The sequence below is a fragment of the Bacillus sp. AG4(2022) genome (genome assembly GCF_031844465.1).
Classification (GTDB): domain Bacteria; phylum Bacillota; class Bacilli; order Bacillales; family Cytobacillaceae; genus Bacillus_AB; species Bacillus_AB infantis.
On the sequence record NZ_JAUZVH010000009.1, the window covers coordinates 115,100 to 209,408 of the forward strand.

Genomic DNA, 94,309 nt, shown 5'->3' on the forward strand with positions numbered 1-94,309 from the left:
CAGCATGGAATCTGCAGCATTGGAAATTCCTTGTTTTTCATGGTGGGGAGGCACAGCAGCGCCTGCTGCCGATCGCTTACAACCAGCAGCAAATCGTGGAGGCCTCAGCTGTTTTTGCCGTGCTGGGGGATTTGGAGGCCAATAAAAACGCTGAACCGGTCTTCAGCCAGGATGTTTCTGACGGCCTTATGACGGAAGAAATCAAGCAGATTCTCATCAAGCAGGTTGAGGGAGCTTATAAAGATAAAAGTAAAGCCAGAGATGCAGCATTCAGCAATGCTTCACTGGCGGCCATGCAGCTGATGCTGGCAGCAAAAGCAAAGGGCCTGGATACGTGCCCAATCGGCGGCTTTAATGTGCCGGCATTTATTGAGGAGTTCAGTGTGTCAGACCGTTATGTCCCGATCATGCTGATCACTGTCGGAAAAGCAGCAAAGCCGGGACGGCCAACCAACCGTCTTGCCGTAGAACAAATATCAGAGTGGATTTAAGGGCCGCATGCAGAAGGACGACGCTTTTTGAGCATCGTCCTTTTTATGTATCGGCGTCTGTCGAGGAGATTCCTGTGGAGGCGGTGGCTGCACCGATAATTTTGCCTTCACCGTTCAGTAAAGGGCGGGCAAAAACGACATAGGTCAATTCTCCATCTGAGAGGGGAAATGTAATCTCCTCACGAAAACTCTTTCCGGTCTCAATCACTTTCTGCTTAAGCTGCATAAGCGCCCGGGTCCCGCTGTTGTCGGCCAGCTCATCATCGCGCATCCCAATCGACTCTTCTGAAGAAAAGTCAGCATGAGGATTGAATAGCCAGGTATATCTTAAATCAAGATCGCAGTGGGCAATGACCATGGGGGCCTGCTCCATAGCAAAACGGAAGGGACTCTCGTCTGCAAGAATGAAAGTGGAAGGGTGAAAGTCAAGGATGCCGGCTATTTTCTGTCTGATTTCTTCACTGGGATTTCTGTCGCCATTCTCAATCTGTGCATAGTACGCCCTGTCAATGAAGGATTTAGAAGCAATCTCCTCCTGTGTCATTTTTTTTCTTTTTCTCAGTGTAGTCAGCCATGTCCGGGCCTTTGATTTCTGCTTTTTCATAAGTTAACACACCATTTCCTAGGTTAGCAGTAATGTTGAGAGGAGGGCCTCACTGAGGTCCTCCTCTAATTTTTCCTTATAGTCCTTTTCTTATAGCTTTATGAAGACTATTGATATATTTGGCTTCAAGCCCAGGGAAATTATTGTGGATGATTTTTGCCTGCTCAGGGCTGATGCCTATCAGGACGGATTCTGCACCCAGCAGACTGAATTGGGAAAGGAGCTGCTGGAAAAGGATCAGTCCGTCACGCGAGATGCTGCCGACACCGTTGAAGTCAATTAAAATACGATTCACATTTGAATCATGCAGCATGTCAAGCAGCCGATCTTTATTCTGGTTGATCAGCTGTTCCGAGAGCTCTCCAAAGAGCGGGATGAGCACAAGTTCGTCTGATATATGGATGAAAGGGCTGGAAAGCTCAAGCACCTTTCTGTATGATCTTTCAGCGCTTTCCTTGCTCTCAAGCAGGTCCAGGTTAGTTTCAGCAAGCCGCTGCCTGTGCTTCTCCACTTGGCCGGCAAGAATATTTATCTTATCATCTTCCTCAATCAGCAGAAGGTGGGCAGTATCCCCGTTCCAGCTGATATGCACTGTAACTAAAGCAAAAGGGGAAGAGTGGGTTTTCATATTCAGCTCTGTCCGCTTCTTCTTTTTATTCAGGAGGACATTCTTCGCTTTTTCTGCACTTTCATCATCAATCAGCTCCAGCAGATTTCCGGCAGGCAGAAACAAGCTGGCTGTCTCAGCAGAGCTTTCGAGTATATCAAGTTTTTCATTTATTTTAAAATAGGGCAGGGGCAATAGCTTATTATCTTGCATTCAATTCCTCTCCAAAAGGTAAAGTTGGAATCCACTGCTCAATGTCTATGAGCTCTTTCAACAGCGTTGTTTTGCTGGAGCAATGGCTGGTAAAATCGTAATATTTGAGCAGCCGGCCCCCGACAAATACCGCAGGCGAGTGCGTAAGGCTTTCAAGTTCTTTTACATAAAAGGAAAGCTTCTCGGCATGGTTGATCATGGTGAAGGACAGTCCTATTACATCAGGCTGCCACTCTTCTGCCGACTCTTTTCCTTTCTCTAAAGGAACGTTCGGGCCCAGCAGCTTTGTTTCCCATCCTTTTTCCTCAAAGATGATGGCTGCCATCTTCAAGCCGAGAAAGTGCTGTTCATTTTCAAGGCAGAAAAACATCGCTTTCCTTCCTTTTTTCGGATGGACTTCCCTGGAAACCTGATGCCTGTACCGCGAAAGCACAAAATCACATGTTGTGGTGGCTAAATGTTCATCGGCAACGGAGATTTCGTCATTCTGCCAAAGCTCGCCGACACGCTGCATGGATTTGGTAATCAGCTTTTCAAAAATTTCAAGTGTATTGGCTGAATGTTTGTGCTGGCCATATATAATCTCCCATGCTTCATCCTGGTCTCCTGACAGCAGGGCATCAGTAAGCTGTTTTGCGTATTGTTCCATTATGACCACCTTCTTCGATAAATATTGGTCGCGTGGCAAGGAAGTTCTGTCGGCTGTTCCTTCGCTGGTGCTCCTGTGCCAAATCTGTGGAAGGTGGGAGTTCAGCGTTGAAAATGTGTTAATATAATTATATTTTAAGGGCTTTATAAAGGAAACAAATAAAAGTATTGAAAGTCTGGGTTCTTAATGTTAATCAGTGTAACATATTTCTGTTCTTAATGCGGGATGCAGGATTTTACAGCAATACATTTATTTTATCTAATTGGCGAAGCTGGAAACAACTCTGATACATTCTCCAGGTGTGGCTCTCCTGCACCATAATGGAAGGCGAAAGATTCCACACGGGCTGAGGAATTGGATATGGAGAATTTTTTGGTTTAATATGAGTATAAAAGCCCGGAAGTACAGGGAGGATGTCCAGCATTGAAAGCATCCTGATTTCTATCGTTTTATCAGAGATTCGGCTGCAGTCTGTACTGATGTGCTGCAGAGTCTCATTATATTAACGGGCGGTTGTCCGGGGATGGTGTTTGAAGATGAAAATATTGGTAGTTGAAGATAATGAAAGTGTCTGCTCGATGCTTGAAATGTTTTTTATGAAAGAAGGCTATACAGGCAGGTTTGTCCACAGCGGCCAGGAGGGCTTTGATGCATTCAATAAAGAATCATGGGATCTTGTCATCGTCGATTGGATGCTGCCTGTCATGGATGGTGTTACACTCTGCCGGAAAATCAGGGAATTGAGCACAGTCCCCATTATCATGCTGACAGCGAAAGACAGTGAATCAGACCAGGTGCTCGGCCTTGAGATGGGAGCGGATGACTATGTGACAAAGCCATTCAGTCCGCTTGCCCTTATGGCCAGGATCAAGGCTGTTACAAGAAGATATCAGGCTGATTCCTCCAAGCAGGAAGAAGCAAACTATATCTCAAGCCAGTTTTTCAAAATCAGCAAGGATACGAGAGAAGTGCTCTACAAAGGCCAGCCTTTGAATAATCTTACGCCAAAGGAATTTGACCTGCTTTATTATTTTGTCAAAAACCCGCGGCAGGTTTTTTCCAGGGAGCAGCTCCTCGACCGGGTATGGGGATATCAATTTTATGGGGATGAAAGGACAGTCGATGTGCATATCAAGCGCCTGCGCAAAAAAATCGGCACCACATCCCAGCCGTTCATCCATACGGTATGGGGAATAGGCTATAAATTTGATGAATCGGAGGCCGCAGGTGAAAATTAAATATTTCTATCAGCTTCTGATCAGCCATATCAGCATCCTGATCATGGCTTTCCTGTTATTGAGCCTGCTTTTTACCCAGTTCGTCCAAAATTATGTTTTTCAAAACAAGACGGAGGAGCTGAATGCATATGGCGAACAGGTGCTGAAGGAGCTTTCTGTCAGGCCGGTGGGCAATGAGCGGTTTCTGGAAGAGTACAGTCAGCTGCTGAGGGCGCGCAATATCAATTATTATCTATTTGATGCAAATTACGGTGTCATCTATCCCCAGACGAGGGGGCTCAGTTTATTATTCACAGAAGAGGAGCGGCAAAGGCTTGCCGGCGGTCATTCAATCTCAATCAAGCATGATATCAAACGCTTTGAGCAGGAAGTGACCCTTGTAGCTATACCATATATGCATGACGGCAGAATGACAGGGGGGATTCTCCTCATGTCGCCGATTAGCGGTGCACTCCAGATGGCCAGCCAGCTGAATAAATTCCTGCTGTATACCATTGTCATCAGTCTGACCGCGACAATCCTCCTCAGCTGGGTGCTGTCCAAAAATCTCCTCAAACGCATTAAAGAATTGAGGAACGCGACCTCGATGATTTCCAAGGGGGACTATAATGTTAATATCAAAAACACCCAGTTTGATGAAATAGGGGAGCTTGCAGAAGATTTCAACCATATGGCCGCAAAGCTCAGATCATCCAATGAAGAAATCGAACGGCTTGAAAACAGGCGGAGAACGTTCATTGCAGATGTATCACATGAAATGCGGACGCCTCTCACGACCATCAGCGGCATGGCAGAAGGCCTGAAGAACAATCTCATACCTGAGCAGGAAAAGCAAAAGGGCATGGATTTGATTGACCGTGAAGCGAGAAGGCTGATCAGGCTTGTGAATGAGAATCTTGATTATGAGAAGATCCGCTCCAACCAGATCAAGCTGGACATCGGCAATATCCAGGTACTGGATCTGTTTGAAGTAGTCAAGGAGCAGCTTGATATCCAGGCTGAAGAAAAAGGGATTGAAATCGTGCTTGATGCAGATGAGGAGCTATATGTAAAAGCAGATTATGATCGCATCATCCAAATCATCATCAACATTGTCAAGAACAGCATCCAATTCACCGATGGGGGAACTGTATGGCTGAGAGGGCGGAAAGGGAATGAAGAAACTGTCATTGAGATAGAAGACACTGGGATCGGCATCGATCCAGGGGAAATTGAATCGATCTGGCACCGCTTCTATAAAGCCGATCTGTCAAGGACAAGCAGCACCTTCGGAGAATTCGGGATCGGCCTTTCCATCGTCAAACAGCTCGTCCAGCTTCATAATGGGGAGATTGAGGTAGAAAGCGAAAGAAATCAAGGGACACTCTTTAGGATCAGTTTTCGAAATGAAGTGGTGTGACGTTGACTCCGCGAAGGGTGATAGTGGGCATATTTTGCTGCGGCTTGCATCCGGGAGTCCGGCTGGGGAACAGGAACAGTCGAAGGGAAGCTAAGTCATGCATCCGAGAGACCAGCTGGGATACATGACAAGTTGAAAAAAAGCCCAGTCATGTGCGAGAGCCCGTCTGGGATACATGAGTGGTCGAAAAAAAGCCCAGTCATGTATGCGAAAGTCCAGCTGGGATACATGACCAGCCGGAAAAAAGCCCAGTTATGTATGCGGGAGCCCGTCTGTGGTACATGACAAGTTGAAAAAAAGCCCAGTCATGTATGCGAGAGTCCAGCTGGGATACATGATCAGCCGGAAAAGAGCCCAGTTATGTATGCGGGAGCCCGTCTGTGGTACATGACAAGTTGAAAAAAAGCCCAGTCATGTATGCGAGAGCCCGTCTGGGGTACATGACAAGTTTAAAAAAAGCCCAGTCATGTATGTGAGAGTCCAGCTGGGATACATGATCAGCCATAAAAACCCCAGTCATGTATGTGAAAGACCAGCTGGGATACATGAACAGCCGAAAAAAAGCCTGGGTCATGATCGAGAGACCGGTGGGATACATACCCAGGCAAAAGAAAAGCCAGCTGTGCTCACGTGACCAGCCTTTTTCACAATTTCCCAATAAACCAAACAAAAAACCTTTCCCGCATTGGGAAAGGTTTTTTTCTAGGAAAGGACCTCCGACTTAGCCAGCATAATCTGCTCAGTCTGCTGTTCGACCGGCTCAGCCTGTTCCTGGAGTTTCTTTACTTCGATATACTTGATATGATGTTCTTCCATTTCAAGGATGGTGAAGTCATAGGAGTCAAAATGGATCGTATCGCCCTGCTTCGCTTCATAGTTCTCTGTCAGGATCCATCCGCCCATTGTGTCCACATCTTCATCATTAATTTCTAGTCCAAGGAGATCGTTCACTTCACTCACAAGAACTTTGGAATCAAAGATGAAATGCCCTTCATCCATTTTCCGGACCATGGGGACCTCATCATTGTCAAATTCATCGCGGATGTCGCCGACGATTTCTTCTATTATATCTTCGACGGTCACGAGGCCTGAAGTCCCGCCGTATTCATCCATCAGTATGGCCATATGGATCCGGTCTTTCTGCATTTTCACCAGAAGGTCATGAATCGGAATCGTATCGATGACCCGGATAATCGGCCGTGTATATGCTTCAAGCGTCTTGGAGGTTATTTCCCGGTCTTTGATGAAGTCAGTGATGATTTCCTTTATGTTGACCATCCCGATAATATGGTCTTTATCTCCATCGATAATCGGATACCTTGTGAACTTTTCGTCATGGACGAGCTGCAGGAAGGTTTCGAGCGTATCATCCTTGGCAAGCGAAACGATTTCCGTCCGCGGGACCATGATTTCCTTGGCAATCCTGTTATCAAACTCGAATATCTTGTTTACATACTTAAACTCAGACTGGTTGATTTCACCACTTTTATAGCTTTCGGATAAAATGATGCGCAGCTCCTCTTCAGAATGTGCCAGGTCATGCTCGGAAGCCGGCTTTAATCCAAAGAAGCCAGTGATTAAGCGTGCAGAGCCATTCAGCGCCCAGATGAAAGGGTACATGATTCTGTAGAAACCGATCAGCGGACGGGAAAATGCAAGCGTAATCCATTCAGCTTTTTGAATAGCGAGAGTCTTTGGCGCAAGTTCCCCGATCACAACGTGGAGGAACGTGATGAAGCCAAAAGCAATAGAAAAAGAAAGTATATGTGATACAGATTCCGGGATGCTGAGGTTCGTCAGCACCGGCCTTAAAATATGCTCGACTGTTGGTTCCCCGAGCCACCCAATTCCCAGCGCGGTCACGGTAATGCCAAGCTGGCAGGCGGACAGATAGCCATCCAGGTTTGTAATCACTTTCTTTGCAGCAAGTGCAGAACTGCTGCCTTCTTCTATAAGCTGGTCAATCCTTGAGCTTCTCACCCTGATGATCGCAAATTCCGAAGCGACAAAAAATGCCGTAAAAGCAATTAAAATGGCTATAATAACCAAGTTTAATATGTCCAATAAGTTTCCTTATCCCGCGTGAACGAGTAAGGAGTCACCTCCTGATAATACAAAAATATTTTAGCTTGTTAAGGTTTTAAGAGACTGGATCAAAGCCAACCCTTCCGTACTCAGCTTTTTGGAGATGTTGTTTTTTTCTTCCCCGTCCAGCTTTTGAATGAGCGGAAGGAGGGAGGAAATCTCTGTATGAAGGTGCCTTATCTGCTGTGCAACATCAAGAATCTGCTTCTCGACGGTCCCTGATGCCGCTTTCCCATCTTTCTTCAATTCCAGCTTTCTCTTAATCTCTTCAAGCGGGATGTGCAGTTTTTTGCATTCTTCAATGAATGTAAGGTCAAGGAGCACATCTTCAGAATAAAGCCTGTAATTCGATTTCGATCTTTCAGCCTTTATCAGGCCCAATGCAGTATAATAGTCAATCGTTCTTTTTGATACATTTGCAATCGCTGCTAGTTCACCAATGCGATAGAATGCCCCATCTTATCACCTCGGTATCAGATTTAAATTCTTCATTATGATGGTTTGGCTGTTCAAAAAACAAGATGTATATTTTCATAAAATTAACCATAATTATACGGTAACTTAAACCGTACAGTCAAACGTTGCGGTTGAAATGGAGTGATTACTCTTATTTTATGAGAATATATACAGCTTATGAACAATTATGAATCAATTTATCGGAAAATACAAAAAATTACACCGTAAATTCTCCGGTTTTTTTGTTCCAAAGGCTCGTTAGTCTTCTGTGCTGATTCGGGCCCATTCAGCGGCAGTTCTTAAAAAGAAGGACATCCTGGGAAGCCGCTTGTCTTGTATCAAAGTGAGTATATTCCTAATAAAATCCCGGCTTTATGGCAAAGCCTTTTGCAGAGGGATAAACCATGTGGAAGAGCTTGAAATTTCCAATGAAAAAACAGGCTGCGGATGTTTCCGGCAGCCTGTCCTCCATGATCTATTTTTGCTGGCGCTGAATGACCGGCTGCAGCTGGATCCTCAAGTCTGCCAGCAGGTCGTTCACTGTCAGCTCAGCCTCGCTTTGGCCTTTATCAAAGGCATGCTTAAGCACATCGGCAAAGCCGGGTAATTCTTCCTGTATCATCCGGATATTTTTATCATTCATTATTTTCATGCACCTTTTCTATGGATTTCTCTTTTATTTCCCGCCTGCAGCAAAGGTTAAACTGCTATTCCCTGCAGAAAATTAGACATCGTCCCATTTAAAGTATAAATTTATAGTATAGGAAATGGCAGAAACCAGGATAGTAAGAAATAATCTCTGACTATTCTTGATATGTATTAAAGATAAGGGGTAGAGCAATGAAGTTAAATGAACTGCCGGACAGCAAACCTTCTATTAATGTACATGGCCTCGATTTCCAGTGGGATTTCAATAATGGCCAGTTCATCTTTGAAGGGGAAGACGCCGTATTATTTTGGATCAATTCAGCGATGAAGACTTTCTTTGACACCATTGAGGAAATTTCCGGTGAAGAAGCAGCCAGCGTGGTGCTGGAGACAACAGGCTACCGGATGGGACAGGTGGTCGGAGAGTATTTCGAAAAACTTAAAACTGTATCTGTTGAAGATGCAACAAAGCTGATTCCCAACACCTACGCGTCTGCTGGCTGGGGAAAAACCGTTGTAACAGAGCTTGATGAAGAGGCAAAAACAGTTACGGTGCAATTGCAGGATACGTGGGAACATAAAATCAATCTTGCCCAAAATAAAAAAACGGGCGGAACCTTCCTGCCTGCCCATTATGCCGGGATTTTTACCGGGCTGTTTGGGGAGAATATCTGGTATGAAGTAGCAGCCAGCCAGATAGAAGGCCATGACTATACCGAAGTCAAGTATTTTCCTTCTGATGTAACGGTGTCCCACAACATCCATGAGCTTTCCAGAAGGAAAGAGTCCGAGCAAATACGGAGTCTTGAGGAACTTGTCGCAGAACAGACGATGGAGCTGCATGACCTGGTCAGGCAGCTGTCTTCCCCAATCATTCCGGTTTTGGAAGGCATTGTGGTTGTACCGCTGATCGGAAAATATGATGAGAGCCGTTCAGAAGATCTGCTGACAAAGACCTTGAACAACTTGCCTAAATACCAGGCTAAATATCTTGTCCTCGATCTGACCGGACTTGATAATGATATCAGCAATTTTACAGGTGATTTCATTCATAAGCTTGGATCTGCCGCATCACTCATCGGCACAGATACCATCCTTGTCGGCATATCAGCTGAACTGGGAGTGGCCATCACTCAGTCCGGCATCAAGCTTTCGAAATATGATTGCTTCCAGACCCTTCAGCACGGCATCTATTTTGCGCTGTCCCAGATAGGCCGGAGGATTATTTGATAATGGAAAAAGCCAGCATTGCTGGCTTTTTGTTTTGCCGATTAATATTTCCATTCTTCCGCTAGAAGCCCGTAAACCACCAGATCGTGGTAATGCCCATTAAGGAACTCTCCCTGCCTGATGATTCCCTCCTGTGTGAACCCCAGCCGCTCAGGGACAGCCCTGCTCTTATGGTTCCTGATCCCGCATCTGATCTCAATCCGGTTCAAACGCAGGTCATTAAAAGCATAATTGATCATTGCCTGGACTGTCCTTGTCATGATTCCTTTTCCCTGAAATCCTTCGGCCAGATAATAGCCTATGCTCATTTGCCTGCTTGCCCAGTCAATTTGGTGGATGCCGGCGGCTCCTGCCAGTATCCCCTTATACCTTATACCAGTGTTGAAGCCATTGTTTTCGGCAAATTGCTTCAGCCACAAAGGGATGATGCTGTGATATTGCATGGGAGAGGTCATGCTGTCTACCCAGGGAAGCCATTCCCTTAGATGGTTCCTGCTGCCGTCCACCAAACCATAAAGCTCGTCGGCATGATGCAGCTGAAACAGCTGAAGCCGGATTTCATTATCAACTTCTAGTGTAAACAAATCTTCGCCCCCTCTTTTTCTAAAGTTTGAATTATCCGGTAGCATTGCCTGACAATCCAATCATACACAGGAAAGCGGAGCAGCGTAAATTTTCTTTCATTTATTCGCAGCCGGAATCTGCTGCTCTTTCGCCGGTATGCAGAGGCAGAGTCATGCTGAAAATGGTTTTATCATAGTCTGATTCACAGGAAAGGAAGCCTTTATGCTTTTCAATGATTTCCCGGCAGACAAAAAGTCCCAGCCCGGTTCCCAGTTTTTTGGTCGTAACAAAAGGTTCAAAAATGGAACTTAGCAGATGCTCAGGTATTTGCGGGCCATTATTTCTGATTTCGAGCCGTACATAAGAGTCTGAAGTCATGAATGAGATAATTTCAATGAGCGGATCTTCCCTATAGGGGTTCAAGACATCGATGGCATTAAAGATGATATTGATAAGCACCTGGCGGATTTCATCTTCATAGCCGCAAAGATGGGTGCTCTCATCGACTTCCTTTATAATACGGACTTTGGCATCCAATATGCTTGGATACAGGAAAATCAGTACCTCTTCAACCAAACTGTTCAGGTTGAAGGTAGTTTTTTCCTTTCCGATAAGCTCCTTCTTGGATAATAGCAGGAATTGCGAGATACGGAAATTGAGCTGTTCAAGCTCATTTGAAATGATATCTAAATAATTCATGGGAGGGTTTTCAGCTTTAAGCAATTGAACAAAACCCTGAATGGAAGTCAGCGGATTCCTGAATTCATGTATAAAGCTGGATGTCATTTGTCCCAGAAGAGTAAGGCGGTCTTTATGGGTTGAATTGATGAATTCCGTTTTTTCATCAATGATCTTATTCTTGGCATCTGTATAATGGCTGACAGCATAATAAAGAAATTTGTCAAAACATACATTGATCCTGTCAATCCATTTCTGCAGATCATCCCAGTGGACGTCAACCCGGTTGAGATTTTTATAGATGATGGAACGGCCCATATTTACATTGTAGACAAATTCGCCAATGTTGATATTGGCCTTTACACGCTGAGAGGCAATTTTGATGGCGAGCTGCTGAAGATAGACATCCAGATCCTGTTCTGACTTGGACAAACTGGTCAAGATCAGGCTGAACATGGCTTCACCGTTTTCTCTTATATAATCTTTGAAAGGATCTGTCTCTGTTAAGACAATCTCTTTATTCCATTGCTCCAGAAGAATATGCTTCTCTCTTTCAAGAAAGTCAAGCAGCTTTTGATTTGATAGTGATAACATTTTACCCTCCGCCTATCTTTTTGACTATTAACCTTGCTGTATTAACATTCGCCTATAATGGGATAAATCCTCCGGAATTTTCTTGGGAATTTACAGAAATTTATCGAAAGATCGGGGATTGGATGACAAAGTGTAAAATTATGATAGTTTATGTAAAATACTGGATGGCTGGTGTGTCCTATTAAAAAAGCCTCAGTTTAATCTGAATGGTGAAGGGCATAAAAAAGTACAGGCATTTATCAAATTCATAAATATAAAAGTTATACCTGCTTTTATAATGTGTTAGAATTGGTGTAATATTACACTTGAAAAGGGTGGCGCGAATATTGACACGAGAAGAGATTATCATGAAGGTTTCAGAAAAGCTCCGCCTTATTCGTACAGAGGCAGGATATACCCAGGATAAGATGGCGGAAATTATCGGGATCTCCAAAAAAACACTTGTTCAGATTGAAAAGGGCAGAGCTTATGCGGGCTGGTCCACAGTAGTGGCTGTCTGTGCCCTGTTCCGTGAAACCGAAACCGTGCAATTTCTATTTGGAAACGAACCGCTTGAAGTGCTTGAAACCATTGCAAGGGAAGGTATTGATTATCGTAAAGAAAAAACCCTTGGAGGCAAAATATGGTGGAGAGAGGTCGAAAAAAGAGGCAGATTTATGCTTCAGCAGAATATCATCAGCCAGCATTTCCGGATTATAGATGAAGACCTGTACAGAGTCTACAGCAGTTTTGATGAAGAAGAGTCAAAAGAGCGTTTTTTCGAGATTGCAAGAGGGGCAGATGCGGACAAGTAACCCTGACTGTGCCTGTGAATGGAGAGAGAAAGAAACGCTAAGATACTGGGTATCTTAGCGTTTTTTGTATGAGCCGGAAATGATTATTTCGCAATCAGCACAGGGCACGGAGCCTGTTTGGCGATGTTGCTGCTGACGCTTCCCAGGAACATCCGCTTCAGCCCGCCTTTGCCGGAGTTTCCGACAATGATCAGATCGGCTCCTTCTGCCGAAGCGTAATCACAGATGCTTTCTGCAGGGCTGCCGTCAAGAGAATCATATTTTGCCTGGATATTATGGGGTTCAAGCTCCTGTTTGGCTTTATAGAATGCGTCATCCACGCTGTTTGAGATAATGGCGTGTGTTGGCGGGTTGGGATCATCATGCCTGATCGACATAGGCGGAATCTGGATCCCTTCCAGCATATATCCGTTTGTTCTTACCGGCTCCACTCTCTTTTCATTATCAGTCATTACGTTTTCTACCTTTTCATCATAGACATTTGCAACCAGTACATGTGCCTCCGGGTTTCCTTTTGCCATCTGAACGGCAAGCTGCAGTGCCTTATTGCTGCCTTCGGTATCATCATAGCCGACTACAATCCGATTGAATTGGTTCATTGTCATCATCCTTTCTTAATAGGAGAGTTGTGATTATTTTCTATTTACCCATATTTCCGATAAAAGAATCCTGCCTGTTTGAGCGGCATCAAAATTTTGTACCCCTATAAAAGGGGGAACACTTTCGGATTATATAAAAGTGCCCAAACTGCTAATAAGGATAATTATGGTTTATATCCCATAATTTTTGAGTAAAAGTCTTTAAGAAAATTGTTTACAGTATGATAAGAAGTCACCAAGACAGTTTCAATAAAGGTTGTGATTAAATGAGCAATACAAGAGAAGGCAGAAACAAACAAAATCGAATCTATAGACTAAAACGGATTTTACAAATCGTCCTTTTATTTTCTTCTACATCGATCCTCGGCTTCCTTAGTTTCTTTTACTTTCAAGGCAAGGACGCGGATATCAGCAATCTGGAGGACGGGATGTCACAGCCCACGGTCATTTACGATTACAGCGGGGAAGAGGCAAGCAAAATTTCAGCAAGCAAAAATGAAGGCCTCCGTGCCGACCAGATCCCTGACAGCCTGAAAAATGCCGTGGTCGCAATAGAAGATAAAAGATTTTATGAACATAGCGGCATTGACTACAAAGGCATTATGAGAGCGCTGTTCACTAATATCAAAGCTGGCGGTGTGGTCGAAGGCGGGAGCACCATTACACAGCAGCTGACGAAGAATGCGCTGCTCACCCATGAAAAAACATACAAGCGGAAGATGGAAGAGTTTTTCCTGGCAAGGGAAATAGATAAGAAATATTCAAAGGAAGAAATCCTTCAGATGTATTTGAATCAGATTTATTTCGGGGAAGGGGCATGGGGGGTCAAAAATGCTGCCCTTAAATACTTTGGCAAAGATGCCGAAGATCTGACCATAAGCGAGTCGGCTATTCTGGCGGGAATCATCAAGGCCCCCTCTGCCCTGAATCCAATCGGCCATCCTGAAGAGGCGGTAGAACGGCGGGATACGGTCCTGCTTCAAATGAAGGAGCAGAACTATATTTCTGCCAGTGAATTTGAACAAGCCAAAGCAGAGCCGCTTGCTCTCAATGACAGGGGCGGCGATCCACTGAAAGGAAAGTTCCCTTATTATGTTGATCATGTTCTGGATGAAGCAATCGAATTATATGGACTGACACAGGATGAATTATTGACAGAGGGATACAGGATCTATACTGAACTTGATCCGGAAATGCAGGCAGCCGCAGAAGAAATCTACCAAAGAGATGATCTTTTCCCGCAAGGAAAAGAAGATCAGATCGTCCAGAGCGGAGCTGTGCTGGTGGATCCTGAATCAGGCGGTGTCCGTGCTTTGGTCGGCGGACGCGGCGAGCATGTCTTCAGGGGCTTCAACCGGGCCACCCAGCTGAAGCGCCAGCCCGGCTCAGCTATGAAGCCTTTGGCTGCTTATGCGCCGGCTCTGGAAGAGGGATGGAAGGCAACAGACCAGGTAAAAGATGAGAAAATGAGCTTCGGCGGCTATGAACCAGGCAATTATAATGGACAGTACCGCGGGCAGGTGCCAATGTACGAGGCCGTCAAAGATTCGCTTAATCTTCCGGCGGTATGGATACTTAATGAAATCGGCATTGAAGCGGGGATTGAAGCATCCAAGCGGTTTGGAATCCCTCTGGAGGAGAGCGACAGAGATCTTGGGATTGCTCTTGGGGGATTGTCATCAGGTGTGTCTCCGCTGGAGATGGCCGGTGCTTATGCGGCATTTGCCAATGACGGTGTAAGGGAAGAGGCCCATGCAATCATAAAGATCGAAGATGCCCAAGGAAATGTAATAGCCGAACGGGAAGAAAAGTCTGTGCAGGCAGTTTCTAAAGAAGCAGCAGAACAAATGACAACCATGCTTCTGGGGGTAGTGGAGCAGGGAACCGGGAAGGCAGCAGGCATTCCTGGAAGGGAGACGGCCGGGAAGACAGGCTCGACCCAGGTGCCGATAGAGGGGATAGATGGCGTAAAGGACCAATGGTTCACCGGCTATACACCTCAGCTTGCCGGTGCTGTATGGGTCGGTTATGACCATACAGATGAAAACCACTATTTAACAACGACAAGCAGTGAAGGCGCGGCCCCGATCTTCCGGGAGCTGATGGCGGCTGCTCTTGAAGGGCAGGATGCTGAATCCTTCAATGTTCCGCATATCTCTTATTATATTGAACAAAAAGAGAAAGAAGAAAGATGGAAGAGGGCCAGAGAATGGGAGGAGAATTTAAGGAAGGAAGCCGAGAAGTGGCAGGAAAAGCTGCGTGAAGAAAAAGGGAAATGGGAAGACCGCTTAAAGGGCAGGGATAAGGAAAAAGAGAAAGAGAAAGAGAAAGAGAAAGAGAAAAAGCATGAAGATTAAAATAAAAAAGAGCCGGTCGGCTCTTTTTTTTGCTGTCGTTAGAACAGCCAGCTTACAAGTGCGCCAATCACAACGATGGCGCCGATTATCATAAGAATCGTCCGGATCATTATAGGTTCACTGCCTTTCTGGGAATTAAACGGTTTCCGTCATTAATGGCTGGTCAGCCTTTTTGAATGCAGATACACGGTTTGCGCAAGTTTCCTTGATTTTAGCGAGATGCTTCCTTGCCTGCACCCCTTCGACAATCACTTTAATGGATGTATTCGCCTTTTGGGTCAGCAGGAAGGAAACCAGCTTTGGCATATTGGAAGCATCAACAGACTTCTGATTGCAATAGATGATTGTGTTGCCTTTATATTGCTTAGCGGCCTGATAGATTTCAAGCATATCTTTCATTGTAAAATGTCTATCCAGGTTAATGTTTGTAGAGATGATTTCTTTCATAATGGTTCAGTTCTCCTTTATAGTATATTTATAGTTTTTGTTTGTTTTTTTATCGTTTATTGTTACTTGAGATTTACCCCGGCTCCCGAAGTCTAAACATGTCAAAATGATGACAGGGCTTCTCTATTTTTCCAGTAGAAGCTGCTGGATAAGGCATAAGATTTGCCGGCTGGTGAAGTCAGGTTTAAGATAAATGCATAATCATTCTGAATAATGAGGCATTTATCACAGAGGGGGACAATAGGTTGCTGACTCTCATCAGAAACGGGAATGTATATGCACCTGATCATATAGGAAAGAAAGATATACTGCTTACAGGGAATAAGATTGGCTATATAAAGGATCATATCGATCTGCCTGAAGGCTTTGCAGATATCAGGATAATAGAGGCAGAGGGAAAGCTGGTAGTACCCGGCTTCATTGATGCCCACGTCCATATCATAGGTGGTGGCGGCGAGGGCGGCTACCGGACAAGGACTCCTGAGCTGCAGCTGACCGATGCCACTCTGGCAGGCATTACCACCATTGTGGGCGTAATCGGAACAGATGGTACCACCAGGACGATGCCCAGCCTGATTGCCAAAGCAAGGGCGCTGGAGGAAGAAGGAATCACCTGCTATGCCCAGACAGGATCCTATCAGGTGCCGGTAAAGACACTCACTGGGAAAATTGAAGATGATATCATCCTGATTGATAAAATAATCGGGGCAGGAGAAATTGCCATCAGCGATCACCGTTCTTCCCAGCCTACCGTAGAGGAGCTCGCCAAAATAGCATCTGCAGCCCGGATCGGGGGAATGCTTTCAGGCAAAGCCGGAATCGTCAACATCCATGTTGGCGACAGCTATGATCATTTGAAGCTGATTGAAGATGTGGTGGAACAGACTGATATTCCGCTTCGCCAATTTTACCCGACACATATCAACCGCAATCCCCACCTCTTTGAAGAGGGCATCCGATATGCCAAAAGGGGGGGCTATGTTGATTTTACAACCAGCTCCATTCCTAAGTTCCAGGAGGAAGGGGAGGTTAAATGCAGCAGGGGATTGAAAAGGATGCTTGCCGCAGGGGTCGGAATATCACAGATTACTTTTACCTCTGACGCCCAGGGCAGCCTGCCGGATTTTAACGAGGCAGGAGAACTGATCGGCATGAAGGTCGGAAAGATATCCTCTTTATATAGTGAAGTCCGTGACAGCATCCTTCTTGAAGATATCCCGCTTGACCAGGCAATCAGGGTCATAACCAAAAATCCGGCAGACATTTTAAAGCTGCCTCATAAAGGGGCGATTGAAGCAGGCAGGGATGCAGACCTGGTCATGCTGGATCCGGACGATTATCAGATTGATACCGTCATAGCCCTTGGCAGGACCATGGTAGAAGGCGGACAGGCTATTGTCAAAGGAACTTTTGAATAAACCTGTAAAGAGCAGACTGAAGATTTTCATTCAGTCTGCTTTTTCTGCTGCAAGCTGTAAGAATAACTGGCCTTTTTTGAGAAACAATAGGTTTGTCACAATGGTGTGCGACAAAGTTAGTTTTCTTCTTCGTTGAACCCTGCCTCCCTGTCATTTACCATAGATAAGTAAATACTATAAATAGAAGGGAAGAGTGCAAATGGCTCAGCCTAATATAAAAATAGCTGTACAAAAATTCGGTAACTTCCTGAGCTCCATGGTCATGCCGAATATCGGTGCGTTTATCGCCTGGGGCCTGATAACTGCACTATTCATACCATCCGGGTTCTGGCCAAATGAAAGCCTTGCCAAAATGGTTGACCCAATGATTACTTATCTTCTTCCGCTGCTGATTGGTTATACAGGCGGAAAATTGATCCATGACCAGCGCGGAGCTGTAGTCGGTGCCATAGCTACTATGGGTGTCATCGTCGGCTCTGATATTCCGATGTTCCTCGGAGCCATGATTGTCGGCCCGATCGCCGGTTATGCAATCAAGCTTTTTGACCGCGCCATTGAAGGTAAGGTCAAGGCAGGCTTTGAAATGCTTGTCAATAACTTCTCTGCCGGAATCATTGGCGGTGTACTCGCGATATTGGCATTTGCGGGTATCGGACCTGCAGTCGATGTATTCACAGGCTGGCTGGTCAGCGGGGTGGAATGGCTTGTAGAAACAAACCTGCTGCCATTAACAAGCATCCTGATTGAACCTGCAAAAATTCTATTCCTTAACAATGCAATCAACCACGGGGTCCTGACTCCGATTGGGACGGAACAGATCAAACAGACAGGCCAGTCCATCCTGCTGCTGCTGGAAGCAAACCCTGGACCTGGTATCGGTGTGCTTCTTGCGTACATCTTCTTCGGAAAAGGAAACGCAAAGCAATCTGCACCCGGAGCTGCACTTATCCATTTCTTTGGGGGAATCCATGAAATTTACTTCCCTTACATCCTGATGCGTCCGCTATTATTCATCGCGGTCATCCTTGGCGGAATGAGCGGTGTGTTCACACTTGTCCTGCTTGGCGGCGGTCTATTCGCACCGGCATCACCGGGAAGCATTCTCGCCATCACGGCAGTGACGCCTCACCATGCGAGTGCCTATATTGCCAACTTTGCTGCTGTCCTTGTAGCCGGTGCTGTTTCGTTCATTGCTTCTGCCTTTATTTTAAAAACAGGCAAGCAGTCAGATGAAAATATTGAAGCCGCAGCACAAAAGATGCAGGAAATGAAAGGGAAGAAAAGCTCAGTTGCTTCTGCATTCACAGCAACAGAAGGCAAGCTTCCTGAAAATGTGAGCAAAATTGTCTTTGCCTGTGATGCCGGAATGGGCTCAAGCGCCATGGGGGCTTCACTTCTCCGCAAAAAAGTGAAGGCTGCCGGCCTTAATGATGTGAATGTAACCAATACGGCAATCAGCAATATTCCTGCTGACGCACAGGTAGTCATTACACAGGAAGAACTGACGCCAAGGGCAAAAAATAAGATCCCTGAAGCCTATCATGTGTCAGTGGATAATTTCCTTTCAAGCCCTGAATACGATAATCTGATCAGCAAGCTGAAAGGAACTGCAGAAGAAGAACTGATTGACATCGCTGAAGATGCGGAAGCTGAAGCGATGGGGGAATCGCCTGCAGAAGAACGCAAGGAATCGCCTGCAGCGGAAGCACAGGAAAACAATGATCTGCTGCTGGAAAAATACGTATTCCTGAACCAGAAATTCAATCATAAAGATGAAGCCATCCGTTTTGCCGGAAGAGCGCTTGTCGATGGCGGATATGTCCGTGAAAATTATATTGAAGCCATGATTGAGCGGGATGAAATGACTTCAACTTATATGGGCAATGATGTTGCCATCCCTCACGGCACAGAAGCAGCTAAGCAGGAAGTCATCAAATCCGGGTTCACTGTCATCCAGGTTCCGGAGGGAGTAGACTTTAACGGTGAAAAAGTACGATTGATCTTCGGTATTGCCGGTAAAGATGGCACCCATCTTGAAATATTGTCTTCCATTGCCGTCACTTGCTCGGAGATGGAAAACATCGAAAAAATGGTCCAGGCGAAAACAGCCAAAGAGTTAATGGATATCCTTAACGGGTAAGGACCGGTAAGACATGCAGAAAGGCACAGCTTGTGCCTTTTTGCGCTTTTGTTTTTTGGCGGAAAAGAATCTGTCTGCAGATAGGGCTGATAAAGATGTTTATTACCTCAAGGGAGAAAAGCATCATAGAACTGATCATAAAGACGGCCGGCAAGCATACGGCCCTGACCCTTGCTTCTTACTTAAACGTGAGTGCCAGGACTGTCCACCGGGACCTTGCATCTGTTGCAAAGGTTCTTCGGCAATTCGGGCTTGAGCTTGGGCGGACGCCTGATGAAGGCCTCGTGATTTCCGGGCGGAATGAGGATGTTTTCCGGCTTGTTCAGACAATGGCGGAAACCATTCCGACAGACCAGACTCCCCAGGAAAGGAAGCTGCTGATTCTGTTGGAGCTCCTTAAGGGGGAACCCTTTAAACTTCAGCCGGCAGCAAAGGAAGTCGGCATCAGTGTGACGACCTATACTGCATACCTCGATGAATTGGCTGGCTGGCTTGAAAGCTACCGGCTCTCCGTCAGAAGGAAAAGAGGGGTAGGGGTAGAGCTGTCCGGCAAAGAATCTGATATAAGGAAGGCGCTGGCCGACTATTATTTAATCTATTTTAATGAAGAGCTCATAGAAAGCCTGTTCCTCCTTGATGCAGGAAGCTGGAACAAGCCCAGGGTGCTCTACTATTTTCGGTCAAAGTTCCTTTACGCAGCCGACCGCCTTGCCGGCAGAAGAATCAATAAGGGGCAGTCAAGATTGGCTGACAGCGACTATATCGGCATCCTGGTCCATTTATGCATCTCGCTACAAAGAACAGAAGGCGGCTTTTGCATTGAGGATGACCTCATCGAACCTCCGGACATCAAGGAAGAGGCAAATCTGATTGCCAGCCTGGGCAATGAGCTCGCGGATGAATTTTCCGTCAGCCTTGCTGAACAGGATATCCGTTTTCTTGCTATCGTACTGAAAGGATCCAAATTGCAGGCACCTGATTCCGTCCACTATGACAGTGTGATGATCGGGCAGTCTGTCAAAAATATCATCCAGCATGTGTCTGCCCAGCTGAATGCAGATTTAACAGGAGACTTCTCCCTATTTCAGGGCCTGCTCGCCCATATGGAAACATCTATATTCAGGATCAGGCAGAATATGGGGATGCATAATCCACTGACAGAAGACATCAAGAAGAAATATCCAGCCCTTTTTCTCGCCGTTAAAAACAGCCTTGAACAGGAGTTCCGTGATATATCTTTTCCCGATGATGAGGCAGCATTCATTGCCCTCCACTTCGGATCTGTCCTGCTGCTCAGGGAAGAACAGCTTTCAGTCCATGCACTCATCATCTGCCCGACAGGGATTGGAACCTCCAAAATGCTGGCCAGCAGGATCAAAAAAGAATTGCCGGAAATCCGGTCCGTCGAAATTTCCTCTATCAAGGAAATACAGCAAACAGATCTGAACAGCTACGATATCATTTTTTCAACAGTCAGATTGCCTTACACAGATTTGGAGTACATCCTCGTCAATCCGCTTCTGGAAGAGGAGGATATACTGGCAGCAAAGGGCTTTCTGCAAAAACACATAGGTGAGCTGGCAGCCAGCCGCACCTTTTCGCCCGAAAGCAGTTATCCCAAGCAAAAAGAACGGAGCATCGGTCTAGGGCAAATGCTGTCTGACCTTGGTGATGTTCAAAACAGTATCAAAGAAATCCTCCGCAATTTCAGGTTTTACTTTTTTCCTGAAGCAGCTGACCATGAGGAAGTGGTTTCCCAAATGGTACATAGTGCAAAAGAACAGGGAAGCCTTTCCGAAAGCAGTAAGGTCATCACCCGTTTAAGGGAACGGGAGAAATTGGGCGGACTGGGCATACCGAAAACAGGGCTGGCTCTTTTCCATTGCCGCCATGAAGCAGTAAAAGAGCTGATTTTCCAAGTGTCACGGCTCGGCCGCGCAGTCCAGCTGAAAGGGATGGATGGCAGGATGATGGAGGCGGATAATCTGCTCCTTATGCTTGCGCCTGAAAGCTTAAGCCCAAGACAGCAGGAAATCGTCAGCCTGATCAGCACCAGCCTGATTGAAAATGATGAAGCGATGCTGATATTTTCTTCAGGCAGTGAGGAAGCTATAAAGAAGAGACTGGAAGAAATTTTTCTCGACTATATCCAAAACCAATTGATAAAGGGATGATAACTATGAAAAAAGCAGTACATTTTGGTGCAGGGAATATCGGCCGCGGCTTTATTGGCGCGCTGTTCTCTAAATCAGGGTATCATGTAACTTTTGTTGATATTGCAGAAGAAATCATCAATCTATTGAATGAACAAGGCGAATATAAAGTCAATCTGGCTGCCGAGAACGGTTCATCAGAGAAGATCAGCTCTGTTTCAGGACTTAATAATATGACACAGGAAAGCCAGGTCATTGAAGCCATCGGTGAGGCTGAGTATCTTACAACAGCGATCGGTCCGAATATCCTGCCGCGCATTGCCCCGCTCATTGCCAAGGGCATTGCTGAAAGAGTTAAAAAAACTGATGACAAGCTGTATATCATTGCCTGTGAAAACCAGATTTCAGCTACCGACCTCTTGAAAGGCTATATTCTTGAAAACCTTGATGAGGAAACGGCAGGAAAGCTGGAAGGCCGGGTATTCTTCTTTAATTCAGCTGTAGACCGGATTGTTCCGATCCAGAATAACCAAGGGTCCCTTGATGTGCTGGTTGAGCCTTACTATGAGTGGGTTGTCGAAGCACCAACAGATATACCTGCTGTAGAAGGAATGAAAATCGTTCCTGATCTTGCTCCTTTTATTGAAAGAAAATTATTTACCGTCAATACGGGCCATGCTGTCATCGCCTATCTAGGGTACCTTGCAGGCAAGGAAACCATTGATGAAGCCCTGAAGGATGAAGCTGTCTACAAACAGGCTGAAGCGACGCTGAAGGAAACTGGCGCATATCTTGTAAAGGAATATGGGCTTGATGCTGAAGAGCATGCACAGTATATCAAGAAAATTATCGGCCGTTTCCAGAACGGTTTCCTGAACGACGGTGTAACAAGGGTAGGACGTTCACCGATAAGGAAGCTCGGGCCGAATGACAGGCTTGTCCGTCCTGCAGAACAGGCAATGAAGGCAGGTTTGCCGTTCGAAAATCTTGCCAAGGCCATTGCTGCGGCACTGCATTTCGACTTCCAGGGAGATGAGGAAGCCGTTAAAATCCAGGAGATGCTGAAAGAGCACGGGCCATTATATGTGCTCAATGAAGTCAGCGGCCTGGAGGAAGACAATCTTATTGCCAAAGAAGCTGCCCGCCAGTATGAGCAGATGAAAAAATAATAGTGCTAGAACACTCATGCGCCGTTCCTTGAAGGAACGGCGTTTTTATTTGGCTTAGGGCTCCTCCGCCTCGAGGAGGAGCAAGAAACCATCAGAAGGCGCTTATCCCTTTCCTGAAAACGCATTATGATTAAAGCAATTAACCGGAATCGAGGGAGCTTAAATGAAAAAATTCAAAGAAATCTTCCAGAATAAGAATTATGCCAGATTATTTTTTGCCAACTTTACCTCACAAATGGGAAGCACAATAGGCTTGACTGCTTTCATGTTCTACTTGCTGGATCGTTTTTCAGACCAGCCGGTATATGCCTCGATTACAGAGCTAATGTACAGCCTCCCGACGCTCGCGGTATTTTTCCTTGTCGGGGTTTTTGCAGACAGGATGGACCGGCAGAAGATTGCCTATTATTGTGACTGGATCACTGCTGCACTGTCAGTGGCATTGATCGGGACAATCCTGATAGGCTGGATGCCTTTGATTTTCTTTGTACTGTTCCTCAGGAGCGCTGTGCAGAAGTTCTTTTTCCCTGCCGAGCATGCGATGGTCCAGGGGATATTGAAAGAAGATGACTATACGGCTGCAGCCGGCTTGAACCAGCTGATCATGAGTCTTTTCATGCTGTTCGGGAACGGCCTTGGCATTTTGGCCTACTGGACAGTGGGCGTTTACGGCGCCATCCTGGTAGATGCTGTCACATTCGGGCTCAGTGCCCTTTTGATCAGATCATGCCGCATTGCAGAAGAGGTCCGCCTTCCTAATGGAAAGCACACATTGAAGGACCTCAACCTTAAGCTTGTATTCAGGGATTTCAAAGTGGGGATGCAGTATATTTTGAACAATAAGCTGCTGTCGGCCCTGCTAGCCGGTTTCATCGTTTTCGGTGTTGTGAACGGCGGCTTCAGCGTTATGCCGGTTTTTATGCTGAAATACAGGCTTGCGCCAGAAACATATGAGGAATTATCGGTTGTCATCGGGATGGTTTTCGGAGCAGGCATTCTGCTCGGCAGCTTCATCGCCACCTTGCTTTCCCAGAAAATAAAGCTTTATCAGATGATCATTGCCGGAATCACCATCACAGGGGGCTTTGTGATTGCCGCTTCCTTTGCAGAATCTATTATCCTGTTTATGGTATTGATTTTCCTGACATCCCTCGGCCTGCCTCTTGTAAATATCGCAATCGGCGGATGGATGCCCAGCATCATCGACCCAAAAATGATGGGAAGGGTCCAGGGATGGATCAGCCCGCTGATGATGCTTTCACAGTCAGTCACCCTCGGTTTCATCGCCTACAGCTTCCCGGCGATCCTGAAAGTAGAAATGCTTTATTGGCTTGTAGGAGGATGCCTGATACTGGTCGGCCTGTTTTACACAGCTGTCCTGCCTAAATACAGCCGGACCGAAGAAGAATTGGAAAAGGCGGCAGCTGAAACGGCTATATAATTAATTAGGCTCTTTTCGTAAAGATTGCTGCTTTTAATTATAACAAGAATAATTTACATTTTATGGTGTTGGATAATGAGGGGCTTAATCCTTATTCGGGTGACCAGCAAGCCTTAAAATAAGCGGAGATTCTGCGGTTAGGCTCCTGAAAATAGCAGGGGTGGGTACAAATAAGCGGAGAATTTCCGGTTAAGAGGAGCGAAGTTGCCCATTTTCCTGTTTTTTGAGTTGATAGACGGAATTTCTCCGTCTATTTGAGCTGATTTTAGTGTTTTTTTGAAATTAGGGGGAATTCCTACGCTTATTTTTCAGCCTGTCACGGCTTCCGTCATTCAGGTCCGGGAAGTTCCGCTTTTTATGGCTGGGCGGGAAATTACTCTTAATAAGGATAGCAAAATAGCAAAAGTCAACGGGAAAAGAGCCCTTAATTAAGAAGCGGACACTGCCCAGAGTTCTCTTCTTTTATGAGTCTGCCGCCAATTAACAAGGGGTTTGGAAGGATTATAAGCTCTTCATCTAGAAGCATAAGAAATGGGATTCTTTTGCATATGATCGATGCTGCAAAACACTATTTAAAAAAAGGGAGAGTATAATGAATTATTCACCAATCAATTTTCAAGAGAAGTTTTCAAAATTTGCGGATCATTGGTCCCCTAAAGTTATTGCTGAAATGAATGATTATCAATTTAAGCTTGTTAAAGTCCAAGGGGACTTTGTATGGCATAAGCATAATGACACGGACGAAGTCTTTATCGTTCTGGAAGGCAGGCTGACCATTGAGTTCCGTGATGGAAAAGTGGAGCTGGGAGAAGGGGAGCTGTTTGTCATCCCTAAAAATACTGAACATAAACCTTTTGCCGGGAACGAATGCAAAATCATGCTTGTAGAGCCGAAGGGCGTTATAAATACCGGGCAGGAAAGAACAGAGCAGACAGCGGAGAATGATGTTTGGATATAAGTTAACAAAAACCCGCCGCCTGCTAATATAGAAGTTTCCCGGCTATGAAGATAGATAATAAAAACCAGACCAATGGGGGCTTGGATGGATAATGTATAAAACTGGTGTCATTGCCGGTATCATGACATTCCTTTTCTATATAGTATTTTTGCTTCTATACCTTTTAGAAATCATCAATGAATATGCCTTTGTCTTTATGCTGTTTCTCCTGCTGGTGATTCTGCTGAATTTATGGTTTGTTTTCCGCCAAAAACGTAAAAACAGAATACAAATCACAGTTTCAGCCTTTCTCCTCTTCCTCCTGTTCTGCTATGAACTGCCGCTGCTGCTGGTAGCGCTGAGCTCTCCCCCTTCGCATGTCGCTTATGCCTACCAGGAACCGAATGAGGCCTTAAAGGGATCGGGTATTTTTTCGGTAGGCGCAGCTGAATTTACGCTGAAAAACCAGAACAGGGAACAAGATGCCAAAAAGATTTTGGCAGCGCAGGGAGTTGACGTACTGTCCGTTGCTGAAGTGGATCATAAAGTTAGATATGACAGCAAAAACCGGCAGCTGTTAAAATGGCTTCATCTGCAGAAAGAACCTTTGCTGCAAATGGAAGAGAACGCAGCAGAATACCTGGGAAAAGAAGACGATTGGCTCAGGAGATTTATACAGCAGCCAGACATTGCCGGTAATAGTGCCGGACTCAGCCTGGCGCTTTCAGGGCTCGTTAAAGAAGGACTCCTTGAAAACAGGCTGCCTGTTGCAGTTACAGGGGCGATTAATGAGCATGGAGAAGTATCTTATGTAGGATTGATAAAGGAAAAAATCCGGATTGCTGAAAGATCTGGATTCTTATACCTGATCATTCCGAGTGAAAATGCGGAAGAAGCTGCAGCTATACAAAAAGAAAGCAGCAGAAAAATAGAAATTATTGATGTTTCACATGTGGATGAAGCAGTTGAAGCTATTGGGAGATTGAATGATGGAGGATAGCATCAGCACTTTTCATAATGAAAGAGAGGACGAGATACATGGACAGCATTATTTTTGATTTAGATGGGACCATCTGGGATTCAATTGATACAGTTCTGGTTGCCTGGAACAGTGTCATTAAAGAAGATGACCGCAAGGAAGGTAAATTGACACGGAAAGATTTTGAAGGAACAATGGGTCTGCAGATGGATGAAATAAGCCGCAGGCTTTTTCCTGATCTAACAGAAGAACAGCGGCAGCAGCTGGTGGAGGAATGCAGGAAGGCTGAAGCACACTTCCTGGGAATCCATGGTGGAGAACTTTATGAAAATGCTGAAAAAGTCCTGGAGGAACTTTCGCAAAAATATAAGCTCTTCATTGTCAGCAACTGCCAGGAAGGCTACATAGAGGTTTTCTATAAATATCATAAGCTTGAAAAATATTTTCTTGATTTCGAAAACCCTGGCCGGACCGGCCTTTCAAAGGGTGAGAATATCAAATTGATCATAGAAAGAAATCATCTTTCCAGCCCGGTATATGTAGGTGACACAGAAGGCGACAGAAAAGCCGCCAGATTCGCAGGAATCCCTTTCGTTTATGCTCAATACGGCTTCGGGGAAGTGAGTGAATATGATAAGGAGATTAAAAAATTTGAAGATCTCTTAAAGGTTTTCGGCTGAAATGATCACCTATTTGGGAACACCGCTAATGGAGACCGAAAGACTGAATCTCAGGAGGCTGAAACGTTCGGACAGCCAAGCCATCTTCGACCGATGGCTTTCAGATGAGCGCGTAGCAGAAAACAGGGTGAGTGCGGCACACAGGACGGTTTCTGAAACCAATGCGAGAGTGGCGGATATAGCAGCCAGATATGAAAGGAAAGACTTTTGCTGGTGGGGAATCGAATTGAAAGCCACGGGGGAATTAGTCGGAGAAATTGACTTGTATGATTGGGATCTGACCACCGGAAACAGCAGCGTCAGCTATTCCCTGGGCTATGCCTGGTGGAATAAAGGATATGCTACAGAAGCATTAAAGGCGGTCATGGAGTTTGGGTTCTCTGAAATGAATCTTCATAAAATTTCTGCCGCTCATAATACGGATAATCCTGCTTCCGGGAAAGTGATGAAGAAAGCGGGAATGAAGCAAGAAGGAATTGTCAGGCATATGATACGTAATGCCAAAGGACAGTATAAGGATTGCGTTCTTTACGGCATCCTGCAGGAAGATTTTCTAAAAATGAATTTTCAGAAGGATTGATTGCTTTTCAAGCCTCTCCCTCAGATTGATTGCTGAGACAGAACCTTTTTTTTGCCGAAAAAATTTTTATAACCTAAGTTTTAAACGATCATAAGGAGGCATCGTCCATTGTAAATTTCCCTTTTTATCATTAAATTCTAAGATAAAGAGGGGCAGGTTATATGAAAAGCAAATCTTTCCGGTCTCTTTGGATTGGGCAGTCACTCGCCAATTTAGGAGATGTGTTTTATATAGTGGGTTTGATATCCATTTTATATTCTGTTACTGGGTCTCCGGTGTACCTGGCACTGCTGCCGTTTTTGAATATGGCAGGCCGGGCTGTTAGCGGAGCAATTTCGCCATTAATGCTCAATAAATACAAACTTAAATCCATGCTTGTCAGCTCCCAGGTGAGCAAGACGCTGGCGCTTTTTATTCTTTCTGGCTGGCTTTGGCTGCAAAGCTCTCCGGAGATACTGTTCGTATTAGTATTGATATTTGTTATTGCTTTTTTCGACGGCTGGGCACTCCCGGCTTCAGACGCCATGCTGCCAAGGCTGGTGGAGAAAGAAGAACTGATGAAAGCCAACAGCTTTTTAGCTTTATTAAATGAATCTATCCAATTAGGCGGCTGGGCACTTGGCGGCATTTTGACTGCAGCGGCAGGAGGGCAGAATGTCATCTGGCTTACGCTGGCTTTCTATGCCGTGTCTTCCCTGATGATGCAGTTAATCAATGATAAGACTCCATTCCAGTCCAATACTGAAAAGCAAAGTACGGTGAACGTTCTGCTGGAAGGCTGGATCTCTATTTGGACGCAGCCTGTTTTGCGCAGCTTTCATGTGGTGATTCTAATAGAAGCCATTGCTAACGTAGTCTGGATAGCTGCCATTCTTTATGTATTTGTTGCGGAAGTTTTAAAGGCAGGGGAAGCCTGGTGGGGTTATATCAACACTTCTTTTTTCATGGGCTTAATATTGGGCGGGGTCATATGCAAGAAGTTCTCTTCTATTTTTGAAAAAAATATGAAACTCACCTTGATATCCGCCTCTTTCGGAGTGGCCATAGTGACATTGCTGTTTGGCGCCAATTCACTGGCCTGGGCTGCATTACTATTAGTATTTCTCAGCGGGCTTATCCATCAGATCAAAGGCATCATTCTGTACACCTATATACAAAAAGAGGTCGCGGCAGAAGAGCTGCCAAAGGTGTTCAGTGCCCAGCATACGCTGGTCTCCATGGCGTTTGCCCTTTCAACAGTATTGTTTGGGGCGATGGCGGAGAACAACAGTGCGGAGATTACTTTCGTAATTGCGGGAATACTGCTGCTGTTTAACGGAATCTACCTGCTGGCGGTCAGAAAGAGATTCTCCTGAGATTATTTAAAAGATGAATAACTGAAGGCTGCATTTTTGCAAATGCAGCCTTCAGTTTGTGCAGCCGGCACTATCTAAAATTTTTTCGAAAAAAAATGAACGATTTTCGTGGCCCAGCCGTCATATGAATGAAAAGAAAATGAACAGCAGCGGAATAGAGCAGGATAAGAGGTAACCTATCATAAAAGGGCATTGGAAGGAAAGATGTCAAAAATGGAAGACAAAGAGCTCGTCAAGGCAGCCAAAAAAGGTGACAAAAGGGCACTGGCCATGCTTTTTAAGCAAAATTACCCTTTTCTGGTCAAGTATTTGGTCAAGGCAGCCATGGATAAGGATCTGGCAGAGGAGCTTGCCCAGGAAACCATGGCAAAATCCCTCGAAAAAATCAATTTGTATAATGGCCAATCGAAGTTCTCTTCCTGGCTCATTTCCATTGCGACCAATTTATATATAGACCATCTGCGCAGGAAGAAAAGGGAGAAACACTGGCAAGGGCAGGAGCAGTCATGGAGGAAGCTGAAATGGCAGATGGAGAGCCGGAATGAAGAGTGGAATGATGCTCTTGCCGCTCTTGGCAAATTGAAAGATGATATACGTGTAGCAATCGTTTTAAAGCATTATTACGGCTATTCCTACGACGAAATAGGAAACATGATGAAAATATCCCCCGGAACAGCCAAATCAAGGATCCATAATGGACTTGCAGCTGTCAGAAAGGAGCTGGGCCTGCATGAAAAAGGAACAGAAAATCATACCGCTGGAAAGTAAATACGAAAATAAACAGGATAGATTGGCAGCTGATGAAATCGAAAAAGGGCTTGAGATCCTTGACCAGTCATTTTCTATTCATACTCCGGAGCTTGAATGGTTCGAGGAGATGGTTGCAGAAAAGCAGGAGCAGCTGCGGAAAAGCTGGATAAGGGATATTGGCCTGTTCTTTGTGATGGCAGCGGTGATATTAACGGTCCTGCTTACTACCCTGCACCAGCTTCCAGCTGTCTTCATAGCCATCCAGGCAGCAGCCGGGATATTCATTACAGGGGCAGGCACCTACTATTTTGTCAGGCAAAGGGTGAATGAAGCATGAATGAGGAAATTTCCCTGCCGCTCCTGCTGCTTGTTGCCGTTATACTAATCAGCCAAAGTGTTTTTCTCTTTCTTCATGCGAGAAAAAGGGGGCATCATTATTGGCTGTGGGGTCTGATCGGCCTTATCCAGGCGCCGATGCCCCTCTTGGTTTATTTTATTTTTGTCGAGAAGAGCTGGAGGAAAAACAAGGGAGATAAAGAATGGAGAAATTAAAGCAGCTTCTCTTATTTACGGCTCTCGGCGGGCAGCTCCTTGGGCTCGCGATGATTTTCATCAATTTAAAGGCGGCTGTCATATTTTATGCCTCCTATGCCATATTAATCATTGCTTTGCTTATCATGGTGGGCTGGGAAAGGAATAAAGAAAAAAAGGAGGAAAATGAGCATGATTATCGTCACTACTGAATTTGTTCCAGGTATGGAAGTGAAAGAATTGAAAGGATTCGTCAGGGGAAGCACAGTCCAGTCCAAGCATATCGGAAAGGATATTCTGGCAGGGTTCAAAACCATTGTCGGAGGAGAAATCAAAGAGTATACAGAAATGATGGATGAAGCAAGGCAGCTGGCAATCGGGAGGATGGTGGAAGATGCCAGGAAAAAAGGGGCGAATGCTGTGATCTGCATGCGCCTGGAGTCTTCTGCTGTTATGCAGAATGCTTCAGAAATCATTGCCTATGGAACAGCTGTTGTGGCAGAGTAATAAAGTTCAGAAAAATAACAAAAATGCCAATTGACTTTTAATAAGACAGATGATAATCTTACAAAGTGGAAAAATTTGAAAAGGGGGCGCATGATCATGATTGTACGAAATGATGCTATTTTAATAACTGAATATATGCCGGCCTGTCCTTTCCCTGACTTTTCCCAGTAATCATTCATTTTATTATTGATTCAGCACAGGCAGCTTTTTGCGCAGCCTGTGCTTTTGTCTTTTTTCGGGACATATCGCCATGACGCGGTATGTCTTTTTTTGTTTTTGTCTTTATATGATGGGAATACCAGGCATCAGCCTGTTTTCTATATAACTTTTAAAAAGGAGGAAGTTGGTTATGCTGTTTTATCAACAAGAAAGGATTGCTATTTCGCCTGGAGATCTCGAGGGAGGCTAGCAGAGCGGCTGTTAATAGAAAGGGGAGGAATGAATGTTTTCGATTTTGAAGAAATTGAGCTGGTTTTTTAAGGAACAATGGAAAAGATATACGGTTGCCATTATCCTGCTTGCGATTGTGGGGGTTCTGGATGTGATGCCGCCAAGGCTCGTCGGGCAGGCAATCGATGACATCCATCTGGGATCGCTCGACAGCGGCAAGATCCTTCAGTATTTGCTGCTGCTCGGGGTGATTACAGTAGTGTCTTATGGGATCACTTATGTGTGGATGTATCAGCTTTTCGGAGGGGCTTTTCTTGTTGAGAGAAAGCTGAGGAGCAGATTTATGAACCATCTGCTGAAGATGACCCCGTCATTTTTTGAGAAGAACAGGACCGGGGACCTGATGGCGCGGGCGACAAATGATTTAAAGGCTATATCTGTAACGGCCGGATTCGGGATTCTCACGCTTGTTGACAGCAGCATCTTCATGCTGACGATCCTTTTGACTATGGGATTCCTGGTCAGCTGGAAGCTGACAATCGCAGCAGTCCTGCCGCTGCCGCTTATGGCTTTATTAATGAAAATATACGGAAAAAGAATCCATGTCCGTTTCATGGAGGCCCAGGATGCTTTCGGGAACCTGAATGACAAAGTCCTTGAATCAGTATCCGGTGTCCGGGTCATCCGCGCATATGTGCAGGAGCGTGCAGATGAAGACCGGTTCCACGATATGACAGAGGATGTCTATGAAAAAAATATCAAGGTCGCCAGGATTGATTCCCTTTTTGATCCAACGATTAAAATCATCGTCGGCCTCAGTTATCTGATCGGGCTTGGCTATGGAGCCAACCTGGTCTTCAATCAGGCGATCACACTAGGAGATCTTGTCGCTTTCAATGTGTATCTTGGAATGCTGATCTGGCCAATGTTTGCAATCGGCGAGCTGATCAATATCATGCAAAGGGGCAATGCCTCCCTTGACCGGGTCCAGGAAACGCTCTCCTACGAGGAGGATGTAAAGGATCCCGGCAAGCCTGCCGATGCCGAGAGACCGGAGAATATTGTTTTCGATGATGTTACTTTCAGGTATCCGTCGAGCAGCACTGATAATCTGAAGAGCATCAAGGTTAGGCTGGATAGGGGCCAGACTTTAGGGATAGTCGGCAAAACGGGCAGCGGAAAGACGACCTTCATCAAGCAGCTGCTCAGGGAATATCCCGCCGGAACAGGAACCCTGGCCGTTGCTGGAATCCCGATCAGGGAACAGTCACTGCAAAATACAAGGAGCTGGATTGGCTATGTGCCTCAGGATCATGTTCTTTTTTCCCGTTCGGTTAGGGAGAATATCCTGTTCGGAAACGAAAAGGCAGATGAAAGTGATCTGCAGAAGGCCATTGACCTGTCAGCCTTCCGCAAGGATCTTGAAATGCTTCCTGAAGGTCTGGAGACCCTTGTTGGTGAAAAGGGGGTTGCCCTATCAGGAGGACAGAAGCAGAGGATCTCGATTGCCAGGGCGCTGATCAAGGATCCTGAAATACTGATACTGGATGACTCACTTTCGGCTGTTGACGCGAAAACAGAGAAAAAGATTATCGGCAATATCCGCTCAGAAAGGGAAGGAAAAACCACCATCATTACCACACACCGCATGACGGCGGTCCAGCATGCGGACCATATTATAGTCCTGGACAATGGCGTGATAGCCGAGGAAGGGACACATCGAGAGCTGATGAAAGGGTCAGGCTGGTATAAAGAGCAGTATATCAGACAGCAGGCCCAGGCAGCTGCAGAAGAGGAGGTGCTGTCATGAAAACAGGAAAACGCCTTTTTTCATATGCGCTTATTTATAAAAAGATCATTCTGGCCGCGCTTGCCATGCTTACTGTCGCCGTTGCCGCAGACCTTGCGGGTCCGTTCATTGCCAAGAGGCTGATTGACCAGCATATACTCGGGATTGAATCCGTCTGGTATCAGACAGGAGAAAACGATGATTCTGTTTCATATAAAGGCCATTATTATACAAGAGAGCAGTATATGGATGAAGGCTCTCCCATGATCGGTCAGGCCCGCATCCTCCAGGCTGGAAAAGATTTTATCTTTGTGGAGGGCGACATACAATTTGATGGAGAACGAAGCTTTCAGGATGGTCTGCTGACCATCTCAAAAGGAGAAGAAAAAGAGGTGTATGAAGGTTCGAGGCTCCAGGGGGAAGAGCTGATGGGTTTTTATAAACCTGAAATCCCGCGCATCATCAGGCTTCTCTCCTTTTACTTCGGATTGATTGTCATTGCTGCCATTTTCCAGTATGGACAAAGATACTATCTGCAAAAGTCTGCTAACCGGATCATCCAGAAAATGCGGAAGGATGTTTTCGGGCAGATTCAGAAACTGCCTGTCCAATATTTTGACAATCTCCCGGCAGGAAAGGTAGTTGCCAGGATTACGAATGATACGGAAGCGATCCGCGAGCTTTACGTGACCGTGCTTTCAACCTTCTTTACAAGCTTCATCTATATTGCCGGCATCTACACCGCGCTCTTTATATTAAATGCCAAGCTGGCAGCAATCTGCCTGATTCTTCTGCCGATCCTGTACATTTGGATGATTGTCTATAGAAAGTACGCATCCAAATATAATAAGGTCATCAGGACCAGAGTGAGCGATATCAATGGAATGGTTAACGAGTCAATACAGGGGATGAACATCATCCAGGCCTTCGGGCGCGAGGGAGACACAAGGAAAGATTTCGAAAAGCTGAACACAGAGCATTTTACCTATCAGAACAAACTGCTCAACTTAAACTCATTAACCTCCCATAATCTAGTCGGTGTACTCCGAAATATCGTCTTCGTTGCGTTTATCTGGTATTTCGGGGGTGAGTCCCTTAATGCATCTGCAGTCATTTCACTTGGAATGCTCTATGCCTTTGTTGACTATATCAACCGTCTGTTCCAGCCTGTGCAGGGAATTGTCAACCAGCTTGCCAATCTGGAGCAGGCACTGGTGGCAGGTGAGCGGGTATTTGAACTCCTCGATGAGGAAGGAATCGAAGTGGATGACAGCAAGGTTCCGCGCTATAAAGGAAATGTAGAATTCAATGGGGTCCATTTTGGCTATAAGGAAAGCGAATATGTCCTCAAGGACATTACCTTCAAAGCTTCCCACGGTGAAACCGTTGCTCTTGTCGGGCATACCGGCTCAGGCAAAAGCTCCATCATGAATCTGCTGTTCCGTTTCTACGATTGCCAGAAAGGGAGCATCACTATTGATGGAAAGGACATCACCGGCATGTCGCGGCAGAATCTCAGGAAGCATATGGGGATTGTCCTCCAGGATCCTTTCCTGTTCACCGGGACGATAGCAGAGAATGTGAGCCTCAATGACCCGGCTGTCACAAGGGAGAATGTCGAAAAAGCCTTAAGGGATGTAGGTGCTGACAAAGTACTGGAAAATCTCGAAAAAGGATTTGATGAACCGGTCATTGAAAAAGGAAGCACTCTCTCAAGCGGGCAGAGGCAGCTCATTTCATTCGCAAGGGCGCTGGCTTTTGATCCGGCCATCCTGATTCTTGACGAAGCAACATCAAGCATCGATACCGAAACAGAGACAGTGATCCAGAATGCGATGGAGGTGCTGAAAGAGGGCAGGACGACCTTTATTATTGCCCACCGCCTTTCCACCATCCGCAATGCTGACCAAATTCTTGTCCTCGACCGGGGACGAATTGCCGAAAAAGGCAACCATGAGGAGCTTATGAAGCTGAAGGGGAAATATTATCAGATGTACCAGCTTCAGCAGGGATCCATGGCCGGCTGACAGAAAAGCACCCTTAATTGGGTGCTTTTCTGGTTGGCCAGGCCTCGGCAGAGGTACCCTGAAGCCATTCCAGCCCGCGTTCACCGATTATTCACCTTTATGCCACAAAATCGTGCAGGCAGCTTTTAAGCAGCATGGCCGAAATATGATAACTTTTAAGTAGGGGATATATCTGGCCATCCGGCAGGAATGGAGGGGAAATCATGGAGGTTTTCGCGGTTACTCTCAGCATAGCAAGCATCATGGTCATCGGCTATTTTATCGGCTGTGCGCTTGTCCACAATTGAGATACGGTTAAAGCCGGTCCTCAAACAGGCCGGCTTTATGCTTTCCGGAATTCAAATTACTGGAACTGCCAAAATTTTAACATTAAAATGAAGAAATAAGGGAAAAGGCTATAAGGATGAATACAGGAGGGATAAAGTATGTCAGATTTCAGGATTGAAAAAGATACCCTTGGCGAGGTAAGAGTGCCGAGTGATAAGTATTGGGGCGCACAGACGCAGAGGAGCAAGGACAATTTCAAAATCGGCACCGAAAAAATGCCTCTTGAGATGATCTATGCCTTTGCCCATTTAAAGCAGGCGGCAGCCAAAGCGAATCATAAGCTTGGAAAACTTTCAGATGATAAGAAGGAAGCAATTGCGGCTGCGTGCACGGAAATATTGGATGGGAAGCTGGATGGGCACTTCCCTCTGGCTGTCTGGCAGACGGGGAGCGGCACCCAGTCCAATATGAATGTGAATGAAGTCGTTGCAAGAAGAGCGAATGAGATGCTCTCGGAAAAAGGCTCAGAGGAAAAGGTGCATCCAAATGATGATGTAAATATGTCCCAAAGCTCAAATGATACATTTCCGACGGCCATGCATATCGCAGCTGTCATCGAGCTGACAGAAAGGCTGCTTCCTTCACTGAACGAGCTGAAGAAGACAATTAAAATCAAGGAAGAATCCTTCAAGGGGATCGTCAAAATCGGCAGAACACATCTCCAGGACGCCACGCCATTGACACTGGGCCAGGAAATCAGCGGCTGGAGGGCCATGCTTGAGAAAAATGAAAAAATGCTGATAGATGCTATCAAATATCTGGATGATCTGGCGATCGGCGGAACAGCGGTTGGCACAGGCATCAATGCCCATCCGGACTTTGGGCCGATTACGGCAGAGTGGATATCCGAACAGACTGGCCATCCTTTCCGTTCGGCGGATAATAAATTCCACGCCCTGACAAGCCATGACGAGATCGTCCATGTGCATGGCAGTCTCAAAGCGCTCGCTGCCGATCTGATGAAGATCGCCAATGATGTACGCTGGCTTTCCAGCGGGCCGCGCAGCGGGATCGGCGAGCTTTCCATTCCTGCTAATGAACCGGGAAGCTCCATCATGCCAGGCAAAGTGAACCCGACGCAAAGTGAAGCCTTGACCATGGTCGTGACACAGGTATTCGGCAATGATGCAGCAATCGGGTTTGCTGCAAGCCAGGGGAATTTCGAGTTGAATGTCTTCAAGCCGGTCATTATTTACAACTTCCTGCAAAGCATCAGGCTTCTTGCAGACAGCATGCAGTCTTTCAATGAAAAATGCCTTGTTGGCCTTGAAGCGAATGAGGAAGTCATCAAAGGGCATGTAGATAGATCACTTATGCTTGTCACTGCCTTGAATCCTCATATCGGCTATGAAAAGGCCGCAGAGATTGCGAAGCTTGCCTTTAATGAAAATTCCACGCTGAAAGAGGCGGCGCTGAAAACCGGCCATGTAACAGAGGAAGAATATGATCAGTGGGTTGACCCGGATAAAATGATTTAATAGCAGCACAAGAGAAAGGACACCATAAGTTTGGTGTCCTTTCAGCCATTATCTATTCAATTGTTTTAGCTTAGATTAAAATTGAGATCCGCCAAGCTGCTGTTCAGCCATTTGAACAAGACGCTTAGTGATTTCTCCACCAACAGATCCGTTAGCGCGGGCAGTTGTTTCTGCACCAAGGTTTACTCCGAATTCGTTAGCGATTTCGTATTTCATTTGGTCTAGAGCTTGTGATACGCCTGGTACTAAAAGCTGGTTTGAAGAATTGTTGTTTGCCATGATGAGCACTCTCCTTCGAATAATTTTTTGGTTGGACTATTTTGGACTTGAACCAAACGGAGCACCATGCATAGTCCGCAGTGGGAAGGGAAGCTGTGCCTGCCGGCTGTTTGCTGTTTGTACTCTCTATTATGGTTGATTCCTGCCTGTTTATTCGGCAGGAAATGATGCAATTATTTCCTTTTTTGAATGGTTTCTTATGACTCTGAAAAGGCTATTCTACATACATAGCGGAAAAGGATGCAGACTAATGATATTAGACTGATGGAATAGGAAGGAGGAGCAGCTATGTCAGTATGCCCGGCATGCAACGGGCTTGAAAATATCAGCAAAAGCTGCCCGAAATGCGGTAACGGAATGGAAGACAGCGGGAAAATCATGGATTTTTATGATGATTACAGCGCCTATATGCCAGCTGACCAGTTGAAACTCGAGGATGGGTATCCTGATGATTATAAAAATAAAGAATGCCCCCATCTGCTTTCATGTCCGCACTGCGGAGACGATGAGGTGGCATTTGTGAAAGAAAAAGAAAACTCCGTCTGATTAGACGGAGTTTTTTTCTATTATTCATTCTTTGAGCGGATGCGGTCTTCTGTTTCAGCATCGAAGAAGTGGGCTTTATTCATGTCGAACGCCAGGTCAACCTGCTGTCCAGGCATGATGTCTGTCCGTGAATCAACACGGGCGACAAAATCCTGGCCATTGATGCTGGAGTAAATCATGGTTTCTGCACCAGTAAGCTCGGATACATCGATTTTGGCAGAGATTTTGGATCCCTGGGAAGCATCGATGAATACAGGCTCATCGTGGATATCCTCAGGACGGATTCCGAAAATGATGTCTTTGCCGACATATCCCTGGTCGCGGAGAACTTTCATTTTTCCTTCTGGAACGGCTACAGATGTATCACCGAGGACCAGCTTTCCATCCTGGAGCTTGCCGTTGAAGAAGTTCATGGCAGGAGATCCGATGAATCCGCCGACAAATACATTTTCAGGTTTTTCGTAAACTTCTTTTGGAGCTCCAACCTGCTGGATGACTCCGTCTTTCATGACCACAAGGCGTGTAGCCATTGTCATGGCTTCTGTCTGGTCATGTGTTACATAAATCGTTGTCGTCTGCAGGCGCTGGTGAAGCTTGGCAATTTCCGCACGCATCTGAACGCGGAGCTTGGCATCCAGGTTGGAAAGCGGCTCATCCATCAGGAAGACTTTGGCATCGCGGACGATGGCGCGGCCAAGTGCAACACGCTGGCGCTGACCGCCGGACAATGCTTTTGGCTTACGGTCCAGATAAGGCTCAAGTCCAAGGATCTTGGCAGCTTCGTTTACACGGCGGGCAATTTCATCTTTTGGAAATTTGCGGAGCTTCAGTCCAAAAGCCATATTATCATAAACCGTCATATGCGGGTAAAGGGCATAGTTCTGGAAAACCATCGCGATATCGCGGTCTTTTGGAGGCACATCATTGACGCGTTTGCCGTCAATTGAGAAATCCCCCTGTGAAATTTCTTCAAGTCCTGCAATCATTCGCAGTGTTGTCGATTTACCGCAGCCTGAAGGGCCGACAAAAACGATGAATTCCTTGTCCTGGATATGAAGATTGAAGTTATCCACTGCTGTCACTTTGTTATCATAAATTTTATATATATTATCCAGTTTTAATTCTGCCATCCTAATTCCTCCCCGGTTGTTTTCCTTCTGCTTCTAATAATAAAGGAAATTTCAGAAATCAGCATTAGGAGGTGTGCACAAAAGATGGGCAGGCTTTTTAGTCACATTGTACAGTCCGGTCTTAATGCTGCTGATCCTTTAACAGACAGGCAAGGTAAACGGTTACAGCATTATTGAAATCCTTCAGGTTTACTCCTGTTTTTTCCGAGAATTTATCCAATCTGTATTGCAGGGTATTTCTGTGGATGTACAGTTTTTTTGCCGACAGGGTTGCGTTGGATCCGTTCTCAAGAAAAGCTTTGATTGTGGCCAGCAGTTCCGAATCCTCTGCAGCCGGTCCAAGAAGCTGGGTGTCAAGGCTCTCGCGGAGGCTTGGCTTCATTTCAGCAACCAGGCAGGACGGGAATGCCTTTTCAAAGGTTAGGACTCTTTCATGGGGCATCAGCCTGAGGGCTCTGCCGAAGAAATCCTTCTCCTCTTCAAAGCCGCCCCGCAGTTGATCGCCTGCGGGAAAAAACTTGCCCAGGTATACATACATTTTTACGTAAAAATCGGTTTCGAACGCCTGGATGATGGATCGGAATTCATCTTCGCCAACATCGTTACCTTCCGGAATAACAAGATAGCAGCGGGTTTTCTTTTCCCACAGGAGAATAATATCCTCTGACAAAAAGGCCCGCAGCGCCGTTTCGGCATCTTCCTGCTCAAACTCGCTGCCGCTCAATTCGATTTGGGCGATTCTGCAGCGCGCCGGTTCAGCCACGGGCAGGGGGCCGCTGCGGAACAGCCAGTCATGCCATCCTTTTGAGTGCTGATCCAGCCTGCCGGGAAGGCGTGCAGAATGAAAAAGAGTGCGGAGGAGCCTTAATTCTTCTTCGGAAATATCTTTTGCAGGCACTCCGAACCATTGAGTTTCATCATTGTCTGTGAACCAATAAAAATCATGAAAAAAGAAAAAGTCTGGTTCTTCCTGCTGAAGCCTGGAATTCCGGTATAAAGCATGCAATTTAGTAAACATAGATCATTCTCCATACTTTCTTTTATTCGTCAAAAGAGATAATATTTTATTCAAACCTTTATTTTGGTGGCTGTGTTAAAGATTTCTGCTGATATCCAGCTGTCTTAATTATAGCAGGAATAAGGCATCAGCAGCCATCAGTCTGCCGCTGCATATGGTAATATAGCATTAATCAGTTTGTCCGCAATTAAGGGGTGAAAAATAGATGGAATATTCACAGGAAATGAAGAATCGCCTGAAGCGCCTGGAGGGACAGGTCCGCGGAGTCATCCGGATGATGGAGGAAGAGAAGCACTGCAAAGATGTGGTAACCCAGCTTTCTGCCGTAAGATCCGCCGTTGACCGGGCGATGGGGTATATTGTCGCCAAAAATCTAGAAAGCTGCATAAGAGAAGCCAATGAAGAGGGCAGAAATGCAGAAGAAGCCATCCAGGAAGCAGTCAATATGATTGTAAAAAGCAGATAATCAAAAAAACCGCAGACAAAAGGTCTGCGGTTTTTTTGCCTTATTTGGATGTGGTCCTTGCCGGCGGCTCCTCGCGTACCAGGGGACGTGCCTCTTCAATATTGGCGGAGCTTCTGCCTTCATGTACAGATCCCCCTGAGAGCCCTTCGCCTATCATGCGCTCAACATCCTGGTATGTATCCTCCCTGCCTTCAAAAAGAGCATCAGGCGCAGATTTCTTTGATTCTGGATCATTTTTTTTCATGGTACAGACCTCCATGGCTAAGTATTATTACTTTTCCATCAAGAGAGCTGATTATGCACAGGATTCTTCCTCAGCGGCTGTCATACACATGAAAGAGCATCAATTCATGGATGCCCGATTTAAGGCGGTCCTCCTCGTCTGCAGGGGGAGAGGCGCCCGTCCATTCAATGCTGCCGTCGGGGTTGTAAATGCCGTTGTACTTTTTATTTTTAAAATAAAAGGAAATACGCCAGCCGGGCATCTGGTTGTTTTCATAAAGCGGCTGATATTGAAAATGTGTTAGCATATCATTCCTCCTCTTTCTCCATTGTAATCGTTTTCTGTCCATACCCCAACGAAAAAGTAAAAGGGCACCTGCCAGGATGCCCGTTTCAATAGACCGCCTTATCAAATAGTATGTCAGCAAGCCTTCTGATCCTTTCAGCTTCAATATTCTCTTCATCAAACTTCATCGGCTTGGAATTGATTTCATAAATAACATAGCGTCCATTGCCGTCATAGCCTGCGTCCATGGAGAATTCCCCGAACCATCCCATTTCGCGGGACAGGGATTTACCAGCCAATTGGACTGCCTTCTTAATGAATTCATCATGTGCTGGTGTGCGGTAATCATTATAAGGAATCAGCCTGCCGCCATTGGGGATATGAGTCGTTATATCTTCCACTGCAGCCTGCCGTATGCCTATGCCTGTCACCTCATACTTGCCTGCCTGGCCATGGGCGAGTATCCGGAAATCATTCCGCTGCCCGTCCGCTGTGGCAGCATAAACGGCCTCTTGTGCAATAAATGCCTGTTCCTCAAAGACAGATCTCCAATCTTCCCAAAAATGTCCGAAGTCAGAATGCCGGGTCTGTCCGTTCAAGTCCTTCGCCAGGACCATTCCATCATGATCCATTCCGGCTCTTATAATCCCCTTTCCCTTAAAGCTGCTGTTTGGCTTAATATAAATATCATTATGCTTTATAAGGAATGACTCCAGCTCCCGGCCGCTGCCAATAAGGATGGTATCCGGCAAAAAGCCTGTTAATCCAGGTTCTTGTTTTAATTTTGAATAGCATTCGAATTTTTCTAGAAAACATGGATTAAAGAAAGGGATCTTCTTAGCCTGGAAAAAGGCAGCAGCTTTGCGGAAGCTCCCGGTCTGTTCACTTTTTCTGAAAGGGATGCGGTTGTAGATGATATCAGGAAGGGGGGCAGACACAAGGGACCATGCATCCTGGCCAGGCAGGTAGACGATTCCTTCGGCTGCATCACCTGATATATCTTCCGGTGCAAATACAACTGAGATGCCGCCCCGTGACAGCATCTCTCTTTGTATGTCCTTGAATAGCCGGCTGTTGCCTGCCAGTGTGCTTTCCGATTTTCTGCTGGCAAGGATCCCGGCAATGGGCCCGCCTGATTCCGGCCTCTTCAGCTGGAAGGCGGTTCTTTCTCCTCCTTCAGGGGAGCTTAGCCACCGTTTAAGTTCCTGGCTTAACGGGGCTGTCATTTAAAGATTTCCTCAGGGCGGGATATCGCCTGTTCTGTTAAAAACACGGCAAAATCAAGGGACATTTTTCTTGTTAAATAATCAAATTCCTTCAGCTCCGGATGCTTGAAGATACTCCTGCCCGGCTTGGAGTTGGCTTCAAACAGCCACACATTCCCTTTTCGGTCAATTCCGAGATCAAAGCCGATTTCGGCAATAATTCCTTCAAGCTGCGTCTCAAGCACCCTGCTGAGTCCCAGAGCAGCCTTTGACAGCTTTTCTGTAAACTCCTGCTCCATCATGCGGCTTGTGCAGACCTCAGAAAGGGTTTTAATTTCCCCGCCGTTTTTAACATGTGTCGTTACACTGCCAAGACCCGCCACTTTTGCGGCAATGGCTGTTACCTTCCACTCTCCGCTTTCATCTTTATTTGTATGGACACGGAAATCGATCGAGCGCTGCTCATGCCGAAGCAGATGGATGCCCTGCTGGACAATCATGCTGTTCAGATTGCTGCGCCGGAAAACATGGTGCATGAGCGATTCCAGGGTATGGAATTTTCTCAGCCTGTTTTCGTCTTCATTGTCGCGGTAACGGCAATAATAAAAGCCTTCCTCCCGGTCATAGATCACCTGGCGGATCCCGAGGCCAAGGCTTCCGTTTGCCGGTTTGATATAGACATGGCCATAGTCGCCCAGCATCCGTTCAATCACAGAAAAGGAAGAGAAGGCATGGGTTTCCGGCAGATAGGGAACTGCCGCTTCCTCCTGCTGAAGCCGCTCGAATACGTCAAGCTTATTGAAAAAGCCGGGGTTATACCAGGGGATCAGGTAGTCCTTTTGCAGCCGGTCTTTGATTCGCTTCAGTTCTGCCAGCCTTTCGGATTTCCTGTTGGGCAGCCGGTCATACACGACATTTGGGAAAGGAAGCTCAACAGTTGCCCATCCTTCTTTATGATAGATATGGCCTTTGATTGTGCCTGCATCCCAGTCGATATGCTGCTCGCCAAATAAGAACGGCAATGCGCCGACGGCTTTATTGACGGAAAGGAGCTTGGAAAAAAATATTGTCCTTTCTCCGATCGGCCTGAGCGGAAAGGGGGTGAACCCTGATGTGAATATGCCGACCAGCGGTCCGATGAAAAGTGTCTCTCCTTCTGAAAATAAATGCAGCGGGATGCCGAGATCAGGCAGCTTCAATTTGGCTGCGAGATCGCTGCTGATGCTTACAATATATTTATCGCCGGGAGTCGGGAGAAATTCCGCCTCCTCTGTGCAGGCGCCGAAGGCAATTTTTTCAAGGGACTGTTGTTCAATCACCTCACGCGGGCACCAGACTGTATTCTCTCTTCCTTCCTTGATTTCAATGGGATACTGTTTTCTCACTGTTTTTCCTCCTCTCAGCCTGCCCGGCAGATGTTAAAAGCTTTCCATATAAAAGCGGGGCTCTGTACAGGGCTTCTTTTTTATCTGGATCTGTTTCGAGGATGACCTTCCGGCCCGGCTTGGAATTGACATCGAGGATCCAGATGGCCCCATCCCTGGCGATTCCAATATCCAAACCAATTTCAAAAAGGGGAGGGAGAGCATGCTCAAGGATTTCAGGCAGCGCTTTGGATATCTCGCTCAATTCTGCGCGCAGAAAGCGGCTTGAACTGACGCTGCTGTTTTCCAGCCATGTCTCAAAAGAGGAGACTGCTGATCCTGCACTCAAATTGGAGATGATTCCATTTTCCCTCCCGACCCTTACACCCCTGCCCATTTCACGCCACTTTCCAGCTTCATTTTTCTGCAGAAGGATCCTGATATCAAACGGCTGATTGTCCTCGTTTGAGAGCGGCAGATAGGGCTGAAGCAGATAGCTGTTTCCGGACAGAAGCTGTCCAAGCCACACGGCAGCCTTCTTCTGATCAGCGAATAGGCGGGAAATCTGCTTTTCTGGTGTATCGGTTTTGACGAGAAGGCCATCCTTCTGCATCTCAAGATAATAAATGCCCGCTCCCTGCGAACCATTGGCAGGCTTTAAGATCATTGGGCTGACCAGGGATGATGGCTGAAGGACCTGGCCGGCGGACTGGGCATGTATGCTTTTGGGGATATATGGGGCCAGCGTCGACTGGGCAAGGATTTTGTACAGTTCCAATTTATTGGGCAGCCCGTGGCCAAGAAACAGGATATCACTGCGGTTTTTTAAGTAATGGACGATTGAACGGCATTGCCGGGAATGCGGATCATTTCCGTAAAAGCACCGGTCATACAGCACATCCGGCAGGGGAAAAGATGCTGTTTCCCAGTCTTCTTTATCAGGGTCGTATTTTTCGCCTGAAATGAGCTCTGTTCTCGGATCGATCGCTGAGGGGATAAAACGGAAGCATTCGATCCCGCAGCTCCGGGCCCTTTTGGCAATTTCGGTTGCATAAGCTTTTTCGCTTGTTGAGCGAAGGGACATGAATCCCAATGAGCGCATCTTTTTTCCTCCTCAGCTTTTGGCTGCCTGAAAGGACAGCCAAATAAAATATTCTATAAGTGCCTTGGCTGAAGGCCTGATTCTTTGGTCGGCTTCCTCGAAATTCTTGGAGGGCTTGGAATTGGCTTCAATGATCCAAAGCTTTCCTTGCCGGTCAATGCCAAGATCCATGCCAAGCTCCCCTACAATCCCTTCTGAAGCATTACTGATGATCCCTGCCGCTTCAACAGCTAATTCCTTCATTAATGCTGCCTGCTGAACGGCAGTGGCCTTGTCTGCTATAAGGGTAAGGGCTTTGACCGGATTCATTGTTTCTCCGCCCCGGGCAATATTGCTGACGAATTGCTGCTCAGCGGAAATCCTTGCAACCGCAGAAGTGGCACGCCAGCTGTTCTGCGGGCCTTTATGGCATAAAACACGAAAATCCAGCTGCCTCCCATTCAGGCTCGCCAGCTGGATCGGTTCCTGGACCAGATACATCCTCGTCCTGAGCTGGGGTTCAAACCATTTGAAGAAAGCAGCACAGTCTGGAAAGGATTTTCCTGCATCTTTCGCGCCGGCAGAAGAGAACGATGCAGATAGCTTATTCTCAGCCAGGGAGAGCCGGACAATGTTCCTGCCCTGGCTCCCGTTCACCGGCTTGATAAAAACTTCATGATAGCGGCTGAGCATTTTTTCCAGTGTCCGGGCGCCAAGCAGGCGGGTCTCGGGGAGATATGGCTTCATATGCTCCTCCCCGGCGAGGATATCATAGACCAGATCTTTTGAAAGAAAGCAGTCATTGAACATCGGGATGCCCAGCTCCTGCAATTTATATTTAAAATTCCCGAAATACTTGCCGGACTCAAGCTTCCGGGAATGGATTCGATTATAAATCACTGTGGGGAAGGGGACCTGCTCCTTCACCCAGCGGCCATCCCGCCAGCAATAGCCGGAAAGGCCGCTTTCTCGAAAGTCTTTTATATGAAACACATAAAATATGCCGCCAAATTCCTCTATTCCAGCCTGCAGTTCTCCGCAAAAGGAATGGACAGACCGGAAGCTGACTTCTTCATGGTCTTCACTGGCCTCTGTCATCAGGCCGATGATGGGGCCGGCGGCAAGCCGTCTGTCCCCTCCGGCATACTGGACAATCAGGCGGATGTCTTCTTCCGCAAGCTGAAAATAACTGAACAGCCCTGAATCCATATGAATCTCATCTTTTGGAATGGAAGCAGGCTCTATCGCAACCAGGCGTTCCTTTTTGCCTATTTTTAAAGTTAAATCCCGGTCCGCATCAAGGCTCCAGTAATGATAAAGGGAATGGCTGACTTTAATCACGTCTTTATCCTGAAACATTTTCCCAGGAACAAACGTAATAGTAAGAAAAGACAAAGACATGGAAATTCCCCATTTATAAAATTTTAAAAGCGCCGGCATCCAACATTCCCGCAGGCATCCCGCCCGCTTCGGATTTGTAAAAAACCGGGGAATTAGCCTATTATAAGGAGTAGGCCTGTTTTTGGATTTCTGATTCGGGAATGGCGGGCTGGTTTATGGTATGATGAATGTTGTTTTAGGCGGCTGCTGATAGGCTATCATATGTAAAATGGGCAGAGATGTGATTATTGCGGCCATTTTCAATACATCTTAAAACGTGAAGGAAGGCAGTTGAATACAAACTTATGCAAACTGGATTAACGATATTATTGATGGTCGTCATAGGGGCTGTGATAGGAGGACTTACCAATTCACTTGCCATCATGATGCTTTTTAGGCCCTACAAGCCGCTGTATCTTGGTAAACGCCAAATCCCCTTTACCCCTGGATTGATTCCCAAACGCAGAAGCGAACTCGCAGAGCAGATGGGCAAAATAGTTGTAAACCACTTGCTGACGCCAGAGAGCATCAAGAGGAAATTCGTTAATGGCGATTTCCAGAAAGAAGCTGAAAATCTGGCGAAGAAGGAAATTGCCCGTCTTTTGAATACAGAGAAAACGCCTGCTGAGCTCCTTGGCAAGCTCGGTTTTGAAGATGGCAAAGCGAAGGCAGAAGAGCAGCTTGATGCTTTCATTGAAAAGAAATACGAAACGCTGATGGATAAATACCGCCATAAGCCCATAAAAGAGGTATTGGCCCCTGAGCTCCTAGCCAAGGCGGAATCCCGCATCCCTGTTATCAGTGACTATATAGCACAGAAGGGTGAAGATTATTTTTCAAGCATTGAAGGAAAAATGAGAATCCAGCGTCTTGTTGATGATTTTGTCAAGGGACGGAGCGGGGTGCTTGGAAATATGCTTCAGATGGTTATGGGCAATGTCAATCTTGCTGACAAAATCCAGCCTGAAATCATTAAGTTCCTAAGAAGTGAAGGCACAAAGGATATGATTGCAGCCCTTCTTCAAAAAGAATGGATGAAGGTGCTTGACTGGGAAGCGGCAAGAATCGAAGAACAGTTCGAACGGAAAAATATCATAAAATCGATCAAGCTGTATGTGCGCAAAATCATCAAAGCAGATGATCTGATGGATACCCCGCTCAGCAAGCTGGCAGAGCCTTTCACAGAGACGCTTGTCGAGAAAGCTGTGCCGGGATTGGTAGGCATGGCCGGAGAGTGGCTTTCAAACAGGATGGACATCATTATGGAAAGGCTGCACCTTGCAGACATCATCAAGCAGCAGGTCGAAAGCTTCTCTGTGGAAAGGCTGGAGGAGATGGTGCTGTCCATCAGCCGGAGAGAGCTGAAGATGATCACTTACCTTGGGGCGCTCCTTGGCGGAATAATCGGTCTCCTGCAGGGCTTCCTGGTTTTATTCATCTGAGGACTATAAAGTGGCTTCCTCGCATTCTGATTTATAGTTTGTTATAGTGGAGTGGATTGTTCAAACCGAAAAGGAGTTGTTAGGCAAAATGGCAGTAAACTTACACGATTCAGCGTATGAACTTGAGAAAGCAATTCGTCAGAGCGATGAATATACGAATTTGAAAAAAATCTATGATGAAGTCAATTCTGATGAATCTGCAAGAACCATGTTCGAAAACTTCCGCAACATCCAAATGGAGCTTCAGCAGAAACAGATGTCCGGCCAGGAAATCTCTCAGGAAGAAGTGGAGCAGGCCCAAAAAACGGTAGCACTCGTGCAGCAGCATGAAACCATTTCTAAACTGATGGAAGCAGAACAGCGCATGAGCATGTCCATCACTGAACTTAACCAAATCATCATGAAGCCTTTGGAAGAGCTTTACGGCTCAATGGAAAACAACTAGGCTGATATTCAAAGGGGCGCCCATGGCGCTCCTTTTTCAATAGATAAGAAAGTATATCTTTTCAATTTCTGATAACTGTCTAGCAGCTGCGCCTACCCCCTCGAGGTCACAAGCCAATCCCGCCAAGAAGGCAAAAAACGCTTTTCGGCAGGATCGTCTTTAGGTCCCAGGTGGGGGTCATGCAGACGCTGCGACAGGACGTGGCGTTTGGCTGAGTCGCAAATATATTGAGAAACTCGCAAATAAAATCGGAAAGTCGCAAATAAACCGGAAAAGTCGCAAATAAGAGCAGCGGACCGGTTTTTAAAGAGTTGCTAATAAAAGCTGAAAGTTGCTAATATACTGGAAAAGTTGCTAATAAAATGAAAAAGTTGCTAATAAAAGCTGGAAGTTGCTAATAAAATGAAAAACTTGCTAATTACCCCAAAATGAAGCTGCGAATGAACACGTAAGGGCGCACATCAACCAAAAAACCCGCAAATAAACGCCCAAATTCCTTCCGCAAACACAAAAACAGGACCTCCAGCCGGGGGTCCTGTTCAATATCACATAGAAATGTTCACTTCTGATGGCATTTCTTCTTTGTCTGCTGATTTTTTCCATGAAGGATATAATAAATCCTAAGTCCGATCAGCGCCAAGGGATTCATTTTGCTCATGCTCATCATATCAATATCAGCACTTTGGAATCTGTTTTTCAACAATTAAATTTTACCGGCGAGCGGCGTTTATATCTCCCTCAGCATCGGATACATTATAAATAGAGGAAAACGATAGGAGGGATGACAAGATGAAGAAGGCTATTTTCCTGGACAGGGATGGTGTATTGAATGAGGTTCTTTCCCACCGGGTTAAGTTTGTCAACAAACCGGAGCAGCTGTATTTGCTCGAGGGGGCTGCCGAGGCGGTGGCTTTATTCAATGAAGCAGGCTATGAAGTATTCGGTGTGACCAACCAGGGCGGCGTCGGGCTGGGATTCATGAAGGAAAAAGATCTCCATAGAGTCCATGAACGGCTCCAGAAGCTTGTCAGGGAAAAGGGCGGCCATATTACAGAAGTCGCTTATTGCCCGCATAAACCAAAGGCAGGCTGTGAGTGCCGGAAGCCGAATGCGGGGATGATACTGGAGCTGGCGGAAAGATATGATATCAATCTGTCAGAAAGCTATATGGTGGGAGACCATGAGCGTGATATCGAAGCAGGGATCAAGGCCGGGTGCAAAACGGCTTTCATCGGTCCTGGCCCGACCAAAGCAGATATCCAGGCAGATACTTTATGGGAGGCAGCAAAGCCGATTCTTGAAATGCAGTAGAAAAGCCGCTTAGGGGCAAGCGGCTTTTTACATTTTATCTTCTAGTGCCGCCAAGCTGCTGTTCAGCCATCTGCACAAGACGCTTGGTGATTTCTCCGCCGACAGAGCCGTTTGCTCTTGAAGTTGTTTCTGCTCCAAGGTTTACTCCGAACTCAGACGCGATTTCCTGTTTCATTTGCTGAACAGCTGCTTCAAAACCTGGTACAAGTAATTGATTGGAATTATTGCTTCTTGCCATGTTGAGTCATCTCCTTGGTGTAATTTTATTGTTTGGAACATTTATAGTTTAAGTTCTTGCAAAGCAATTATTCATAGAGGCAACTGGTAATTAATGGCTTTAAAGGGCGGGGTGTTTCCTGCTATACTTTTCTTAACGATATTTGTGGATTTAGGGAGGCGCTGCCATTATGTCTAAAAGAGTAATCCTGGCCGGGGGAAGCGGTTTTCTTGGGGAAAGCCTGACTAATTTTCTGCTTGGGCGCGGCTATGAAGTCACCGTTCTTTCCAGGGGAAAAGAAGGCTTTAAGGATGGGGCGGAATTTATCCGCTGGGATGGGAAAAATATGGATGCACGCTGGGTGGACCGGATTGACGGAAGCTGTGCAGTTGTTAATTTTACCGGAAAGAGCGTCAACTGCATTTATACTGAAAAAAATAAACGGGAGATCATTGAGTCCAGGCTTGATTCTGTGAGAGTGCTGAAGGAAGCTGTATTGAAAGCAGAACAGCCTCCGCAGGTGTTCGTGCAGGCGGGTTCACTGGCCATTTTTGGGGATACCGAGGAAGTATGTGATGAAGAGTCGCCTCTTGCTGATGGTTTTTCGCCGGAAGTGTGCAAGCTTTGGGAAGGTGAGTTTTTCTCGGGGGACAGGCTTCCCCATACAAGGCAGGTTCTCTTGAGGATCGGGTTTGCGCTTGGCAGGGATGGAGGCGCACTGGAACCATTGGTAAAGCTTGCCCGGATGGGACTTGGAGGCACGATCGGCTCCGGGAGGCAGTATATCAGCTGGCTTCATATAGACGATTTGAACTCTATGTTTCTAAATGCGATCGAAGACCCGGAGTACAGCGGGGTGTATAATGCCACAGGGCCGCATCCAGTGAGAAATAAAGAGTTCATGCAAACTCTCCGCAAGGTTCTGAACAAAGGCTGGTCGCCCCCTGCTCCGTCTCCTTTCGTAAAGGCCGGCGCCTATCTCTTTATGCGGGCAGAGCCTGAACTCGCCCTGACCGGAAGGAATTGTGTGCCGAAACGGCTGCTGGACAATGGATTTGCCTTTCAATATACCGATCTGGAAAAAGCACTTCGAGACCTGGTTTAAGCGAGGAATCCCGCTTTGAGGGGCTGGACATTTCTTTCCCTGGCCCTGTTCTATTCCTGCTCTCCTTTTCATAAAAGTGAATAAGGACAGAATTACATCGAGAATAGGGGGCAATGGGATGATATATAAGCTTCTTGCTTTAAACATAGAGGGCACGCTGCTTCAGTCCAATGGGAAACTGCACAGATCAACAAGGGAAGCGATTGATTATGTACAGCAGAAAGGAATTTATGTCACGCTCGTTACGTCAAGAAGTTTTCCTTCTGCAAAAAAAGTGGCAAAAGCACTGAAGATCAATTCTTATCTGGTAACGCACAGGGGTGCATTCATCGGCAATACTGTCAAAATGCCGATCTTTTCAAAAAAACTGCCGGAAACGATTACGTATGAGATTGTCAGGCTGCTTGAAGGATTCCCTTGCCAGATCAGGCTGCTGCATGAGCAATTCTCACTCGCGAATAAAACAAAGCTCAACCATAATATACTTGCGAAAACCGTATTCACGGCCGGGGATCCCATCTTTTATTCACAGCAGTTTGTTGAATCGGTCAGTGATATCCTTCTTGATGATCCGGCTTCGGTTCCGAAAATCGAGGTGTTCTTTGAATCCAAGAAAGATCTTGAAGACGCTCAAAAGGCAATCTCAAATATGTATTCTGAGGCTGACACCGTCAGGCTGAGCGACCAGAGGCTCGATATCGTCCCTGCAGGGATTTCCAAGCTGAGCGGCCTGCTCCATATCGGCAACCAGCTTGGGGTGGACTTAAGCGAAATGGTCGTCATCGGCGATGGAATCGACGATGTGGACATGGTAAAGGCAGCAGGCCTCGGCGTTGCCATGGGCAATGCCCCGGCAGAATTGAAGCTTGCGGCCGACTGGCTGACCAGATCCAATAATGAAAACGGGGTCGCCTATATGGTAAAAGAACACTTCCGCAAACAGCACCCTATCGAATTCCTCAAAAAAATGAATCTGCTGAAATGAAAGAGGGTGACAGGCACCTATACCAGTGAAGGCTGCTGGTATAGGTGCCTGTCACTATTTGAACCTGTTGACCTCCCCTCCCCCTTTTTGTACACTTATGGGAGGTTTTTGTTTTTATGTTGAGATTCTTTTAGACCACAAAAAAAAGGTGATGAATGTGCGTATTTATATAGAAGGGCTGGATCATGAGAGATTTGACCGCCCGATGGGCAATATAGCAAACCTCTTTTTCGAAGAATGTGAAGTGAGCAGGAAGCCGGTTGGGGATGAGGACCTCCATATTGCGTTTAAAGTGGAAGTTGATGAAATGGTGAAAGTACGGGCCGTCCTGAGTGACCGAAGCGGAAATAGCGAAGAAGCTTCCTATGAGAAAGAGCTTGAGGGATGGAGTACGGAAAAAGAGTATTTCAGACAGCTGATCAAGGCTGTTTCCCGCGTGTATTTGATGGTGCTCCAGGATTATACCGGCATCACACAGAAGTGGGGAATTCTCACAGGTGTACGGCCCACCAAGCTCCTGCACCGCCATGTCCAGAAGGGGACACATCTGGCGGAAGCCCATCGCCAGCTGAAAGAGGAGTATCTGATCACCGATGAAAAGATCGAGCTGATGCAGAAGATCGTGGACCGCCAGCTGGCCGTCATCCCTGACTTATATGAGCTGAAGAAGGAAGTAAGCATCTATATCGGCATTCCTTTCTGCCCAACGAAATGTGCATATTGCACGTTCCCGGCATATGCGATCAATGGCCGCCAGGGCTCTGTCGATTCTTTCCTGGGCGGGCTCCATTATGAAATGCGCGAGGTCGGCAAATGGCTGAAGGAAAACGGGATCAAGATTACGACCGTATACTACGGCGGAGGAACACCAACAAGCATTACTGCCGAGGAAATGGATATGCTTTATGAGGAAATGTACGAATCCTTCCCGGATGTAAAAGATATCAGGGAAATCACGGTGGAAGCAGGCCGACCGGATACGATTACCCCTGAAAAACTTGAGGTTCTGAAAAAGTGGAACATCGACCGTATCAGCATCAATCCTCAGTCTTACATCCAGGAAACGCTTAAAGCGATCGGCCGCCATCATACCGTAGAAGAGACGATTGATAAGTTCCACCTGGCCCGCGGCATGGGCATGAACAATATCAATATGGACCTGATCATCGGCCTTCCAGGCGAAGAAGTCCCTGAGTTCCAGCACACACTGGATGAAACAGAAAAGCTGATGCCGGAGTCCTTGACGGTCCATACGCTTTCATTTAAAAGGGCGTCTGAAATGACCCGGAATAAACAGCGGTATAAAGTAGCAGACAGAGATGAAATCGTGCGGATGATGGATCTTGCAGAAGAATGGACAGAAAAGCATGACTATGCGCCGTATTATCTGTACCGTCAGAAAAACATCCTTGGCAATCTTGAAAATGTCGGCTATGCCCTGAAAAACCAGGAAAGCCTTTATAATATCATGATCATGGAAGAGCAGCAGACGATCATCGGTCTTGGCTGCGGGGCATCAAGCAAATTTGTGCACCCTGTGACAGGCACGATCTCCCAGCTCGCTAATCCAAAGGATCCAAAATCCTATAATGACAGCTTTAAGCATTATACCGAAGAGAAAATCAAGATTCTTGAAGATTTGTTCAGCAGGGAGCAAGCCTGAGCTGGACACTGAATGGCAGGTGCCCCGGCTCCTGTCATTTGTTTGTTCTCCTGGATTATATGCCTTTGAACTTGCGGCATATTTGTGAAAAAGAGAGGGAAAGCATATAATGGAAAAAGGCGATTCTCTTCTGAGAGTCGTTTTTTATTGGCTGCGCCAAGCGCCGTTCCAATTGACACAATCTATACACAAAGCAAGCCTGGGCAAGGCTTATTCTTGATTTGAATTATAGTAAAATAAGCATATGGCGCCAGATCATCGATCCGTTTGAGGAGTGAATATAATGAAGACAGCAGTGGTAATCGGCGGAGGCATCACCGGGCTTTCTGCCATGTATTATCTGCAAAAGCTGAAGCGGGAAAAGAACCTGCCGCTTAACCTGATACTCGCAGAAAAAGGCGGGGAACTGGGAGGCAAGATTGCGACTGTAAAAAGAGGCGAATATATCATGGAAACAGGGGCGGATTCGGTTGTTGCCCGAAATGAAAGCATCCTCCAGTTGCTGGACGAGCTGAAGCTGCATGAAGAAGTGGTCTACAATGCAACCGGCACATCCTATCTATATTCGAAAAACCGGCTGGTGAAAATCCCCGAAGACACTGTTTTCGGCATCCCGACAAGTGTGCAGTCATTATTCAGCAGCCCGCTGATTTCCTTTAAAGGAAAAGTGCGTGCCCTGAAGGACCTTGTCAGCAAAAATAAGGAATTCACAAAGGACAGCTCAATCGGCCTTTTCCTTGAAAGCTTTCTGGGCAGGGAGGTGGTCGAATACCAGGTTTCTCCTGTTCTGTCAGGCGTCTATTCAGGGAAGCTGAACGAGCTGACGATGGCCACGACGCTTCCTTACCTGCTTGAATATAAAAATAAATACGGTAGCATTATCCGCGGGCTGTCCGAAAATAAAAAGAAGTTTCAATCCTCCGGCAGCAAGAAGTTCATTTCCTTTAAAGGCGGACTATCTGCCCTCATCGACAGGCTGGAGGAAGCATTGACAGAAGCTGAAATTCTTAAAGGGGCGGCGGTCGAAAAAATAGAGAAACATGGCGGGCAATACACGATTGCTTTTTCCAACAGGGAAAGCATTACCGCAGACTATGTGATCCTGAGCACTCCCCATGATGCAGCCGAAAAGCTGCTTCGGGATGACCGCTTGGATCCTGCATTTGCCGAGCTGAAGAACTCTTCTCTCACAAGCATCTATCTTGGTTTCGATATCCCGGACAGCGAGCTGCCCGCAGATGGCACAGGCTTCATTGTTTCTGAAGGAAGCGATCTTAAGTGCAATGCCTGCACATGGACGAGCCGAAAGTGGAGTCACACTTCAGAGAGGCACCAGCTTCTGCTCCGGCTTTTCTACAAAAGCTCCAATCCAAATTATGCATACCTGAACGGGCTGGACAGGGACGGGTTTGTAGAAGAAGCATTGAATGATGTGAAAAAGAGCCTCGGTATTTCTGGACAGCCGGCCATGGTGGAAGTGACACGCTGGAATAATCTAATGCCGAACTATTCGCTCAAGCATGGGGAAGTTGTGGAATCGCTCACTGACAGTCTGACAGAACATTATCCTAATGTCCTAATCGCCGGCTGTTCTTATTATGGTGTAGGCATTGCTGCCTGCATCGCCAACGGCCAGAAAACCGCTGAAATGATTGCGGAAAAAATATAGTAAGAGAGAGGCGGCTTTCCATAAGGAGGCCGCCTGAATTTTAGTGTTAGATGACAGAAATTTCTGTTAAAATAAAGGAGATTCAGGAAGTATAGAGAATGTTATAGGCAGAAGGAATCATAAGCTTTAAATAATTATGTAAGCGTTTACTATGGGGAGGTAGATTATATTGATGATGCAGACGCCTTTAACGATGACGCAAATGATTAAAAGAGCAGAAAAGTATTTTCCGAAGAAAGAAGTAGTATCTAGAACAGGCTCAGGCTTTCACCGTTTCACTTACAGGCAAATCGCCGAAAGGACGAAGAAGCTGGCAGCAGCCCTTGAATCAATCGGGGTGGAAAGGGGCGATAAGGTCGGTACCCTGGCCTGGAACCACCACCGGCATCTAGAGGCCTATTTTGCTATTCCCTGCAGCGGCGCTGTGCTGCATACCATCAATATCAGACTCTCCCCACAGCATATTTCCTATATTATCAATCATGCAGAAGACAAAGTATTACTGATAGATCCTGATATTGTCCCGCTCATCGAGAAATGCCAGCAGGAGCTGTCTACGGTGAAGGCCTATATCATCATGGGGGATGAAGGCCAGCTGCCGGAAACCACGCTTTCCCCGGTTTATCATTACGAAGAGTTTCTTGAAACAGGCAGAAGCGATTATGAGTATCCTGATGACCTTGATGAGAACAGCCCGGCCGGAATGTGCTATACCTCTGCGACGACCGGTAATCCGAAAGGGGTCATCTATTCCCACAGGGGCATTGTCCTGCATAGCATGGCATTAGGGATGGCAGACAGTGCAGCAGTAAGCGAGAAGGATATTGCCATGCCTGTTGTGCCGATGTTCCATGTCAATGCATGGGGACTTCCGTTCGCGGCCGTGTGGTTCGGAACCTCGCTTGTTATGCCTGGACCATATTTTACGCCAAAGCTTTTGGCAGAACTGGTACAAAGTGAAAAAGTAACCATCACAGCCGGTGTGCCGACCATCTGGCTTGGACTGCTGAAGGAGCTTGATGAGAATGAATATGACATGTCAAGCCTCAGATCTATCCTTTGCGGAGGGTCTGCAGCGCCGAAAGGGATGATTAAAGCATTTGAGCAAAAGCATAAGATTCCGTTCATGCATGCATATGGGATGACAGAAACAAGCCCGCTAGTAGTCATTTCGACCTTAAAAAGCTATCAGGAGGAATTGTCTGTTGAAGAAAAGCTCGATATCAAAGCGAAGCAGGGAATCCTTGTGCCAGGCCTGGAAATGAAGGCAGTCGGAAAAGACGGTGAGGTCGAATGGGACGGCAAGGAAATGGGGGAGCTTGCGATCCGCGGACCGTGGATTGCCTCGGAATATTATAAAGATGACCGGACTGACGAAGCCTTCAAGGATGGCTGGCTTTATACAGGGGACGTGGTCACCCTTGATGAAGAAGGCTTTATGAAGATCGTCGACAGGACAAAGGACCTGATCAAAAGCGGCGGTGAATGGATCAGCTCGGTTGATCTTGAAAATGCTTTGATGGCACACGAAGCCGTTTTTGAAGCGGCTGTTGTAGCAGTCCCGCATGAACAATGGCAGGAACGGCCTGTGGCCTGTGTGGTGCTGAAAGACAGCCATAAAGGTTTGGATAAACAGGAGCTCTATGATTTCCTTCAGCCTCAGTTTGCAAAATGGTGGCTGCCTGATGAAATCTTATTCATGGAGGAAATCCCGAAAACGTCTGTAGGAAAATTCCTTAAAATGGCCCTGCGGGATCAAGTCCAGCAGCAGCTGGCCGCAAATTAGAGGAAGCAAGGCAGAGTGAACCACCTCTGCCTTTTCTTACGGCTAAATATGACAATATTTCAAATTATTCGATAAAAACTTTATAATGGTTCCGCCTATCTTTATAATAGAGATAACTATGACCAAGGAGGCTGCGGATATGGCAATAGAATGCAATACAGAAACTGTGAAGGTATCCATCAAAAACAGGGTGGCAGTGGTTGAGATGAACAGGCCGGAATCCCTGAACGCACTGGATGAGGAAATGATCAGAGGACTGGCTGCAAACCTGAAGCAGATCAGTACAGATGAAAATGTCGACATCGTCGTGCTTAAAGGAAGCGGAAGAGCCTTTTCCTCCGGCGGCGATATTAAAACGATGCTTTCGTCCACAAATGAAAGCGATTTCTACACAGTGATGGACTGCATCAGCGATCTTGTCATCACACTCTATACCATGCCGAAGCTGACAATCAGCTCTGTGACTGGGGCAGCCGCCGGGCTTGGATTCAGCCTGGCGCTGGCTACAGACTATATATTGGCCGACAAATCAAGCAAGCTTGCCATGAACTTTATCGGCATCGGGCTGATTCCTGATGGAGGCTCGCATTTCTTCCTTGAGCGCAAGCTTGGTGAGGACAAAGCAAAGCATCTGATCTGGGAAGGAAAAGCAATGCCGGCCGAAGAGGCCTTTCAGAATGGCCTCATCCATGAAATTGCTGTTGGCAATATTGAAGAAGCCCTTAACGCAAAAATTGAAAATTGGCTTTCAAAGCCCGTGTCTGCCATGATCAAGACCAAAAAGATCCTCGCAGAAAAAAATCGGCCGCAGCTTCTTAAAATGCTTGAGCTTGAAAAACATGGACAATACAAAATGCGCAGCACAGAAGATCATCAGGAAGGCATTAAAGCTTTCATAGAAAAAAGAAAGCCGGTATTTAAAGGAAAATAAGCTGCAGTCTGATTCTGGAATTAATAAAACTGTTCAGGTTCCTAAAAATAAGAGCCGGACAAAAGGGGATGCTCCTTTCGTCCGGCTCTTATTATTTTGATGTGCCGCAGGCGCCTTTAGCCTGGGTTCCTTAACCTGGTCAAGTACCTTCCGCTTCCTATGGATGAAATAATAACAGCTTCCCGAGAGGGGAGGTGCAGCGGTGGGTTTTGCCGCTGAGTCCTTTCTCGTTCAGGAGGTTTCCGCCGATTTCTTTTGCTTCGTCATCGCTGCCGGCCTGGAAGCTTTCATCCAGGATTTTTTCTCCGTCGTTTTCGAATGCGGTGAGTTTATAAGTCTTCATCATTTTTTCTCCTTTTATGAAAAATTCTGATAGTTACTATTATTCTTGCATAATTTCTATTTTTCTGTAAAGAGATTTTTCCTGTATTTTGAACCTTTTTGGAGGTTAAATCGTATAAGTTATAGAGAAGGAGGAGTTACGATGGTACTCGAGCTTGAACATGTGACAAAAAGATTTGGAAAGTTCACGGCGGTGGATGATCTGTCCCTGACCATCCCGGAAAAGGAAATGTTCGGATTTCTGGGGGCAAATGGTGCAGGTAAAACAACAACATTCCGGATGGTGCTCGGCCTGCTGGAGCCGACTAGCGGGCGCATTTCCTGGGACGGGAACACAATTGATTACTCGACAAGCCCAATCATAGGCTATCTCCCGGAAGAGCGCGGCCTTTATCCGAAGCTGAAGGTCAGGGATCAGGTTGTATACCTGGCAAGGCTGAGAGGGATGAAGAAGCCGGATATTCTGAAAGAGCTGGACTATTGGCTTAATAGGTTCAAGGTGCCGGAATACGCAAACAAAAAGGTGGAGGAACTTTCCAAGGGGAATCAGCAGAAGATCCAGTTTATTGCCAGCGTTATACATAAACCCAAGCTATTAATCCTTGATGAGCCTTTCAGCGGATTGGATCCGGTAAATGTCGAGCTATTGAAAAGCGCTGTGCTTGAACTAAAGGAGAAAGGCACGACCATTGTGTTTTCCAGCCACCGGATGGAGCATGTGGAGGAAATGTGCGAGCATTTATGCATCATGCATAAGGGACGCCCTGTTGTCCACGGAGCACTTAAGGAAATTAAAAGGGCGTTCGGGCGGAAGAACCTTGTGATCCATGCGGACTTCAAACTGGATTTCTTAAGCGGATTCCCTGGAGTGGAAAAGGTAAAGCAGACTGCGGAGGGCGTGCATCTGCAGATTGAAGGGGAAAAGGCTGCGGAGGCAATTTTAAAAGAAATTGCCGGCAGGGGATTTGTCAGGAAGTTTGTTCTTGAGGAGCCTTCGCTGAACGATATTTTCATAGAAAAGGTGGGTGCTTCTTATGAATAATTTCTGGATTATCCTATTCCACACATACTGGAGCAAACTGAAGACGAAATCATTCATTATTACAACGATTGTCACGCTGCTGCTGATCATCGGCCTTACAAATATGCAGCAGATCATTGAAACGTTCGACAGTGGAGATGATGAGGTAAAGGTGGCTGTAATCGATGAAACAGGCAATCTCCTGAATCCTCTCCAGCAGCAGCTGAATACAGCAGGCAGCACCCTGAAGCTTGAAGAGTTCAGCGGTTCGGCAGACGATGGCGAGGCAAAAGTGAAGGATGGCGATTATGCAGGGCTGCTTACTCTCTCAGCCGATTCCGAAGAGCTTCCTGCTGCCGAATACAAATCCCTCAGCCTGGCGGATACATCGGTATCAGGTGAGCTGGAGGGAGTCCTTCAGCAGGTAAAGACCGGGATCGCAGCCTCAAAAATCAATCTTTCTGAGGCAGAGCTTGCCAGTCTCTATGAGCCTGTCCAGTTCCAAAGGGACGCGCTGGAGGAGAATGCCAAAACAGAGGAAGAGCTGACACAGGCAAGGGGCCTTGTTTATGTGCTGCTGTTCATCATCTATTTTGCTGTCATCATGTATTCAAGCATGATTGCGATGGAAGTAGCTACGGAAAAATCTTCGCGTGTGATGGAAATCCTGATTTCAAGCGTTTCACCCATCAAGCAGATGTTCGCCAAAATTCTCGGGATCGCCTTGCTTAGCCTGACGCAGCTGTCGGTGCTGCTGCTGGTAGGCTACTTTTTCGTCAAGCGGAACCTTGAGTCGATGCAGGGAGGCTTCTTTGAATTCTTCGGATTCGGCGATATTCCGGCAGCCACTATCATGTATGCTGTAGTGTTCTTTATTCTCGGCTATCTCCTGTATGCCACACTTGCAGCTTTCCTGGGCTCGCTTGTCAGCAGGATCGAGGATGTCCAGCAGATGATCATGCCGATGACCATGCTCGTTGTAGCCGGCTTTATGATCGCGATCATCGGGCTGTCACAGCCGGAAAAAGCATTTGTGACCATCAGCTCCTATATCCCGTTCTTTACCCCGATGCTGATGTTCATGAGAGTAGGAATGCTCACCCTGCCGGTCTGGGAGCCGATAGCGGGGATTGGGATCCTGGTTGTGTCCATCCTGCTGCTCTCAATATTTGGAGCTAGGGTATACAAGGGCGGAGTGCTCATGTACGGAAAATCCAATTCCTTCAAGGATATAAAAAAAGCTTTGCAGCTGTCTAAAAATAAATAGGCGGTCAATCAGCCCTGGCAAGCTTAATGAATAATTTCCGCCTATAAATGGGGCTGTTGATTTGCGTTCCAGGCACTCCGCTTTCCGCGGGGCGACGCTGAGCCTCCTCAGAGCAAGCTCTTGCGGGGTCTCAGCCTTGCCGCTATCTCCCGCAGGAGTCTGCGTGCCTTGCACTCCAATCAACAGGCTTAAATACTTAATGCCGCTGTTCCAATGTTCTAAAAAATAATGACTGCAGACAAACCCGATTTATATCAGGTTTGTCTGTTTTTTTATCCAAACAAAGAAGCAATCCCCTGATATCCAAAATAGATTCCGAAAAGAATAAGCGACAGTCCGGAAAGCATGCTGATGATGATGATCGCTTTTGAGGTCAGGAACCGCCTGAATCCGCTCGTCAGGCCTGCCACAAAAATGTCCCAAAGGCCCAGTCCGATAAAAATCATGAGGCTGTAGACAAGAAGCTGGCCTGTCCCAAAGGAGGACGCAGTTTTGGCCAAAACCGATCCGTAAATCCCCAGCCAAAACAAAATCGACAGCGGGCTTGAAACCGACATGATGAATCCGGTGAAAAAGCATTTGAACAGCGATTCTTTGCTCCGTATGTAAGTGACAGATATTTTATTGGCATTCATCATGCCTTCGATTCCGGAATAAAGAAGAATAAAACCGCCGAACAGCCACAGGAAGGTTTGAATCATAGGGGAGTCAAGGAATTGCACGAGTCCGAGATAGACGATCAGCATATAAACCCCGTCAGCGATCATCGATCCCGCGCCGACAATCCATGCGTGCCAAAATCCGTTTTTCAGCCCCTTTTCCAGCCTGACAGCATTGACAGGGCCGATCGGCGCCGCCAGTGAAAGTCCTAAAACGATATAGCTGATGTATATTCCAATGCTCAATGATATCACTCGCCTATTCAAGGATTAGCCCGGAAGGACTTGTACAATTTTATGCAGCAAACACAGAGGGTAGGACCGCAAATCTTAAAATCTCCAGCTTTGTGTTTTTGGAATAATATGAAATTAGTCTGTTCTCTTCCTGGTCGGCATATGGTATAGTAGCTTATGAAAATAGCATATTTTGGCACTGGGGGTGCCGGTAGAGGCCGGCTGAGAGTAAGACCCGTTTTTAGTCTTTGACCCTTTTATACCTGATCTGGTTCGTACCAGCGGAGGGAAGTGTAGATGGCTTTTATTTGTCATACATACGCGGACTCCTTTTGCAGGAGTCCGCTTTTTAGCTTCTGCAGAAGAAAGATGCGGCAGCTGTATGCCATTTTTTGGCCTGGCATGCCCCCGGTGCAATATGCAAGGGGGGTTTTTGCTGTGAAAAAATAAACGCATGAAAAAATAGTGTGCAGATAACTTGATGTTTTTATTTTGAAAAATGCAAGAAAGTTTCTATTAGATTTTATTCACTGCTGGGGGAGCTTTACAGGCTGAGAAAGGAAAATCCTAAACCCTTGGAACCTGATCTGATTAATGTCAGCGTAGGGAAGCAGCCGGCATGGCCTGCTTCCTCCGTAAAAAACTGCCCTGAGGCACAAAGATGGAGGAGGAAGAAGTATGAAAGATTTATATCAAATGAATAGACTGTTTTTTTCAGGAAGCCGGAAAGTATATGTAAACGGCATCAGGGACGATATAAAGGTCCCGGTCAGGGAAATAATCCAGGAAAGCACGAGGACTGATATTGGAACAGAGGACAATCCGCCTGTTTGTGTATATGACACGAGCGGCCCTTATTCTGATCCTGATTTTGAGATAGATATAACGAAAGGTTTGCCCCGGGTAAGGGAAGGCTGGATTGAGGAGCGGAAGGATGCGGAAGCTTATCAAGGCAGAGTGCAGAAGCCGGAGGATAACGGGCTTCGGGCCGGGACCGAAGTTTCTTATGCAGACATTTTTCCGAATAAAGCCCCCTTCCCTCTCAAGGCAAAAGAGGGCAGGAATGTGACTCAGCTGCATTATGCCCGGAAAGGGGTCATTACACCTGAAATGGAGTTCATCGCCATCAGGGAAAATCTGGATCCTGAATTCGTCAGGAGCGAGGTGGCAAGCGGAAGGGCGATCATTCCTGCCAATATCAATCACCCGGAGGCGGAACCGATGATCATCGGTCGCCATTTTCATGTGAAGGTCAATGCAAATATCGGCAATTCGGCTGTTTCTTCCTCCATAGCGGAAGAAGTGGAAAAAATGACCTGGGCAGTGCACTGGGGGGCAGATACGATTATGGATCTTTCCACCGGGAAGAACATCCATGAAACCCGTGAATGGGTCATCCGCAATTCTCCAGTTCCTGTTGGGACTGTACCGATTTATCAGGCACTTGAAAAGGTGAAGGGGATTGCCGGGGATCTGACCTGGGACATATACAGGGATACCTTGATAGAGCAGGCTGAACAGGGAGTGGATTATTTTACAATCCATGCAGGGGTGCTGCTCCGCTATATTCAGCTGACTGCCGAAAGGACGACAGGTATTGTATCCAGGGGAGGGTCGATCATGGCCCAATGGTGCCTCCAGCATCATAAAGAGAATTTCCTGTATACGCATTTTGAGGAAATCTGTGAAATTTTAAAAGCTTACGATATTTCCATCTCTCTCGGAGATGGGCTGCGTCCGGGTTCTATAGCAGATGCGAATGATGAGGCTCAATTTGCGGAGCTAGAAACGCTCGGAGAGTTAACTGAAATAGCCTGGAAGCATGATGTCCAGGTGATGATCGAGGGGCCGGGGCATGTTCCGATGCATAAGATCAAAGAAAATGTAGATAAGCAGATGGAAATTTGCAAGGAGGCGCCATTTTATACGCTTGGCCCACTGACGACAGATATAGCCCCGGGATATGATCATATTACATCCGCAATAGGAGCTGCGATGATCGGATGGTTTGGCACTAGTATGCTTTGCTATGTAACGCCAAAGGAGCATCTTGGGCTTCCGGATAAAAACGATGTCAGGGAAGGGGTCATTGCTTATAAAATTGCAGCTCATGCCGCAGATCTAGCCAAAGGCCATCCCGGTGCCCAGGTTCGGGACGATGCATTGTCAAAGGCCAGGTTCGATTTCAGGTGGAACGACCAGTTCAATTTATCCCTGGATCCTGAACGGGCGCGGGCATACCATGATGAAACCCTGCCGGCCGAGGGGGCAAAAACCGCCCATTTCTGTTCTATGTGCGGCCCTAAATTTTGTTCTATGCGCATTTCCAAGGATATCCGCCAGATGGCCAAAGGTCAGGGGAAAACCGTTTCAGAGGCAATTGAGGATGCAATGGAGCAAAAAGCCGGGGAGTTTGCCAGCCGTGGCTCATCCATCTATTGAACATAGAAGAAATACTGAAGTTTGGAAAATGGAAGAGCAGATCATCTATATGCAGCAAAAGATCCGGGGGCTGGAAAAGCAAATTTCAGAGATACAGAGAAGCTGCTCCCATATCTATTATGAGGCAGATGGATACAGGACCTGCACAAAATGCCGCAAGAGCGAATCGGTCCACTATTGAATAAGACAAAGGCTTGCCAGGATATCCCGGCAGGCCTTTGTCTATTCGCTGGACTGTTTTTCCATTTGCCTTTGTATGCTGCCGTAAGTAGGCAGATAAACAATGCCGATGCTCCATGCAGCAGCAGCCGTGAACTTCCAGCTGCCTGTCAGAGCCGAAATGATGATGAACAAAAGAAACAGGCCGGCAGAAATATATTTGAGTCTAATAAGTGCTGATTGAGGATTTTTATACAAGGGTAATCACTCCTAATGTTATTTGCTTCTTATACTCTTCGAAGATGCAAAAGGTTCAAAGCTTGATAACTTTTGTAGAGGAACGTGCATTCGCTTTTTCCAGGTGATAAAATAGGAGAAAAGCGCTGAAAGGGAACATTATGAAGGAAATTACATTTATTCATGCAGCAGACCTGCATCTGGACAGCCCTATGCTCGGGCTTTCCAGCCTGCAGGATGATTTATTCGATAAAATTAAAGAAAGCACATTTGCCGCTCTGAAAAATATAGTGGATGCTGCCCTTGCAAGGAAGGTGGACTTTGTCATTCTGGCAGGAGATCTGTTTGACGGTGAAGACAGGAGCATAAAGGCACAGGCAAGGCTGCGAAAGGAAATGAACCGCCTTGCGGAAAAGAATATACCTGTTTACGCAGTCCATGGAAATCATGACCATTTTGAGGGCACCTGGTCCCACATCAGTCTGCCGGACAATGTACATATTTTCCCTCACCAGCCAAGTGAGGAAAGCTATACAGCACCAAATGGGACAACGGTCAGCCTGCATGGCTTCAGCTACCCGAGGAGGCATGTTTCCGAGAGGATGATCAGCCAGTATCCGGTTCGGGGAATGTCGGACTTCCATATCGGCATCCTGCATGGCAGCCTTGAAGGGGAGACCGGCCATGGCCGCTATGCCCCGTTTATTTTAAAAGAGCTGCTGGATAAGGAATACGACTACTGGGCTCTGGGCCATATCCATAAAAGAATGGTTCTGAATGCTGAGCCGCCGGTCATCTATCCGGGAAATACTCAGGGGCGCAGCCGGAAGGAAAGCGGGGCGAAAGGCTGCTACCATGTCACACTGAATGAAGCAGGGGCAGATTTTGAATTTCTTCAATGCCACAGCTTCCGCTGGGAGCAGAGAACAGTCGATATCAGCGGACTATCAGCATTTGATGAGGTCTACAGCAGGTGCCTTCAAGCTGTTGAAGAAGAGCGGAAGAATGGCGGTGTCATTCTTGAACTTTTCCTGGAGGGGGCATCACTCAGTCCGCAGGATATGAATGCTGTGGCCGGGGGTGAACTGCTCTCACTCCTTCAAGAGGAAGAGGTAGGGAATATGCCATTTGTATGGGTGAGCGCAGTTATAGCCGAAGAGCAGCAGAGCTGGGACAGAAATCAGCTGAGGGAAAAAGCAGATTTTTTCAGCGGGCTGTTTGCTGCTGCGGACGGGTTTGAAGATTTTGAAGAAAGCTTGGGAAGCCTTTACAGCCACCCGCTGGCAAGAAGGTATGCAGAAAGTATGGAGGAGGGGGAAAAGGCAGTGCTTTTAAAAGAAGCGGAAGAGATGCTGCTGGGGCTCCTTTACAAAAATGACTGAAAGGCAGCGCAGGGAAGGGGAACAGCTCTATGAAAATACTTGAAATCCATATATACGGCTACGGCAAACTTGAAGATGCTGTCTATTCCGGCATTGGAGATTTCCAGGTCTTCTTTGGCGAAAATGAAGCAGGCAAATCTACCATCATGTCTTTTATACACAGCATCCTGTTTGGCTTTCCCTCCAGGCAGCAGGCTGAGCTCAGATATGAACCGAAATTTGGGGCGAAATACGGAGGCAGGATCACAGCTTCCTTCCCTGGAAGGGGAAAAGCAGTCATCGAGCGGGTAAAAGGAAAATCAGCAGGAGATGTAAGTGTGGTGATGGAGACTGGGGAACGAGGAGGGGAAGAGCTCCTTGGCGAACTCCTTTCACATGTAGATAAAACGCTTTTCCAGGCCATTTTTTCATTCAATCTCCATGGGCTGCAGAATGTCCACTCCATGAAAAATGAAGAGCTGAGCAAATTCCTTTTTTCCGCCGGTGCTATAGGGTCTGATCGTCTGGCAGCTGCAGAAAACAAAATACAGAAAGAAATGGAAGGGCTTTTTAGGCCGGGCGGGAAAATCCCTGTTTTGAATGACCAGCTGAAAAAACTGAAGCAGCTGCATGCTGATCTTAAAAAAGCAGAACAGAAAAACGGACAATATTGGGCCATGGCGGCTGAGCGGAAGGCTGCTGCCGCGAGGATTGAAAGCCTGCGCAATGAAGCAGATGCATTAGGGGTCCGGCTCTATCAGCTGGAAGAGTGGATGCGTATGGGCCCGGTCCATAAAAAGGTGCAGCTTTTAAGGCAGGAAGCAGAAGCCGGTACAGGGGGGCGTTTTCCTCCGGGAGGGCTGGAGAAACTGGAGCAGCTGAACCAAAATGAAATCCCGCTGAAGGGAAGGGATGCGAGCCTTTCAGCCAGGCTTGCTGCCCTTAGGGAAGAGGCAGGGAAGATCAGCCCGGATCAGCTGGTCCTTGATCATGAAAAAGAGATCCTGTCACTTCACGAAAAGATGCCTGCATACGGACAGCTTGTCCAGCAGGCTAAGCAGGCTTCCTATAAAATCAGGAAGCTGGAGGAAGAGTCGGATCAATTGAAGGACAGGCTTCATCTGCGCTTGTCAGATGAAGAGCTGGAACAGGCAGATACAAGCATCTTCATGCAGGAAAAAACTGCTGAGGCACAGCGCAAAAAGCAGAGGCTTGCAGAAAAGCGTGCGGAGCTTGATGAACGCTTCTCGGAAGAAAAGGACAGGCTAGTCAGCTTGGAAGAGGAATTAAATCAGGTGAATGCCGCTCTCCTGCCCGATGAAGAGCTGGGAGAAATCCGCCGCCGGCTCGCGGGGGAATCTGATCCCGAGAGTCTTCTGAGAAAAAGGGAAGACCTTGAGGGAAGGTCAGCCTTCCTGAAGAATGCAATCCGGCATGACAAAGCATCGCAGCAAAAACAGCGTGCAGCAGTAAAGATTCAGGCGCTGATGGTTGCGCTCATCTGTGCCGGGCTGATTGCCTGGGGCCTGGCAGATAGCCAATGGGAGTTTATGCTTGCAGCTATACCAGGATTTGCTTTTATTGCCTGGCTTTTATTGAAAAAAGAAGACAACAGCCCATCGAGATTTCTAAAGGAAGAGCTTATTTCCATTGAGAAAAGCATGGAAGAACTGGATGAACGCATAAAAAGTCCGCAGGCGGAAGGGGCGTTTTACCTGAAAGAGCGGATTGAAAAGGACAGGCAGCTTAGGGAACGCCAGCTGCAGCTGAATGTCAGGCTGCAGCAGCAGAATGAGCAATATGATAAAGTCATTGCTGCTTTTGAAATATGGGAGGAAGAATCCGCCCTTGCAGACAGCCTTCTTGCAGAACTCGGCAGGCAGCTGTTCATTCCTGCTTCCTTGGCACAGTCCCATGTCCATGATGCTTTCATGCTGCTGGAAAAGCTGAAATCGGTCAGGCGTGAGCTCCGCCATGAAAAAGCGGAGGCAGCTGCTGCTGAGAAAGCTGCTGCTGAAATTGCTGGACTCGCCAATAGGCTTGCAGAGCTCATCCTAGAAGAAGCAGGAGGCAGTGTGCAGGAGACAGCCTTTACTTTGAAAAAACGGCTGCTGGAGGCTCAGGGCAAATGGAATGAGCTTAAATCAAAGGAAGCAGCCATACAGGAGCTGAAAGAAGAGAAAGAGCAATGTGTTCGAGAGCTGGCTTACATCAGTGAAGAAAAAGAAAAGCTGTTCTTGACTGCTGAGGCAGGCACAGAGGGGGATTTCATTGAAAAAGGGATTCATGCAGTAAAGCAGGAAGAGCTGCAGGAAGAAATCAGGCATCTGGACAGGCAGCTGAAGCTTTCTTCCTTAACGGAAAAGGAAAGGGTTGAGTTCTCTGCCATTCCTGCTCCTGAAGCGGAAATTGCACGCTGCAGAGAAACCCTGGACGATATCAAAAAAGAACTCCCTCAGCTTCAGGATAAAGTGGCATCGCTGAACCATGAAATTGCCATGATCGAGGAAGGCGGCTTATACAGCGACCTGCTGCATAGATTTTCCCTTGCAAAGAGCGAGTTCAATGAAGGGGCGAGAAAGTGGGCCAAATATGCATTGGCCAGAAAGCTCCTTGAGAATACCGCTGAAGCGTACAAGCAAGAATATATGCCGGAGATGCTGGGAAAGGCGGAAGAATTTCTTTCCGTACTGACAGGCGGGCACTATGTCCGCATCACTCCAAAAGAAGAGGGGGCAGGACTTCTCGTGGAGAAAGGCGATGGCACCCTTTTCGAAGCCAATGAACTCAGCCAGGCAACGGCTGAGCAGGTGTATGTTTCCATCAGGCTGGCCTTGGCGGCAGCCATCTATAAAAGATACTCATTCCCTATCATCATCGATGACAGCTTCGTCAATTTCGATCATGTAAGAACCAGGAGGATGATTGAGCTCCTGAGGGGTCTGAGGGGCCATCAGATATTGTTTTTTACCTGCCAAAGGCATCTGCTTGAACACTTTCATCCAGATGAGGCGGCAGACCTTCAGGGCAGGAAAGTACAGCTCGCTGATAATTGAAATCAGGCTCTCTTCTTATCAGTCACATCGGCATCAGTCCCTTGCACGCAAGGGGCTTTTTGCTGTGTTCCAATTCTGGACAGCGGATGCTGCATAAAATCCGGAGAGGGATTGCCCCTGCTCATAAATTGCCAGGGGAGACGAATCGTTCAGCCTGCTATACTGAATGCCTGGTATGTTATAATATTTTCATAGAAGGGAGCGTCGGTAGACCTATGAATAAGGGGATTATGAATTACGAGGTTGGAGAGCAGGCAGAGCTGTTCATGCTGATTAAAAGCTCGACGAAAGGAATTGCCAGCAATGGCAAACCATTCTTATCGCTCGTCTTCCAGGATCAGAGCGGCGATATAGAAGCAAAGCTCTGGGATGCTTCTGAAGAAGATGTTAAAAGCTACTCTCCTGAAACGATTGTTAAAGTTGCAGGCGATATCCAGAATTACCGGGGCCGGAGCCAATTGCGGATCCGCCAGATCCGGACGGCCTCACCATCTGATTCTGTCAAACTGGCAGACTTCTTGGAGACAGCACCGATCGGCACAGATGAAATGACCAGCAAAATTACACAGTATATATTCGAGATGAAGAATCCGAATATCCAGCGTATCACAAGGCATCTGATCAAAAAGCATAATGAGGCATTCCTTCATTATCCGGCAGCAACAAAGAACCATCATGAATTTGTTTCCGGACTGGCTTACCATGTCGTGAGCATGCTGGATCTGGCCAAGGCGATTTCAGGCCTTTATCCAAGCCTTGATAAGGATCTTTTGTATGCCGGGGTTATTCTCCATGATCTTGGAAAGGTAATTGAGCTTTCCGGGCCGATTTCGACTTCTTATACGGTGGAAGGAAATCTGCTAGGCCATATTACGATCATGGTGACTGAAATCGGCAAGGCTGCAGATGAACTGGGTATCTCAGGTGAAGAGGTGCTTGTGCTCCAGCATCTGGTCCTTTCCCATCATGGCAAAGCAGAATGGGGCAGCCCGAAGCCGCCGCTGATCAAAGAGGCGGAAATCCTCCATTATATAGATAATCTGGATGCAAAGATGAATATGATGGACAGGGCCTTGGAGAGAGTGAAGCCGGGAGAATATACAGAACGTGTATTTGCACTTGATAACCGTGCCTTCTATAAGCCGGTATTCCATAAATGATATCTGCAGTAAAATACCCCGTGCCAAAATGGCCGGGGTATTTTGATTGTGGTGCAATTTACCAAAAAAATAGGCGGAGTCCGGAAATCCTGTCATGCCGGCAATTGGAAAGTCCGGAAAAAATAAATCATTTTTTTAGAAATTATTACCATGTCATTATTGAACCAAATAATCCATAATATAACCATTATAGATAAAGGGGGAAATGTGAATGTTTAAAGCTGAAAGAGGATCAATGGAAGAGGCTTTGTATATTTTGCAGAATATTGGACTGCAGCTTAATGAATATGAAAAAACGAACTCAAACATTCCAGTGAAAAATTACAAGGAATTATTGGAATTCAGCATTTCCATTGCGAGGAAAACAACAGAAGTTTCTGAAACCATTGATGAAATGATCGGGGACATTGAATCCCAACTATAAAACTGCAGGCGGATTGAATTATGGACACTTTATTAGTATACAGTTAAGCAGCTGAACCTCAAATATGACGGTCAGCTGTTTTTTTGTATAAAAAGCAGCTTCGTATTTATATACCCTTAAGGGGAAAGGTTAAACCTGCAAATAGGATTTTATTTAAGCATATTTTAATTCTGACAGCCATATACATAAGCTACAAAGAAAAGATGGGACAGCCCTTCATGGAAAGGAGACAATAAAGCAATGATTCCAATTTGGGTATACCTGGTTGCAGCAGGGATTATCATAAGCGCCATAATGGCTGTAAAGACCGGGAAAGAAGAGCGCAGGGAAGAAAGGGAGGGAATAGAAAGTGAAGGTGAAATATACATGAAAAGGCTCGAGAGGGAGAAGGAAGAGCGGAAATCAGCTTCACGTTCTCTTTCGTGAAAAAAAGGCAGATCCATGGGATCTGCCTTTTCATCTGGATTATTATTGTGCAGCTGCCTCATTATCCAGGCTGCCTTCAAGGTCTTCATCCTTGAATTTCACGTTTGCATCTTTCAGTTCACGGTCCATTGCCGCTTGGATTTTTTCACCATCAAGCTTGGACACTTTTACTTCGTATTCCATTTTTTCCTTCATTTCCTCGAAGGATTTCTTTTCTTTTTTCTCGGTAGTCTGGATGATATGGTAGCCATGCTCAGTTTTAACCGGCTCGCTTATTTCATTTACATCCAGTGCGTAGGCTGCTTCTTCGAACTCAGGCACCATCTTGCCGGCACCGAACCAGCCAAGATCTCCTCCGTTTGCTGCAGAGCCTGGATCTTGTGAATATTCAGTAGCCAGGTCTTCAAATTTTGCACCTTCATCAAGCTTTTTCTTTACTTCCTTGGCCGTTTTTTCATCTTCCACAAGAATGTGGCGGGCCTTGATTTCAGGCTTATAGTTATCATAGTATTCTTTCACTTCTTTTTCAGTTGCCTCTACATCCTTGATGGCAGCCTTTTCCTGAAGAAGGCCGGTCTTGAATGTTTCCTTCAGATCTTCTTCATCTTCATAGCCATACTGGGCCAATGCCATTTCAAAGTTTGCGCCAAGCTGCTGTTTAAGCTCATCGATTTTTTCATTAAGCTCTTCATCTGAAACTTTATACTTTTCAGACAATACCTTTTTATAAACAAGCTCCTGGATGGCCTGTTCGCCCACCTTGTCCTTCATTGCATTATATAGCTCGTCCTTTGTAATATCGCCTGCTTTTGTTTCAACTACAACTTCTGAGCTGTCTTCTGCATTGGAGCTGCATGCACTCAGACCGATAACCCCTGCAGCTATGGAAAGGGATAGCATCCATTTTTTCATGTTGAACACTCCTAAAGTTTTTTGAATTTGCTGTAATACACAACCATTACTATAACACATATTCCAATTAGAGCAAAAACAATATCTGAATCCTTTTAGAAATTCTTTCAAAAAATGGGTGTTTTGCCTATGCCGGATATTTCTCTCCGGACATAAGATATGGAGTAGAAAGGGAAAGTAAAAATCAAAATACATCAGCCCTTTCTTTCTATTAACAAGATCTTGGGGACTCCCGGTATAAGCCTGATGGGCCCCAATGTTCGTTGAATAGCATGAAGTAACAGCCTTAAAGGAGGTGTTACCGTGGGATACGCATATGGCGGTGGTTTCGCGTTGATTGTTGTTCTGTTCATCTTGTTAATTATTGTAGGTGCAGCCTGGCTGTAAGACTGCCTTAGTCCTTAAGGCATTTACGGTGAGCAATGCACTGTCCAATTATTGAAAGGGGGATTAATTATGTCCGGTGGAGCAGGTTACGGCGGAGGTTTCGCGTTGATTGTAGTCCTATTTATTCTCCTGATTATTATCGGGGCTTCCTGGCTGTAATAGCAGGCCTTCGTTTAAGCAAGAATATAAAATTAAAAGCGGTGGGGGAATCCCTCACCGCTTTTAACCATTGTTTATTTTGCTGAAATCCTTGATCTGCAGGGCATGCCCCCGCCTGGCAATCTTCGCAGCATATGAAAGCTATATGTAGAATTATGCAAACAGCAGCTCCACGAAAGAGGATACCAAAAGGATCGTGATCAGGATATTGATGGTCCTGAACACCTTTGGCTGTTTCTCTTCAGGGATTTCCTTCTGCAGACAAAGGGAATTCGTCATCTTGTTGATATAGAACAATATGAAAATAGCAAACAGGATAAAAACGGAGATCATCTGACTATTCCCTCCTTGATGACAGACTTTTATATGATACATACAATAACAAAAAAAAGGCAAAAAAGATAGTAATAAGGACGGCCTGATCTGCTCATTATATTCAGCCGGGCCAGCTTATATGAAGGCTGTGTTAGTGTACCTTGCTGATTTTGGGCTCATGCGTGTGAAGCTTTATTTCGCGAAGCATGAGCCCAAAATCAACAGCAATGAGGGGATGCTTCCGTGAAATTAAAGAGGCAGCCTCTGCAGCTGCCTGTCTAATGCGCCCTGTAGATCAGGATCTCGATTCCCTCTTCATTTTCTTCTATATAGGCCTGCTGCGGAGCAGTGCATATATTTTTCATGCAGAGCATATCTGAGAAGCAAAGTCCTGCATGATATGCGAGCAGCATGGTAATATAATGTACATAATGAGGAAAGTGCCAGCAGGCCGCAAGCAGAATTCCGTTGATGATGACAAAAGGGGCCAATAAAGCGACGATGAATACCGTCTTTGAAATTGGTTCAGTCACCCTGACATGAATCAGCGGAATGCCGAGCCTGAATGAAACCTTCTTTTGCACCCTTTTTCCAAGATGGGCAACAGGGAGGAAGTGCAGCAGCTTATGAATGGGATATATCAGCCAAAAGCAGGCAATAAAAACAAAGAAATAATTATCGTAAAAAGAAGATTGCTCAAAATAATAAGATGCAGGCACGTATAGGAATATAAACGTTATGATCATGGTAATGGAAGACAGGATAAATATTCTCTGGGATCCATAGTCTTTTGTGTAATTGATCGTCTTCCAGCAGTTCATCGTATCAGCCTCCGAAGAGTATTCATGCGGTTTTTCTAAAAAACTCACAAGGGATACTTTACGATGATTAGAATAAAAAATCAATAATAAAAAAACGACATTTTTCACCAATTTGATTGTATAATTAGCTATGCGAAGAAAATGCATAAAATAGAACGGGCTATTCAAAGCGGGGACTCTTTCATGAATATCGGGGAACTATTAGAACGAATTGAAAAACTGGAATATCATCAGAAGCTTTTATTGATGATGGCTTCCGGGCAGACATTGCCATTCTACAGAATGGTTGTCGAAAAATCGCTGGATCAAAAAGAGGTAACACAATTCTTCTACCTTTGTGATAAACTGAGCAAAGAACTGGAAGAGCAAAAAGCGGAAGGGTTTGTTTACTTTCATCCGCTTTATACAGAATTTAAGCATAAGCTCCATCCATCTCTTAAACCTGAGATGGTGATCCCGGCCTGCCTCAGGCAGAACCTGTTCATGGATCTTATGTCCGAACTCAAAAAGTATCTGTAGTCTAAACGATTTCTTTCTCTGCGGTCTCTTTTTTCTTCAGCTTGCCTTCTTCATCCACAAATTCGCCTTCTATATTGGCAAAGGACTTTTCAAATATCTCCATAAAGTCATCTCCATAAATATTGCGGACGATCGCCATGACTTCAACAAAATCCGGAAACTTCCCGTACAGATCCCTCAAAGGCATTGCACCTGAAAAGACGGCGTTGGTTTCAGGCTCATAACTCTCCATCAGTTCAAGTAAAACGCTTTCACCCTTTTCAGTCAGCTGAATATACGTATTTCTTTTGTCCGTTTCTTTTTTTGAGAATTTCAGAAGGCCCCTTTCTTCGAGTTTTTTAGAGAAATTAAAGGCTGTTGACACATGCATAACACCGAACTTGGCCACATCAGAGATGGAGGCGCCGTTCAAATGGTACGCAATCCAGATGATATGGTGCTCGTTGATATTCAGGTCAAACGGCTTGATCCATTGCTGCCAGTCTTTCTCAATCGATTTCCATAAAGCCTTGCTGATTTGAGCTATCCGTTGGCTAAAAAGCATCGCTTCCTTCATTGAATAATGTTTTTCCGTCATCTATAAATCCACCTACTTTTTTATTCTCTATTATCATTATGCCAATAAAACAAAAATTAATAAAGGTATAAATATACAAAATTTTTAGAAAATCAGCCTAATAAATATTATATTAGGTGTTAAGGGGCATTACAGCAAGGGTTTATTATAAGAACGGCTAAAATAACAATTTTTATAATATATTACTTTTCTGCCTAAAATGAAAAAATCCTTCTTAAATTGAAGGATTTTTCTTCAAAAAAGAAGGATTTTTTATTATCTTTACTGAGACCCGGATTTTGAGCTTCCGATTGAATTTTCCAGCTCTGTCAATGACTGCTCGATTGATTGAAGATCTCTTTGCAGTTCCAGCTTTTGCGGGCGGATTGCGTTCTGCCAGTCAGAAACTGAGTGCTTTATATCAGATACAAATTCACCCAGGTGTGATTTCCCCTGGATCGAAGCATAGGAAGCGGATCTTTTCAGTTCCATGAAATCTGTCTTGAGCTCCGCCAGCTGGCTGCCGACTGCTTCTTTATTGTCTTTGATCATCTTCCGGGTGTCCTTGCCTGAGGCTGGAGCAGACAGCAATGTGCTGATGCCGGCCGCCGTTCCTCCGATCAGGAATCCCAGCAATAAGGATTTGGCTTTCATCAATTATCACCTCTGAGTTTCTTTTTATATCAATTCTGCATTTTACAACATATTCCTCTATGGTCAGGCTATTATGTTACTTTTCCTTTATCACAACTTCTCATTGTTTAAACATGGCCGGGGCATTTGTTCATAGGGATCTCTTATCCTGAATAAAGATAAAATAGCGGGTATTTCACCGGAAGGGGCGGTTGTATGAACGGAGCGGCATCACTGTTATTTGCCTTGTGCGGGGTTTTGTTCCTTGGGGCGGTGTATTATATGCTGGCTTCCAAAAAGCCTGGCGTATATCCTCCTAAATCGATTCAAAAGAAAAGGGCAGGGGCGCTTGCGGGGGCGGGAGCTGTTTTCTTTCTGCTGGCTTTTATTTTGACTGGATTTTCCTAATGAAAAATCCACACTTAACTGCATCCAATCTTAAGATTAAATTCTAAGGCTACTGGTTGGAACGTGGCTGTTAATTTCCGTTCCAGGCACTTCGCTTTCCGCGGGGCGGAGTTGAGCCCCCTCACCGCAAGCGGCTGCGGGGTCTCAACTCTTCCGCTATTTCCCGCAGGAGTCTACGTGCCCTGCACTCCAATTAACAGGGGTTTTAAAATTTTATTGTATCTGTAATATTCATGGTAGGTAATTAAATTGACTGCGCGTGTGTAAACACATCAAAAAGAAAAAGGGAAACGGAAGATAAAACATCGTCCATAACCCTTTTTCTTTTCTCTATTTCAAGAGAGGTTTTATGTGTGGCTTGCTGTCAGTTTTGTTCTTTTGATGATGCTCATGGCAACCGGGTAAAGGATGATCATCGCAACTGTATTGACAGCCGCTGCAGGAAGGACCACAGCCACGAACAATGCGGCAAAGGTTCCCGGCAATCCTGCAATCAAAAGAGCGGAAGTCAGGAACACTGCTCCTGAAATAATGGTGCCGGCAGCAGTCAGGACCGCTGCTGAAACTACTGAACCATTAAACTTCTTGACTGCTAAAAACAAACCGAAAAATACAAAAGCAGTGATAGGCTTATCGATGATGTTTGGGATCTGTCCTGCAGGAAAAGTAGTCGTCAGGGCGGAAATCAGTCCTGTCGCAAGGCCCAGCAAAAGCACACTTTTCTTTTCAGGAAAAAGGATAATCCCGAGGAACATCATGGTGAGCATCATGTCAGGTTTCATTCCCAGGAAAAATCCCGGAACAACGGCATGAAGGACGGCACCCATTCCGATAAGCAATGATAAAGCAACTAAATTCTTTGTATTCAATTCTAACCTCTCCTCTTCTCAGCTATTCTCGCTCTTTCTCTTCCTGCAGTGCACTCTTGCCTGCAGCGAAAAGTTACTCGTATTATACCACACTATCAATTAAGATGAAACGGAATATGTTTCTGTTCAGTTATTATTTTTGAATTTTCTCATAAATTCAGCTAATTTCTCAGCATGTTCAAGCGGGACGGCGTTATAGATGGATGCCCGGCAGCCGCCGATTGATCTGTGGCCATTCAGTCCCACGAATCCCGCTTCTTTGGCTGCATGGAGAAATTGGCCTGCAGCTTCTTTAGTATGAAGGTTAAATGTGATATTCATTTGAGAGCGGCTGTCCTTTCTGCTGTGCCCCTGATAAAATCCTTCGCTGTCATCGATGCTGCTGTATATCAGCTCTGCTTTCTGCTTGTTCCTTTCAGCGATAGCGGCAAGCCCGCCTTCTTTTTCCACCCACTCGAGCACCAGCATCAGCATATAAATGGCAAGCGTCGGAGGTGTATTATAAAGAGATTGACTCTTGCTGTGGGTGAAATAGTCGAGCATGACGGGAAGGTCCCCGCGCGGTCCTGAAAGCAGGCTTTTTTTCAAAATCACTACAGTTACGCCTGATGGGCCTAAATTCTTTTGGGCCCCGGCATAGATGATATCAAATTTGCTTACATCTATTTCTCTGCTCATGATGTCGCTTGACATATCGGCAGCAAGAGGGACATTTGTTTCAGGAAAATCCTGCCACTGTGTACCGTAAATTGTGTTGTTGCTCGTAAGGTGGAGATATGCAGCGTCTTTCAGGTCAGCCAGGCCTGAAAGCTCTGGTATATAACGGTATGTATCTTCTTTGCTGGATGCAGCTGATGCTGTTTTGCCGATTTTGGCAGCTTCCTTCATGGCTTTTTCAGCCCATGAACCTGTCAGTGCGTAATAGCCTGTTTTGCCCTCTGCCAAAAGATTCATCGGCAGCATGGTAAATTGAAGGCTGGCCCCTCCCTGGAGAAAGAGGACCTCATAATCATCCGGCACACCAAGAAGCCGCCGAAGCAGAGTTTTCGCCCCTTCATGCACCTCCTCATATTCCCGGCTCCTGTGGCTGAGCTCCATCACACCCATTCCTGTTCCATTAAAATTAAGCCAGTTCCGCTGTGCCTCCTCCAGTACAGAAAGAGGGAGGGCGGCCGGACCGGCATTGAAATTCAATGCACGCTTCATCATCTTACCTCCCTATAGTGCTTTAAAGAATAAAAACTTTATTCCATCCTATCAGAAACAGAACGAAAGTAAACAAAAAAGTGGGAATGTTTTAAAAATGATAAAAAGGAATACTTTACAGTTGTTTTATCGGTCTGAATTTTGAGGCACATTTTGAATCAAAAGGGTATCAGGTAAGGGGGCCCCCTTAAAAATGAGCAGCCTCGCCAGTGCCTCCTAAAACCGGCCCGGTCCACAAAAAAATCCGCACTCAGCCAGTTTCAGCTTTAGTACGGATTTTTTTCCTGCTATTACAGATGGCTGCTGATGCCTCCGGCAATCTGCTTCAAATCCTCAGGAGAGTATTCATCCTGGTGGGTTTTCCAGACAGCGCCGAAACCGTCGCCTTTTCCATAGCGCGGGATGAGATGCAGATGAAAATGGAATACCGACTGTCCTGCTGCTTCGCCATTGTTATTCAATGTATTGAGCCCAATCGGGTCAAATTCTTCTTTGATGGCGCTGGCGATGGCAGGAACCGACTCATATAGCCGTGCCGCGATTTCGGGAGTCAGCTCGTAAAGATTTTCTTTATGTACTTTCGGGACGACAAGTGTATGGCCTTTTGTTACCTGACTGATGTCAAGGAAAGCATATACATGTTCATTTTCATAAACTTTCGCTGAGGGAATTTCCCCATTGATGATTTTGCAAAAAATACAATCCTGCATAATGGCACCTGCCCTTTCTTTTTCTCAATATTTTACCATACCAGGGGATGTGAGGAGAAATCATCCGCCAATTTTGCCGGCAAAGGAAAGATTAAAGGAGAATGAGGGAGGATGGCGAACTTACAAAGTACTGTATATATGGAAGGAGAATCAGGGTGGGTTCAAGAATCATGCATCTGCTGGCAGCTGATATGGCTGCTGAAAAATTAAAGATCAGGGATAAGGCTTCCTTTTTGCTCGGAGGGATTGCACCTGATGCTGTTTCGCCAAAGGAGCTTTCGCATTTTTACACAGGGGAGACTGAGGATTTTACTAGGTCGATTGATTATGAAGCTTTCCTTGAAAAGTACCGGCATACAAGCAATCATGCCTATATCCTTGGATATTATGCGCATCTGATTGCCGATGATTTGTGGCTTAAAGGCTTTTATCTGCCATGGCTGAGAAATAGAATGGATCAGGACGAACGGATCTTGAAGCTATACCATGCGGATTTCGGGCTCCTTAATGGGAAGCTGCTTGCTGCTTACGGGAGCCGCAGCCTTGCTGCGTTACTGAATGAGAATAGGGGAATGCCTGATTTGGAGGAAGTGCCGTCCCATGCCGTTAGTGATTTTGTCCCGCATTGCCTTGCTGATATGGAGTACGGTGAGGATGCACTGAATGCGCCGCTAAAGGTGTTCACTTTTGACCAGATTGCAGGTTATGTGGGAACAGCTGCTGAGCTTGCCTGCCTGAAAATCGAACAGGCTGCCGCCCGGCTTTGAGAAGCTGCTGATGTTTTGCAGACCAGATGCAGGTTTGCGGGCCAAACATCACAAAGAAAGCAGGACCCGGTGCGGATCCTGCTCCTTCTGAAGGGGAAATCACTTCGCTGAAACGTTCTATTACAGGTTATTCTCTGCGACAAACACCTCATTTTTTAAAATGGTCAGTGCTTAGTGAGAGATCTGATCCTTGTTCAAGCGTACCATCCCCTTGTTTCTTTATAGGTTTCACAACTTATAAAGCCGGCTGATGGGTCTTTGATAAACACCTCATTCCAGAAGAATGTCATGTGTTCCAAGTATCTGGTTAATTGGCACTCCTGTGCAATGCAACCATCCCCTTATAGCAACGCTGGAAGCTTATATTGAATGAAATTGGTCTTTGACAGACACCTCATTTCAATTGATGAAAATCATCTTTCCCCTTCATAGATTAGAATGCCCATTGAAAGAGGGGATATGCATCCGGATTTAAATTTGTCCCTGCTTCAATCTTTTGCTGGCGCAGCCATTTTGTTAAACTAGAAGCATCACAATAGATGGAAGGGCGTTTTGGAATGTCTTTGTTGAATATTAGCAATATAACAGGAGGCTATACGAGGAATCCTGTTCTGAAGGATGTTTCCTTCACTGTGAATGCAAATGAAATCGTCGGCCTGATTGGATTGAATGGAGCAGGCAAAAGTACGACAATCAAGCATGTTATCGGGCTGATGGAGCCGCATTCCGGGGAAATCACAATCAATGGATCTCCTTTTCACAAGGATAAGGAGGCATACAGAAGAAAATTCGCGTTTGTCCCCGAGACCCCGATCCTTTATGATGAACTGACGCTTGAGGAGCATCTGAGAATGACAGCGATGGCTTATGGCCTCGAAGAGAAAGAATATCAGGAAAGAATGAAGGGCCTTCTGAAGGAATTCCGGATGGAGAAGCGGCTGAAATGGTTCCCGGCCCATTTTTCAAAGGGGATGAAGCAAAAGGTCATGATCATGTGTGCTTTCCTGGTGCAGCCATCACTTTACATAGTTGATGAACCATTTGTCGGGCTGGACCCGCTCGGCATCCAATCGCTTCTTGATCTTATGAAGAAGATGAAAGAGGAAGGGGCGGGCATATTGATGTCGACCCATATCCTGGCTACAGCGGAGCGGTATTGCGACCGTTTTGTCATTCTCCACGAGGGCAAGGTGAGGGCTGCAGGCACACTTTCTGAGCTGCAGCAGCAATTCTCCATGCCAGGCGCGACACTTGATGATCTATATATACAGCTGACAAAGGAAGAAGATTATGTTTGAAGAGGGAAAACTTTGGAAGAACAGATTCGGGGATGGGCTCAAAGAACTGAGCCGCTATCTCCGCTATATATTGAACGGGCATATTGTCATTGTGCTCGTATTTCTATTCGGGATGGCCGCCTTTTATTATCAGGAATGGCTTAAAGGCGTCCCGGAAGATTTTCCTGCGGCTGCGATCATGGCTGTCCTGCTGGGGGTATTGCTGACATACAGCCCTGTTTATACTTTCTTGACTGAAGCAGATAAAATCTTTCTGTTGCCTGTAGAAAACAGGCTGTCAGGCTATTTTCGCAGGTCGCTGGGTGTCAGCTGGGCCGTGCAGGCCTATCTTCTGCTGATGGGCCTCGGCATATTCATGCCAATGTACGCAGTCGTAAACGGGGGAAGCTTTGAGCCGTTTCTCTTCTTTCTGATAGGCTCACTCGCTGTTAAGCTGCTGAATCTTCTGATCCGCTGGCATGTCCAATATTACGTGGAAAAAAATACAAAGATGATCGATTCTGTTATCAGGTATTGCCTCAATGCAGCTTTTCTTTATCTTTTATTTTCAAATGCCAGCATCCTGTTCCTGCTCCCAGTACCGGCAGTCCTGCTGGTACTATGGCTGTATTTCAGGAAACAGACTGAACCAAAGGGCCTGAAATGGGAATATCTTATTGAACAGGAAGAAAGAAGGATGACATCCTTTTACCGCCTGGCCAATCTGTTTACAGATGTGCCGAAGCTTAAAGATAGAGTGAAGCGGCGCAAATGGCTGGACTGGCTGGCAAACAGGATCCCATATGGGCAGGATAAGCTGCATGCGCATTTATATATGAGGACCTTCATCCGCTCAGGTGATTATTTCGGCCTGTTCATCAGGCTGACAGTAATAGGGGGAGCGGCTCTTTATTTGATATCATTCGGGATGGGGCAGATCCTCCTTGTGCTGTTATTCCTTTATCTGACGGGGTTTCAGCTGCTGCCGCTCAGGAACCATCATGAGAACAAGCTCTGGATCCAGCTTTACCCTCTGAAGGAAGAGTGGCGGGAAAAAGCCTTTACTTCACTTCTCTCAGCTGTCCTTTATCTGCAGACCATCATTCTTTCCCTGGTTGTGCTGCTGAAGGGGGACGGGCTGGCCGCGCTTGCCAGTGCGGCAGCTGGTGCCGTGTTTTCGTGGGTATTTGCGAATATTTACAGCAGAAGGAAATTGAAGAACTGATTAGAAGCCTCCGTTATTTAAATGGAGGCTTTTTGCAGCGCCTGAAACCTTTCCGGAAGAAAAACGTAGTATTAAGCACAAACTAAAAGCTGAACGAGAGGAAAGGGTGCAGCCGAATGAATGAGTATGAACAGATGGTTTCACGGGAGCTGGAGGAGTGGAAGAGGAAGCTGCTGAAGCGTTCCGGAATGCTTAACCGTCTTTCAAAGAAGGCGCAGACAAAAATCAACAGCTATATCCCGGAGAAAGCACATGCCGTCATTACCGAGGGAATCAAGAATATGGTAAAAGCAACCTTGGCAGGCTCTAATCTGACTACCAGGAAAAGGCTGGATGCCGGGCTGCGCCTTGAGGAAATGGACGGAAAATTGGCTGAAAAGCTGGCTGCATACCGTAAGACTGCAACCATTGAAGGAGCCGGCACAGGCGCAGGCGGCATCCTATTAGGGCTTGCCGACTTCCCGCTGCTGCTTTCAATCAAAATGAAATTCCTTTTTGAAGCTTCAGCCATTTATGGCTATGATCCCGGAGAATATGAGGAGCGCCTTTTTATCCTGCATGTGTTTCAGCTTGCGTTTTCAAGTGATGAGAAAAGGCGGGAAACATTGGCTGTCATTGAGAATTGGGATGAGAAAGTGAAAGAGCTGAAGGATATGGAATGGCGCGGGTTCCAGCAGGAGTACCGTGATTATATAGACTTTGCCAAAATGCTGCAGCTGCTCCCGGGCATAGGGGCGGTTGCGGGGGCTTATGCGAATTATAATCTGCTTGACCAGCTGGGAGAGACAGCAAGGAATGCCTACAGGCTCCGGTTTCTAAAAAAATAAAGGAAAAAAAGCATCCTCCGAATCATCGGCGGATGCTTTTTGCTTATACGGTAACGTTTTCCTGAGACTCGACTTTGTGGTATTGCAGTGCCGCAGAACCTAGTGTCTTTGCAGCAATCAGCATTGCCTTTTCATCAATATCGAATCTTGGATGATGGTGCGGGTATGCAGCATCATCGCTGAGAGGCTTCGCTCCTGTGAAGAAGAATGTGCCTTTTACATGCTGAAGATAGTAGGCAAAATCCTCGCCGCCCATTTCCGGTGCTGTTTCAACGACTTCCTTGACCTCAGGAATCGATCTCGCGCACTCGGCTAGGAAGTTGGTTTCTTCTTCATGGTTGATGACAGCCGGATAGCCGCGGTGATAAGTATAGCTGTATGTGCTGTCAGCAGTATAGCAGGTTCCTTTCACGACTCTTTCCAATTCTTCTTCAATATCGTTCCGCACCTGCTCGCTGAAGGTGCGCACTGTGCCTTCCAATTTAGCTTTATCGGCAATGACATTGAAGGCATTTTGGGCCGTGAATGATCCGACAGTAACAACGGCTGAGTCAATTGGATCGACCTTCCGGCTGACGATCTGCTGGAGGTTGACGACAAGCTGGGAGGCTGTCACAATGGCATCCTTCGTTTTATGAGGCTGCGCTCCGTGTCCGCCCTTTCCTTGTACAGTGATTTCAAAGCGGTCGGCTGCAGCCATGAAAGGACCGGTCCGGTACTGGATCTTTCCTGTCGGTTCGGAAGCCCATAAGTGGGTGCCGAAAATGGCGTCCACTCCTTCAAGGCAGCCATCCTTGATCATGGAAACAGCGCCGCCCGGTGCATATTCTTCCGCATGCTGGTGGATCAGGACATACGTCCCTTCCAATTCGGAGCGCAGCTCGTGAAGGACCTTTGCAAGCACAAGCAGTGTTGCAGTATGGCCATCATGGCCGCAGGCATGCATGACGCCCGGGACGAGCGATTTATAAGGAACATCTTTTTCATCCTGGATTGGAAGCGCGTCAAAATCGGCACGGAGGGCAATCGTCTTCCCTGGCTTCTCTCCGTAAACCTTGGCTACGACTCCATTCCCGCCGACATTTCCTTTTACTTCGATTCCCAGCTTTTCATAATATTCTTTTATGTATTTTGCTGTATTTTCTTCCTGAAAGGAAAGTTCAGGATGCTGATGGAGATAGCGGCGGATCGCTGCCATTTCTTCATAATAGTCTTCAAGTCTGCTGAATAATGAACTGATCATAATAACTCTCCTTTGTGTTTTAATTTTTACTGTTTCGAAAATTATAACATTATTTTTATAAATTGCAGGATAATAAGCCTTCAAATTTGAAAAACTTTAGAATAATATTCTAAGAGTGAATGAAAAAGAAGCTGGGGAGATGGTATGGGTTTGCAGTTAAAACAATCAAAAGCAGCGCTGGCAGCTGTTATAATGGCAGTGGCTGCAGCAGTGCTGATAGGCTATTCAGTATCAGGGGGAGAATCTTTATGGTTTGACAGAGCTGTCTCATCTGCTGTCACAGGGATTTTTTCGGCCTCTTCCTATCCGCTGTTTGAATTTTTCACCTGGTTTGGCGACAAGCAGGGCATCGGTTTGGCAGCGCTTATAGTTCTTGCTTGGCTGTGGTTCAAGAAGAGAGACTATCTGGGCATGGCAGTCCTTGTGTTTGCCGTTGCACTCGGGAACGAGGCCAGCAAGCGGCTGAAGGAGCTGTTCGGCAGAGAGAGGCCGGAGCTGGAGCATATCACTGAGGTGAATAGTCTCAGTTTCCCGAGCGGACATGCGATGGTAGGGGGCATTTTATATATGCTGACAGCCTATTTTGTCATAAAGGAATTAAAGTCTGCGGGAGCCAGGATGATGGCGGCAGCTGCGTTTGCCCTATGGATCCTTTTGATCGGGATCAGCCGCATTGTCCTTCAGGTCCACTATCCGACCGATGTTGCGGGAGGGTATGCTTTTGCTTTTATTTGGGTTTACATATGGGTTATATTCTATGTATTTATGAACAGCAGCTTTGGCAGGAAAGTGAATTAAGACAGGAGGAATAAGGATGATAGATTTAAGAAGCGATACAGTGACAAAGCCGACAGAAGAAATGAGGAAGGCTGCTTACGAAGCAGAAGTCGGGGATGATGTCTACGCGGAAGATCCCTCCATCATCAAGCTTGAAGAGTCCGCAGCAGACATACTCGGGAAGGAAGCAGCCCTGCTTGTGACAAGCGGTACCCAGGGAAACCAGGCGGCCATCCTGACGCATACAAGACCAGGGAATGAAATTCTCCTAGAGGCAGAGTCCCATATTTTCTATTACGAATCAGGAGCCGCTTCTGCTTTTGCCGGTGTCCAGACAAGAACGATTGCAGGAAAACGGGGGGAAATGGATCCCGGCGCAATAGAAGCTGCCATACGGGGGAAAGATCAGCATTTTCCCGAAACCGGCCTGATTTGTCTGGAAAATACACATAATCGTGCTGGAGGGGCTGCTGTGTCTGTGGAAAATATGGAGGCTATCCATGCAATTGCCCGCAGGCATAAAATTCCTGTCCATATGGATGGAGCAAGGCTGTTCAATGCCGCAGCCGCACTTGAGAGGCCGGTCACTGATTTCACCCGGCATGCTGATACAGTCCAGGTATGCTTGTCCAAGGGGCTTGGAGCACCAGTCGGGTCAATCCTTGCCGGAAGCAGGGAATTTATCCAGTCTGCCCGCATCTGGAGGAAAAGACTTGGGGGAGGCATGAGGCAGGCAGGCATCATCGCGGCACCAGGGCTGATTGCACTGACGCAGATGAGGCACAGGCTTCACGAAGACCATGAGAACGCCCGGAAGCTTGCTGAGGGGATTCAAAATATAAAAGGCATTACTGTCGTCAACCAGGTAGATACAAATATCATAGTTGCAGACGTAAAGGAACTGGGCCTGAGCTCAGAGCAGTTTGTAGAAAGGCTGGAGAAGGAAGGAGTTCGCGCAGTTACTTTCGGGCCGTCTTCGGTGAGGCTCACCACTCATTTCGATGTGTCTGCCAGTGATATAGAAAAGGCGCTGGATGCTGTCAGCAGGACGGCAGCGGGGCATGTGTCTGCGCTGTAAAATTTGAATTAGCATCAGGACCGGTGTTCTCTGATTAGGGAGGGCACCGGTTTTCAGTGTTGATTTTGGGATTTATTGTAAGGAAGAAAAATTATAAAGTTTTTAGGGAGAATCATTGAGATTTTAGGTAAAATCTTTCGAATTTTATGTAGAATAAAGCAGAATTCAGGCAGAATGACCATATTCGCCGTTTGATAAAACAGTAATTCATATAGAATCGCCTCTTCTTCACAAAAATTCATGCTGAATTCCTCCTAATCTATCCCAGCAAAACCAAAACAGCTGAAATCTAAAAAAATACAGGTTTGACATCGTACATTTCACTGTATATAATACTGAAAAATAACTGAAACAATGAAGGGGATCAGTAAACAGTCTATGTCTATCCAAGAGAGGGAGCCGGCGGTGGGAGGCTTCTATAGACAGCTGCCGAACCTGCCCCGGAGTTCGCTGCCGGATACTTGAAGGCAGCAGCGGCACATGCCGTTATCATGAAGAGAGTATAAAGCCTTGCTTTATAAATTAGGGTGGTACCGCCATGATCTGGTCCCTATTTTATAAATCGGGGCTTTTTTATTTTTCCAGCAGAATGCCGGCCCTTCTGCACTCTTCAAGAAGCTTCAGCAGCTCTTTCCCTGGCCGGGATGAGAGCTGATGCGTTTATCGTTTCACACTTAATCAGAATATGGGGTGCAATCATGGCAAAGGAATTTGTAAAAGAAATTACGGCAATGGAAGAGGATTTTGCCCAATGGTATACAGATGTGGTGACCAAGGCGGATCTGATCGATTATTCAAGTGTCAGGGGATCAATGATCATCCGACCTTACGGATATTCTTTGTGGGACAATATAAAAAACGAGCTGGACAGAAGGATCAAGGAAACAGGGCATGAAAATGTTTATATGCCAATGTTTATTCCTGAAAGCCTCCTCCAGAAAGAAAAGGACCATATCGAGGGATTTGCGCCAGAGGTGGCATGGGTGACCCATGGCGGATCAGAAGAGCTGGCAGAACGGCTAGTCGTCAGGCCGACATCAGAGGTCCTTTTTTGCGAACATTATAAAAATATCATCCATTCTTACAGGGACCTGCCTAAGCTGTACAATCAATGGGCCAATGTGGTCAGATGGGAAAAAACGACCCGGCCTTTCCTAAGGACGCTTGAGTTCCTGTGGCAGGAAGGGCATACATGCCATGCAACAGACGAGGATGCGCACGAAGAAACGACAAAGATGCTCGATGTCTATGCAGATCTGTGTGAAAACGTCCTGGCCATACCGGTCCTTAAGGGCAGGAAAACAGAGAAAGAAAAATTCGCCGGCGCAAAATTCACCTACACAATTGAGAGCCTGATGCATGACGGAAAAGCACTCCAGACAGGAACCTCACACCATTTGGGGGACGGTTTTGCCAAGGCATTCGGCATCCAGTATTCGGACAGAGAAGGGGAACTTCAGCATGTGCATCAGACGTCGTGGGGGCTTACGACTAGAGTAATCGGCGCCATGATTATGGTCCACGGCGATAACAGGGGCCTGATCATCCCGCCGCGGATTGCGCCAACCCAGCTTATGATCGTCCCTGTGGCACAGCATAAAGAAGGGGTTCTCGATTTCTGCTATGAGCTGAAAGAGAAACTCGGCAAGAGTTTCAGGGTCGGAATTGACAGCAGCGACAAAAAGCCTGGCTGGAAGTTCAATGAGTACGAAATGAAAGGAATCCCGCTCAGGCTTGAGGCCGGCCCGAAGGATATCGAGAATAATCAGGTCGTGCTTGTCCGCAGGGATACAGGCGAAAAGCTGTTTGTCCAGGCTGAAGGGGCAGAGCAGGCAATCGCCGGGCTGCTGGAAGATATCCAGTCAGATTTGCTGGAAAAAGCGCGGGACCTACGCGAACAAAAAACAGAGAATGCTGCAGGCATGGGTGAGTTCAAGCAGGCATTGAAGGATAATCAGGGGTTTATTAAAGCAATGTGGTGCGGCAGGAGGGAATGTGAAGACAGAATTAAGGAGGAGACCGGTGCAACCTCCCGCTGCATTCCTTTTGAACAGGAGCATATATCCGATGTTTGTGTCTGCTGCGGCAATAAGGCAGAAGAGCTCGTTTATTGGGCAAAAGCTTATTAACGGGGCTTTGCAGGAAAGTTATTTGAAAACCATTTAATATTTTTTCTGCCGGGAAGGAATTTTGGCCCGGAAAAAGAATGTATTGACTAAGGCAGTGAAAGCTTCGCCGACAACATTAAATCCACCAAAGAGGATTGTTATAAATGAAGAGAACGGGCCAATTCGCTTTAGTCAGCATTTCTATTTTATTCACTTTAACGCAAGCCTTCATTTTCGATGACCCCTGGCATAAGGAAATTGTTGATTTCACCATTGCCACTATTATTGCCTGGTTTGTAGGCTGGCAATATGACAAATTGAAATATCTTACAGGGAAAGCGAAAGAGAACGAAGCATTTTACAGGCAGCTGATCGAAACGATGCCGGAGCCTGTCATCATCCAGGATTATGACAAAATTGTCTATGCAAACAAAGCGGCTGAGAAGATGGTGGCTGCTGAAAGCAAAGAGGAATTGGTCGGCAGGTCAGTATTTGATTTTATGGAAGCGCCGGATGCCGCCAAATACAAGAAGATACTTGATGTAACATATAAAGAAAAACTTCCGGCAGGCCGGAGGGAACAGAAAATTACCAGGCTTGACGGCAAAAAGATTTATTTTGAAGTGTCCACCTTATTTACAAGCTTTCAGGGCAGGAAGGCAGTGCTTTCAATCGGCCAGGATGTTACGGTTAAAAAAGAGCAGGCAGACCTGCTTCTGCAAAAGTCAGAGAAGCTGGCGCTTGTCGGGCAGATGGCCGCTGGGATTGCCCATGAAATCCGCAATCCTCTGACAAGCATTAAAGGATTCATCCAGCTGCTGAAGGCGGAGGGAAATCGGGAGTATGCCGATATTGCCATCTCAGAGCTGGACCGGATCAATCTGATTGTTGGAGAGTTCCTTGTCCTCGCCAAACCTGCGGCTGCGGTATACAGGGTATGCGATCTTAAGAAGCTGATTCAGGAAGTGGTTGTACTGATTCAGCCGCAATGCCTGATCCATAATGTCCAGATAATCACCGGGCTTGATCTGGATGAATCGGAGATATGGTGTGAGGAGAATCAGCTGAAGCAGGTATTTATCAATATGATAAAAAATTCTGCTGAAGCCATGCCGGATGGCGGGACCATCACGATCAAGGCAGCGGACAGGAAGGATGGGCATGTGGCTGTCATGATCAAAGACGAAGGGACAGGCATCCCTCCAGAGCGGATCAACACACTTGGCGAGCCTTTTTATACAACAAAAGAAAAGGGGACGGGCCTTGGCCTGATGACCAGCTTTAAAATCATCGAAAATCACAGCGGGCTCGTCAAAGTCAGCAGCGAGGTCAATAAAGGGACGGTTTTTGAAATTATACTCCCGAAAACCCAGACGGAAGCAAAGGGACATTCATTTAACTGATGCTGATCAAATAGGCGTTTCCCAAGCCTCTTTTCGGGAATAAGGATAAAAACACCGTTAGGAGGGACAGCTCATGCCTGAAAATAACAAGGATGGCCAGAACCAGGAAAACCTGCTTGAATATGAACGAAAGCAGCATTCCGGCGGGGAAGCGCCTGACAAGCTTAAAGAGGGAAGGAAGCCTGACCAGCAGAACAGGCTGAAAGACCAGGAGAATATGAGAAAATAGTTCGGGAGAATAAAGCAAGCGGGCATGCCACTGGGCACAGCCCGTTTTTTTTCGTACCTGGTGCAGACCAAGCCAGGTTTCCCTCTCAAGGCACAAAGGGTATACAAAAGGAAACTTTCTATAGACATGGAGAATGATCGTATGAAAAAACAGAGAATAGAATTTGTCTTTTTGCTTATATTGGCTGCTTCCCTGTATGTCCTGTTCTTTACCGGTGCAGGCTACTTCTGGAAGCTCGCCTGCGCAGGGCTGTATGCTTTTATTATACTGGTGAGCATCTACTCGCTGATTCTTGAAAACCGCACTTCCCACCATACGCTCCTCTGGATTTATGTCCTGATCTTCATTCCGGTGGCAGGCTATATGTTCTACTTATATTCAGGGCAGCTTTATCTGAAAGGATATCTTTTCCGCACAAAAAGGAGCAATGACAGAGAGCAGTGGAAAAGGATGATGAAGCGGAAAGATTCACCGGACCTTACATTTCTGCAGGATAACCAGCAGAACTTTGCCAGGTTTGCTGCGAATGCCAGCATGACCCCCATCAGCACCTCATCCAGGGCTGAGATGCTGAAAAATGGCGAAGAAACGTTTGAAGAGCTGAAGGCAAGGCTGAAGAAAGCAAAAAAATTCATCCATATACAATACTATATCTTCCGCTCGGATAGGCTCGGCAAAGAGATCATTGATATCCTCATTGAGAAGGCTGAAGCAGGAGTCGAGGTCCTTTTCATGTATGACGCTGCCGGCAGCATGAAGATGGCTGTGAATGAAATTAAAAGGATGGAGGAAGCGGGCATCAAGGTTCATTGCTTCCTGCCTTTGAAATTCGGCTTCTTCAATCAGAAAATCAATTTCAGGAACCATCGAAAAATCGTCGTGATCGACGGGGAGACCGGCTTTGTCGGCGGGCTCAATGTCGGGATTGAATATCTCGGCGAGGATGAAGCGATGGGGTTCTGGCGCGACACCCATATGGTGCTGGAAGGTGAGGCCGTATACACACTGCATACAGTCTTCCTTCTGGACTGGGAGTATGTCAGCCGGGAACAGGTCCTTGACAAATATTCGGTCAGTGAAAGGCCAGCCGATGAGGATGAAATCAATGGGGCGATACAGGTGGTTGCCAGCGGGCCTGATACACAGCAGGGAATCATGGGAGATTTCTTTTATTCGATGATCACCAGTGCAGAAAGGTCGATTTGGATTGCCACGCCTTATTTCGTCCCGAACGAAGCAATCAGGACTGCGCTGCGGGTGGCTGCAGCAAAAGGGGTGGAGGTAAGGATCATGGTTCCGGAAAAGAATGACAGCTTTCTCACCCAGTATGCAAGCAGGTCCTATTTTTCCGAGCTGCTTAAATATGGAGTTGAAGTCTACTCTTACCAAAAAGGCTTTCTCCATCAGAAAATCATCATCGCAGATGGAAATATGGCTTCTGTGGGAACAGCGAATATGGATATGAGAAGCTTTCACCTGAATTTCGAGGTCAATGTCTTCCTGCTTGGCTGCAGCTCAATCAGGGATCTGTCAGCGCATTTCGAAGAAGATATGAGGGATAGTGTACGGATAACACCTGTACAATATTATAAACGCGGACTCTGGGAGAGGACGAAAGAGTCCTTCTCCAGACTGTTTTCCGGAGTGCTCTAATCCATTTGCGCTGCTGACTGGCATTTGTTCAGTCAGCAGCTTTCTCATCTTCTTCGCTGAACTTTGCTGCGCCTGGGACGTTCCGCGGTTCATATTTGATGGCATCCGAAGAAAAGACCCTGATGGCAAGCGTTCCTCCATATACCTGCGCGCGGATCAGGATGGGCTGGTTATAAGTGTTTTTAAAGGTAAAATCCGGTCCGTACCAGCTTACGGTTGCATCTCTGCCTGAAGGGACATACGGCACGCGCTTGCTGTGGGAATATCTTTGGATGATGCTTGTTCCGGCATTATCGACAGCATTATAAAGGGTTGAAGATACCTGGCATATCCCGCCACCGATCCCCTCGGACAGTTCTCCCCTGACAATTACCGGAGCTGGGAGATATCCCTTGGCTGCCGTCCTCTTGCCGACTGTTTCATTAAATGAAAATACTTCTCCGGGAAATACAACAATGCTGTCTATTGATCCGGCCGCGAGCCTGATATTCTGTGTTCTGGCCTTATTATGGGAGTTGAAATAGGTCACATATTGGCCGATCTGGCGTGCTTTAACAGATAGAATGAGCTCACTGTCGACCCTTGGATAAATCGGGAGAAGAGGCAGTTCAATGCTCCCTGAACCTGACTGGTAGTAAGTAGTATAAAAACGCGCTGAAAATAAATCCTGATTCAATTTGCTTCCGGGTTTTTCAGGGATGATTCTTTCTCCCGGGCCTATCCTGGCATCCTGCGGCTCTTTATAAGCCAGGCTGTTCATTTTAGCCTGGAATGCTTTAAATTTATCTTCATCTGCCAGCGGCAGGCCGGGTATATTGGCAGAGAATTCTTCTTTCTGGACTTTTATTGCATCCTTGCCTTCCTGCAGCACAGATAACTGTTCCGTTCCAATTCCTCCAGCTGCTGCCATAAGGCCGAAAAATAATAACAGCTTCATCATGCACCTCCCTGAAATAGTATGGGCAAGCCTCCTGAATTTCATGTAATACAGAAGAATGGCTGTACACCTCAAAGAGTGAAGAAAATTCCGGTATATGCTAATATAAATCTGATTATAAAAAAGAATCTTACTATTCAGGGAGGCAGAAATATGTTCAAAAGGGTGGCTTCAGACGTGCTGGGGATCAGTGATATTGGCAGTGTCATCTCGCCGGCTGACTATGATAAGGTCGATGCTGATGATTATGTGATGCATGAAGATAATGAAAAAATCTATTTTTTGATTAAATCCAAATCTGATGAATATTGCTTTACAAACAAAGCAGTCATCCATTTAGATGGGACAAGCGCGATGAGCAAGAAGAGAGTCCTGAAGAGATACAGCTTCAGGGAGCATCAAATTTCAAATGTGTTCCTGGAAACAGCAGGGACAGTCGACATGGATGTAGAGATCAAATTTGTGATAGGCTCTGCCGCTTTCTCCATAGATGTACATAAACGCTTCATTGAAGAACTGAAAGACCTGTATAAAGCCTTGATAAAAATCTCCGAAATTTGTGCGGAAAATGAGCATTCGATGGAGTTTGCCAAAAAGAGCATTGAAGTAGCTTCTGCAACATTGGGCAGGGCTGCAGGGGCAAGGGAAGGAAGCCTGACGGATGATTTCAGGGTGCTGAACGAAACCGCTTTTAACTGGCTGATGAACAGCAGGAAAAAATACCACGTAAAAGATTTTGGATATGTTTTTGAAAAATTCATTAATAATTGAGGACCGGTTCGCTGCAGTATAAGAATTTATTCATAGCGGGGAGATGCGTAGCATGAGTATATCTTTGATGAAGAAAACAGCCGGGGTCGTGCTGGAAAAGAAAAAGCTGTCACACGTCAAGGCGAGGGTCGGCCTGGTTTTAGACATTTCAGGATCGATGCGCACCTTGTACCGGAACGGCACGGTACAAAAAGTAGTGGAGCGGATCTTAGCCGTTGCGAGCCAATTTGATGATGACGGCATGCTCGATATCTGGGTATATGACAATGAGTTCTCAAGGCTGAAGCCGGTGACAGAAAGGGACTTTGAAGGCTATGTTAATCAGTATATCCTGAATAACGATCTAATCCATAAATTCGGGCGCAATGACGAACCTCCTGTCATGGAGGATGTCATCAGCAAATACACACTGGAAGATCCGAGCAGCGATCCTGCGTTCATTGTCTTTATCAATGATGGCGGCTGCAAAAAGACGATCAGGAAACCGATTGTAAAATCGGCAGGCAAGCCTATTTTCTGGCAGTTTGTCGGTATTGGCGATGCAAATTTCGACGTGCTGGAAAAATTGGATACAATGGAAGGCCGCTATATTGATAACGCGAATTTTTATCATTTTAAAGATATCGGGCAGGTAAGCGATGAAGAATTGTATGACCATCTTCTTGATGAATTTCCATCATGGATTAAAGAAGCGCGGGAAAAAGGCGTTTTAAAATAAGAAAAGCCTGGCATCTGTCAGGCTTTTCTTATTTTTTCTGAACATTGAAACGTTTATAAATTTAGATCGTATATACAATTAGTAACAACTCCTTGTCATGAGCTATGAATGAACACTCATCACGCAGGGGAATGTAAGAGGAACAACGATCAGCAGGAGGAAATATGAAAAAGATTGCCGTATTGCTTATCTTATGTTCTTTCTTTGCCTCATCTGCCAGTGCCGAAACCCAGCAGGAAGAAAGGAAAGCTGCTATCATCATAGATGATTTTGGAGGAGGCATCGGAGGCGTAAAAGATTTCCTTGAAGGCGATATCCCGATTACAGCAGCAGTGATGCCATTTACAGATCAGACAGCACAGCATGCTGAATGGGCGCATGAAAATGGATTCGAAGTCATGGTCCATCTGCCAATGGAGCCTAAAAGGGGAAAGAAATCATGGCTCGGGCCCAAACCGATCACAACCAATCTGTCTTCTGAAGAAGTCAGGAAAAGGGTCAATGAAGCCATTGACAGCGTTCCCTATGCAAAGGGCCTCAATAATCATATGGGATCGCGGGCAGTGGAAGATGAAGGGATAGTAAGGGAAATCGTAAAAATTGCGAAAGAACGGAAGCTTTATATTGTGGACAGCGGCACAAGCCCTGAATCAAAATTTCCCATCATTGCAAAAGAGCTTGGTGTGCCGCTCATTAAAAGGGATGTATTTCTTGATGACATTTCTTCTGTTTCCCATGTCAGGCGGCAGATGAAGAAGCTGGCGCTGATCACGGAGCAGCAGGGCAGAGGGATCGCAATCGGGCATGTCGGTGTGACTGGCAAGGTCTGTTCGGCAGGGATCCTTCAGGAAAAGGGGTATTTTGAAGAGAAAGGCATCAGAATCGCCCCTGTATCAGAGATCATTTCAAGTGAGATCCGAAAAGAGTATTATCCATTCTATTAAAAGCCACTGGACAAAATGAGGCAGGTGGAAAGGGTGATAATCATGTTATGGCTCATCATTTTAGGCGGGCTCCTTGGATTCGGGGTGCTGGTTGATGTTATCTATCGGAGGAAGGGAATCCAGCATACAGACCCCGAACATAATGAACAGCATGTTTCTTCTTCAGAAAGGGTCTATATTGAATCCCATCTCCATAACAGCCGCCCGGAAAATCAGAATGGCAATTTTTAAGAAAACAAAGAGGCAGCCCAATAAGGCTGCCTCTCAGTTTTAGCTCCGTTTAAATCCTTCTTCTTCAAGATATTCTTTTGCTTCCCGATAAGATAGAAAAGCGGCGTCCAGGTTCAGGCCGGCATATACATTCCACATTTCATCTTCCTCTATGAGGACAAGGGTCTCGCCGCTCCGGCTGCTCCATGTTTCTTCCAGCCTTGCAGCAGGCTGGGCTTCTTCGGCATCATGGCCGGAGAGGGACTGGATCGATTTTGCAATGATATCCCGAAGCTCAGATTCAGAGAAATCCCTGATGTTCACCATGCCTTTGCTGTCAGGCGAATAACTCTGTACATATTCTGCAAAAACAAAGCCATTGCCGTTAGGATGCAGATGGTAAACCACATTTTTCTTGTCTATTGCGCTTTCTTCATAATGGAAGTTGACTCTTCCAAGAGAGACGTCTTTTCTCTCAAGCTCGGGAAATGACTCGATGATCGCTAATTTTTCTTCAAAAGTAAGCATGTTTCCTCCAATGGATAAGGTGTTAATTTTGTGTTCTGCCTATTATACCATTAGAATAGAAGAACAAAAAGCGCGCCTGATGGCGCCAAAGGAAAAGGAGCTGATTGCATGTCTGACACCGGCAAATATCGTGAGCATGTTAAGCCTGGAATGGAAGCGGATATCATCTTAAAGAAGGACCAGCGGTCAGGGGCAAGGACAAGGGGGATCATTAAGGATCTTCTGACCAATTCTTCTTTCCACCCGCATGGAATCAAGGTGAGGCTGACAGACGGCCAAGTGGGCAGAGTGGCAGAAATCATAAAAAAATAGAGGGGCAGCTGATGGCAGCTGCCTCTTTTTTTTGCTCTCCCGTTCACACTTATATTAGGAACATGGCGACAATTGTAGTGGCTGCAAGCCCAATGATGACAGGCAGGAGATTCCTCCTTGCAAGCTCAAAAGGATCCACATTGCAGATGGCTGCTGCAGGGATGAGCGCCCAGGGCACGAGCGT

The 94,309-nt window shown here is 46.3% G+C and carries 97 protein-coding genes, 1 pseudogene, 2 riboswitches and 1 other annotated feature (1 of these 101 only partly in view); of the genes and pseudogenes, 63 read left to right on the forward strand and 35 right to left on the reverse strand.

The annotated features are described in order from the left end of the window. Positions 1-491, forward strand: the 3' portion of a protein-coding gene (locus Q9R36_RS21735; protein WP_148950886.1) for a nitroreductase family protein. It extends 130 nt beyond the left edge of the window; the window shows 491 of its 621 coding nt (coding positions 131-621); its start codon lies off the left edge, out of view; the stop codon is at positions 489-491. Positions 492-534: 43 nt separating this feature from the next. On the opposite strand, the gene Q9R36_RS21740 is transcribed toward Q9R36_RS21735, so the two are convergent. The 3 genes from Q9R36_RS21740 to Q9R36_RS21750 form a co-directional block, all read right to left on the reverse strand. Continuing rightward, a complete protein-coding gene (locus Q9R36_RS21740) occupies positions 535-1,095 on the reverse strand; it encodes a helix-turn-helix domain-containing protein (RefSeq protein WP_129613563.1) in 561 nt (186 codons plus the stop codon). Between the two features lie 76 nt (positions 1,096-1,171). Continuing rightward, positions 1,172-1,915, reverse strand: a complete 744-nt coding sequence (locus Q9R36_RS21745) for an STAS domain-containing protein (protein ID WP_101551032.1) — start codon at positions 1,913-1,915, stop codon at positions 1,172-1,174. Then, positions 1,905-2,564: a cobalamin B12-binding domain-containing protein gene (locus tag Q9R36_RS21750; RefSeq protein WP_101551030.1), complete on the reverse strand. Its 660-nt coding sequence runs from the start codon at positions 2,562-2,564 to the stop codon at positions 1,905-1,907. The genes Q9R36_RS21745 and Q9R36_RS21750 overlap by 11 nt, the downstream gene beginning before the upstream one ends. A gap of 536 nt (positions 2,565-3,100) precedes the next feature. Here Q9R36_RS21750 and Q9R36_RS21755 point away from each other — a divergent pair. Further along, on the forward strand, positions 3,101-3,802 hold the full coding sequence (locus Q9R36_RS21755) for a response regulator transcription factor (RefSeq protein ID WP_009795111.1): 702 nt from the start codon (positions 3,101-3,103) through the stop codon (positions 3,800-3,802). Further along, positions 3,792-5,201 (forward strand): ATP-binding protein, encoded by a 1,410-nt coding sequence (locus tag Q9R36_RS21760; RefSeq protein WP_311225861.1) that lies wholly within the window; start codon positions 3,792-3,794, stop codon positions 5,199-5,201. The genes Q9R36_RS21755 and Q9R36_RS21760 overlap by 11 nt, the downstream gene beginning before the upstream one ends. A gap of 702 nt (positions 5,202-5,903) precedes the next feature. Here Q9R36_RS21760 and Q9R36_RS21765 read toward each other — a convergent pair. The 3 genes from Q9R36_RS21765 to Q9R36_RS21775 form a co-directional block, all read right to left on the reverse strand. Next, positions 5,904-7,265 carry a hemolysin family protein gene (locus tag Q9R36_RS21765; RefSeq protein ID WP_022543546.1) on the reverse strand — a complete coding sequence of 454 codons (1,362 nt, stop codon included), beginning with the start codon at positions 7,263-7,265 and terminating at the stop codon, positions 5,904-5,906. 60 nt (positions 7,266-7,325) lie between these two features. Beyond that, positions 7,326-7,727: a MerR family transcriptional regulator gene (locus Q9R36_RS21770; protein WP_311225871.1), complete on the reverse strand. Its 402-nt coding sequence runs from the start codon at positions 7,725-7,727 to the stop codon at positions 7,326-7,328. 490 nt (positions 7,728-8,217) lie between these two features. Beyond that, positions 8,218-8,385, reverse strand: coding sequence for a YwzD family small protein (locus Q9R36_RS21775; protein WP_187445529.1), 168 nt, complete (start codon positions 8,383-8,385; stop codon positions 8,218-8,220). A 197-nt stretch (positions 8,386-8,582) separates the two neighbouring features. Here Q9R36_RS21775 and Q9R36_RS21780 point away from each other — a divergent pair, with 197 nt between their 5' ends. Further along, a complete protein-coding gene (locus Q9R36_RS21780; RefSeq protein WP_101551026.1) occupies positions 8,583-9,620 on the forward strand; it encodes an STAS domain-containing protein in 1,038 nt (345 codons plus the stop codon). Between the two features lie 41 nt (positions 9,621-9,661). On the opposite strand, the gene Q9R36_RS21785 is transcribed toward Q9R36_RS21780, so the two are convergent. Together Q9R36_RS21785 and Q9R36_RS21790 are read right to left on the reverse strand one after the other, a co-directional pair. Continuing rightward, positions 9,662-10,204, reverse strand: coding sequence for a GNAT family N-acetyltransferase (locus Q9R36_RS21785; protein ID WP_101551024.1), 543 nt, complete (start codon positions 10,202-10,204; stop codon positions 9,662-9,664). A gap of 100 nt (positions 10,205-10,304) precedes the next feature. Then, a complete protein-coding gene (locus tag Q9R36_RS21790; RefSeq protein WP_009795121.1) occupies positions 10,305-11,456 on the reverse strand; it encodes a histidine kinase N-terminal domain-containing protein in 1,152 nt (383 codons plus the stop codon). Between the two features lie 326 nt (positions 11,457-11,782). Between Q9R36_RS21790 and Q9R36_RS21795 the strand changes: the two genes are divergently transcribed. Next, complete coding sequence (locus tag Q9R36_RS21795) at positions 11,783-12,250, forward strand: helix-turn-helix transcriptional regulator (protein ID WP_035403123.1); 468 nt, start codon at positions 11,783-11,785, stop codon at positions 12,248-12,250. Positions 12,251-12,333: 83 nt separating this feature from the next. Here the strand turns inward: Q9R36_RS21795 and Q9R36_RS21800 are convergent, their stop codons facing one another. Then, positions 12,334-12,849, reverse strand: a complete 516-nt coding sequence (locus Q9R36_RS21800; protein WP_022543549.1) for a universal stress protein — start codon at positions 12,847-12,849, stop codon at positions 12,334-12,336. 266 nt (positions 12,850-13,115) lie between these two features. Here Q9R36_RS21800 and Q9R36_RS21805 point away from each other — a divergent pair, with 266 nt between their 5' ends. Continuing rightward, complete coding sequence (locus tag Q9R36_RS21805) at positions 13,116-15,206, forward strand: transglycosylase domain-containing protein (protein WP_253616502.1); 2,091 nt, start codon at positions 13,116-13,118, stop codon at positions 15,204-15,206. A 135-nt stretch (positions 15,207-15,341) separates the two neighbouring features. On the opposite strand, the gene Q9R36_RS21810 is transcribed toward Q9R36_RS21805, so the two are convergent. After that, on the reverse strand, positions 15,342-15,653 hold the full coding sequence (locus tag Q9R36_RS21810) for an HPr family phosphocarrier protein (protein ID WP_009795126.1): 312 nt from the start codon (positions 15,651-15,653) through the stop codon (positions 15,342-15,344). Positions 15,654-15,898: 245 nt separating this feature from the next. Here Q9R36_RS21810 and iadA point away from each other — a divergent pair, with 245 nt between their 5' ends. The 18 genes from iadA (at position 15,899) to fumC (ending at position 36,304) form a co-directional block, all read left to right on the forward strand. After that, positions 15,899-17,071 carry a beta-aspartyl-peptidase gene (iadA, locus tag Q9R36_RS21815; RefSeq protein ID WP_022543551.1) on the forward strand — a complete coding sequence of 391 codons (1,173 nt, stop codon included), beginning with the start codon at positions 15,899-15,901 and terminating at the stop codon, positions 17,069-17,071. Positions 17,072-17,270: 199 nt separating this feature from the next. Next, positions 17,271-19,211 (forward strand): PTS mannitol transporter subunit IICBA, encoded by a 1,941-nt coding sequence (locus Q9R36_RS21820; protein ID WP_009795128.1) that lies wholly within the window; start codon positions 17,271-17,273, stop codon positions 19,209-19,211. 95 nt (positions 19,212-19,306) lie between these two features. Beyond that, positions 19,307-21,385: a BglG family transcription antiterminator gene (locus tag Q9R36_RS21825; RefSeq protein WP_009795129.1), complete on the forward strand. Its 2,079-nt coding sequence runs from the start codon at positions 19,307-19,309 to the stop codon at positions 21,383-21,385. Positions 21,386-21,390: 5 nt separating this feature from the next. Beyond that, positions 21,391-22,533, forward strand: coding sequence for a mannitol-1-phosphate 5-dehydrogenase (locus Q9R36_RS21830; RefSeq protein WP_148950883.1), 1,143 nt, complete (start codon positions 21,391-21,393; stop codon positions 22,531-22,533). Between the two features lie 163 nt (positions 22,534-22,696). Continuing rightward, positions 22,697-23,974 (forward strand): MFS transporter, encoded by a 1,278-nt coding sequence (locus Q9R36_RS21835; protein WP_009795131.1) that lies wholly within the window; start codon positions 22,697-22,699, stop codon positions 23,972-23,974. A gap of 592 nt (positions 23,975-24,566) precedes the next feature. Next, positions 24,567-24,932 (forward strand): cupin domain-containing protein, encoded by a 366-nt coding sequence (locus Q9R36_RS21840; protein WP_094768324.1) that lies wholly within the window; start codon positions 24,567-24,569, stop codon positions 24,930-24,932. A gap of 91 nt (positions 24,933-25,023) precedes the next feature. Next, positions 25,024-25,911: a S16 family serine protease gene (locus tag Q9R36_RS21845; protein WP_311225862.1), complete on the forward strand. Its 888-nt coding sequence runs from the start codon at positions 25,024-25,026 to the stop codon at positions 25,909-25,911. A gap of 38 nt (positions 25,912-25,949) precedes the next feature. Beyond that, positions 25,950-26,570: an HAD family hydrolase gene (locus Q9R36_RS21850; RefSeq protein ID WP_094768322.1), complete on the forward strand. Its 621-nt coding sequence runs from the start codon at positions 25,950-25,952 to the stop codon at positions 26,568-26,570. A 28-nt stretch (positions 26,571-26,598) separates the two neighbouring features. Continuing rightward, on the forward strand, positions 26,599-27,150 hold the full coding sequence (locus Q9R36_RS21855; RefSeq protein WP_240684278.1) for a GNAT family N-acetyltransferase: 552 nt from the start codon (positions 26,599-26,601) through the stop codon (positions 27,148-27,150). A 161-nt stretch (positions 27,151-27,311) separates the two neighbouring features. Beyond that, positions 27,312-28,505, forward strand: a complete 1,194-nt coding sequence (locus Q9R36_RS21860; protein ID WP_009795136.1) for an MFS transporter — start codon at positions 27,312-27,314, stop codon at positions 28,503-28,505. A gap of 213 nt (positions 28,506-28,718) precedes the next feature. Further along, a complete protein-coding gene (sigY, locus tag Q9R36_RS21865; RefSeq protein ID WP_035403192.1) occupies positions 28,719-29,273 on the forward strand; it encodes an RNA polymerase sigma factor SigY in 555 nt (184 codons plus the stop codon). Next, positions 29,236-29,592 (forward strand): YxlC family protein, encoded by a 357-nt coding sequence (locus tag Q9R36_RS21870; RefSeq protein WP_009795138.1) that lies wholly within the window; start codon positions 29,236-29,238, stop codon positions 29,590-29,592. Before sigY ends, Q9R36_RS21870 begins: the two co-directional genes overlap by 38 nt. After that, complete coding sequence (locus tag Q9R36_RS21875) at positions 29,589-29,807, forward strand: hypothetical protein (protein ID WP_009795139.1); 219 nt, start codon at positions 29,589-29,591, stop codon at positions 29,805-29,807. Before Q9R36_RS21870 ends, Q9R36_RS21875 begins: the two co-directional genes overlap by 4 nt. Next, positions 29,795-29,998, forward strand: a complete 204-nt coding sequence (locus Q9R36_RS21880; RefSeq protein ID WP_009795140.1) for a hypothetical protein — start codon at positions 29,795-29,797, stop codon at positions 29,996-29,998. Before Q9R36_RS21875 ends, Q9R36_RS21880 begins: the two co-directional genes overlap by 13 nt. Continuing rightward, on the forward strand, positions 29,979-30,293 hold the full coding sequence (locus tag Q9R36_RS21885) for a YbjQ family protein (protein WP_009795141.1): 315 nt from the start codon (positions 29,979-29,981) through the stop codon (positions 30,291-30,293). The genes Q9R36_RS21880 and Q9R36_RS21885 overlap by 20 nt, the downstream gene beginning before the upstream one ends. Before the next feature lie 442 nt (positions 30,294-30,735). Beyond that, on the forward strand, positions 30,736-32,493 hold the full coding sequence (locus Q9R36_RS21890) for an ABC transporter ATP-binding protein (RefSeq protein WP_022543556.1): 1,758 nt from the start codon (positions 30,736-30,738) through the stop codon (positions 32,491-32,493). Next, positions 32,490-34,499, forward strand: a complete 2,010-nt coding sequence (locus Q9R36_RS21895; RefSeq protein ID WP_009795144.1) for an ABC transporter ATP-binding protein — start codon at positions 32,490-32,492, stop codon at positions 34,497-34,499. The genes Q9R36_RS21890 and Q9R36_RS21895 overlap by 4 nt, the downstream gene beginning before the upstream one ends. A 425-nt stretch (positions 34,500-34,924) precedes the next feature. Continuing rightward, the gene (gene fumC, locus Q9R36_RS21900) at positions 34,925-36,304 is read left to right on the forward strand and encodes a class II fumarate hydratase (RefSeq protein ID WP_009795147.1); all 1,380 of its coding nucleotides are present in this window, start codon (positions 34,925-34,927) and stop codon (positions 36,302-36,304) included. A gap of 75 nt (positions 36,305-36,379) precedes the next feature. On the opposite strand, the gene Q9R36_RS21905 is transcribed toward fumC, so the two are convergent. Next, positions 36,380-36,583, reverse strand: coding sequence for an alpha/beta-type small acid-soluble spore protein (locus Q9R36_RS21905; protein ID WP_009795148.1), 204 nt, complete (start codon positions 36,581-36,583; stop codon positions 36,380-36,382). 288 nt (positions 36,584-36,871) lie between these two features. On the opposite strand from Q9R36_RS21905, the gene Q9R36_RS21910 reads away from it, so the two are divergent. Further along, positions 36,872-37,129, forward strand: a complete 258-nt coding sequence (locus tag Q9R36_RS21910) for a hypothetical protein (RefSeq protein WP_009795149.1) — start codon at positions 36,872-36,874, stop codon at positions 37,127-37,129. A gap of 20 nt (positions 37,130-37,149) precedes the next feature. Here the strand turns inward: Q9R36_RS21910 and Q9R36_RS21915 are convergent, their stop codons facing one another. Next, positions 37,150-38,259, reverse strand: coding sequence for an ABC transporter ATP-binding protein (locus tag Q9R36_RS21915; RefSeq protein WP_009795150.1), 1,110 nt, complete (start codon positions 38,257-38,259; stop codon positions 37,150-37,152). A gap of 121 nt (positions 38,260-38,380) precedes the next feature. After that, positions 38,381-39,277: a PucR family transcriptional regulator gene (locus Q9R36_RS21920; RefSeq protein ID WP_009795151.1), complete on the reverse strand. Its 897-nt coding sequence runs from the start codon at positions 39,275-39,277 to the stop codon at positions 38,381-38,383. 205 nt (positions 39,278-39,482) lie between these two features. Here Q9R36_RS21920 and Q9R36_RS21925 point away from each other — a divergent pair, with 205 nt between their 5' ends. After that, positions 39,483-39,743: a metal-sensitive transcriptional regulator gene (locus tag Q9R36_RS21925; protein ID WP_009795152.1), complete on the forward strand. Its 261-nt coding sequence runs from the start codon at positions 39,483-39,485 to the stop codon at positions 39,741-39,743. A 40-nt stretch (positions 39,744-39,783) separates the two neighbouring features. Here the strand turns inward: Q9R36_RS21925 and Q9R36_RS21930 are convergent, their stop codons facing one another. The 6 genes from Q9R36_RS21930 to Q9R36_RS21955 all read right to left on the reverse strand — a co-directional run bounded on the left by Q9R36_RS21930 (position 39,784) and on the right by Q9R36_RS21955 (position 45,302). Beyond that, positions 39,784-39,987, reverse strand: coding sequence for a hypothetical protein (locus tag Q9R36_RS21930; RefSeq protein WP_094768314.1), 204 nt, complete (start codon positions 39,985-39,987; stop codon positions 39,784-39,786). Between the two features lie 70 nt (positions 39,988-40,057). Next, the gene (locus tag Q9R36_RS21935; protein WP_311225863.1) at positions 40,058-40,273 is read right to left on the reverse strand and encodes a YheE family protein; all 216 of its coding nucleotides are present in this window, start codon (positions 40,271-40,273) and stop codon (positions 40,058-40,060) included. 85 nt (positions 40,274-40,358) lie between these two features. Continuing rightward, complete coding sequence (locus tag Q9R36_RS21940; RefSeq protein WP_311225864.1) at positions 40,359-41,477, reverse strand: YheC/YheD family protein; 1,119 nt, start codon at positions 41,475-41,477, stop codon at positions 40,359-40,361. Then, entirely contained in the window at positions 41,474-42,841 is a 1,368-nt protein-coding gene (locus Q9R36_RS21945; protein ID WP_009795156.1) for a YheC/YheD family endospore coat-associated protein, read from the reverse strand. The genes Q9R36_RS21940 and Q9R36_RS21945 overlap by 4 nt, the downstream gene beginning before the upstream one ends. Continuing rightward, positions 42,819-43,922: a YheC/YheD family endospore coat-associated protein gene (locus tag Q9R36_RS21950; protein WP_101551000.1), complete on the reverse strand. Its 1,104-nt coding sequence runs from the start codon at positions 43,920-43,922 to the stop codon at positions 42,819-42,821. Before Q9R36_RS21950 ends, Q9R36_RS21945 begins: the two co-directional genes overlap by 23 nt. A gap of 12 nt (positions 43,923-43,934) precedes the next feature. Further along, positions 43,935-45,302 (reverse strand): YheC/YheD family endospore coat-associated protein, encoded by a 1,368-nt coding sequence (locus Q9R36_RS21955; RefSeq protein WP_311225865.1) that lies wholly within the window; start codon positions 45,300-45,302, stop codon positions 43,935-43,937. A 284-nt stretch (positions 45,303-45,586) separates the two neighbouring features. Here Q9R36_RS21955 and Q9R36_RS21960 point away from each other — a divergent pair, with 284 nt between their 5' ends. The 3 genes from Q9R36_RS21960 to Q9R36_RS21970 all read left to right on the forward strand — a co-directional run bounded on the left by Q9R36_RS21960 (position 45,587) and on the right by Q9R36_RS21970 (position 48,479). Beyond that, positions 45,587-46,723, forward strand: a complete 1,137-nt coding sequence (locus Q9R36_RS21960) for a DUF445 domain-containing protein (RefSeq protein WP_035403132.1) — start codon at positions 45,587-45,589, stop codon at positions 46,721-46,723. 88 nt (positions 46,724-46,811) lie between these two features. Then, complete coding sequence (locus Q9R36_RS21965) at positions 46,812-47,168, forward strand: YlbF/YmcA family competence regulator (protein WP_311225866.1); 357 nt, start codon at positions 46,812-46,814, stop codon at positions 47,166-47,168. 789 nt (positions 47,169-47,957) lie between these two features. Further along, positions 47,958-48,479, forward strand: a complete 522-nt coding sequence (locus Q9R36_RS21970) for a D-glycero-alpha-D-manno-heptose-1,7-bisphosphate 7-phosphatase (RefSeq protein WP_009795162.1) — start codon at positions 47,958-47,960, stop codon at positions 48,477-48,479. Positions 48,480-48,513: 34 nt separating this feature from the next. Here Q9R36_RS21970 and Q9R36_RS21975 read toward each other — a convergent pair whose 3' ends face one another. Beyond that, complete coding sequence (locus Q9R36_RS21975) at positions 48,514-48,717, reverse strand: alpha/beta-type small acid-soluble spore protein (RefSeq protein ID WP_009795163.1); 204 nt, start codon at positions 48,715-48,717, stop codon at positions 48,514-48,516. Positions 48,718-48,886: 169 nt separating this feature from the next. On the opposite strand from Q9R36_RS21975, the gene Q9R36_RS21980 reads away from it, so the two are divergent. From Q9R36_RS21980 to Q9R36_RS22005, 6 genes are all read left to right on the forward strand, one after another. After that, positions 48,887-49,801: a TIGR01777 family oxidoreductase gene (locus Q9R36_RS21980; RefSeq protein WP_101550995.1), complete on the forward strand. Its 915-nt coding sequence runs from the start codon at positions 48,887-48,889 to the stop codon at positions 49,799-49,801. 118 nt (positions 49,802-49,919) lie between these two features. Further along, positions 49,920-50,786 carry a Cof-type HAD-IIB family hydrolase gene (locus Q9R36_RS21985; RefSeq protein ID WP_101550994.1) on the forward strand — a complete coding sequence of 289 codons (867 nt, stop codon included), beginning with the start codon at positions 49,920-49,922 and terminating at the stop codon, positions 50,784-50,786. A gap of 157 nt (positions 50,787-50,943) precedes the next feature. Beyond that, positions 50,944-52,449 carry a coproporphyrinogen III oxidase gene (locus Q9R36_RS21990; protein WP_311225867.1) on the forward strand — a complete coding sequence of 502 codons (1,506 nt, stop codon included), beginning with the start codon at positions 50,944-50,946 and terminating at the stop codon, positions 52,447-52,449. 283 nt (positions 52,450-52,732) lie between these two features. Further along, a complete protein-coding gene (locus Q9R36_RS21995) occupies positions 52,733-54,118 on the forward strand; it encodes a protoporphyrinogen oxidase (protein WP_311225868.1) in 1,386 nt (461 codons plus the stop codon). 172 nt (positions 54,119-54,290) lie between these two features. Continuing rightward, positions 54,291-55,904: a long-chain fatty acid--CoA ligase gene (locus tag Q9R36_RS22000; RefSeq protein ID WP_311225872.1), complete on the forward strand. Its 1,614-nt coding sequence runs from the start codon at positions 54,291-54,293 to the stop codon at positions 55,902-55,904. Positions 55,905-56,043: 139 nt separating this feature from the next. Further along, the gene (locus tag Q9R36_RS22005) at positions 56,044-56,835 is read left to right on the forward strand and encodes an enoyl-CoA hydratase (RefSeq protein ID WP_022543562.1); all 792 of its coding nucleotides are present in this window, start codon (positions 56,044-56,046) and stop codon (positions 56,833-56,835) included. A gap of 157 nt (positions 56,836-56,992) precedes the next feature. Here the strand turns inward: Q9R36_RS22005 and Q9R36_RS22010 are convergent, their stop codons facing one another. Then, complete coding sequence (locus Q9R36_RS22010) at positions 56,993-57,178, reverse strand: YhzD family protein (protein ID WP_009793931.1); 186 nt, start codon at positions 57,176-57,178, stop codon at positions 56,993-56,995. Between the two features lie 141 nt (positions 57,179-57,319). On the opposite strand from Q9R36_RS22010, the gene Q9R36_RS22015 reads away from it, so the two are divergent. Further along, complete coding sequence (locus Q9R36_RS22015; protein ID WP_009793930.1) at positions 57,320-58,219, forward strand: ABC transporter ATP-binding protein; 900 nt, start codon at positions 57,320-57,322, stop codon at positions 58,217-58,219. Then, positions 58,212-59,465, forward strand: a complete 1,254-nt coding sequence (locus Q9R36_RS22020) for an ABC transporter permease (RefSeq protein ID WP_148950100.1) — start codon at positions 58,212-58,214, stop codon at positions 59,463-59,465. Before Q9R36_RS22015 ends, Q9R36_RS22020 begins: the two co-directional genes overlap by 8 nt. Before the next feature lie 272 nt (positions 59,466-59,737). On the opposite strand, the gene Q9R36_RS22025 is transcribed toward Q9R36_RS22020, so the two are convergent. After that, positions 59,738-60,370, reverse strand: coding sequence for a LysE family transporter (locus Q9R36_RS22025; RefSeq protein ID WP_009793928.1), 633 nt, complete (start codon positions 60,368-60,370; stop codon positions 59,738-59,740). 179 nt (positions 60,371-60,549) lie between these two features. Further along, positions 60,550-60,665: riboswitch (TPP riboswitch) on the forward strand. A gap of 218 nt (positions 60,666-60,883) precedes the next feature. Beyond that, a riboswitch (TPP riboswitch) is annotated at positions 60,884-60,984 on the forward strand. Between the two features lie 52 nt (positions 60,985-61,036). On the opposite strand from Q9R36_RS22025, the gene thiC reads away from it, so the two are divergent. Both thiC and Q9R36_RS22035 read left to right on the forward strand, forming a co-directional pair. Then, positions 61,037-62,800, forward strand: a complete 1,764-nt coding sequence (gene thiC / locus Q9R36_RS22030) for a phosphomethylpyrimidine synthase ThiC (protein WP_311225869.1) — start codon at positions 61,037-61,039, stop codon at positions 62,798-62,800. Beyond that, complete coding sequence (locus tag Q9R36_RS22035) at positions 62,781-62,981, forward strand: hypothetical protein (RefSeq protein ID WP_142385282.1); 201 nt, start codon at positions 62,781-62,783, stop codon at positions 62,979-62,981. The genes thiC and Q9R36_RS22035 overlap by 20 nt, the downstream gene beginning before the upstream one ends. Before the next feature lie 41 nt (positions 62,982-63,022). On the opposite strand, the gene Q9R36_RS22040 is transcribed toward Q9R36_RS22035, so the two are convergent. Continuing rightward, positions 63,023-63,217, reverse strand: coding sequence for a hypothetical protein (locus tag Q9R36_RS22040; protein WP_009793923.1), 195 nt, complete (start codon positions 63,215-63,217; stop codon positions 63,023-63,025). Positions 63,218-63,357: 140 nt separating this feature from the next. Here Q9R36_RS22040 and Q9R36_RS22045 point away from each other — a divergent pair, with 140 nt between their 5' ends. The 5 genes from Q9R36_RS22045 (at position 63,358) to Q9R36_RS22065 (ending at position 69,623) form a co-directional block, all read left to right on the forward strand. Beyond that, on the forward strand, positions 63,358-64,578 hold the full coding sequence (locus tag Q9R36_RS22045; protein WP_009793922.1) for a metallophosphoesterase family protein: 1,221 nt from the start codon (positions 63,358-63,360) through the stop codon (positions 64,576-64,578). Positions 64,579-64,607: 29 nt separating this feature from the next. Further along, complete coding sequence (locus Q9R36_RS22050; protein ID WP_129613582.1) at positions 64,608-67,613, forward strand: AAA family ATPase; 3,006 nt, start codon at positions 64,608-64,610, stop codon at positions 67,611-67,613. Positions 67,614-67,828: 215 nt separating this feature from the next. After that, positions 67,829-68,773, forward strand: coding sequence for a 3'-5' exoribonuclease YhaM (gene yhaM, locus Q9R36_RS22055; RefSeq protein ID WP_009793918.1), 945 nt, complete (start codon positions 67,829-67,831; stop codon positions 68,771-68,773). A gap of 211 nt (positions 68,774-68,984) precedes the next feature. Further along, positions 68,985-69,197, forward strand: a complete 213-nt coding sequence (locus tag Q9R36_RS22060; RefSeq protein WP_009793917.1) for a hypothetical protein — start codon at positions 68,985-68,987, stop codon at positions 69,195-69,197. A gap of 240 nt (positions 69,198-69,437) precedes the next feature. Continuing rightward, the gene (locus Q9R36_RS22065; RefSeq protein ID WP_009793916.1) at positions 69,438-69,623 is read left to right on the forward strand and encodes a sporulation YhaL family protein; all 186 of its coding nucleotides are present in this window, start codon (positions 69,438-69,440) and stop codon (positions 69,621-69,623) included. Between the two features lie 42 nt (positions 69,624-69,665). Here the strand turns inward: Q9R36_RS22065 and Q9R36_RS22070 are convergent, their stop codons facing one another. Continuing rightward, positions 69,666-70,535, reverse strand: a complete 870-nt coding sequence (locus tag Q9R36_RS22070; RefSeq protein WP_224949928.1) for a peptidylprolyl isomerase — start codon at positions 70,533-70,535, stop codon at positions 69,666-69,668. Positions 70,536-70,838: 303 nt separating this feature from the next. Here Q9R36_RS22070 and Q9R36_RS22075 point away from each other — a divergent pair, with 303 nt between their 5' ends. Together Q9R36_RS22075 and Q9R36_RS22080 are read left to right on the forward strand one after the other, a co-directional pair. Next, positions 70,839-70,922 carry a YjcZ family sporulation protein gene (locus Q9R36_RS22075; RefSeq protein ID WP_022543564.1) on the forward strand — a complete coding sequence of 28 codons (84 nt, stop codon included), beginning with the start codon at positions 70,839-70,841 and terminating at the stop codon, positions 70,920-70,922. Between the two features lie 69 nt (positions 70,923-70,991). After that, positions 70,992-71,081, forward strand: coding sequence for a YjcZ family sporulation protein (locus tag Q9R36_RS22080; RefSeq protein WP_022543565.1), 90 nt, complete (start codon positions 70,992-70,994; stop codon positions 71,079-71,081). Between the two features lie 153 nt (positions 71,082-71,234). Here the strand turns inward: Q9R36_RS22080 and Q9R36_RS22085 are convergent, their stop codons facing one another. Then, positions 71,235-71,414, reverse strand: coding sequence for a hypothetical protein (locus tag Q9R36_RS22085; protein WP_009793914.1), 180 nt, complete (start codon positions 71,412-71,414; stop codon positions 71,235-71,237). Between the two features lie 260 nt (positions 71,415-71,674). Beyond that, a complete protein-coding gene (locus Q9R36_RS22090) occupies positions 71,675-72,217 on the reverse strand; it encodes a DUF3267 domain-containing protein (protein ID WP_224949931.1) in 543 nt (180 codons plus the stop codon). 183 nt (positions 72,218-72,400) lie between these two features. On the opposite strand from Q9R36_RS22090, the gene Q9R36_RS22095 reads away from it, so the two are divergent. Next, the gene (locus Q9R36_RS22095; protein WP_022543568.1) at positions 72,401-72,736 is read left to right on the forward strand and encodes a YhaI family protein; all 336 of its coding nucleotides are present in this window, start codon (positions 72,401-72,403) and stop codon (positions 72,734-72,736) included. Position 72,737: 1 nt separating this feature from the next. Here Q9R36_RS22095 and Q9R36_RS22100 read toward each other — a convergent pair whose 3' ends face one another. Both Q9R36_RS22100 and Q9R36_RS22105 read right to left on the reverse strand, forming a co-directional pair. Then, the gene (locus Q9R36_RS22100) at positions 72,738-73,313 is read right to left on the reverse strand and encodes an HTH-type transcriptional regulator Hpr (protein WP_009793979.1); all 576 of its coding nucleotides are present in this window, start codon (positions 73,311-73,313) and stop codon (positions 72,738-72,740) included. Positions 73,314-73,574: 261 nt separating this feature from the next. After that, positions 73,575-73,946, reverse strand: coding sequence for a YtxH domain-containing protein (locus Q9R36_RS22105; protein ID WP_101550979.1), 372 nt, complete (start codon positions 73,944-73,946; stop codon positions 73,575-73,577). Positions 73,947-74,141: 195 nt separating this feature from the next. Here Q9R36_RS22105 and yhzF point away from each other — a divergent pair, with 195 nt between their 5' ends. Beyond that, positions 74,142-74,333 (forward strand): membrane protein YhzF, encoded by a 192-nt coding sequence (gene yhzF, locus Q9R36_RS22110; protein WP_009793977.1) that lies wholly within the window; start codon positions 74,142-74,144, stop codon positions 74,331-74,333. A gap of 347 nt (positions 74,334-74,680) precedes the next feature. On the opposite strand, the gene Q9R36_RS22115 is transcribed toward yhzF, so the two are convergent. The 3 genes from Q9R36_RS22115 to Q9R36_RS22125 all read right to left on the reverse strand — a co-directional run bounded on the left by Q9R36_RS22115 (position 74,681) and on the right by Q9R36_RS22125 (position 77,118). Further along, entirely contained in the window at positions 74,681-75,202 is a 522-nt protein-coding gene (locus Q9R36_RS22115) for a tryptophan transporter (RefSeq protein WP_009793976.1), read from the reverse strand. A 126-nt stretch (positions 75,203-75,328) separates the two neighbouring features. Next, positions 75,329-76,408, reverse strand: coding sequence for a 3-phosphoserine/phosphohydroxythreonine transaminase (gene serC / locus Q9R36_RS22120; protein WP_224949985.1), 1,080 nt, complete (start codon positions 76,406-76,408; stop codon positions 75,329-75,331). Between the two features lie 290 nt (positions 76,409-76,698). Next, positions 76,699-77,118, reverse strand: a complete 420-nt coding sequence (locus Q9R36_RS22125; RefSeq protein ID WP_009793974.1) for an HIT family protein — start codon at positions 77,116-77,118, stop codon at positions 76,699-76,701. A gap of 155 nt (positions 77,119-77,273) precedes the next feature. On the opposite strand from Q9R36_RS22125, the gene Q9R36_RS22130 reads away from it, so the two are divergent. From Q9R36_RS22130 to Q9R36_RS22145, 4 genes are all read left to right on the forward strand, one after another. Continuing rightward, entirely contained in the window at positions 77,274-77,885 is a 612-nt protein-coding gene (locus tag Q9R36_RS22130) for a zinc dependent phospholipase C family protein (RefSeq protein WP_224949933.1), read from the forward strand. A gap of 557 nt (positions 77,886-78,442) precedes the next feature. Next, the gene (locus Q9R36_RS22135; RefSeq protein ID WP_094769683.1) at positions 78,443-79,183 is read left to right on the forward strand and encodes an ABC transporter ATP-binding protein; all 741 of its coding nucleotides are present in this window, start codon (positions 78,443-78,445) and stop codon (positions 79,181-79,183) included. Further along, complete coding sequence (locus Q9R36_RS22140; RefSeq protein WP_253616513.1) at positions 79,176-80,387, forward strand: ABC transporter permease; 1,212 nt, start codon at positions 79,176-79,178, stop codon at positions 80,385-80,387. The genes Q9R36_RS22135 and Q9R36_RS22140 overlap by 8 nt, the downstream gene beginning before the upstream one ends. A 116-nt stretch (positions 80,388-80,503) precedes the next feature. After that, positions 80,504-81,214, forward strand: coding sequence for an EcsC family protein (locus tag Q9R36_RS22145; protein WP_009793970.1), 711 nt, complete (start codon positions 80,504-80,506; stop codon positions 81,212-81,214). Between the two features lie 43 nt (positions 81,215-81,257). On the opposite strand, the gene Q9R36_RS22150 is transcribed toward Q9R36_RS22145, so the two are convergent. After that, on the reverse strand, positions 81,258-82,457 hold the full coding sequence (locus tag Q9R36_RS22150) for a M20 family metallopeptidase (RefSeq protein WP_101550973.1): 1,200 nt from the start codon (positions 82,455-82,457) through the stop codon (positions 81,258-81,260). A gap of 144 nt (positions 82,458-82,601) precedes the next feature. Here Q9R36_RS22150 and Q9R36_RS22155 point away from each other — a divergent pair, with 144 nt between their 5' ends. From Q9R36_RS22155 to cls, 6 genes are all read left to right on the forward strand, one after another. Continuing rightward, the gene (locus Q9R36_RS22155) at positions 82,602-83,255 is read left to right on the forward strand and encodes a phosphatase PAP2 family protein (RefSeq protein WP_094769669.1); all 654 of its coding nucleotides are present in this window, start codon (positions 82,602-82,604) and stop codon (positions 83,253-83,255) included. A gap of 16 nt (positions 83,256-83,271) precedes the next feature. After that, positions 83,272-84,312 (forward strand): threonine aldolase family protein, encoded by a 1,041-nt coding sequence (locus Q9R36_RS22160; RefSeq protein ID WP_306009382.1) that lies wholly within the window; start codon positions 83,272-83,274, stop codon positions 84,310-84,312. A gap of 345 nt (positions 84,313-84,657) precedes the next feature. Then, positions 84,658-84,867: a binding site (T-box leader), on the forward strand. Between the two features lie 143 nt (positions 84,868-85,010). After that, entirely contained in the window at positions 85,011-86,441 is a 1,431-nt protein-coding gene (gene proS, locus Q9R36_RS22165; RefSeq protein WP_306009381.1) for a proline--tRNA ligase, read from the forward strand. A gap of 143 nt (positions 86,442-86,584) precedes the next feature. Further along, positions 86,585-87,823 (forward strand): ATP-binding protein, encoded by a 1,239-nt coding sequence (locus Q9R36_RS22170; protein WP_009793964.1) that lies wholly within the window; start codon positions 86,585-86,587, stop codon positions 87,821-87,823. 73 nt (positions 87,824-87,896) lie between these two features. Further along, a complete protein-coding gene (locus tag Q9R36_RS22175; RefSeq protein WP_306009380.1) occupies positions 87,897-88,052 on the forward strand; it encodes a hypothetical protein in 156 nt (51 codons plus the stop codon). A 141-nt stretch (positions 88,053-88,193) separates the two neighbouring features. Then, positions 88,194-89,705 (forward strand): cardiolipin synthase, encoded by a 1,512-nt coding sequence (cls, locus tag Q9R36_RS22180; RefSeq protein ID WP_022543574.1) that lies wholly within the window; start codon positions 88,194-88,196, stop codon positions 89,703-89,705. 28 nt (positions 89,706-89,733) lie between these two features. On the opposite strand, the gene Q9R36_RS22185 is transcribed toward cls, so the two are convergent. Further along, positions 89,734-90,645: a VanW family protein gene (locus Q9R36_RS22185; protein ID WP_009793961.1), complete on the reverse strand. Its 912-nt coding sequence runs from the start codon at positions 90,643-90,645 to the stop codon at positions 89,734-89,736. 150 nt (positions 90,646-90,795) lie between these two features. Here Q9R36_RS22185 and Q9R36_RS22190 point away from each other — a divergent pair, with 150 nt between their 5' ends. From Q9R36_RS22190 to Q9R36_RS22205, 4 genes are all read left to right on the forward strand, one after another. Next, a complete protein-coding gene (locus Q9R36_RS22190) occupies positions 90,796-91,413 on the forward strand; it encodes a PH domain-containing protein (RefSeq protein ID WP_009793960.1) in 618 nt (205 codons plus the stop codon). Positions 91,414-91,465: 52 nt separating this feature from the next. Continuing rightward, positions 91,466-92,131, forward strand: a complete 666-nt coding sequence (locus Q9R36_RS22195; protein ID WP_306009379.1) for a vWA domain-containing protein — start codon at positions 91,466-91,468, stop codon at positions 92,129-92,131. A 164-nt stretch (positions 92,132-92,295) separates the two neighbouring features. Continuing rightward, positions 92,296-93,075, forward strand: a complete 780-nt coding sequence (locus Q9R36_RS22200) for a divergent polysaccharide deacetylase family protein (RefSeq protein WP_009793958.1) — start codon at positions 92,296-92,298, stop codon at positions 93,073-93,075. A 42-nt stretch (positions 93,076-93,117) separates the two neighbouring features. Then, positions 93,118-93,306, forward strand: a complete 189-nt coding sequence (locus tag Q9R36_RS22205) for a hypothetical protein (RefSeq protein ID WP_022543577.1) — start codon at positions 93,118-93,120, stop codon at positions 93,304-93,306. A gap of 39 nt (positions 93,307-93,345) precedes the next feature. On the opposite strand, the gene Q9R36_RS22210 is transcribed toward Q9R36_RS22205, so the two are convergent. Next, on the reverse strand, positions 93,346-93,813 hold the full coding sequence (locus tag Q9R36_RS22210; protein WP_101550961.1) for a hypothetical protein: 468 nt from the start codon (positions 93,811-93,813) through the stop codon (positions 93,346-93,348). A 108-nt stretch (positions 93,814-93,921) separates the two neighbouring features. On the opposite strand from Q9R36_RS22210, the gene Q9R36_RS22215 reads away from it, so the two are divergent. Next, positions 93,922-94,125, forward strand: a complete 204-nt coding sequence (locus Q9R36_RS22215; protein ID WP_009793955.1) for a YwbE family protein — start codon at positions 93,922-93,924, stop codon at positions 94,123-94,125. 49 nt (positions 94,126-94,174) lie between these two features. Here the strand turns inward: Q9R36_RS22215 and Q9R36_RS22220 are convergent. Beyond that, positions 94,175-94,309: pseudogene (locus Q9R36_RS22220) on the reverse strand (MFS transporter); the annotation flags it as partial.

Excerpts from the sequence above, each read along its gene's own strand:
- Q9R36_RS22190 (WP_009793960.1), top strand. The coding sequence starts at position 90,796 with ATGTTCAAAAGGGTGGCTTCAGACGTGCTGGGGATCAGTGATATTGGC.
- Q9R36_RS21825 (WP_009795129.1), top strand. The coding sequence starts at position 19,307 with ATGTTTATTACCTCAAGGGAGAAAAGCATCATAGAACTGATCATAAAG.
- Q9R36_RS22000 (WP_311225872.1), top strand. The coding sequence starts at position 54,291 with ATGATGCAGACGCCTTTAACGATGACGCAAATGATTAAAAGAGCAGAA.
- Q9R36_RS21870 (WP_009795138.1), top strand. The coding sequence starts at position 29,236 with ATGAAAAAGGAACAGAAAATCATACCGCTGGAAAGTAAATACGAAAAT.
- Q9R36_RS22185 (WP_009793961.1), bottom strand. The coding sequence starts at position 90,645 with ATGATGAAGCTGTTATTATTTTTCGGCCTTATGGCAGCAGCTGGAGGA.
- Q9R36_RS22195 (WP_306009379.1), top strand. The coding sequence starts at position 91,466 with ATGAGTATATCTTTGATGAAGAAAACAGCCGGGGTCGTGCTGGAAAAG.
- Q9R36_RS21810 (WP_009795126.1), bottom strand. The coding sequence starts at position 15,653 with ATGAAAGAAATCATCTCTACAAACATTAACCTGGATAGACATTTTACA.
- Q9R36_RS21920 (WP_009795151.1), bottom strand. The coding sequence starts at position 39,277 with ATGTTTACTAAATTGCATGCTTTATACCGGAATTCCAGGCTTCAGCAG.
- Q9R36_RS21800 (WP_022543549.1), bottom strand. The coding sequence starts at position 12,849 with ATGAACCAATTCAATCGGATTGTAGTCGGCTATGATGATACCGAAGGC.
- Q9R36_RS21960 (WP_035403132.1), top strand. The coding sequence starts at position 45,587 with ATGCAAACTGGATTAACGATATTATTGATGGTCGTCATAGGGGCTGTG.
- Q9R36_RS22085 (WP_009793914.1), bottom strand. The coding sequence starts at position 71,414 with ATGATCTCCGTTTTTATCCTGTTTGCTATTTTCATATTGTTCTATATC.
- Q9R36_RS21980 (WP_101550995.1), top strand. The coding sequence starts at position 48,887 with ATGTCTAAAAGAGTAATCCTGGCCGGGGGAAGCGGTTTTCTTGGGGAA.
- Q9R36_RS21750 (WP_101551030.1), bottom strand. The coding sequence starts at position 2,564 with ATGGAACAATACGCAAAACAGCTTACTGATGCCCTGCTGTCAGGAGAC.
- Q9R36_RS21835 (WP_009795131.1), top strand. The coding sequence starts at position 22,697 with ATGAAAAAATTCAAAGAAATCTTCCAGAATAAGAATTATGCCAGATTA.
- Q9R36_RS22060 (WP_009793917.1), top strand. The coding sequence starts at position 68,985 with ATGTTTAAAGCTGAAAGAGGATCAATGGAAGAGGCTTTGTATATTTTG.
- Q9R36_RS22160 (WP_306009382.1), top strand. The coding sequence starts at position 83,272 with ATGATAGATTTAAGAAGCGATACAGTGACAAAGCCGACAGAAGAAATG.
- Q9R36_RS22015 (WP_009793930.1), top strand. The coding sequence starts at position 57,320 with ATGGTACTCGAGCTTGAACATGTGACAAAAAGATTTGGAAAGTTCACG.
- Q9R36_RS22005 (WP_022543562.1), top strand. The coding sequence starts at position 56,044 with ATGGCAATAGAATGCAATACAGAAACTGTGAAGGTATCCATCAAAAAC.
- Q9R36_RS21985 (WP_101550994.1), top strand. The coding sequence starts at position 49,920 with ATGATATATAAGCTTCTTGCTTTAAACATAGAGGGCACGCTGCTTCAG.
- Q9R36_RS22200 (WP_009793958.1), top strand. The coding sequence starts at position 92,296 with ATGAAAAAGATTGCCGTATTGCTTATCTTATGTTCTTTCTTTGCCTCA.
- Q9R36_RS22065 (WP_009793916.1), top strand. The coding sequence starts at position 69,438 with ATGATTCCAATTTGGGTATACCTGGTTGCAGCAGGGATTATCATAAGC.
- Q9R36_RS21925 (WP_009795152.1), top strand. The coding sequence starts at position 39,483 with ATGGAATATTCACAGGAAATGAAGAATCGCCTGAAGCGCCTGGAGGGA.
- Q9R36_RS21775 (WP_187445529.1), bottom strand. The coding sequence starts at position 8,385 with ATGAATGATAAAAATATCCGGATGATACAGGAAGAATTACCCGGCTTT.
- Q9R36_RS21875 (WP_009795139.1), top strand. The coding sequence starts at position 29,589 with ATGAATGAGGAAATTTCCCTGCCGCTCCTGCTGCTTGTTGCCGTTATA.
- Q9R36_RS21850 (WP_094768322.1), top strand. The coding sequence starts at position 25,950 with ATGGACAGCATTATTTTTGATTTAGATGGGACCATCTGGGATTCAATT.
- Q9R36_RS22020 (WP_148950100.1), top strand. The coding sequence starts at position 58,212 with ATGAATAATTTCTGGATTATCCTATTCCACACATACTGGAGCAAACTG.
- Q9R36_RS21970 (WP_009795162.1), top strand. The coding sequence starts at position 47,958 with ATGAAGAAGGCTATTTTCCTGGACAGGGATGGTGTATTGAATGAGGTT.
- Q9R36_RS22080 (WP_022543565.1), top strand. The coding sequence starts at position 70,992 with ATGTCCGGTGGAGCAGGTTACGGCGGAGGTTTCGCGTTGATTGTAGTC.
- Q9R36_RS21805 (WP_253616502.1), top strand. The coding sequence starts at position 13,116 with ATGAGCAATACAAGAGAAGGCAGAAACAAACAAAATCGAATCTATAGA.
- yhaM (WP_009793918.1), top strand. The coding sequence starts at position 67,829 with ATGAATAAGGGGATTATGAATTACGAGGTTGGAGAGCAGGCAGAGCTG.
- Q9R36_RS22205 (WP_022543577.1), top strand. The coding sequence starts at position 93,118 with ATGTTATGGCTCATCATTTTAGGCGGGCTCCTTGGATTCGGGGTGCTG.
- Q9R36_RS21820 (WP_009795128.1), top strand. The coding sequence starts at position 17,271 with ATGGCTCAGCCTAATATAAAAATAGCTGTACAAAAATTCGGTAACTTC.
- Q9R36_RS22100 (WP_009793979.1), bottom strand. The coding sequence starts at position 73,313 with ATGACGGAAAAACATTATTCAATGAAGGAAGCGATGCTTTTTAGCCAA.
- Q9R36_RS21755 (WP_009795111.1), top strand. The coding sequence starts at position 3,101 with ATGAAAATATTGGTAGTTGAAGATAATGAAAGTGTCTGCTCGATGCTT.
- cls (WP_022543574.1), top strand. The coding sequence starts at position 88,194 with ATGAAAAAACAGAGAATAGAATTTGTCTTTTTGCTTATATTGGCTGCT.
- Q9R36_RS22215 (WP_009793955.1), top strand. The coding sequence starts at position 93,922 with ATGTCTGACACCGGCAAATATCGTGAGCATGTTAAGCCTGGAATGGAA.
- Q9R36_RS22125 (WP_009793974.1), bottom strand. The coding sequence starts at position 77,118 with ATGCAGGATTGTATTTTTTGCAAAATCATCAATGGGGAAATTCCCTCA.
- serC (WP_224949985.1), bottom strand. The coding sequence starts at position 76,408 with ATGAAGCGTGCATTGAATTTCAATGCCGGTCCGGCCGCCCTCCCTCTT.
- Q9R36_RS21780 (WP_101551026.1), top strand. The coding sequence starts at position 8,583 with ATGAAGTTAAATGAACTGCCGGACAGCAAACCTTCTATTAATGTACAT.
- Q9R36_RS22175 (WP_306009380.1), top strand. The coding sequence starts at position 87,897 with ATGCCTGAAAATAACAAGGATGGCCAGAACCAGGAAAACCTGCTTGAA.
- Q9R36_RS21965 (WP_311225866.1), top strand. The coding sequence starts at position 46,812 with ATGGCAGTAAACTTACACGATTCAGCGTATGAACTTGAGAAAGCAATT.
- Q9R36_RS21880 (WP_009795140.1), top strand. The coding sequence starts at position 29,795 with ATGGAGAAATTAAAGCAGCTTCTCTTATTTACGGCTCTCGGCGGGCAG.
- Q9R36_RS21915 (WP_009795150.1), bottom strand. The coding sequence starts at position 38,259 with ATGGCAGAATTAAAACTGGATAATATATATAAAATTTATGATAACAAA.
- Q9R36_RS21845 (WP_311225862.1), top strand. The coding sequence starts at position 25,024 with ATGTATAAAACTGGTGTCATTGCCGGTATCATGACATTCCTTTTCTAT.
- Q9R36_RS21840 (WP_094768324.1), top strand. The coding sequence starts at position 24,567 with ATGAATTATTCACCAATCAATTTTCAAGAGAAGTTTTCAAAATTTGCG.
- Q9R36_RS22090 (WP_224949931.1), bottom strand. The coding sequence starts at position 72,217 with ATGAACTGCTGGAAGACGATCAATTACACAAAAGACTATGGATCCCAG.
- Q9R36_RS22010 (WP_009793931.1), bottom strand. The coding sequence starts at position 57,178 with ATGAAGACTTATAAACTCACCGCATTCGAAAACGACGGAGAAAAAATC.
- Q9R36_RS21885 (WP_009795141.1), top strand. The coding sequence starts at position 29,979 with ATGATTATCGTCACTACTGAATTTGTTCCAGGTATGGAAGTGAAAGAA.
- Q9R36_RS21935 (WP_311225863.1), bottom strand. The coding sequence starts at position 40,273 with ATGCTAACACATTTTCAATATCAGCCGCTTTATGAAAACAACCAGATG.
- Q9R36_RS22050 (WP_129613582.1), top strand. The coding sequence starts at position 64,608 with ATGAAAATACTTGAAATCCATATATACGGCTACGGCAAACTTGAAGAT.
- Q9R36_RS22150 (WP_101550973.1), bottom strand. The coding sequence starts at position 82,457 with ATGATCAGTTCATTATTCAGCAGACTTGAAGACTATTATGAAGAAATG.
- Q9R36_RS22210 (WP_101550961.1), bottom strand. The coding sequence starts at position 93,813 with ATGCTTACTTTTGAAGAAAAATTAGCGATCATCGAGTCATTTCCCGAG.
- Q9R36_RS22155 (WP_094769669.1), top strand. The coding sequence starts at position 82,602 with ATGGGTTTGCAGTTAAAACAATCAAAAGCAGCGCTGGCAGCTGTTATA.
- fumC (WP_009795147.1), top strand. The coding sequence starts at position 34,925 with ATGTCAGATTTCAGGATTGAAAAAGATACCCTTGGCGAGGTAAGAGTG.
- yhzF (WP_009793977.1), top strand. The coding sequence starts at position 74,142 with ATGAACGGAGCGGCATCACTGTTATTTGCCTTGTGCGGGGTTTTGTTC.
- Q9R36_RS21790 (WP_009795121.1), bottom strand. The coding sequence starts at position 11,456 with ATGTTATCACTATCAAATCAAAAGCTGCTTGACTTTCTTGAAAGAGAG.
- Q9R36_RS21950 (WP_101551000.1), bottom strand. The coding sequence starts at position 43,922 with ATGCGCTCATTGGGATTCATGTCCCTTCGCTCAACAAGCGAAAAAGCT.
- Q9R36_RS21895 (WP_009795144.1), top strand. The coding sequence starts at position 32,490 with ATGAAAACAGGAAAACGCCTTTTTTCATATGCGCTTATTTATAAAAAG.
- Q9R36_RS21955 (WP_311225865.1), bottom strand. The coding sequence starts at position 45,302 with ATGTCTTTGTCTTTTCTTACTATTACGTTTGTTCCTGGGAAAATGTTT.
- Q9R36_RS21830 (WP_148950883.1), top strand. The coding sequence starts at position 21,391 with ATGAAAAAAGCAGTACATTTTGGTGCAGGGAATATCGGCCGCGGCTTT.
- Q9R36_RS21905 (WP_009795148.1), bottom strand. The coding sequence starts at position 36,583 with ATGGCAAACAACAATTCTTCAAACCAGCTTTTAGTACCAGGCGTATCA.
- Q9R36_RS21860 (WP_009795136.1), top strand. The coding sequence starts at position 27,312 with ATGAAAAGCAAATCTTTCCGGTCTCTTTGGATTGGGCAGTCACTCGCC.
- Q9R36_RS22095 (WP_022543568.1), top strand. The coding sequence starts at position 72,401 with ATGAATATCGGGGAACTATTAGAACGAATTGAAAAACTGGAATATCAT.
- Q9R36_RS21940 (WP_311225864.1), bottom strand. The coding sequence starts at position 41,477 with ATGACAGCCCCGTTAAGCCAGGAACTTAAACGGTGGCTAAGCTCCCCT.
- Q9R36_RS21975 (WP_009795163.1), bottom strand. The coding sequence starts at position 48,717 with ATGGCAAGAAGCAATAATTCCAATCAATTACTTGTACCAGGTTTTGAA.
- Q9R36_RS21995 (WP_311225868.1), top strand. The coding sequence starts at position 52,733 with ATGAAGACAGCAGTGGTAATCGGCGGAGGCATCACCGGGCTTTCTGCC.
- Q9R36_RS22045 (WP_009793922.1), top strand. The coding sequence starts at position 63,358 with ATGAAGGAAATTACATTTATTCATGCAGCAGACCTGCATCTGGACAGC.
- Q9R36_RS21740 (WP_129613563.1), bottom strand. The coding sequence starts at position 1,095 with ATGAAAAAGCAGAAATCAAAGGCCCGGACATGGCTGACTACACTGAGA.
- thiC (WP_311225869.1), top strand. The coding sequence starts at position 61,037 with ATGAAAGATTTATATCAAATGAATAGACTGTTTTTTTCAGGAAGCCGG.
- Q9R36_RS22105 (WP_101550979.1), bottom strand. The coding sequence starts at position 73,946 with ATGAAAGCCAAATCCTTATTGCTGGGATTCCTGATCGGAGGAACGGCG.
- Q9R36_RS21910 (WP_009795149.1), top strand. The coding sequence starts at position 36,872 with ATGTCAGTATGCCCGGCATGCAACGGGCTTGAAAATATCAGCAAAAGC.
- Q9R36_RS22135 (WP_094769683.1), top strand. The coding sequence starts at position 78,443 with ATGTCTTTGTTGAATATTAGCAATATAACAGGAGGCTATACGAGGAAT.
- proS (WP_306009381.1), top strand. The coding sequence starts at position 85,011 with ATGGCAAAGGAATTTGTAAAAGAAATTACGGCAATGGAAGAGGATTTT.
- Q9R36_RS21890 (WP_022543556.1), top strand. The coding sequence starts at position 30,736 with ATGTTTTCGATTTTGAAGAAATTGAGCTGGTTTTTTAAGGAACAATGG.
- Q9R36_RS21930 (WP_094768314.1), bottom strand. The coding sequence starts at position 39,987 with ATGAAAAAAAATGATCCAGAATCAAAGAAATCTGCGCCTGATGCTCTT.
- Q9R36_RS21855 (WP_240684278.1), top strand. The coding sequence starts at position 26,599 with ATGGAGACCGAAAGACTGAATCTCAGGAGGCTGAAACGTTCGGACAGC.
- Q9R36_RS22140 (WP_253616513.1), top strand. The coding sequence starts at position 79,176 with ATGTTTGAAGAGGGAAAACTTTGGAAGAACAGATTCGGGGATGGGCTC.
- Q9R36_RS21745 (WP_101551032.1), bottom strand. The coding sequence starts at position 1,915 with ATGCAAGATAATAAGCTATTGCCCCTGCCCTATTTTAAAATAAATGAA.
- Q9R36_RS22070 (WP_224949928.1), bottom strand. The coding sequence starts at position 70,535 with ATGAAAAAATGGATGCTATCCCTTTCCATAGCTGCAGGGGTTATCGGT.
- Q9R36_RS22145 (WP_009793970.1), top strand. The coding sequence starts at position 80,504 with ATGAATGAGTATGAACAGATGGTTTCACGGGAGCTGGAGGAGTGGAAG.
- Q9R36_RS22170 (WP_009793964.1), top strand. The coding sequence starts at position 86,585 with ATGAAGAGAACGGGCCAATTCGCTTTAGTCAGCATTTCTATTTTATTC.
- sigY (WP_035403192.1), top strand. The coding sequence starts at position 28,719 with ATGGAAGACAAAGAGCTCGTCAAGGCAGCCAAAAAAGGTGACAAAAGG.